This window comes from Gibbsiella dentisursi, assembly GCF_039539505.1.
Taxonomy (GTDB): domain Bacteria; phylum Pseudomonadota; class Gammaproteobacteria; order Enterobacterales; family Enterobacteriaceae; genus Gibbsiella; species Gibbsiella quercinecans.
Genome location: NZ_BAABDG010000002.1, coordinates 2,008,254 through 2,123,596, shown reverse-complemented (window position 1 = coordinate 2,123,596; position 115,343 = coordinate 2,008,254). Strand labels below are relative to the sequence as shown.

Annotated in this window: 90 protein-coding genes and 4 pseudogenes (2 of these 94 cut by a window edge); 48 read left to right on the top strand and 46 right to left on the bottom strand. The window is 56.7% G+C overall.

The window, feature by feature from the left end; genetic code table 11:
* The 3 genes from ABFX35_RS10080 to ABFX35_RS10070 form a co-directional block, all read left to right on the top strand.
* Nucleotides 1-644, top strand: partial view of an SDR family oxidoreductase gene (locus tag ABFX35_RS10080; protein WP_121525761.1) — the 3' portion only. The gene continues 76 nt to the left of window position 1, outside the view; 644 of the gene's 720 nt are visible here — the last part of the coding sequence; its start codon lies beyond the left edge, outside the window; it ends in the stop codon at nt 642-644.
* An 88-nt stretch (nt 645-732) separates the two neighbouring features.
* Nucleotides 733-1,527, top strand: coding sequence for an SDR family NAD(P)-dependent oxidoreductase (locus tag ABFX35_RS10075; RefSeq protein WP_346080645.1), 795 nt, complete (start codon nt 733-735; stop codon nt 1,525-1,527).
* A gap of 13 nt (nt 1,528-1,540) precedes the next feature.
* Nucleotides 1,541-2,593: an SDR family oxidoreductase gene (locus ABFX35_RS10070; protein WP_121525760.1), complete on the top strand. Its 1,053-nt coding sequence runs from the start codon at nt 1,541-1,543 to the stop codon at nt 2,591-2,593.
* 59 nt (nt 2,594-2,652) lie between these two features.
* Here the strand turns inward: ABFX35_RS10070 and ABFX35_RS10065 are convergent, their stop codons facing one another.
* The gene (locus ABFX35_RS10065) at nt 2,653-3,075 is read right to left on the bottom strand and encodes a DoxX family protein (protein ID WP_121525759.1); all 423 of its coding nucleotides are present in this window, start codon (nt 3,073-3,075) and stop codon (nt 2,653-2,655) included.
* Between the two features lie 256 nt (nt 3,076-3,331).
* Here ABFX35_RS10065 and ABFX35_RS10060 point away from each other — a divergent pair, with 256 nt between their 5' ends.
* Complete coding sequence (locus tag ABFX35_RS10060; RefSeq protein ID WP_346080642.1) at nt 3,332-5,032, top strand: sugar phosphorylase; 1,701 nt, start codon at nt 3,332-3,334, stop codon at nt 5,030-5,032.
* A 10-nt stretch (nt 5,033-5,042) separates the two neighbouring features.
* Here ABFX35_RS10060 and ABFX35_RS10055 read toward each other — a convergent pair whose 3' ends face one another.
* Entirely contained in the window at nt 5,043-6,446 is a 1,404-nt protein-coding gene (locus ABFX35_RS10055) for an aminotransferase-like domain-containing protein (RefSeq protein WP_346080640.1), read from the bottom strand.
* 406 nt (nt 6,447-6,852) lie between these two features.
* Here ABFX35_RS10055 and ABFX35_RS10050 point away from each other — a divergent pair, with 406 nt between their 5' ends.
* The 8 genes from ABFX35_RS10050 to ABFX35_RS10015 are packed head-to-tail and all read left to right on the top strand — an operon-like array spanning nt 6,853 to nt 14,244.
* On the top strand, nt 6,853-7,335 hold the full coding sequence (locus ABFX35_RS10050; protein ID WP_279028468.1) for an MSMEG_0572/Sll0783 family nitrogen starvation response protein: 483 nt from the start codon (nt 6,853-6,855) through the stop codon (nt 7,333-7,335).
* A 13-nt stretch (nt 7,336-7,348) separates the two neighbouring features.
* A complete protein-coding gene (locus ABFX35_RS10045; protein WP_346080638.1) occupies nt 7,349-8,350 on the top strand; it encodes a Nit6803 family nitrilase in 1,002 nt (333 codons plus the stop codon).
* On the top strand, nt 8,310-9,419 hold the full coding sequence (locus tag ABFX35_RS10040; protein ID WP_413541223.1) for an MSMEG_0568 family radical SAM protein: 1,110 nt from the start codon (nt 8,310-8,312) through the stop codon (nt 9,417-9,419). Before ABFX35_RS10045 ends, ABFX35_RS10040 begins: the two co-directional genes overlap by 41 nt.
* An 11-nt stretch (nt 9,420-9,430) precedes the next feature.
* Nucleotides 9,431-9,991, top strand: coding sequence for an MSMEG_0567/Sll0786 family nitrogen starvation N-acetyltransferase (locus ABFX35_RS10035; RefSeq protein WP_346080635.1), 561 nt, complete (start codon nt 9,431-9,433; stop codon nt 9,989-9,991).
* Nucleotides 9,991-10,947, top strand: a complete 957-nt coding sequence (locus ABFX35_RS10030) for a sll0787 family AIR synthase-like protein (protein ID WP_346080634.1) — start codon at nt 9,991-9,993, stop codon at nt 10,945-10,947. The genes ABFX35_RS10035 and ABFX35_RS10030 overlap by 1 nt, the downstream gene beginning before the upstream one ends.
* 15 nt (nt 10,948-10,962) lie before the next feature.
* A complete protein-coding gene (locus ABFX35_RS10025) occupies nt 10,963-11,253 on the top strand; it encodes an MSMEG_0570 family nitrogen starvation response protein (protein WP_346080632.1) in 291 nt (96 codons plus the stop codon).
* A gap of 17 nt (nt 11,254-11,270) precedes the next feature.
* Nucleotides 11,271-12,551 (top strand): MSMEG_0569 family flavin-dependent oxidoreductase, encoded by a 1,281-nt coding sequence (locus ABFX35_RS10020; RefSeq protein WP_346080630.1) that lies wholly within the window; start codon nt 11,271-11,273, stop codon nt 12,549-12,551.
* Nucleotides 12,532-14,244 carry an AMP-binding protein gene (locus tag ABFX35_RS10015; protein ID WP_346080628.1) on the top strand — a complete coding sequence of 571 codons (1,713 nt, stop codon included), beginning with the start codon at nt 12,532-12,534 and terminating at the stop codon, nt 14,242-14,244. Before ABFX35_RS10020 ends, ABFX35_RS10015 begins: the two co-directional genes overlap by 20 nt.
* A 73-nt stretch (nt 14,245-14,317) precedes the next feature.
* On the opposite strand, the gene ABFX35_RS10010 is transcribed toward ABFX35_RS10015, so the two are convergent.
* From ABFX35_RS10010 to ydgT, 38 genes and pseudogenes are all read right to left on the bottom strand, one after another.
* Nucleotides 14,318-14,638 (bottom strand): type II toxin-antitoxin system RelE/ParE family toxin, encoded by a 321-nt coding sequence (locus ABFX35_RS10010; protein ID WP_346080626.1) that lies wholly within the window; start codon nt 14,636-14,638, stop codon nt 14,318-14,320.
* Nucleotides 14,635-14,919 carry a damage-inducible protein J gene (locus ABFX35_RS10005; RefSeq protein WP_346080624.1) on the bottom strand — a complete coding sequence of 95 codons (285 nt, stop codon included), beginning with the start codon at nt 14,917-14,919 and terminating at the stop codon, nt 14,635-14,637. The genes ABFX35_RS10010 and ABFX35_RS10005 overlap by 4 nt, the downstream gene beginning before the upstream one ends.
* A 444-nt stretch (nt 14,920-15,363) precedes the next feature.
* Nucleotides 15,364-16,461, bottom strand: coding sequence for an ADP-ribosylarginine hydrolase Tri1 (tri1, locus tag ABFX35_RS10000; RefSeq protein ID WP_346080622.1), 1,098 nt, complete (start codon nt 16,459-16,461; stop codon nt 15,364-15,366).
* Between the two features lie 129 nt (nt 16,462-16,590).
* The gene (locus tag ABFX35_RS09995; RefSeq protein WP_346080620.1) at nt 16,591-17,025 is read right to left on the bottom strand and encodes an SMI1/KNR4 family protein; all 435 of its coding nucleotides are present in this window, start codon (nt 17,023-17,025) and stop codon (nt 16,591-16,593) included.
* 78 nt (nt 17,026-17,103) lie between these two features.
* Nucleotides 17,104-17,390, bottom strand: a pseudogene (locus ABFX35_RS24175) (DUF6707 family protein).
* A gap of 187 nt (nt 17,391-17,577) precedes the next feature.
* Nucleotides 17,578-17,694, bottom strand: a pseudogene (locus ABFX35_RS24170) (RHS repeat-associated core domain-containing protein); the annotation flags it as partial.
* 349 nt (nt 17,695-18,043) lie between these two features.
* Complete coding sequence (locus tag ABFX35_RS09990; protein ID WP_346080618.1) at nt 18,044-18,484, bottom strand: hypothetical protein; 441 nt, start codon at nt 18,482-18,484, stop codon at nt 18,044-18,046.
* A 16-nt stretch (nt 18,485-18,500) separates the two neighbouring features.
* Nucleotides 18,501-22,883 (bottom strand): RHS repeat-associated core domain-containing protein, encoded by a 4,383-nt coding sequence (locus ABFX35_RS09985; RefSeq protein ID WP_346080616.1) that lies wholly within the window; start codon nt 22,881-22,883, stop codon nt 18,501-18,503.
* Nucleotides 22,884-22,888: 5 nt separating this feature from the next.
* Nucleotides 22,889-23,326 carry a DcrB-related protein gene (locus ABFX35_RS09980; RefSeq protein WP_346080614.1) on the bottom strand — a complete coding sequence of 146 codons (438 nt, stop codon included), beginning with the start codon at nt 23,324-23,326 and terminating at the stop codon, nt 22,889-22,891.
* Between the two features lie 41 nt (nt 23,327-23,367).
* Entirely contained in the window at nt 23,368-25,296 is a 1,929-nt protein-coding gene (locus ABFX35_RS09975) for a type VI secretion system Vgr family protein (protein WP_346080612.1), read from the bottom strand.
* Between the two features lie 87 nt (nt 25,297-25,383).
* Nucleotides 25,384-26,856, bottom strand: coding sequence for a serine/threonine protein kinase (locus ABFX35_RS09970; RefSeq protein ID WP_346080610.1), 1,473 nt, complete (start codon nt 26,854-26,856; stop codon nt 25,384-25,386).
* Nucleotides 26,857-26,905: 49 nt separating this feature from the next.
* Nucleotides 26,906-29,539 carry a type VI secretion system ATPase TssH gene (gene tssH / locus ABFX35_RS09965; RefSeq protein WP_346080608.1) on the bottom strand — a complete coding sequence of 878 codons (2,634 nt, stop codon included), beginning with the start codon at nt 29,537-29,539 and terminating at the stop codon, nt 26,906-26,908.
* A 64-nt stretch (nt 29,540-29,603) separates the two neighbouring features.
* Nucleotides 29,604-30,698, bottom strand: a complete 1,095-nt coding sequence (tssG, locus tag ABFX35_RS09960; protein ID WP_279026626.1) for a type VI secretion system baseplate subunit TssG — start codon at nt 30,696-30,698, stop codon at nt 29,604-29,606.
* Nucleotides 30,695-32,578, bottom strand: coding sequence for a type VI secretion system baseplate subunit TssF (tssF, locus tag ABFX35_RS09955; RefSeq protein ID WP_346080606.1), 1,884 nt, complete (start codon nt 32,576-32,578; stop codon nt 30,695-30,697). Before tssF ends, tssG begins: the two co-directional genes overlap by 4 nt.
* Before the next feature lie 4 nt (nt 32,579-32,582).
* Nucleotides 32,583-33,161 carry a type VI secretion system baseplate subunit TssE gene (locus ABFX35_RS09950; RefSeq protein ID WP_230472692.1) on the bottom strand — a complete coding sequence of 193 codons (579 nt, stop codon included), beginning with the start codon at nt 33,159-33,161 and terminating at the stop codon, nt 32,583-32,585.
* Between the two features lie 2 nt (nt 33,162-33,163).
* Nucleotides 33,164-33,985, bottom strand: coding sequence for a type VI secretion system accessory protein TagJ (locus ABFX35_RS09945; RefSeq protein ID WP_346080604.1), 822 nt, complete (start codon nt 33,983-33,985; stop codon nt 33,164-33,166).
* Nucleotides 33,986-34,001: 16 nt separating this feature from the next.
* Nucleotides 34,002-34,970: a type VI secretion system-associated protein gene (locus ABFX35_RS09940; protein WP_279026631.1), complete on the bottom strand. Its 969-nt coding sequence runs from the start codon at nt 34,968-34,970 to the stop codon at nt 34,002-34,004.
* 27 nt (nt 34,971-34,997) lie between these two features.
* Nucleotides 34,998-35,771, bottom strand: a complete 774-nt coding sequence (locus ABFX35_RS09935; RefSeq protein WP_095848360.1) for a PP2C family protein-serine/threonine phosphatase — start codon at nt 35,769-35,771, stop codon at nt 34,998-35,000.
* Nucleotides 35,768-37,486, bottom strand: coding sequence for a type VI secretion system-associated FHA domain protein TagH (gene tagH / locus ABFX35_RS09930; protein ID WP_346080601.1), 1,719 nt, complete (start codon nt 37,484-37,486; stop codon nt 35,768-35,770). The genes ABFX35_RS09935 and tagH overlap by 4 nt, the downstream gene beginning before the upstream one ends.
* A gap of 183 nt (nt 37,487-37,669) precedes the next feature.
* Nucleotides 37,670-38,161: a T6SS effector amidase Tae4 family protein gene (locus ABFX35_RS09925; protein ID WP_346080599.1), complete on the bottom strand. Its 492-nt coding sequence runs from the start codon at nt 38,159-38,161 to the stop codon at nt 37,670-37,672.
* Nucleotides 38,158-38,562: a Rap1a/Tai family immunity protein gene (locus ABFX35_RS09920; protein WP_346080597.1), complete on the bottom strand. Its 405-nt coding sequence runs from the start codon at nt 38,560-38,562 to the stop codon at nt 38,158-38,160. Before ABFX35_RS09920 ends, ABFX35_RS09925 begins: the two co-directional genes overlap by 4 nt.
* 74 nt (nt 38,563-38,636) lie before the next feature.
* Nucleotides 38,637-39,020, bottom strand: a complete 384-nt coding sequence (locus tag ABFX35_RS09915; protein WP_346080595.1) for a T6SS amidase immunity protein Tai4 family protein — start codon at nt 39,018-39,020, stop codon at nt 38,637-38,639.
* Between the two features lie 70 nt (nt 39,021-39,090).
* Nucleotides 39,091-39,771: a hypothetical protein gene (locus ABFX35_RS09910; RefSeq protein ID WP_346080593.1), complete on the bottom strand. Its 681-nt coding sequence runs from the start codon at nt 39,769-39,771 to the stop codon at nt 39,091-39,093.
* Between the two features lie 193 nt (nt 39,772-39,964).
* Entirely contained in the window at nt 39,965-40,327 is a 363-nt protein-coding gene (locus ABFX35_RS09905; protein ID WP_346080591.1) for a T6SS amidase immunity protein Tai4 family protein, read from the bottom strand.
* Nucleotides 40,328-40,408: 81 nt separating this feature from the next.
* A complete protein-coding gene (locus ABFX35_RS09900) occupies nt 40,409-40,891 on the bottom strand; it encodes an Hcp family type VI secretion system effector (RefSeq protein ID WP_121525965.1) in 483 nt (160 codons plus the stop codon).
* Between the two features lie 213 nt (nt 40,892-41,104).
* Nucleotides 41,105-41,896 (bottom strand): lysozyme inhibitor LprI family protein, encoded by a 792-nt coding sequence (locus tag ABFX35_RS09895; protein ID WP_346080589.1) that lies wholly within the window; start codon nt 41,894-41,896, stop codon nt 41,105-41,107.
* A gap of 129 nt (nt 41,897-42,025) precedes the next feature.
* Nucleotides 42,026-42,508, bottom strand: coding sequence for an Hcp family type VI secretion system effector (locus tag ABFX35_RS09890; protein ID WP_095848365.1), 483 nt, complete (start codon nt 42,506-42,508; stop codon nt 42,026-42,028).
* A 768-nt stretch (nt 42,509-43,276) separates the two neighbouring features.
* Nucleotides 43,277-43,939 (bottom strand): hypothetical protein, encoded by a 663-nt coding sequence (locus ABFX35_RS09885; protein ID WP_346080586.1) that lies wholly within the window; start codon nt 43,937-43,939, stop codon nt 43,277-43,279.
* 92 nt (nt 43,940-44,031) lie between these two features.
* On the bottom strand, nt 44,032-45,534 hold the full coding sequence (gene tssC, locus ABFX35_RS09880) for a type VI secretion system contractile sheath large subunit (RefSeq protein WP_095848369.1): 1,503 nt from the start codon (nt 45,532-45,534) through the stop codon (nt 44,032-44,034).
* Nucleotides 45,535-45,537: 3 nt separating this feature from the next.
* Nucleotides 45,538-46,071 (bottom strand): type VI secretion system contractile sheath small subunit, encoded by a 534-nt coding sequence (tssB, locus tag ABFX35_RS09875; protein ID WP_095848370.1) that lies wholly within the window; start codon nt 46,069-46,071, stop codon nt 45,538-45,540.
* Nucleotides 46,072-46,172: 101 nt separating this feature from the next.
* Complete coding sequence (gene tssA, locus ABFX35_RS09870) at nt 46,173-47,195, bottom strand: type VI secretion system protein TssA (RefSeq protein WP_346080583.1); 1,023 nt, start codon at nt 47,193-47,195, stop codon at nt 46,173-46,175.
* 25 nt (nt 47,196-47,220) lie between these two features.
* Entirely contained in the window at nt 47,221-47,943 is a 723-nt protein-coding gene (gene tagF, locus ABFX35_RS09865; protein ID WP_423783674.1) for a type VI secretion system-associated protein TagF, read from the bottom strand.
* A 22-nt stretch (nt 47,944-47,965) separates the two neighbouring features.
* Nucleotides 47,966-51,598, bottom strand: coding sequence for a type VI secretion system membrane subunit TssM (gene tssM / locus ABFX35_RS09860; protein ID WP_346080581.1), 3,633 nt, complete (start codon nt 51,596-51,598; stop codon nt 47,966-47,968).
* Nucleotides 51,598-52,821 (bottom strand): DotU family type VI secretion system protein, encoded by a 1,224-nt coding sequence (locus ABFX35_RS09855; RefSeq protein ID WP_279027142.1) that lies wholly within the window; start codon nt 52,819-52,821, stop codon nt 51,598-51,600. Before ABFX35_RS09855 ends, tssM begins: the two co-directional genes overlap by 1 nt.
* 3 nt (nt 52,822-52,824) lie before the next feature.
* Nucleotides 52,825-54,171: a type VI secretion system baseplate subunit TssK gene (tssK, locus tag ABFX35_RS09850; protein WP_279027152.1), complete on the bottom strand. Its 1,347-nt coding sequence runs from the start codon at nt 54,169-54,171 to the stop codon at nt 52,825-52,827.
* Between the two features lie 44 nt (nt 54,172-54,215).
* On the bottom strand, nt 54,216-54,743 hold the full coding sequence (tssJ, locus tag ABFX35_RS09845; protein WP_279027144.1) for a type VI secretion system lipoprotein TssJ: 528 nt from the start codon (nt 54,741-54,743) through the stop codon (nt 54,216-54,218).
* 26 nt (nt 54,744-54,769) lie between these two features.
* Nucleotides 54,770-55,276, bottom strand: a complete 507-nt coding sequence (tagV, locus tag ABFX35_RS09840; RefSeq protein WP_279027145.1) for a type VI secretion system accessory protein TagV — start codon at nt 55,274-55,276, stop codon at nt 54,770-54,772.
* A gap of 1,797 nt (nt 55,277-57,073) precedes the next feature.
* Nucleotides 57,074-57,289, bottom strand: coding sequence for a transcription modulator YdgT (gene ydgT / locus ABFX35_RS09835; protein ID WP_095848380.1), 216 nt, complete (start codon nt 57,287-57,289; stop codon nt 57,074-57,076).
* Nucleotides 57,290-57,908: 619 nt separating this feature from the next.
* On the opposite strand from ydgT, the gene ABFX35_RS09830 reads away from it, so the two are divergent.
* The 4 genes from ABFX35_RS09830 to tcyN all read left to right on the top strand — a co-directional run bounded on the left by ABFX35_RS09830 (nt 57,909) and on the right by tcyN (nt 61,280).
* A complete protein-coding gene (locus tag ABFX35_RS09830; RefSeq protein ID WP_279027146.1) occupies nt 57,909-58,895 on the top strand; it encodes a D-cysteine desulfhydrase in 987 nt (328 codons plus the stop codon).
* Between the two features lie 167 nt (nt 58,896-59,062).
* Nucleotides 59,063-59,863, top strand: coding sequence for a cystine ABC transporter substrate-binding protein (gene tcyJ / locus ABFX35_RS09825; protein WP_279027147.1), 801 nt, complete (start codon nt 59,063-59,065; stop codon nt 59,861-59,863).
* Nucleotides 59,863-60,525 (top strand): cystine ABC transporter permease, encoded by a 663-nt coding sequence (gene tcyL, locus ABFX35_RS09820; RefSeq protein ID WP_095848382.1) that lies wholly within the window; start codon nt 59,863-59,865, stop codon nt 60,523-60,525. The genes tcyJ and tcyL overlap by 1 nt, the downstream gene beginning before the upstream one ends.
* A gap of 2 nt (nt 60,526-60,527) precedes the next feature.
* Entirely contained in the window at nt 60,528-61,280 is a 753-nt protein-coding gene (tcyN, locus tag ABFX35_RS09815) for an L-cystine ABC transporter ATP-binding protein TcyN (RefSeq protein WP_346080576.1), read from the top strand.
* A gap of 454 nt (nt 61,281-61,734) precedes the next feature.
* Here the strand turns inward: tcyN and putA are convergent, their stop codons facing one another.
* Nucleotides 61,735-65,709 (bottom strand): trifunctional transcriptional regulator/proline dehydrogenase/L-glutamate gamma-semialdehyde dehydrogenase, encoded by a 3,975-nt coding sequence (gene putA / locus ABFX35_RS09810; protein ID WP_346080574.1) that lies wholly within the window; start codon nt 65,707-65,709, stop codon nt 61,735-61,737.
* Nucleotides 65,710-66,200: 491 nt separating this feature from the next.
* Here putA and putP point away from each other — a divergent pair, with 491 nt between their 5' ends.
* The 4 genes from putP (at nt 66,201) to phoH (ending at nt 74,313) form a co-directional block, all read left to right on the top strand.
* A complete protein-coding gene (gene putP / locus ABFX35_RS09805; protein ID WP_279025592.1) occupies nt 66,201-67,685 on the top strand; it encodes a sodium/proline symporter PutP in 1,485 nt (494 codons plus the stop codon).
* A gap of 370 nt (nt 67,686-68,055) precedes the next feature.
* Nucleotides 68,056-70,209: a TonB-dependent receptor PqqU gene (gene pqqU, locus ABFX35_RS09800; protein ID WP_346080572.1), complete on the top strand. Its 2,154-nt coding sequence runs from the start codon at nt 68,056-68,058 to the stop codon at nt 70,207-70,209.
* A 199-nt stretch (nt 70,210-70,408) separates the two neighbouring features.
* Nucleotides 70,409-72,802, top strand: a complete 2,394-nt coding sequence (locus ABFX35_RS09795; protein ID WP_346080571.1) for a glucose/quinate/shikimate family membrane-bound PQQ-dependent dehydrogenase — start codon at nt 70,409-70,411, stop codon at nt 72,800-72,802.
* 722 nt (nt 72,803-73,524) lie between these two features.
* The gene (gene phoH / locus ABFX35_RS09790) at nt 73,525-74,313 is read left to right on the top strand and encodes a phosphate starvation-inducible protein PhoH (protein WP_095848389.1); all 789 of its coding nucleotides are present in this window, start codon (nt 73,525-73,527) and stop codon (nt 74,311-74,313) included.
* Between the two features lie 252 nt (nt 74,314-74,565).
* Here the strand turns inward: phoH and chaA are convergent, their stop codons facing one another.
* Nucleotides 74,566-75,666, bottom strand: a complete 1,101-nt coding sequence (gene chaA, locus ABFX35_RS09785) for a sodium-potassium/proton antiporter ChaA (protein ID WP_279025597.1) — start codon at nt 75,664-75,666, stop codon at nt 74,566-74,568.
* A 310-nt stretch (nt 75,667-75,976) separates the two neighbouring features.
* Nucleotides 75,977-76,081, bottom strand: a pseudogene (locus ABFX35_RS24165) (siderophore-interacting protein); the annotation flags it as partial.
* Between the two features lie 184 nt (nt 76,082-76,265).
* On the opposite strand from ABFX35_RS24165, the gene chaB reads away from it, so the two are divergent.
* From chaB to nirB, 13 genes and pseudogenes are all read left to right on the top strand, one after another.
* Complete coding sequence (chaB, locus tag ABFX35_RS09780; protein ID WP_279025599.1) at nt 76,266-76,493, top strand: putative cation transport regulator ChaB; 228 nt, start codon at nt 76,266-76,268, stop codon at nt 76,491-76,493.
* Nucleotides 76,494-76,811: 318 nt separating this feature from the next.
* Complete coding sequence (locus tag ABFX35_RS09775) at nt 76,812-77,507, top strand: gamma-glutamylcyclotransferase (protein WP_279025600.1); 696 nt, start codon at nt 76,812-76,814, stop codon at nt 77,505-77,507.
* Nucleotides 77,508-77,797: 290 nt separating this feature from the next.
* Nucleotides 77,798-78,751, top strand: coding sequence for an HTH-type transcriptional regulator Cbl (cbl, locus tag ABFX35_RS09770; protein ID WP_279025603.1), 954 nt, complete (start codon nt 77,798-77,800; stop codon nt 78,749-78,751).
* Nucleotides 78,752-78,960: 209 nt separating this feature from the next.
* Nucleotides 78,961-80,529, top strand: a complete 1,569-nt coding sequence (locus ABFX35_RS09765) for an ABC transporter substrate-binding protein (RefSeq protein WP_346080568.1) — start codon at nt 78,961-78,963, stop codon at nt 80,527-80,529.
* Nucleotides 80,529-81,575 carry an ABC transporter permease gene (locus ABFX35_RS09760; RefSeq protein WP_121554031.1) on the top strand — a complete coding sequence of 349 codons (1,047 nt, stop codon included), beginning with the start codon at nt 80,529-80,531 and terminating at the stop codon, nt 81,573-81,575. The genes ABFX35_RS09765 and ABFX35_RS09760 overlap by 1 nt, the downstream gene beginning before the upstream one ends.
* Nucleotides 81,572-82,441, top strand: coding sequence for an ABC transporter permease (locus ABFX35_RS09755; RefSeq protein ID WP_095848401.1), 870 nt, complete (start codon nt 81,572-81,574; stop codon nt 82,439-82,441). The genes ABFX35_RS09760 and ABFX35_RS09755 overlap by 4 nt, the downstream gene beginning before the upstream one ends.
* Complete coding sequence (locus tag ABFX35_RS09750; RefSeq protein WP_121554030.1) at nt 82,431-83,279, top strand: ABC transporter ATP-binding protein; 849 nt, start codon at nt 82,431-82,433, stop codon at nt 83,277-83,279. The genes ABFX35_RS09755 and ABFX35_RS09750 overlap by 11 nt, the downstream gene beginning before the upstream one ends.
* A complete protein-coding gene (locus ABFX35_RS09745) occupies nt 83,276-83,959 on the top strand; it encodes an ABC transporter ATP-binding protein (RefSeq protein ID WP_095848403.1) in 684 nt (227 codons plus the stop codon). Before ABFX35_RS09750 ends, ABFX35_RS09745 begins: the two co-directional genes overlap by 4 nt.
* 116 nt (nt 83,960-84,075) lie before the next feature.
* A complete protein-coding gene (locus ABFX35_RS09740) occupies nt 84,076-85,338 on the top strand; it encodes a nitrate regulatory protein (RefSeq protein WP_279025608.1) in 1,263 nt (420 codons plus the stop codon).
* Nucleotides 85,339-85,622: 284 nt separating this feature from the next.
* Complete coding sequence (locus tag ABFX35_RS09735; RefSeq protein WP_346080564.1) at nt 85,623-86,882, top strand: CmpA/NrtA family ABC transporter substrate-binding protein; 1,260 nt, start codon at nt 85,623-85,625, stop codon at nt 86,880-86,882.
* A 10-nt stretch (nt 86,883-86,892) separates the two neighbouring features.
* Nucleotides 86,893-87,810, top strand: a complete 918-nt coding sequence (ntrB, locus tag ABFX35_RS09730) for a nitrate ABC transporter permease (protein ID WP_346080562.1) — start codon at nt 86,893-86,895, stop codon at nt 87,808-87,810.
* 10 nt (nt 87,811-87,820) lie between these two features.
* The gene (locus tag ABFX35_RS09725) at nt 87,821-88,609 is read left to right on the top strand and encodes an ABC transporter ATP-binding protein (protein ID WP_279025613.1); all 789 of its coding nucleotides are present in this window, start codon (nt 87,821-87,823) and stop codon (nt 88,607-88,609) included.
* A gap of 82 nt (nt 88,610-88,691) precedes the next feature.
* A pseudogene (gene nirB, locus ABFX35_RS09720) lies at nt 88,692-91,625 on the top strand (nitrite reductase large subunit NirB); the annotation flags it as partial.
* Nucleotides 91,626-91,887: 262 nt separating this feature from the next.
* Here the strand turns inward: nirB and ABFX35_RS09715 are convergent.
* A complete protein-coding gene (locus ABFX35_RS09715; RefSeq protein WP_346080560.1) occupies nt 91,888-93,135 on the bottom strand; it encodes an acyltransferase family protein in 1,248 nt (415 codons plus the stop codon).
* 350 nt (nt 93,136-93,485) lie between these two features.
* On the opposite strand from ABFX35_RS09715, the gene ABFX35_RS09710 reads away from it, so the two are divergent.
* On the top strand, nt 93,486-94,859 hold the full coding sequence (locus ABFX35_RS09710; RefSeq protein ID WP_428832175.1) for a YchO/YchP family invasin: 1,374 nt from the start codon (nt 93,486-93,488) through the stop codon (nt 94,857-94,859).
* 6 nt (nt 94,860-94,865) lie between these two features.
* Here the strand turns inward: ABFX35_RS09710 and narL are convergent, their stop codons facing one another.
* Nucleotides 94,866-95,516 carry a two-component system response regulator NarL gene (narL, locus tag ABFX35_RS09705; RefSeq protein ID WP_346080557.1) on the bottom strand — a complete coding sequence of 217 codons (651 nt, stop codon included), beginning with the start codon at nt 95,514-95,516 and terminating at the stop codon, nt 94,866-94,868.
* 14 nt (nt 95,517-95,530) lie between these two features.
* A complete protein-coding gene (gene narX, locus ABFX35_RS09700) occupies nt 95,531-97,279 on the bottom strand; it encodes a nitrate/nitrite two-component system sensor histidine kinase NarX (protein WP_346080556.1) in 1,749 nt (582 codons plus the stop codon).
* Between the two features lie 342 nt (nt 97,280-97,621).
* On the opposite strand from narX, the gene ABFX35_RS09695 reads away from it, so the two are divergent.
* The 14 genes from ABFX35_RS09695 to ABFX35_RS09630 all read left to right on the top strand — a co-directional run.
* Nucleotides 97,622-99,016: a NarK family nitrate/nitrite MFS transporter gene (locus ABFX35_RS09695; protein ID WP_279023439.1), complete on the top strand. Its 1,395-nt coding sequence runs from the start codon at nt 97,622-97,624 to the stop codon at nt 99,014-99,016.
* Nucleotides 99,017-99,752: 736 nt separating this feature from the next.
* Nucleotides 99,753-100,655, top strand: coding sequence for a transcriptional regulator (locus ABFX35_RS09690; RefSeq protein ID WP_346080554.1), 903 nt, complete (start codon nt 99,753-99,755; stop codon nt 100,653-100,655).
* A 177-nt stretch (nt 100,656-100,832) separates the two neighbouring features.
* Nucleotides 100,833-101,795: an NAD-dependent epimerase/dehydratase family protein gene (locus ABFX35_RS09685; protein ID WP_346080552.1), complete on the top strand. Its 963-nt coding sequence runs from the start codon at nt 100,833-100,835 to the stop codon at nt 101,793-101,795.
* Between the two features lie 246 nt (nt 101,796-102,041).
* Nucleotides 102,042-103,091 (top strand): UDP-N-acetylglucosamine--undecaprenyl-phosphate N-acetylglucosaminephosphotransferase, encoded by a 1,050-nt coding sequence (wecA, locus tag ABFX35_RS09680; RefSeq protein WP_346080551.1) that lies wholly within the window; start codon nt 102,042-102,044, stop codon nt 103,089-103,091.
* Between the two features lie 42 nt (nt 103,092-103,133).
* A complete protein-coding gene (locus tag ABFX35_RS09675) occupies nt 103,134-104,267 on the top strand; it encodes a polysaccharide export protein (RefSeq protein WP_279023447.1) in 1,134 nt (377 codons plus the stop codon).
* Nucleotides 104,268-104,297: 30 nt separating this feature from the next.
* The gene (locus tag ABFX35_RS09670; protein ID WP_279023448.1) at nt 104,298-106,469 is read left to right on the top strand and encodes a polysaccharide biosynthesis tyrosine autokinase; all 2,172 of its coding nucleotides are present in this window, start codon (nt 104,298-104,300) and stop codon (nt 106,467-106,469) included.
* 4 nt (nt 106,470-106,473) lie between these two features.
* Nucleotides 106,474-107,763: a flippase gene (locus ABFX35_RS09665; RefSeq protein WP_279023450.1), complete on the top strand. Its 1,290-nt coding sequence runs from the start codon at nt 106,474-106,476 to the stop codon at nt 107,761-107,763.
* Nucleotides 107,753-108,601, top strand: a complete 849-nt coding sequence (locus ABFX35_RS09660; protein WP_341464456.1) for an ATP-grasp fold amidoligase family protein — start codon at nt 107,753-107,755, stop codon at nt 108,599-108,601. Before ABFX35_RS09665 ends, ABFX35_RS09660 begins: the two co-directional genes overlap by 11 nt.
* A 325-nt stretch (nt 108,602-108,926) precedes the next feature.
* Complete coding sequence (locus ABFX35_RS09655; RefSeq protein ID WP_279023454.1) at nt 108,927-109,982, top strand: glycosyltransferase family 4 protein; 1,056 nt, start codon at nt 108,927-108,929, stop codon at nt 109,980-109,982.
* Nucleotides 109,983-109,989: 7 nt separating this feature from the next.
* Nucleotides 109,990-110,733, top strand: coding sequence for a glycosyltransferase family 2 protein (locus ABFX35_RS09650; protein ID WP_279023456.1), 744 nt, complete (start codon nt 109,990-109,992; stop codon nt 110,731-110,733).
* Complete coding sequence (locus ABFX35_RS09645; protein ID WP_346080547.1) at nt 110,730-112,622, top strand: carbohydrate-binding protein CenC; 1,893 nt, start codon at nt 110,730-110,732, stop codon at nt 112,620-112,622. Before ABFX35_RS09650 ends, ABFX35_RS09645 begins: the two co-directional genes overlap by 4 nt.
* Before the next feature lie 5 nt (nt 112,623-112,627).
* The gene (locus ABFX35_RS09640; RefSeq protein ID WP_346080925.1) at nt 112,628-113,602 is read left to right on the top strand and encodes a glycosyltransferase; all 975 of its coding nucleotides are present in this window, start codon (nt 112,628-112,630) and stop codon (nt 113,600-113,602) included.
* A gap of 56 nt (nt 113,603-113,658) precedes the next feature.
* A complete protein-coding gene (locus tag ABFX35_RS09635; protein ID WP_279023462.1) occupies nt 113,659-114,564 on the top strand; it encodes a glycosyltransferase family 2 protein in 906 nt (301 codons plus the stop codon).
* Nucleotides 114,565-114,672: 108 nt separating this feature from the next.
* Nucleotides 114,673-115,343: the 5' portion of an EpsG family protein gene (locus ABFX35_RS09630; RefSeq protein ID WP_346080545.1), read on the top strand. It continues 583 nt past the right edge of the window; only the first 671 of its 1,254 coding nucleotides appear in the window; the start codon lies at nt 114,673-114,675; its stop codon lies off the right edge, out of view.

Genomic DNA, 115,343 nt, shown 5'->3' with positions numbered 1-115,343 from the left:
CGTTTGCCGCGCAAGGCGCCGCCGTCACTATCGCCTCTCGTAATCAGGCTAAACTGAAAGCTGCGGCCGAAGCTATCGGCCATGGGGTGCAAACCGCGGTGCTCGACACCACGGATAATGCTGCGGTGGAAGCCTTTTTTGCCCAGGCCGGGCGTTTCGATCACGTGGTGGTGAGCGCCGCCCAAACGCCGGGCGGGCCGGTTCGCCAATTGCCGCTGGCCGACGCCAAAGCGGCGATGGACAGCAAATTCTGGGGGGCCTATCACGTTGCTCGCGCCGCCAACATCAATGAAAGAGGGACGTTGACCTTTATCTCCGGCTTTTTGAGCGTGCGCCCGGGCAATTGGGTACTGCAAGGTGCCATCAATGCGGCGCTGGAATCGCTGGGCCGCGGCCTGGCGCTGGAGCTGGCGCCGCAAAAAGTGCGTGTGAATACGGTTTCGCCCGGCATGATCGCCACGCCGCTGTGGGACGGAATGGACGCGCAGGCGCGCCAGGCGATGTACGACAAGGCGGCCGCCACGCTGCCGGCGCGCGTGATGGGGCAGCCGGAGGATATCGCCAACGCGGTGTTGTTCCTGGCGACGACGCCTTATGCCACCGGTTCGACGGTGCTGGTGGACGGCGGCGGCGCTATTGCCTAAACCGCCGCCGTACGCTTCCCACCGGTTTTCGCCTACGCTAACGCGGTGCAGTAGTGCCGCGTGATGACTCACTGATGGAGTACCACATATGAAAATCGATCTCTCCGGCAAAACTGCATTGATCACCGCTTCTACCGCGGGCATTGGGCTGGCGATTGCCCAGGGCCTGGCCGAATCCGGCGCCAGTGTGTTACTCAATGGCCGCAGCGCCGGCAGCATTGCCAAAGCGAAAGACAAACTGCTCGCCTTGTATCCGCAGGCGCAGGTTAGCGGCATCGCGGCCGATCTAAGCACTGGCGCCGGCGCAGACCAACTGATAGCCGCTTTGCCCAGCGTGGATATTCTGGTCAATAACGCGGGGATCTACGGCCCGCAGGACTTTTTTGCTACCGATGACGCTACCTGGGAGCGCTATTGGCAAACCAACGTGATGTCCGGCGTGCGGCTGGCGCGGGCGTTACTGCCGGCGATGGTCAATAAAGGCTGGGGCCGGGTGGTGTTCATTTCATCCGAATCGGCGTGCAACATCCCGGCCGATATGGTCCATTATGGCGTGACCAAAACCGCGCAGTTGGCGTTATCGCGCGGGTTGGCCAAGCGTGTGGCGGGCAGCGGGGTAACGGTCAATAGCGTTTTGCCGGGGCCGACCATTTCCGATGGTTTTGCCGAAATGATGGCGGAAGAGGTGGCGCGCACCGGCAAATCGCTTGAGACGCTGGCGCGTGAATTCGTGATGGCCAACCGGCCCAGCTCGGTTATTCAGCGTGCGGCTTCGGTGGAAGAGGTGGCCAATATGGTGGTCTATGTCTGCTCACGCCAGGCTTCGGCGACCTCGGGCGCTGCGCTGCGGGTGGATGGCGGTGTGATTGACGATATCGTCTGATTGGAGATGACCCATGAGCGAAAAGAAAATAGCCGTGGTAGCGGGCGCGCTGGGCGTTATTGGCCGTAATTTGGTCGAATACCTCGCCACGCAGGATGACTGGCAGGTGTTTGGCCTGTCGCGCCGTACCCCGCCTGCGGGTACGCCAGGCAACTATATCGCCGTCGATCTGCTCGATGCCGCTGCCACCCGCGCCGGGCTTTCGCAACTGACTGGCGTCACTCATATCTTCCATGCCGCCTATCAGGCGCACGCTACGCCGCAGGCGCTGATTGACGCCAACCTGGGGATGTTGCAAAACCTGGTGGAAACGGTGGCTGAATTTTCCCCGTCGTTGCAGCGGGTGGTGCTGTACGAAGGCGGCAAATACTATGGCGCACATTTGGGGGCGTTTAAAACCCCGGCGAAGGAAGATGATCCGCGGCATATGCCGCCGAATTTTTACTACGCGATGGAAGACTGGTTGTATGGCTATGCGGCGGGCCGAAGCTGGGACGCGGTGGTATTGCGGCCCGATGTGGTCTGTGGTTTTGCCCTCGGCAATCCGATGAATTTGGCGATGGAGATCGCAGTCTATGCCACCATCAGTAAGGCGTTGGGGCTACCACTGCGTTTCCCCGGCACCGCCACCTGTTACGGCAAGCTGGCGCAGGTGACAGACGCCACGCATCTTGCGCATGGTTCGGTATGGGCGGCCACCGCAGCCGCCGGGGGGCAGGCCTATAATCTGACCAATGGCGATATTTTCCGCTGGTATCAACTGTGGGAAGCCGTGGCACGCTGGTTTGATATGCCGCTGGCAGAGCCGTTAACGCTGCCGCTGGCGGAGTATATGGCTGACAAAGGGCCGCTTTGGCAGGCGCTGGTGGAAAAGCACAACCTGCTGCCGGTGCCTTACGAGCAGCTTGCCGCCTGGGAATTCGGCGATTTTATTTTCCGCTGTGATTGGGATGTGATCGCCAGCACCACCAAAATACGCCAGGCCGGTTTCCATGATGTGGTAGACAGCACCGAAATGTTTATACGCTTGTTCGAGGAGTTCCGCGCACGCAAGGTTATCCCTTAAGCACAACAGGCTGCGGCGGTGCCGTTATGGCGAAGCCGCCGCTCACCTGCCGCGGGCGGCTACCGCCAGTTCGGGTTTTTCATGATGCTATACCGCCCGCACCCCAGCAGCGCGATCGCCAGGCCGGCAAAGAAATAAACTGCGATTTCCTCAAGCCCCCAGCCGCCAACCTTGGTGAGCGTGAAAATAATGCCGGGCTGAGTGATTAACCAGGCGAACAGCATGGTTGCGCAGAAAATCAAGGCGGCGGGCCGCACCAGGATGCCGAAAATAAACATCAGAGGAACGATGATTTCCCCCACAAAAACGCCATAAGCCACAAACGACGGCATACCATGGTGCACCACCATGCCGATAATACTATTGATGCCGTATAACAGTTTATGCACGCCGTGAAACAGCATCATGGCGCCGAACGATACGCGCAGCAGCAATTTTCCCAGATCGGGTTTGTCTAGCCAACGGTTCAAAGATACGTTCATTTTGTCCTGTCCTGTTTAAACTTAAGTGACTGACGAGCGGGGGTTTCAGGAGAGTATATACCTTAACCAATCCGCTGGGCAGAGCGGCATGGTAACGATAATCTCGTGGAAAAAGTGAAGATTCGCCAGGGGGAAGGCGTTGCAACATGCTGTTTTTCATCCGCGGAAAATAAACGCACCGAATTTGCATCACAGCGCCGAACGTTTATAAAGGGAAGGGTACAAAAAGTGACGGCCAACCCAAAGGTGGTAAGTGATGAGCCCAGATTTTGTCCAGCAACTCCAGCAGGCGTTAAACAAGCTGTATCCTGCCGAGCAGCATGCGCGGTTAATCGAGGGAATTCGGGGGCTGCTGGAAAAGTGGCAGCGCACCGCCGGGCAATTGGCGCAACCGATTGACGAAAAAACAGTTTATTTAATCGCCTACGGCGACAGCCTGCACCAGGAGGAGCAAAAACCGCTGACGGTGTTGAAACAGTTTGCCGATCGCTGGTTGCAGGGGTTGGTTAGCGATATTCACTTGCTGCCGATGTTTCCGTGGACATCCGACGATGGTTTCAGCGTGGTCGATTACCGGCGCATTAACCCGGAACTGGGCGATTGGTCGGATATCCGGGCGTTGAACCAACATTTTGATCTGATGTTCGACTGCGTGATAAACCATGTTTCCAGCGCCAGCGTGTGGTTCCAGGGCTACCTGAAAGGCGAGGAAAAGTACCAAAACTACTTTATCGAAGCCGATCCGCAGGCCGATTACCATTATGTGATGCGCCCGCGCGCCTTGCCGCTGCTCACGCCCTATGTAAAAGCGGACCAGCAGCGCGTGTATGTCTGGACCACCTTCAGCGAAGACCAAATCGACATTAACTTCCGTGAGCCGGCGGTGCTGCTGGAAAGCATCGATGTGCTGCTGCAATATGCCACCACCGGCGGGCGCTCGATCCGCCTTGATGCCATCGGGTTTATCTGGAAGGCGGCGGGCACGCCCTGCATCCACCTGCCGGAAGTGCACCAGATTATCAAACTGTGGCGCTTGATCCTCGATCGCGCCAATACCGGCTGCCGCCTGATCACCGAAACCAACGTTCCGCACAATGAAAATATCCGCTATTTCGGCAACGGCGATGAAGCGCATATGGTGTATCAGTTCCCGCTGCCGCCGTTGACGCTGCACGCGTTTTTGCGCCAGGATTCGCGCTGGCTGAACGCCTGGGCTACACAACTGAGTTCAGAAGTTCACCCACCCAACACCACCTTCTTTAACTTCCTGGCCAGCCACGACGGCATAGGCCTGCGGCCGACGGAAAACCTGCTGGACGACACCGAACGGGCGTTCCTGGTCACCGAAGTGGAGCGCCGCAAAGGGCGTATCTCCTGGCGCAGCAATGCCGATGGCAGCAAATCGCCGTATGAGCTGAACATCAACTATCTGGATGCGATCACCGATCCGGATGATGATATCGCCACCAAGGCGGATAAGTTTCTGGCCGCCCAGTCGATACTGTTGGCCTTTCGTGGCGTACCCGCCTTGTACTATCACAGCTTGTTGGGCAGCGAAAACGATCTGGCCGGCGTGGAACGCTCCGGTATCAACCGCCGCATCAACCGCGAAAAGCTGGCGCTGAAACCGTTGGAAAGCGCCTTGTTAACGCCGGGCACCCTGCGCGCCGAGGTTTTCCACCGCCTGCGCCACTTGATTTATTGCCGCCGCACGCAGCCGGCGTTTTCACCGCAGGCCACGCAGCGGGTGTTAAAGCTGGGCGATGCGCTGTTCGGCATTGAACGCTCCGACGCACGCAGCGGCGAGCGCATTAGCTGCGTGGTGAACATCAGCAGCCATGCGCAGCGGCTGCAACTGCCGCTGCCGGGCATTGAGCTGATCACCTTGACGGCGTTCGACGGCACCCTGGTGCTGCGGCCGTGGCAGGCCGTGTGGATCAAGCATGAGGGCGGCTAAACGCCCGTGCCTACAGCGCGCCGCTGGTAAAGTGCTCCGGGTATTCCATCAGATCGGCCACCGTCGCCAGGTTGTCTTCGCATAGCTGGCGGCTGTAGGCGCCGCCCAGGCACAGCCGCAGCGCGGCCGGCGGATTGTTGTCGGTGCAGAACGCCGCGCTGGAAACCGCGCTCACGCGGTGCTCCCGCAGCCGGATCGCCACGTCGGACGGGTTCCAGTGCAACTGTTTGGGCAGATGCAGCCACAGGTGGAAGCCATGAGGATCCGCCTGATAGTGGAACTTATGCAGGTATTTGGCGGCCAGTTTCTGGCGGATCGCCGCTTCCTGGCGAATCGCCGCCAGCACTTTATCGGCAGTGCCATCGCCAATCCATTGGCTGGCCAGCGCATTGGTGACCGGGCTGGACATCACGGTTAACGCCCGCAGGGCGCCGGCCAGCAACTGGGTAGAGCGTTTGCCCGGCCCTTTCACGTAGGCAATGCGCAGCCCGGCGCCGAAGCATTTCGACAGCCCGGTGATATACCAGGTCAGCTCCGGCACCAGTTCGGCAAACGGGGTGACGTGGTGTTCGGGCAGCGCGGCGTAGGCATCGTCTTCAATGATCGGTACGCTGTAGCGCAGCGCGATATCCGCCAGCGACTCACGACGGCGCAGCGGCACCGTCAGCGTGGTGGGGTTGTGGATGGTGGGGTTCAGATACAGCGCGCTGACGTTGCCCAACTGGCATTGGTTCTCGAATGCGCGCGGCAGCGGGCCATCGCCGTCGCACTCCAGCGCGTGCAGCGGGATATTCAACTGGCTGGCGATTGCCTTCAGCCCCGGGTAAATCAGGCTGCCTACGCAGATCGTGCCGCCTTTGCGGCCCAGCAGCGTCGCCAGCCCTACCAGCACGCTGTGAATGCCGGGGCACACTAACACCTCGTCGGCATCCAACTGCGGCAGGCGCTTGCCCAGCCAGATCATCGCCGCCTCTTTGTCATTCACCGTTCCGCCGAAATCCTGATAGCGCAGCAGGCTATACACATCCTGGTGTGCGAACAGATTCAGCGCGCCCTGGCGAATCGCGTCGGCCACATCCGGCGCTTCAGGCTCAATTGGCGAGTTCATGGTCATATCGTAACTGCTGCCGCTGCTTAGCGGAATCGCCGGGACCTTGCCGCGGATAAAGCTGCCCATGCCGGGGCGCGAATCAATCAGGCCGCGCTTTCTGGCTTCGGCGTAGCCACGCGTTACCGTGGTGTAGTTCAACGCCAGCGCCACCGCTAAATCGCGCAGCGGCGGCAGGCGATCGCGCGCCTGGAATTCGCCGCTTTTCACCCCGTCGGCGATCAAATCGGCAATCAGCAGGTATGCCGGCCGCTGGGTTTGCTGGCGAAGATAGGCCGCCCAGCGCTCATAAATAGGGTCGATCATGATTTTACAGCCCTTTTTGACGCCGCCGCCCGCGGCAGGGTTAACGGGAACGCTGACACTGTAGTGTGAAAAACACCCGTTATGCAATCATTGTTGTATTGATTGCATTAATGATTGGATATTGATTTTTATTGTGCGCATTAATAGTGCATTTAAGCATCAAATAAGTGCGTACATGGAGTGCTAAGTGATCGATTGTGTATTTCTTGTGAATACAAAACGGTAAAAGTAAATTTTTTTACCGGGATATTGCGCCGATGATTCGCTAATGATTGCATCGGTGATTTTTGTGCTGGCACGCCCCTTGCTCCAGTGATTACGTCGCGTTATCGCACCATTGGCGAAATGCATCGTAATGGGGAGCCACTGGCTTCTCACCTATAACTGAGACAATGCGGAGCACACCATGCCAAAAGTAACCTTACCTGCCCATAAAACCGGTGATTTCCTGGTCGACTATGAAGAAAAAGTTTTTGAAGACGTGAAGGCGGAGCCGGGCCAAAAAGCCCTGGTGACGTTCCACACCGTGGCGTTTGAAGGCTCGATCGGCTTCGTCAATATGCTGCAGGCCACCCGCCTGCTGCGCAAAGGCTTTGAAACCTCGATCCTGCTTTACGGCCCGGGGGTCACGCTGGGGGTACAGCGTGGTTTCCCTACGCTGGGCGCCGAGGCGTTTCCCGGCCACCAGAACTACAACAATCAACTGACCAAGTTTATGGCGGAAGGGGGCAAGGTCTATGCCTGCCGCTTTGCGCTGCAGGCGCTGTACGGCCATGGCGAACCTTCGCTGATTGAAGGCATCCGGCCTATCAACCCGCTGGATGTGCTGGATCTCAAGCTGCTACATACGCGTGACAATGCGCTGATCATCGACACCTGGACCATGTAAGCGGAGGCGCGAGATGGCTCAGTCACGTACGGTACGTGCGGCTGCGGTTCAGATCGCGCCAGATCTCCACGCGGCCAGCAAAACGCTGGCCCGGGTTCTGGACGCCATCGATCAGGCAGCGGCGCAGGGGGCGGAAATCGTGGTCTTCCCGGAGACTTTCGTCCCTTATTACCCCTATTTCTCTTTTATCACCCCGGCGATGACCGCCGGCGCGGCCCACCTGCGGCTTTACGATGAGGCGGTCCAGGTGCCCGGGCCGATTACCCAGGCGGTGGGTGAGCGGGCGCGGCTGCGAGAGATCGTCGTGGTGCTGGGCGTTAATGAGCGCGATGGCGGCACGTTGTATAACACCCAGTTGGTTTTCGATGCCAGCGGCAAACTGGTGCTCAAACGGCGCAAAATCACCCCGACCTACCATGAACGCATGATCTGGGGGCAGGGCGACGGCGCCGGGCTGAAAGTCGTCGATACCGCCGTTGGGCGCGTCGGCGCGCTGGCCTGCTGGGAGCATTACAACCCGCTGGCGCGCTACAGCCTGATGACCCAGCACGAAGAGATCCATTGCAGCCAGTTCCCCGGCTCGCTGGTCGGGCCGATCTTTGCGGAACAGATGGATGTGACTATTCGCCACCACGCGCTGGAATCCGGCTGCTTTGTGATTAACGCCACCGGCTGGCTGACGGACGCCCAGATTGAAGAGCTGACGCCCGATCCGGCGTTGCAGAAAGGGCTGCGCGGCGGTTGCAACACCGCCATTATCTCGCCGGAAGGGCGCCACGTTGTGCCGCCGCTGACGGAGGGGGAAGGGATCCTGATCGCCGATCTGGATATGCGCCTGATCACCAAACGTAAACGCATGATGGATTCGGTGGGGCATTACGCTCGGCCGGAGTTATTGAGCCTGCGGCTTGACGACCGCCCGGCGCGCTATGTGGTGCCCAGCTACAACGAATCCGCCCGTGAAGGAGAAAATGATGACGACGCCGAGCCTGTCCAGACAACAACTGATTACTGAACTGCTGACGCAGGGCGTGAATGTGGTGAACCCGTCGGAACAGCATGTGAGCCGCCACGGCGGCGCCGGCCCTTCGGATCATCAGGCGGTCACTATCGACGGCGTAACGGTAATGGTGCCGATCTACACCCAAACCGCGCGCCATTCGGCATGGCAGGTGAAGCATGCCGAACAGGGCAAAACCACGTTATTGAAAAACCAGATCCCGGTGCGGGACATCACCTTTGCCCATAAGCCGCGGTTCTATGATTTGCAAACCGCAGACGGCATCCCGTACTCGCACATCGCCACGCTGCACGGCACCGATGTGCTGGCCACCACGGTGCTGCAAACCTGTATCCGTTATGAAAACCGGCGCAAAGCCTGCCAGTTTTGCGCCATCGGCCAATCATTAGCGGCCGGAAGCACTATCGCCCACAAAACCCCGCAGCAGTTGGCCGAGGTGGCCAAAGCGGCGGTTGAGCTGGACGGCGTGAAGCACATGGTGATGACCACCGGCACGCCTTCAGGCAGCGATCGCGGCGCCCGCTTGCTGGTGGAAAGCGCGCAGGCGATCAAAGCCGCGGTGGATTTGCCGTTGCAGGGGCAATGCGAACCCCCGGGCGACCCGGTGTGGTTCACCCGCATGAAAGAAGCGGGGATCGACGCGCTCGGCATGCACCTGGAAGCGGTAACGCCGGAAGTGCGCGCGCGCATTATGCCCGGCAAGGCCCAGGTGACCATCGAACAATATATGGTGGCCTTCGAGCAAGCGGTAGCCGTTTTTGGCCGCGGGCAGGTCAGCACCTATATTCTGGCCGGCATGGGCGACACGCCTGAAGCCATTCTGGCGATTTCGGAACGGCTGATTGCGTTGGGCGTTTACCCGTTCGTGGTGCCGTTTGTGCCGATCAGCGGCACGCCGCTGGAACACCACCCGGCGCCCAGCACCGCGTTCATGGCGTCAATCCTCGAACCGCTGGGGCGCATGCTGCGTGAAGGGCAACTGCGTTCAAGCGATATCAAGGCGGGGTGCGGCCGCTGCGGCGCCTGTTCATCCCTGTCCAGTTTTGAACAGGCGGTCGCCTGAGGAGGCGCAAAATGCCCGATTATTCCGAATACACCATCAAATGGGTCACCCTGCCGTGGGAACGCCGGCAGGCCTACGCCTTGCGCCAACGGGTGTTTTGCCAGGAACAGGGGCTGTTTGAACAGCACGATCTGGATGACATCGACGAACAGGCCCACCTGCTGGTGGCGCTGGGCACCCTTGCCGGTTGGCATGAAGAAGTGGTGGGCACGGTGCGCATTCACCAGCCGCAGCCGGGCGTGTGGTTCGGTTCGCGGCTGGCAGTCGACGGCCGCTTTCGCCGCCAGGGCCAACTCGGGCCGATGCTAATCCGCCTGGCGGTCAGCAGCGCCCACGCGCTCGGCTGCCGGGAATTCTATGCGCATGTTCAGCAACAGAACGAGCCGCTGTTCCGGCGCATGCACTGGCACACGCTGGATACAGTGATCTTGCGCGGCCTGCCGCATGCCTTTATGCAGGCCGATCTGGCCCATTACCCTCCCTGCCACGATCCGCTTAGCGGCATGGTGCTTAACGCTCGCCTGCCGCGAGTGCCGGCGGAGCTGGCGCCGCTGATGATGAGGGTCGCCTGATGGAATTGCCGGAACTGCTTACGGCAGTGCGCCAGCACAGCGGCATTGCACACAAAAGCGATATCCAACGGGTGGCCGCCGCGTTGCAACAAGCCTGGCCGCTGGCCGGCCACCCGAACGGCGACGATTGCGCGGTGTTGCCCACCGCAGACGGCTTCAGCCTGCTGGCAATGGAAGGCTTTATCAATGGCTTTGTGGAGTTGGATCCTTGGTTCGCCGGCTGGTGCGGCGTGATGGTGAACCTGAGCGATATCGCCGCCATGGGCGGGCGGCCGCAGGCGGTGGTCAATGCACTATGGAGCAGGCAGGACGACAAGGCCGAACAGATTTTGCAGGGCATGGCGGCGGCATCGCGGGCGTTTCAGGTGCCGATTGTCGGCGGGCACACCAACCTGCGCAGCAACCAGGCGCAGTTGGCGGTGGCGGTGCTGGGACATGCCCGGCGGGTGTTGAGCAGCTTTGCGGTCACGCCCGGGCTAACGCTGATCGCCGCCATCAATCTGGCGGGGCGCTGGCACCCGCCGGGGTTGAACTGGGATGCCGCCACCGCTGCTGAGCCGGCGGCACTGCGCCGGGCGCTGGCGCTGTTGCCAGCCCTGGCGGAGGAACAGCGGGTGATCGGCGCCAAAGATATCAGCCAGGCCGGTCTGCTGGGCACGCTGGTGATGATGATGGAAAGCGCGCAGGTGGGCGCAACGGTGGATCTGGCCGCGGTGCCCAAACCTGCAGCGTGCGGCTGGCAAGAGTGGCTGTGCGCTTTCCCCAGCTTTGGCTACCTGTTGGCCACCGAAGCGCAGCAGGCGGAAGCAGTTATCGCCCGTTTCACCCAGGCCGGGATTACTGCGGCAGCGATTGGAACCTTTGATGATTCGCTGTGCCTCACCGTTGCGCATAACGGCGAGCGTGGCTGTTTTTGGGATTTGCATACCCAGCCGTTAACCGGCATGGGCCGATAACTTCAGGAGGTGACTATGCCTGCAATGAATTTTGTCGTGTGTTGGCCGGACGGCAGCAAAGAGAACTGTTATTCGCCGTCTACCGCCATCGAAAAACATTTGATCGTTAACCACACCTATACGGTGGAGGCGTTTGTGCACGCCGCACAAACCGCGCTGGATGAGGCCAGTGCACGCGTTGCCGCCAAATTCGGCTATGCCTGCTCCAGCGCGATGGATCAGTCCCGCGCCATTGGGCAGAAGGCACAACAGTTCGCCGCTACCGATCCGGTAGTGGTTGAGAAAATTACGGTGATCGGGCAATGAATCAGGTGGGGAACAGCATGCAACGCAATCAATTTCCAGTCGTTATTGTGGGGGGCGGCCAGGCCGGGCTGGCCATGAGCTATTGCCTGACGCAGCGCCATATCGATCACGTTATTTTGGAACGACACCAGTTGGCGTGGGCCTGGCGCGAACAGCGCTGGGATAACTTTTGCCTGGTGACGCCGAACTGGCAGTGCAAGCTGCCGGGCTTCCCGTACGACGGCGACGATCCAGACGGCTTTATGGTGAAAGATCAGATTATTGATTACGTCCAGCGTTATGCCGACAGTTTTAATGCCCCGTTGCGTGAAGGCATTAGCGTTATGCGCGTTAGCCAGCATAGCGATGGCTACCTGCTGCACACCAGCGCCGGCAACTATTATGCCGGCCAGGTGGTGATCGCGGTGGGCAATTACCACCGGCCACGCTTCCCGGCGATCGCCGCGCGCCTGCCGGCGGGCATTGTGCAGGTGCATTCGGCCAATTATAAATCGGCGGAGCAACTGCCGGCCGGTGAGGTGCTGGTGGTCGGTTCTGCGCAATCTGGCGCGCAGATTGCCGAGGATCTACACCTGAGCGGGCGCAAGGTGCACCTGTGCGTCGGCAGCGCGCCGCGGGTATCGCGCTTTTACCGCGGGCGGGATGTGGTGGCCTGGCTGGAGGATATGGGGCACTACAAACTCACCGTTGACGATCATCCGTTGGGCGAGGACGCCCGGCGCAAAACCAACCACTACGTCACCGGCCGCGACGGCGGGCGCGATATCGATCTGCGCGCCTTTGCCTTGCAGGGAATGCAGCTCTATGGGCGGCTGCTCGATTTGCGCGACGGCAAACTGATCACCGCCGACGATCTGGCGAAAAACCTGGACGGCGCTGACGCCACGTCGCAAAAAATCAAAGACAGCATCGACGAATGGATTGGCGCGCAGGGGATCGATGCGCCGAGCGAGCCGCGCTATCAACCGCTTTGGCAGCCGGAAAACCCGCCGACGGAGATTGATCTGCAACAGGCCAACATTACCAGCATCATTTGGGCGGTGGGGTTCACCACTGATTTCAGTTGGATCGACCTGCCGGCATTTGATGAACGGGGCTACCCACTGCATCAGCGCGGGCGCTCGGTGGTGCCAGGGCTCTATTTCCTGGGGTTGCCGTGGCTATGGACCTGGGGCTCCGGGCGTTTTGAAGGCGTGGGGGAAGATGCGCAACACCTGGCCGGGCACATTGCCGAACGCAGCGGCGGTGCAACGGCGGGTAACCCGCAGGCGGTGGCGAATGATTATGCGCTGCGTTGAAACACCGGATCGGCATCGTTTCCGCGAGGCCTATTGGCGCCAGCAGGCCGAGGCGCTTGACTGGCACACCCCTTACCAACAGGTGGCGGCCTATCAGGGCCACGGCCCGCGCAGCCGCTGGTTTGTGGGCGGCACCACCAATCTCTGCCACAATGCGCTGGATCGCCACCTGGCGGCACGCGGCGACAAAACGGCGATTTTGCACTGCGATTATGCCGGGCAGATCACGGCGCTGAGCTACCGCGAACTGCACCAGGAAGTGCAGGCCATGGCGTGGATGCTGCGCCAGCAAGGGGTGGGAAAAGGGGACCGGGTGTTGATTTGCCTGCCGATGATCCCGCAGGCGGCGATCGCGATGTTGGCCTGCTGCCGCCTGGGCGCGGTGCATGTGGTGGTTTATTCCGGGCTAACTCATGAACCGTTAGCCCAGCGTATCCGGGCCAGCCAGCCGAAAGCCATCATTACTTACGCCGGGCAGCGCGAACAACCCTGCGCCGCACACCTGACGCAGGCGTTGTGCAGCAGCGGCTATCGCTGCCCGTTGATTGACGTGGGCTCCGCTCATTTTCAGCAGCAGCGCCAGCGTGCGCTAGGCCGTACCGTGCCGTGTTGTTGGCTGCCGGCGGACGCGCCCTCGCATCTGCTGTATACCTCGGGCACCACCGGGGAGCCCAAAGGCGTGGTGCGCGACACCGGTGGCTATGCGGTGGCGCTGTTGGCATCGATACGCAACATCTTTCAATTGGGCGAGGACGAGATCTTTTTCACCAGTGCTGACGTGGGCTGGGTGACCGGGCACAGTTACGGCGTGTATGCACCGCTGTTGGCGGGCCTGACCACCGTGATGGTGGAAGCCAGTGCGCTGAATAAGCCTGGCGCCCGCTGGTGGCAATGGGTGGAACAGTTGGGGATCACCCGGATGCTGACGGTACCCGGCGCGATGCGTATGGCCCGGCAACAGGGAGCGCCCCGCGCCGATCTGCGCAGCCTGCGTGCAATCTATCTTGCCGGCGAACCGTTGGATGAGCCTACGCGGCAGTGGGTGGCCGCCGTCACCGGCATCAAGGTGGAAGATCACTATTGGCAAACGGAAACCGGCTGGCCGATCCTGACCGGAGCAGGCGGCCAACTGCGCCCGGTATCGCCGCGTGACGTTGAGGTGCTGGACGATGTCACTGGCGAACCCTGTGCCGACGGCGTGCCCGGCACATTGGTGATCCGCGATACGCTGGGGCCTGGCGGCATGAGCACGCTGTGGCAGGACGACGTTGAACATGATCAACGCTACTGGCGGCGAGAGCAGGGGCGATGGCTGTATTCCACTCACGATCGTGCAGTGCGCAATGCGCAGGGGGCGATCACCGTGTTGGGTAGAATGGATGATGTGATCAATGTTGGTGGTAAGCGGCTATCGACCGTTGAGGTTGAGCGTGCGGTGTTGGCGATCGACGGCGTCTCGGAAGCGGCGGCGGTTGGCATCGCCCATCGCCTGCTGGGGCAAATGGTGAGCCTGTATCTGGTGACGTCGTTTGATGCGGGCCGTGATATGCGTCAGTTGAAACAGCGCGTGCGGCAACGGATCGTGGCCAGCTGCGGCCGGCACGCACTGCCCCGGCATATCTATTTTGTGGTTGCGTTGCCGCGCACCTTTTCCGGCAAAGTGGTGCGCAAACAATTGGCGAGTAGGGGATGAGAGAGGGCATTGGGCTAGCGAAGCGGGGCAGGGAGGCCGGCTTTGGGTTGGGGTGTTGTTTTAAAAGAGAGAGCTAACTTTTTTGTTGCGTCTGATATTTCGTCGACACCTTGCGCGAGGTATGTAATATCCGCAAGATATGCACTTCGTTTATCTTTCGTTTCAGCGCATAGATAATGATGAACGGGAACTTTGTCAGCACCAGTTTTCTTCTTTCCCCTGACTTGCCTATATCGATCCCCGCTTCCGGCGTGGCTTCCAGCAGCAAAACCGCCGACTCGAACTTGTCATCCGCCCCATTCGCTACATCCAGTCCGGCTTCTTTATACAGGTAACGATAGATACCTTCACGGTCTGCCAGCGCTCGTTTTTCCCAACGCCCGCTGACTGTCACAACTCACCTCGCGCCGCCCGCGCTTTCAGTTCATTCATCCGCTGACTGGCATCCTCATTGCTGATGAACTCACTTTCTCCCGCATCATAACGAGAGAACGCTTCCCGTACTTGTGCCTCAAGCCATTCATCACCGAGATTACGCTGATGCTGCCGCTCTTCTTCGGCCAGCTCTTCCGCCCGCTGACGCATCAACTCCGTCAGCGTGACCTGATGACGCTCGGCGGCCCGCATCGCCAATCGTTTGATTTCCTCATCGATTCTGAAGTGAATAGTGCTCATCGCTGCCTCCCGTGGTGTCATTCGTGTTGTCATTTTATGCTACTTTCCCTGTTTTTTCCTCTTCTTCGCTTTACGCTTAGTCGGAGGCGTTTTTCCATGCACTTTTTGTGAGTGCCCGATGACGTCCGCGTGTAGACCTGTGTCGACTCCCGCTTCTTATGGCCCAAGATGCTGGGTTGCATCGTCATCACCGTGCAGGATCTGCGGGAGTTGTGGCACAGTCTGGAAGGATTAAACCGGGAAGTGTTCGATGAACGCGCCGCCGACTTACTTCAAAGCCGGTAAGATAAGTTCTGAGTACATGGCTAATATTGATTTGGCAATTTATTTTTCTAAGGTTTTTATTTGGATTTTTACATATGAACTGATTCCTTTCGTTTGACTGAGGAAATCATGTTATTGGGCGACAATTTTTGATGTTACAAGCAAACTCCTGCATTAATGTTATCTTTTAGATGGATCAGAATGACCCCATAGTTGTTCAGCTAAAACAGAAATACGTTCTTCCTCAACCAGTTTATCCCGCCATACTTGCGGGATCCCAGAGTATCCATACAGAGCCCCTGCAATTTGTCCAGCCGTCGCTGCGACGCTATCGGCATCGTCAGCCAGATTTGCAGCCAATAAAATAGCATCATGAAAATTAGATGTATTCCAAACAGCCCACAACGCTGCTTCAAGCGTGTCAATCACATATCCGCTAGAGCGAATATGTTCCCGGGTTTTATTTTTGTAAATTCCCGCATTAATTAGCGCTGTTCTGGCATTCAAAGGGCAAGTTTTTGTTGCCAGGGCCTCAGATTTGTTAGCGCCATTAAGTAAATGATGCAGTATCATTCCCAGCAGACGGCAGCAGTCCATAGACTCTATCGCTCCATGAGTGGCCTTACCTTGTAATTCAGATTGTGCCAGGGTATGTAGTAAAGAATGACGATGAAAAATAGCGGCAGGAGCCAGACGTATTATTGCCGCGTTTCCAGCCGTGTGCGCATCATTATTTCCGAACCACTCATTCCCATATTGCAGGTAAGCCTCCAGCGCGTGACGAGTTGCATTGCCGATATCAAAACAAATGCCATTCGAACTGTTTGTACCATAGTGATACCAGTTCACTAAACGATTTCTAAAATCGGTCACGTTTAGATCATGGCAGTGTACGTAAGTTTCGGCCAGGCAAAGCGCCATAGACGTATCATCTGTCCATTCTCCCGCTTTAAGTTGGAATGGACCACCGCCAATCATATCATTGACGTATTTTTGGTCGCGAGGTAAAAACTCAAGCGTGGTGCCAACTGCATCACCAGCCGCAAGGCCAACAAGAGAGCCTTTCGCTCTGTCCAGTAATTTTTCTTCACTCAGCTGTGGCCCGACGGAATGTAGCCAGTCTGGTAAATCGGATGGATCGCTAAGCCACCGATTATAATCCAGGTGCAGACCACATTCTTCCTGAAAAGCCTGATGATAGCCATCAGGTATTACGTATGGGTAATTCTCATGAATAAAAATTTTTAAAGAGGAAACATCTGTATGCAAATCTAACAAAATAACCTCCAACTAGATAGCGTGTATGGTGTGGACTCTGGTCGAGCATAACCAGACATACTAACAAAAACATATCAGTGTCAGGCCGTACTAAATGATATGAGTTGATAAATATCTAATGCAAGTCATCTATGAAATTAAATTATCAGCACCATTGCCTTTCATTAGTAAATCATAAAGACTATTAGAGATGAAAGTAGCATCCTCAATATCAAGATTCCCGAATCCTACTTTATATAGACCATAACCATTACCCCCTGTTGCATAAAATATTACCTGCCCCCCTTCATCATCACCTATAGCTATTGCATCAGGAATATATTTTTGAATATGGTAAGATTCATTCATCTCAATACATCCTTCAGCGCCCCATATTCTAATATATGACTTGCTTTGTACTAAAATTTCAGCTTCTGAAACTTGAGATATAAAATAAACATATTCTTCTGGGATATGTTCTCCTGAGAAAAAATTCTTAATTATTTTTATTTTTTTAGACGAATCACCTGGATTTTTAACTTCCAGTTTGAAGAACTCATGAATTTTAGATATGTTAATTCGCATATAAACCATATCCTGTTATAAGGAGCCTTTAACTTACATTAACACACCATCAATATAAACTGTTCGGCGTATACTGGTTCAGGTTAATCCCCCCGCCATTTCTTTTTCTCTGGCCATCTTTGATTTTAGGGATAGCGCGTATTCTATCCAAGTCCAGGAATCAAAGTCATTGTTAAAGGGAACTTCTGTCAATATATCTAATAATTCATCGGTTAATGAATTTTTTTTAAAACATACAGGCTGTATGCTAATCTGGTTAGAGATTCAAGTAATATGATTGTCGTCTTTTTGTTTTTATTTGGTGTTTTTAAAATAAATTCATTGAGAGATGGGCTGATTTTTTCTATTTTATTTTTTATATTCATTATGATGTCTCTTACCTATTCAAGGTGCCGTTGCTATCAAAAATCTTCTAAGGTTTTCGAAATGATGCTATGAGTAGGCACTGCCTGAGGCGAGGTTTGCGCCTCGGTAGCAGCAAAAAGGCGGGAATTTTCCCGTCAAACGGCCTGTCCAGCGACTGGTAATTATATCTCTACGATTAGATCAAGGAGTCAACCCCAGCGGATCGATCCACCCCAACGCATTCGGCGCATACTGATAAAGATTTATCCCACCCGCAAACCCTATCGGGTCTTGTTGCGTAAACCGGCCTACCTCTGGGTCGTACTACCCATTTGGGTTGTAATGGGTCAAGGATTTTGCATCGTAGTTCATACGCTACCGCCCTTCAGTGATAGTTTTTATCTGCACAAAATTATTTTAAATCAATTGGTAATGAAAATATAGACTGATTGAAGCATAGTAGTATCCCCATATCGGCGTGGACAGGGTACGCGATAACTGTATATCTGGCAGGAGACTGGTTGTCATAGTTCGGCCTGCTCGGGGAACCGCTAGCGATCAGCGTGATGCCTGGCAAGGTAGTGCTTCAGATTCCGCAAGAAAATATATTGGCGTAACAGAATATAAAGAATGGCCGGGAAGATTCAAAGATATCCATTCCGGCCATTTATTTTTACTTCATCTCTTTTTTCTTAGCTAAGTAAAAATCAAGATACTTTTTCGGTCTTTCTTTAAATGCACGAGCTTTGCCATAACTATAGGCGTCGTCAAAGTATTTATATGATTCATCATATTGTTCTAACTCATAACAGACCATTCCAAGATCGATCAACGGAGCAGTATCTATATCTGATCCTCGCGTTTGCAATGCGACTTCCGCCCATTTTTTAGCCTCTTGGAAAGCTGCCATATCAAAATAAGCACTATATATACATGCTGCAATCCAACCGGCAATTTCCCACTCTAGCTTAGATTCAGGAAGCAATCCCCAAGCCTTGTTATATTCATCTAAAGCCTCTTCATAAGATTTACCATCATGAAGTTCATTGCCTTTCTCTACAGTAGAAACTATTATCTCTTCTAATTTTTTATTTTCTTCAGCAAGCTCTTTCATTACACACCACCCTTAATCATGGAAAGTACTGCGATCTTTCTTCTGGTCCAATAAAATCACCTGGATCTTTATATCTGTCAGGTAACCTCGCGCCTTGAGAACGGTTATGACCATAATATTCTAATTCATAATTCTTGGAATCTCGCATAAAGGCTCTAACTTCTTTAGATTTCTGTCCATAATAACCACCTTTCTGATTCCAATATTTAACAGCATCTGTTAAGTGAGCCATGTCGGCATCTTTAACATTATACCATCGACTATCTGTTGAGCTCTTAAACTGCATCCTATCACCTGTACCACGAATACGACCTTCACTACGCATTCGCTCAATAACTTCTCTGCCAGTCTTACTATTTTTACCTGGGGTTTTCCCCATGTTATTTAGACGACAGGATGCCAACCCAAGTGGATCAATATATGTGAGAGGGTTTGTGACATAGGCATACAAGTTTATCCCACCCGCCAGCCCTATCGGGTCATGCTGGGTAAACCTGCCGATATCCGGATCGTAGTAACGGAACAAATTGTAGTGCAATCCGGTTTCGCGATCCAGATATTGGCCCTGCAGACGCAGGTTTTGGGAATAATCCAACGTCTGCTGGTTTTCCCCATAGCTTAACTTGCCCCAGGCGCTGCTGTGGCCTTGCCAGCGTACGGTGCCTTCGCTGTCCGTCAGGCTTTCCGGTTCGCCGTTGGGCGCATTATGGAAATAAAACACCTGTGCCGGCGTTATGCCGTCAATACGCGCCAGCGGCTCATAGCTGCCCTGATCGGCATACACATAGGTGAGTGGGGTGCCATCACGGGTTTCCTGCAGCAACCGGAAGCCTTCCCACAGGAAGGTGGTGGTTTGCCGTTGCCCGGTGGGCTGGCGCAGATCCCGGCTTTGCAGCCACACCTGTTTATGGGTGCGGCGCCCGAGGGGATCGTAACGGAACTGCACGTGCTGCACCGGCTCATTGTAGTGCGTGCTGTGGCGTATCACTTCGGTCAGACGGTGTTCGGCGTCATAGCGATAGTGCCAGCGATAGCGATCTTTATGCTTCTCGACCGTACGGCCGAAGGTATCGTAGCGGTAATCGATGCCTTTATAGTGCGTTACCCGGTTGTGCCGCTGGCGAAATTGCCCCTCGTCCAGCAGGTTGGCCGCAGGATCGTAACGGTAATGCTCCGTATCCGGCAGGGAACCTTCCTGTGCCAACAGCCGCCCGGCGGCATCGTAGTGATAGTGGCGATAGGCAAACGGGTTGGCGTTGTGTTCCTCGCGCGTCAGGTTGTTTTGGTAGTCATAGGCCCATTGGCGTGAGCTGCTGGCCGGCGCCGGGCGCGGCCGGTCAGTGCTGTGGATCTCCCGGCGATCCTTGCGGCCCAGCCGATCATAATGCACCCGGCTGGTCAGGCGGCCCTGAGTGCGGCTTAGCTCACGGTGCAGATTATCGCGCTCAAACTCGCTGATCGTGACATTATCCAGCGCCAGTTGCAGCAAATGACCACTGCCGTAATAAAGTGCGCGTAGCGCACGGCCATCAGGCAGGACGATCTGCGTCCGGTTGCCGAGCGCATCGTAAGAATAGGCCAGTGCGCCGTTAATGCCTTGTTCATTAACCACGCGGCCCAACAGATCATACTGGAAGCGGACGTCGCTTTCTGCTTCCTGCGCGTAGCCTTGCCAGACATCGCCCCGGTAGAAGGCCGCCTGCAGCAGTTGGCCGACGGCGTTGTAACGGTAGCGGGTTTCTCCGTCTGGCGTCTGCCTGGCGGTCAGTTGCCCGGCGGCATTGTGGCTGAATAAGTGTGAAAACGTGTCGGGCGTATTGGCGGCAAAAGCACGTTCAATGACCCGGCGGCATTCGTCATGGCGGTAACGCGTGCTAACGCCGTCCAGCCCGGTCTCTTCCAGCAGCAGGTTGCAGGCGCCCCAGCGGAAGGCATAGCTTTCGTCGTTTTCATTGCGTAATGCAATCAGGCGGCCGCGCGGATCGTAGCGGCGCACCACTTCGCCATCCAGCGGGTTTCGCGTGGCCAGCAGGCGGCCTGCGTTGTCATAACGGTAGTGCGTCAGGCGGCCGTCAGCGCCCTGATAGTGCGCCAGTTGGCCCTGTGGGTTCCAGGCCAGCGTTTCCTGCCAGCCCTCGGCGCGTTGCAACTGCGTTAGCCGCCCGGCGGCGTCGTAGCTATAGCGGGTGCTTTCGCCCTCGGCATCGGTCACTTCCGTCAGCCAGCCCTCGGCATTGTAGTGGTAAACCGTCTGTTTGCCAGAACAGTCGCGGGCGTGAATTAACTGGCCGTGTGCATCATAGTCAAAGTGGCTGACGCCGCCGTTGGCATCAACCGATTGCACCACCTGGCCATAATTATCACGCAGATAACGTTGGCTATGGCCAAGCGCATCCACCTCGGCAATCAGTGCATGGCGTTCATCATAGTAAAAATGATGGGTGGCGCCGTTGGCTTCCTTGATGCTGACGGGCAGCGCACGCTGTGGCAGCCAGGTGGTCAGGCGGATATGGCCCAGCGCATCTTCTTCTTCCACCAGATTACCGGCATCGTCATAGCGGAATTGCCAGCCGTGGCCGAGGGGATCGCGCGTGGCAACCAGCAGGGCATCATCGTTCCATTGGTAGTGCCACACTTCATCGCGTTCATCGGTATATTCCGTCACCAACTGTTGGGCGTTCCAGCGGTGCTGATGTTGCAGGCCATCAAATTCTGTTACCGTCGTTAAACCGGCTGCCAAATCGTAATCAATGGTGCAACTGCTGCCGCTTTCACTACGGTGTTCAACCACCCGCCAGTCGTCGAACATGGCCCAGCGGTATTCGAAGCGCGGGCCGCCGGCCTGTTGATGGCTGGTTAACAGGTGGGCATCGTTATAGTGGAATTCACGTGTGGCGATGTTGCTGGCGTCAATAACCTGGTGCAAATCACCGGCGGTGTTATAGCGGTAGCGCACCCGATCGTTGCCAGCATGGCGCAGTGCGGTAACACGATCGGGGTAACGCGTATCCTCGTAGGCCAGTTGGAGTTCCAATGCACCGGTGTCGTCTGTAATGGTGCTTAGGCGTTGCGCTGCGTCATAGCCAAGCAGCAGGGCGTTGTCATATTCATCGCTGAGCGAAACCAGGCGCAAACGGCGGGGCTCCTGCGGCAATGGGATGAACAGCCGCCATACGCTGCCGTCGGTATCAGCAATAATCAGTTGGCCTTCTTCGCCGCGGCGAAAAATCAATCCTTCGCCTGCGCTAAAGCTCGGCTCATTAATGGCCGGTAGCGGGAAACGTAGTTCACGGCCGGTTTCATCATGCAGGCAGCATTCAGTGCCGCCATTGCCATCATCCGCCAGATCAACCCAAACCTCGAAGGCGGTGCGCCAACCGTGGCCGAACAGGCCAGCGTAGCGGTTGCGGCTGTTGTAGTAACGTTGCCAGGCAAACGGGAAACGTGCCGGTAACAGCAAATCCAGATCTTCCTCGCCATGTAAAACCTTGGCGCCGGTAGCGGCATGGACGGGGTTGAATGCCGCATGGATTGCTTCCCCCAATGCATTGACGCCGGCAGCGGCCAGGCCGCCGCCGATCATGCAGGGGAGATTGGCCAGCACTTTGCTCGGCCGCCCGAGGAGCAGCGGCAGCAGCGTCATGGTCAGGCCAATCCCAGGAAGTTTGCCGCTTTTTATTTCGCGTACGGTGGCCGTTTCACCGCCGATCAAGACATTTTTGGAGACGTTAGTGGATACGGTGGCCTCGCAGGTGGAGCGGTCTTTGCTACGCACGGCCGGTTGACCGTTGATAAATACTTTGCCGGAGCCTTCCGCCAGGTATTGCGGGCCGCTGTGTTTGTCACAGCTGATTTTGTCTTCTTCCAGCGGCTGGCTCGGCTGGCTGGGGCTGGCCACCGTGGGCTGCCACAGTTGGGAAATAAGATTGCCGCCTGCTGCCAGCAGTTCAGCGCCGTAATCCCAAAAGCTTTGCGGCGGTTGCGGTGCCGGCAGCGCGTTAATTTCTTCCGCTGTCAGCAGGCGCCCGGCCGCGCGGGCTGCCGGTTTGCCATTGGTCAACACGTTGTTGGAACCGGTCAGGATCACGCCGCTGACCGAAGGCGGGAACAGGGAGTTTGCCACGGCGTCGCAGCCATGGCTGATATCATCACCAATACCCGAAACGTTGGCGGCAAAACCTACGATAAGGCCAGCGCCAAGGCAGGTTGAGGCGCCAGCGGCAACGGCACCCAGCACGGCCACGCCCGCCAGTGCCGGGGCCGCAGCGGCTGCCGCTGCACTCACGGCCATGGTGGCCAGGGAATAGACCGCCACTTCCGCTACGGCACTGGCGATATCCGCGAGAGCACTGGAGTGGATCAACTCATCGTCTTTTCTTGCTGCCCAGAGTTCACTCATGATTATCAGTCATCCTGTCCAGATAATGTCAGGGAGGCTTTAACCTGTCGCCAGCGGTTATCGTCCTCGGGCGTGAAAGGGTTCATTGACGAATAGGTAAAAATAATCAGTGTCTGGCTGTCGTTCGTCTGGGCCGCTAACTGGTGTTGATGGTGGTGGTAGCCGGCGCGGAAAAAACGGCTGGTAACTTCGATGGCCTGGATAGCGCCATCCGGCCCGGCGCTGATGCGCTGGCGCGGCGACTGCTCTAAGTCGCTTATCTGCGGCAACAGGGCGGCCCACTGTTTTTCAAATTCACCTTCCAGCGTGCTGCCTTCGGGCAGCGGCGCACGGGTGATCACCAATGAAGCGCCGGTGTGCGGGTTTTTCAGGATATTGACGGTGCAATCCTGCCAAGGGCCGGCGGGCAGGGTGAAATGGCCTTCCTGGAAAAGATAATTCATAAGTCTTCTCTGTTAGCTGGCGCGGGGCTACGCCCACATAATCATGATTTGGGGAACAGTTGATCCACTGCGGCCTGAATGGCTTTTTTGTGCTCGGGACCGGGGGCTTTGGCACGGGCAGCTCCGTTGGGTTGGTTCAGTTGCAATTTGCCGCCGGTGTTGATCTCGCCGCCTTCTTTCACGGTGATATTAAAACTGGTGCCGGTGAGGCTGATCTGACCATTGGCTTTCAGCTCGATCACGCTTTCACCGCACTCCAGGCGGAGGGTCTCGCCGGAACCGAGGGTGAAGGTATCTACCACGTTATCTGAACGTGTTTTACCGGTGAGTGATGAAGCATCGCCTTTGATACCGATGGCCTGGTTGAGCACGACGCGTTGCAGTTCATTACCGCCCACCAGATGCGTATGGTTTTTATCAATGGTGTGGTTTTCATCGTTCTCGACATTGATATCCATATTGCGTTCGGCGTGCAGCCACACCTGCTCTTCGCCGGCTTTGTCTTCAAAGCGCAGGGCGTTGGCGTTGTCCGGCGAGCCGTCTTTGGAGCGGCTCATAAAGCCCATTTGCGTGGCTGCGGCCGGTAGTGCCCACGGCGGCATGTTGGCGTCGTTGTAGACCCGGCCGATGATGATCGGGCGGTCCGGATCGCCGTTGATGAAATCCACCACCACTTCGTCGTTCACCCGCGGGATCTGCACGCCGCCGAAGCCCTGGCCGGCCCAGGCGCTGGAAACACGCACCCAGCAGGAGCTGCCGTCGTCCGCCGGCCCAAAGCGATCCCAGTGGAACTTGACCTTCACGCGGCCGTATTTGTCGGTCCAGATGGATTCGCCGGTCGGGCCGACCACCCGTGCGGTCTGCGGGCCGTGGGTTTTCGGCCAATGCGCCTGCTGCGCCGGGCGCCACGGAATATCGGACGGGATCACCGTGAAGTCGATACGATGCTCGCTGGCCTGGTTGTCGCCGCTGGCGTAGCGGTTTTCCTGCAGGCGGTAGCGGGCGCGCACCGTCAGGTAAGCGCGGTTATCGTCGGCATAGGGGGCGTTGTTGAGCGTAAAGGTGTAGCCGGGGGCGATACCGAGCGCGGTGGCGGTGCCGCCGGTCTGGTGGTGCCCGGCCTGCCAGGCTTCCTGGCGCACTCGGGCGTAGAATTCGCCCTGCTGGTGTTCGGTGTAGCGGCCCGGCCAGTCATACACGTCGATTTGCCCCGGCTGTGGCGAAACCGGGTTCTGGCGCGCCTGCAGCAGCCAGGCGTTGGGCTTGCGGAAATCGTAATCGTCCAGGCTGTAGATGCCCGGCGTCACCTGGTCGGCCAGGGTCCACTGGCTGATGCCCTGCTCATTGGTGATGCCGCCGGATGGCGTCAGGTGATAGGGAATGGTTTCATAGCCGGGGTAGGGTGTGTGGATCTGCGGCGCATCGGCCAGCACCAGCGTGTGCTGATTCTGCTGGTGCTTGAAGTAGTAATAAATGCCCTCCAGCTCCATCAGGCGGCTGATGAAGTTGAAGGAGCTTTCGCTGTACTGCACGCAGTATTCCCACTGGCGGTAGCTGCTGGTGAGCTGGTCTTCCACCTGGACGTTGTATTCGGCGAGCAGGGTTTTGACGATCTGCGGCACGGTCTGCTGCTGGAAGATGCGGAAGTTGCGATCCTGGGTCATCGGCCACAGATCGGGCTGCACGCGCAGGGTATAGACCGCATAGCGTGTGCCGCCGATCTCTTCGCTGGAAACGGCGACGGCGGTGATTTTGCCGTTAAGGAAGCGCGGCTCGGCGAGAAAGCCCTGGGTAGGGATAACCAGGGTCAGCGGCTGGCCGAGCAGGGCCTTGCGATCCAGGCGCGGGTTGGTGCTCAACAGGGCCACGTTGAAATCAAAAGGCTCGGAAAGGGCTTCGGTGCCGTCCAGGGAATGGAACAGCAGTTGCCCGGTGCCTAGCGGGGTATAGGCGGTAATACGGTCCAGCATGCGGACATCCTCTGTAACGGGGCGCGCTAAGGCGCGCCGAACTTATTCGTAGGGAATAGGGCAGCGTTGGCGGCTGCCGATAACGCGTTAGCCTGCGGTGGCCGGATTAATCAACCAGGTGCCGGCATTCTCAATCGTGATCTGTTGGCGGCGCAGGTTGCGATCGTGGCGGATCTCGACCTGATATTTGCCCGGCGCCAGGTTCAGGCTGGCAAAGCCGTTGCTGCCGGCCTGCACCTGCTGGGGCTTGCCGTTCAGGCTGACGTTCTCACCGGGCTGTAGCCGGAAATACACCAGCGCCACCGGTGCGGCGACGACCGGCGCCGGCGCTGGCTCGGCTTGCTGGGCCGGGGCATTATTGGCCGCGGTTTGCTGCGGCGCGTGTTGCATCGGCTCCTGGGTTTTTTCCACCGCTGAAGGCTGTACGTCCTGTTTCACCGTGTCGGCGGCGTTGTTCTCGGTGCCGGCGCCGTGCATAAACCAGGCCAGCGCGCCAATCACCACCACGGCGGCCACGCCTGCGCCATAGATCATTGGGCGGGCGCGCGAAGTGCTGTTTGCCGTCTCGGCAACGGCGGCCGGGGCGCTGGCGGCGGGTTTGGCTGCTGCCGGCGCGGGTTCCGGCGTGGTGGAAGGGGCGCTGACGATGTCGGCTTCATCGGCCACCGGCAGGTTCAGCAGTTCGGCCATCTCATCGATGGTCTGCGGGCGGTCTTCCGGCTTCAGCGCCAGCGCGTGGTCAACCACACGCAGCAGCTCCGCCGAATAGCCGGCCGGGCGGCGTTCCAGCAGCGGCTGGTAGTTGTCTTCAATGCTGCGCACCACGCTCACCGGCGGCGGATCGCCGGCAATCAGCGTATGCAGCACGGCGCCCAGGGCATAGATATCGGTCCAAGGCCCTTGTTCGCCGTCGCTGTCTTCACTGTATTGCTCAATCGGCGCAAAGCCCGGTTTCAGCATGATCTCCGTGGAATCGGACAGGTTGCCGATCTCTTTGCGCGCGGAGCCAAAATCCAGCAGCACCGGCAACTGGTTTTCCTGGATCTGAATATTATCCAGCGAGATGTCGCGGTGCAGATAGCCTTCCTGATGGATGGTGTTGATGGCGCTGAACAGCGGCGGCAGCAGCCGGCGGATCCACGCTTCGTCGATTTTCTCCGGGTGCTGCGCCTTCAGGTTTTTCAGCGTGGTGCCGCTGTAAAACTGGGTGCCCATATACGCGGTGCCGTTCTCTTCCCAAAAGCGCAGCACATGCAGCAGGCCGGGGTGTGAGAAACGCGCCAGCAGGCGCGCTTCTTGTATAAAGCTGTTAAGCCCGGCCTGGAAGGTTTTGCTGAACCGCTCGCCGCGCAGGCTTAGCGTCAGATCGTCGTTGCGCATCGCCAACTGCGTCGGCATGTATTCCTTGATGGCAATGGCACGCTCCAACTGGTGATCGTAAGCGCGGTACACGATGCCAAAACCGCCTTCGCCAATCACTTCCTTAATCTCAAACTCGTTGAAGCGATGGCCAATCGGCAGGCTGTTTGAGTTCGGTTTTTTTATCCCGGTTTCCGACATGATGATTTACTCTCTGTAAATAAGCGCCGCCGCCGTAGCGGCCCCGGCATTACGCCTGAAATTGATAAGCGAATTCATTGCCTTGCATAGTAATGTGCAGCGTGCGGTACCGTTGGTCGTTGGCGCTGGCGGCCAACAGGGTATGGCTGATTTGCGGCAACAGGGTGTTGGTCAGGATGGCGTCGATCATGCGCCCGCCGGATTCCACCTCAGTGCAGCGGCTGACGATTTGTTGCACTACTGCGTCGTCAAAGGTGGTGGCGATATCGTGGTTTTCCGCCAGCCGCCGCTGGATGCGGCCAAGCTGCAGGCGCACGATGTTGCCGAGCGTATCGTCGTTCAGCGGATAGTAAGGCACCACCAGCAGGCGGCCCAGCAGGGCGGCCGGGAACACCGAAAGCAGCGGTTGGCGCAGGGCACCGCTCAACGCTTCGGGGTCTGGCTGCAGGTCGGGATCGCTGCACAGGCCGGCGATCAGATCGCTGCCGACGTTGGAGGTCAGAATAATAATGGTGTTGCGGAAATCGATGTGCCGGCCTTCGCCGTCCTCCATCCAGCCCTTGTCGAACACCTGGAAAAAGATCTCGTGCACGTCCGGGTGCGCTTTTTCAATTTCATCCAGCAGCACCACGCTGTAAGGGCGCCGGCGCACCGCTTCGGTCAGCACGCCGCCTTCGCCGTAGCCGACATAGCCGGGAGGCGCCCCTTTCAACGTGGAGACGGTGTGTGCTTCCTGGAATTCGCTCATGTTAATGGTGATGACGTTCTGTTCCCCGCCGTACAGGGTTTCCGCCAGCGTCAAGGCGGTTTCGGTTTTCCCCACGCCGGAAGGGCCGGCCAGCAGGAACACCCCCACCGGTTTGTTCGGATCGTCCAGGCGGGCGCGGGAAGTGCGCACGCGGCGGGCAATCAGATCCAGCGCGTGGCGCTGGCCGATCACCCGTTGGTTGAGGGTATCGGCCAGGTTCAACACGGCGTCGATTTCATTTTTTACCATGCGGCCCAGCGGGATACCGGTCCAGTCAGAGACCACTGCGGCCACGATGTTGGCATCAACGGCGGCGAAGATCAGCGGCGTTTCGCCCTGCAACGCCTGCAGTTGCGGCTGCAGTTCGGCCAGTTGGGCACGCAGCGCATCGGCATCGGCTTGCGGCGCGTCCTGTTCTTGTTGGCGGTGCAATTGGGCGCGCAGATCGATGATCTGCTGAATCAGCGCCAATTCCTGTTGCCAGCGCGCGTTCAACTGCGCCAGTTCTTCCCGCAGCGTGGTTAGCTGTGCTTCGATAGCCGCGGGGCGTTGCGGATCGCCAATGCCGACTTTGGCTTCGCGGTGGGCAATCGCCAGCTCGATATCCAGCGCATTGATACGCTGGCGGCAGTCTTCCACCTGCGCCGGTTCGGCGTGCTGGCTAACGGCCACGCGCGCGCAGGCGGTGTCCAGCAGGGCGACGGCTTTATCCGGCAGTTGGCGCGCCGGAATGTAGCGGTGGGAAAGACGCACCGCCGCCTCGACGGCTTCATCCAGCAGCAGAACGCGGTGGTGCTGTTCCAACGGGCTTACGGTGCTGCGCAGCATCAGCAGCGCTTTGCCTTCATCCGGTTCCTGCACCTGAACGACCTGGAAACGGCGGGTCAGAGCCGGGTCTTTCTCAATGTACTTTTTGTATTCCGCCCAGGTGGTGGCGCCGATGGTGCGTAACTGGCCACGCGCCAGCGCCGGTTTCAGCAGGTTGGCGGCGTCGCCGGTGCCCTGCGCGCCGCCGGCGCCGATCAGCGTGTGGATCTCATCAATAAACAGGATGATTGGCGTTGGGCTGGACTGCACTTCATCAATCACTGTTTGCAGGCGTTTTTCAAACTCACCCTTCATGCCGGCGCCAGCCTGCAGCATACCGATGTCCAGCAGGTAAAGTTGCACGTCGCGCAGTTGCGGCGGTACGTCGCCGGCAACGATGCGCAGCGCCAGCCCTTCCACCACGGCGGTTTTGCCGACGCCGGCTTCACCGGTCAGCAGCGGGTTGTTTTGCCGGCGGCGCATCAGGATATCGATAATTTGGCGGATTTCTTCGTCACGGCCGGCGATTGGATCGATTTCGCCATTGCGCGCCCGCGCCGTTAGATCCTGGGCATATTGCGCCAGCAGGTTACCGCCAGCGGTGGCAGGTGTTTCGCCAGTGGCATTGGCCGTCGCCTGTGCCTGGGCATTTTCGCTCGAGTGGGCGGTTACCGTGGCGAACTGTTCCACCAGCAGATCGGCGTTGATGCGATCGAACTGCGCCGAGATGCCTTTCAACAGGTGGCGCAGGCTATAGGTTTTCAGCATCCCGAGCAGCAGGTGGCCGCCGCGGATGTTGTTGGCGCCAAACTTCAGCGAGCCGTAAACCCAGGCGCGTTCAACGGCGCTGTCAATGTGTTCGGCCAGATCGGAAATGGCGCTGGCGCCGCGCGGCAGGCGATCCAGCGCCGCGACGATGTCGTTGGCAAGCCGTGCCTCGTCCAGGCCGAAATGGCGAATAACCTGTTGCAGATCGCCCTCCGGCGCTTGCATCAGCTGGTGCAGCCAGTGCGCCACTTCAACGTAGGGGTTGCCGCGCAGTTTGCAAAACGCCGTGGCGCTTTCCAGCGAGGTAAATAACAGGCTATCCAGTTTGCCAAATAATACCGAACGGCTGATTTCAGACATGGTTTTCCTCAGGGCATACAGGGCCGGCGCTGTGCGCCGCCGGCCGGATAATAAAAAGGGGTGACTACGGGTATACGGCCTGCTTTTCCAGCGGCTCAGGGCTAAAAATCAAGTCATCGGCATCCCGGTGATAGCCCGGCGCGGCAAGCCAACTGCTCAGGCCCAGACGCTGGCGGCCGCCCAGTTGGGTGCCGGTGAAGGCGTCTTTGGCCAGGATCAGCCGCACGTCCCAGACAAACTCGATGCCCAGATACTGGCGCACCCAGTCGCGCAACTGTTGGCACTGCGAAGCGCCGGGCAGAAAGCGTTCATAATCCTGCTGCGGCATCGGCCCCAGTTCGATCCGGAACTTGTGCTGCATATCGCGCACCGCGATGCCGAGAAAGGCCGATTCGCCCAGCCGCGGCACACCGCGCCCGGCCTGCAGGCGCGCCTGTTCTCGTTTGTCCACGGGCAGCCAGTGCGGCACGTTCTCAACAATATTGACCGGCACCTTGAAGTAGTGGCGCAGTATTTTGCTTAGCCCTTCCGCATCGCGGCTATGGCGGATCAGGTGCCCGGCCACGTAATGCTTGGCGTGGCCGCTGAGGCTGTCGCGGTCGCGCTGCGCTGGTTGGCCGTTACCGATCAGGCTCGCCAGGTAGTTATCAAAGCGGCGGTTGTCCGGGCGATCCAGCGATACCGTCGGTTGGGCGTCGGCCCAGGCGCGATAAAACAGCAGGGCCAGCCGGTGATGGAACAGGTTGGCGAACGCCATCAGCGTATGATCCTGATGGTGATACACCCGCTCGCGCACGTATTCCGTCAGATGCAGCGGCAGTGGCCCGTTGGGGCCGAACAGGCCGAAGCTGTAAATCGCCACGTCGTGCAGATCGCTGCCGGGGCGCGGGCTAACGTTGGCCAGCGTCGACGGTGCGAACGACAGTGAAGGCTCCTGGCCGATGCGCAGCATTTCATAACGCGGCTGCGGCGCCCGCCCCAGCAGGTAAGGCTGGCCGCCCTGGGCGTCGATGCGCCGCAGCAGTTGGAACAGATCGTAGCGGTAGGGCGCGGCCATCAGGCGCGGCCAGAAATCGCCCGGCAGGCGCTGCAACGCGTGAATTTTCGGCGCGCTGGTTTGCTGTGGCGCGGTGACCGCTTCGGGTGCGCGTTCGCTCATATCAGCGTCCTTTTGCCCACCCGCGCCTGCCAGTGGGCGATTTCACCGCGCTGCTGGCTGGACAGCGTCATTTCTGTAAAGGTGTTGATTGCCACCAGGCGGGAAAACAGGCGCTCCAACACGCTGCCCAGCAGATAGGGGCTGTTGCCGGAAAAGGCCCGCTCATCCACCGTAAGATCGATAGCAATGCCGCGGGCGAAGACGATCGGGCCGGGTTCCGGCACCCGGCGATACACCGGGCGCAATTGGCAGTGGCGCACGCCCTGGATCTGCTTGGCGATCGCCGGTTCGCTCAGGTTGCCATACAGCCCCAGCAGTTGGCGCAGGCTGGCCGCGCCCTGTTGTGGATCGCCATCCATCAGGCTTAGGTAGTTAAGCTGCAGTTGGCTGATCAGCCGCCAGGCTATCATGCCGTCGGCCAGCGCAAGCCGCGGCGGGGTCGGGCCTTTTTTCAGCGTGACCTGCTTGATGGGAATGGAATCCGGCATCACAAAGTTGCCCTGATCCTGCAGCAGCATCAATGGCAAGTCGCGGCTGGTGCACAGCACGTCGGCGGTGAGGTATTTCAGATCGCTGTGCCACGGCGACTGGCGTTCGTCCACCAGCGAGACAAACACCTCGGAGCCGATGTAGCCGGTGCGGGTGCCGTAACGGCGGGCATGTTCCGACAGCGAACGCTGTTCGCGGCGCAGTGAAAAATAGGCGCCATAGTTACCGTCGTCTTCGCTCAGGGTGCTGTAAAACGGGCGGAATTCCTGCTCGTAGCGCTTTTCACTGGCGCTGCTGCCCAGGCGTTGCACGGAGAACACTTCGTAATCCAGCGGGCGAATGTTATCCACCACCAGGTGATATTCATGGTGGTTTTCATTCAGCGTGATGCGCTCGGCCACCTTCGGGAACAGGTTGATCACCGGCGTGCAGTGCAGCGCCAGATGGCTGGCGTCGATCACGCGCTCCAGCGCCAGATCTTGTTTATCCAACAACACGATGATATCGAACTGGCGCAGCGTTTTTTGGCTCGCGCGTGCATTCTGCAGCAGCGGGCGCAGGCCGCTGACGCTGACGAACTGGAAGCGCGCCGGGAAGGCGAAGTATTCCTGCAGCAGGCGGTAGCCTTCAAAGTTGCGCAGATCGTTCGGCAACAGCGCCTGATCGGGCTCGAAACCTTCCTGGCGCAGGGCATCGTCGGCCAGCACGCAGCGCTGTGGTGTGGCTTCAACCGTTTGGCACAGCAGGCCGACGCTATGCTGCATCACCAGCTCCAGCAGTTGCTGCGCCTGCAGATCGGGGCCGGCAAGATAAAACATCAGTTGATCGAGGTTGAGGTTTTTCAGCGTCACCGATTCAAAGCATTCCATGCGAATGCGCAGGGCGCTGACGCTGCCGCGGTTTTGCAACCCGAGGGCGGCCAGCGGAATATCCGCCGGAATGCCGCCCAGCTCAACCTGCTTGATGCGCACCGGTTGCAGCGTCACGTCGTGCGCGGTGGTGTAGCTGCAGGTGATGCCGGTCTTTTTCAACGTTTGGCTATCCATCATGGTGCCGCGCGGTACGCGGAAGCCGCCGCTGATATCCCCTTTGCTGCTGTCCGGCGTCAGTTCGGCGATCGCCATTGACGGCGTGGGCGCCAGGTAGTTGGGGTAGATGATCTCCAGCAGGCGCTGCGAAAAACGCGGAAACTCCGCATCCATTTTCAACTGCACGCGCGAGGTGAGGAAGGCAAAGCCTTCCATCAGGCGCTCAATGTAAGGATCGGCCACGTCGATGCCGCGCATACCAAGCCGGCCGGCGACCTTCGGGTATTGCTCGGCGAATTCGGCGCCCATTTCACGCAGGTATGCCAGCTCGCGGTTGTAATACTCTAAAAGCTTACTGTCCATCGCCTTATCCTATGTCTTTCAGATCGAAATGGCCGTTTTCCAGATCCACATCGGTGCGGAACAAAAACTCCAGCGGGTAGGGGATGCACCACAGGCGCCCCTTAATCTCGATTGACAGTACGTTATGCAGTTCCAGCGAGCCGGTATCGGAGATACAGCGCACCTGTAGCCCATCGGGCAGGATGCGCGGCTCAAAGTTGAGGATGGCTTCGGTCAGCGCCCGCTGAATATCCAGCCATTCAATGTCCGACATACGCTTGCCCGCCAACGAGGCGATGCCATAGTTGAGGGTGGAGCGGCGCACATGGGGATAGTCCGCCAGATCGGCGCCCGATTCGTGGTTGACGCAGTTGAACAGCCACTGCAGATCGCGCAGCACCCGGCGGCGCAGTTCGCTGTGCGACACCAGGTTGCGCACCTGCGCTTCCTGTTTTTTCTGCGGCTCGTCGTCGGTAAGCAGATCGAGCAGCACCGGCTGCATTTTGTCGCGCGAAGTGAGCTGTTCGCTGTTGTCGCGAAAACGGTAGCCCTGGCGCTGAAGATCGCTGCCGCTAAGCATTGCCGTTGGGCGTTTGCCGGTCATTTTCAGGCACCTTGTTCGAAGCGCAGTTGGCGCAGGGTGTGCAGCGGGAATTCACGCTCGGCGCTCAGCCAGGATTTTTGCCCCAGCCCGGCGTAATGCGGGCCGTCGCCCAGTGGCTGCCATTCGGTCAGTTTGCCGAGCAGCAGGGCATCGCTGGGGTTTTCCGGCAGCGGATAGCGCGCCGGCAGTTGGCATACCTGTTCACGCCCGTCGTTCAGGCGCACCAGTGCATGGCTCCAGACCAGATCGATAACGCTTTGCGGCGCCTGGAACTGGATTTCAGCGATGGCGGAGAACGGCAGCCAGTAGTACACACCGTTCAGCGCCAGCTCGCACACCGGGCCCAGGCGACCGTCGCCGTCCATCAGCCAGTCGAAGGGCACGCTGTGCGGTGCGTCGCCTTCCGCTACCGTAAGCTCCCCGGCGCTGGCCGGTGCGGCGGCCAGCGCTTCATCGCGCAATGCCTGGGCTGTGCCGGCATCGCCGTGCGCATCGTGGCGCAGGGCTTCCACCAGTGAAGAGAGCCAGGCTTCGCCCGAGTGCAGCAGCGCCGGCGCCGCTTCACCGGCAAATACCGCCTGGCGCTGCAGTTCCGCGTCTACGGCCTGTGTCAGCAGCAGGGTGGTGGGTTGTGCGATCGGTTTGAGCGCCAGCCAGGATTTCAGCTGCGCTTTGGCACGCGGCCAGTTGGCGCTCAGGCACAGCAGTTGCGCCAAAGCGGCGCGCAGATCGGCATCCGCCGGGCGTTGGCGGATCGCGTCTTCCACGGTGGTAATGGCCGCACTGACGGAGCCCCCGGCTAAGAGTTTGGTTAATGAGTTCACGGTGAGTTCCTCGTCATCAATGGGCGTTGGCGGTTACGGTTTGGTAGCTGCCGCTGGCCGGATCTTCACGATCCGCGGCCAGGCTTTCCACCAGCTTAAACGTCGGCTGCGGCTGGCCGGCCAGCAGCGGCTGCCAGGCTTCGTGCGCGCGGCCGATGCGCTGTTTAACCTTGGCCGCGTCGGCGGCCTCCAGGCGCGGTAGCTCAACGATAATGGTGCCGCCATAGGCCCAGGCATGGCGCTGCGCATCAAACGGCAGCAGCAGGTAACTGCCGGCCGCTGTGCCGCCGAGCACCAGGCGCTGGCGGTTGGCGCTCACCACGCGCAGGTTTTGTTGATTCAGGTTCAGGTTGATCAGCGGGTAGCCCTGCAGGAAGGTCACGGCCACCGGTTGCGCCTGCTTGCTTTGTTGCAGCAAGACGGTGCTGCTGCCGTTCAGCCAGCCATCGGCGCAACGCAGGTTGTCGCCGCCGGGAATAAACAGCGCGCTGCCGTTGCCGGCGCTGCTCCAGTAGGTGCGGAAGCGGCACCCCTGGGGCAAATCGAACGTTTGCACCGGCTCGGCATCCGCCAGCGGTGAGGTGACGGCAACGGCGGGCGGCGCGCTGGGCTGGGCCGGTGGCGTTGCCGGCGGCTGTTTGAGCAGCGGCTTCCAACGTTGATTTTTTGCCGCGTTGCCTTCGGCCAGCGTCTTCCCGTTTTTATCCGTAAGCTGCCACGGCAACTGCGTAACGCTGGGGCACTGTTTTTCCAGCAGGTTGCCGACGCGCGGCAGAAAATCGTCCAATACGGCGGCATCTTTGCTTTGGCCGGAGACGATGCGCAACGGGATGCTCTTGGCGCACCAGCTTTCCGGTTTATTGTTTTTTACGTCGTCGATGAACACGTCGAGCTTTTGGCTGGGGGAGTACACCAGCCGGTAATTTGCCGCATGTACGGCGGGCATCGCCAGCAGGGCGATGGCACCTGGCATCCAATATTTCATAGTTAACCTTGGCTGTGTCATAACGGCTCAGTCGCGGGGAAGGAAACGCTCGGCGTCCGCCAACGAGTGCAGCAGCGTGGTTTCCTGCGGTGAACCAATCCATACGGCGATAGCGCTGTAGTTATCGCTGTTATTATTTTGCTTCCATGCCTGCTGCATCAGGGCCAGCCACTCGCTGGGGGAGTTGACCATATGCAGCGACTGTTCCAGCTCGGCCGGGGTAAAGTTGTGCCAAAAGCCGTCGGTGCACAGCAGGAAGACGTCGCCATCCTCCAACTGCAGCACATCGCTGTAGGTGGCATCGCGTTTTTCACTCAGCCCGAGGGCGAAGTACAGCAGGTTGCTGTTGATGCCGTTGGTTTGATAGCCCGCATCCTGCATCTGTTGCACCAGGCTGTGATCGGTGGTTACGGTATGCAGGTAACCGCGCCGAAACAGGTACAGGCGGCTGTCGCCGGCGTGCGCCCAGTAGGCCAGTTGATAGTCACGATCGATAAACAGGCTCACCAGCGTGGTGCCCATCTTGCTATGTTCGGCCACCTGGCGCTGCTGCTGGTGGATAACCGCGTTGGCGCGGGCAATGTGCGCGCGAATGCTTTGCGCGTTCAGGTGTTTTTCGCCGTCGAAATTGTGCAGGATGGTATCGCGTGCCAGCCTGGCGGCCACGTCACCGCCGGGAAAACCGGCGATACCGTCGCACACCACAAAACAGGCGGAACGTTCGCCCAGCACTTCGCCGGTCTGGTCCTGATTGGTGGCGCGGCTGCCCTGGTTAGTGGTAGAGGCTAAAGTGATCTTCATTGCGCATCCGGTTTGGTCTGTGAGTCTTTGTACTGATTCACTTCAACGTCGTAGGCGTGCAGGAAGGCTTCGCCAAACAGGGTGTGGAAGTCGTCTTCGATTTCGCCGGCGGTTTGCTGGTAGTTTTTAACGAAGTAATCCCACAGCGCCGCCTTGCGGTTGGAAGGCAGCGACAGGCGCGGTGCGGCGCCTTCTTTGCGCGCCTCTTCCTCCAGCCGCTCCGGGTTAAAGGATTGCAGCATAGCCGCGATGATGGCGCGGATGCCGGCGATCATCCCCAGTTGGTGCGCCTGCAGATCGATCAACGCATCGCGCACGGCCTGCTCTGGCGGCATAAAGCCCGGCATCCGGCTGCCGAACATCTGCATCAGCACGGTTTTGCCGGAAGGCAACAGTTTGAACGGGTTGTTGGCCTCGTCCAGGATCATGGTCATTTCCGCCTTCACGCCGCGCTTGAGAATGGAGCGTGAAGAGAGCAGCGCCACCGTGCCCTGGGAGAACAAGCTCAGCAGCCGGCCTACCAACTGCATCTGTTGTTCATCAATCTGTGGCTGTGGCTGCAAATCGTTCAGGCCGATGCCTTGCAGCAGGGCTTCAAGCATTGGGCCGTGCAGCGCATCGCCGGGGTGAGCGCCGGCGGGTTGCGGCTGCGGCGCCTGGTAGGCGACCGGATCGATCCCCAGGCGGTTGCCTGGGCGCGGGCGCGGCTGTTGCGGCACCGGTGCCGGCGTTGGGGTGGGCTCAGGCGCAACCGGTGCGGCCTCAGCCGCTGGCGGCGTGGGTGGCTGCGGTTTTGGCGCCGGGGCGGGTTCCGGCTGTGGCTGGGGTTGTGGCTGCGGGCGAGCCGGCGGCACATCGGCTTGGGCCAGCGGTGCCGCACCGCCCATCAACAGGCCGAGCGGATCGTCCGTCGTTAACGTTTCCGGCGCCGCAGGGGATGAAGATGAGCCGCCGCCAAACAGCGCCAGCGGATCCAGCTCTTGTTGCGGCGTTTTTTTCACCGCGCCGGGGGCGGGTTGCAGCGGCACGCTTGCCGGGCTTTTTCCCGCCAACAGTGTGCTTGGCGTGGTGTCGTTGAGGATATTCTCCCGCTCAAAAGGGGTATTGCCGTTAAACAGATCGTTGGGATCGGTCTGCTTATGCTGCAAATGGTGCAGGTCAACATCGCCGGCCAGTTGTGCCAACGGATCCGCTGGGTTCAGTTCTGGGCGAGGCTGCGCCAGCAGGGGGTTATCATTACGCAAAGGCGCCTGCGGCACCGGTTCAGGCTGCGCCGCCGCCGGGGTGAACTCTTCCACCAGGCTATCCCAGATTTCATTTGGCACCGGCGTGGCGGCTGCGGCAACGGGCGGCGGAGTATCGTCAACCGCCCGTTGCTGTTGCACCGGCGCGGCCTGCTGGTGCGGCGCGCTCACCTGAATGCGGTAATCATCGATACCAAGCACATCGCCGTTTTGCAGTTCCACCTGGCGGCCGCGCTCCAGCGGAATATCGTTTAGCACCACACGGGTCACGTTGCCGCGGTTGGTGATGCGGCATTCCCCGTCAGCAGAAATGTGCACAATGGCCTGCAGGCGTGAAATAGCGCGTTCATCATCCGGCAGCACCAGGTTGTTATCGACGCTGCGGCCAATGGTACCGCCCGGCGGCAAAAAATCGCAGCTGCTTTGCGGCGGTGTATGGCCATTTTTATTTTGTACAATGGTAAATCGCATAAGACATTCCTGCTGATTAGGTGTGATGCAAACTGTTTTGTTCGCCCATCGCGCGGGCAAGATAAAGAGGTAAGGCTGCGTTCTGTTTAGTTTTCTTATTGTGGATGAGTAATTGCTTATGGGGTTCTGACGTATTCGTTATAAAATTAGCCGGCTGGTTGCAATTGGGTATAACTAAAATGATTAATTAAATTCCCAAAACCACATCTCTTTGCAATTAACAAAGCATGCCGAGTGGCAGGCAAGGTTATCACCCTGCGGCTCAAGCAAATCCATATGTCCACCACCATAACCTACAATTTGGTGGAAAAATATGATGCCTTTTCTATTTCTTAGTGCTGAACCTGCCTGACGTAAATCGGTAAAAATTTCAGCTTTACCAAACACATTAGGTGTGTAGAGCTGATCGGCCAAGAGTTTGGCACCTGGTTCTATTTTCTTCCCTTTTAACGCACCAGCCTTGATGAGGAAACGACCACTAAATGCGACATTGCATTTTAATAAGGCCAGGCTCATACGTATTGCGCAGGTATTTTCAAAAGCCGGGTTATTACGAATAACTTCGTGGTAATCATAACCTATCTCTGAGTAAACAGTTTCACTTGATACAAAGTCTGGGCTCAGACGATTAGATGAATAATGATTTTCTTTCAGCTGAGAAAATAACGGTTTCATTGTTTAACCCCATTTTTACATGAATGGTTTTGTGTCAAAGCTTCTTCAATTAAGCTGGCCGCTCTTTCATCTAAACGTACTTGAGGTAGTTTCTTGAAATAGCTATAGATAATCTCTTGTAACGTTATCGTTTTTAATGTCTGATAATTACACCAGCTTTTCCCTTCCGTGGCGTCTAATACTCCCAGAAGGTACATATCAGCCTTGAGCCGTTCTTGCTCGTTTGATTTTGATGTCCATGCTTGCAGAAATTTATCACCAGTCAGGTTGACGTTTTCTGGCCATAATGATTTTTGATCGCGAATAAGCAGTTGGCTCGAATCTGGATTTGCTGAAACAAGAAATGATGTTAGAAATATTGTGCTGGCCGTCACTGTTAAAAAAAATCGCATTCGCTTCATTTTCCTTCCTTTTCGACGATGATTAAAGATGTTTTTTAGAGTGGCTATTTTAGCTTAGAGAAAATATATATTGCTTAACTACCCTTTTTATCTCGATATTGCTTGAGCAAACTATCAAGTTCCTTGCTGTGGTAGAGATCAATACATTTGGCCAGCGTCATGGGTTCACCTGACTGACTATCATAGTGGCGAGCCAGATAGTCGTCCGCCAGTTTTCTTACGGCGGTATGGGCTGCCAAAGAATAACCACCAAATTCGTTGTACCCGCGAGCGGCAGCTGCGGCATCATTTTTTACTTCGGCAGCATTATAGCCTTTAGCTATACAGACACTAAGCGCGTAATTTTTTAAGTAATCATCTGCACGATAAAGCGAATGGCTTTCTGCCGCGTAACCAGCGGCTGCGATTAAACAGCCTGACGCAATCCAGTAACGAATATATTTTATGAAATTAGGCATTTTGGGGGTTCACTTGAATGCTTGTTGAACGGTTTACACGGTAAAGCTTCGTTGTGTCCCGTTAATAACACTAATTTATCGGCTGAAGGTTTTTTAATTCAATGTAGCCTTCAGGCGTTCCGATTAGCCCAGCTTTGCTCTCATCATAGACAGCAGCCTGTATCCAGTTTTTATTGATGGTTCTCATTTTTACCAAGGGTACGCCATCAGGAATAGGGGATGTGATTTTAGCTGTAACACTTGGCGATTGTCTGAAGTATATATTTTTAATATCAGGTTTAATGGCGTAAGTTATTATGTATGGATATGCTTCACAACCTGCACTCTTTTCAATTTTATCAATATCATATAGAGGCTGATTTACAGAATTGAATTTAATAAGCTTAGCGGCGCTATAATAATGTTCGCATTCTTTGGCCAGTGTTAATTTCTCGACTGTCAGGCTCCCCGCCTGTTCCAGGTGACCTTCACGAAAATCGGTAAAGTTTTTCGGTACATCACGGAAAAAATCTTTGGCGTGCAAAAGAAAACGTTTGTCATTGCTGATATCAATATTGATAACTTTTTCAGCATCGTTGTTATGATTCAATACAAAATAACGATACTTCAATCGCGGTGTATTTTGCGTGCCATTATCGTTCCACATGGGCAACCAATAGGCCTGGAGTACACCGTGTTCAAAGGTTTGCTGCGCTAAAACAGATGCAGAGAAAAATAGGAATGCTGATGTCAAAAGCGATTTCCAGAACATGGGGCTTCCCTATTGATAGACCATTGTTTTATAGGCCGGTTATGTTCATATTCTATATTGAGATATTTATTCTATTACCCATCGCTGCTTATCTTTTTTTCGATACACTTGTTCACCTTCTTTCTGGTACGCTATTTGCCGGGGAGCGGTTAACGTTTTCATTCTTGTGATGAATTAATCTATGTATTTATCATTATATCTTTGAATATTCATCAAAAATACCGGTTGCTTCTGTAGACTGTAAAAGTGAAAGGCATTCCATAGTGTGGTAGCTCCCTTTAACAGAACCTTGCGTATTTTTCTTCAGGTATTGGTTGATTAATTCTTCACCTCGGTCAAACGCATCCATAGGCAGTTTGCTTAATTCAAGATAAGCACTTGCCGAACGGAAGGCATCTTGGCGAGTGTTCTCTGAATCAGTTGCTTTACCCAGGCAACGACTAACTAGCCAGTTTTTGTATAGAGTTTCTTGGGATAAAGTTCCAGAACTCATAGCGTTAGCCAGCGTGGGTGTTGATATGGCGGCTAAAATAAAAACAAAGTATATGATTTTCATTTAAAGGTTTTGCAATAGCATTATGACAACCTCAGTGCTTTTTCATAAAAAGCCCCATGTTCAGGGGCTTCGTTAGAAAAATTAAGCTTCGCGGTTTTCTTTGATGTTCCAACCGGTGCTGCTTTCCGCACCTTTGCCGCCTGAAGAGGTTTGCTCCCAGTATTGCTGTTTCACTTTTGAGGCCTGGAAGGCATAGGTGACGCCCACGGTGTCGCCGTTATCTGCACCGGTGAACTGTACGGTGGTCACCAGCACGTCTTCCAGCGTGATGCGGGCATATTCAACCTGTTGACCGCCGGCTTTGCAGATGGAAAGCTCAACTTTAGTTAGGTGTTTGCCGCTGGCGTTGTGTTTCAGAATTGCGGTAGTGGATTTATCAATCAGTGCATTGACGTGCAGATCGTTAAAATTGACTTTACCAGCACCGCCGCCGCCGCCAACGCTCATGTTGCCCGGTTGGGATGCGCCCCAGGAGAAAGAAGTAATGTCGGTCCAGCCAGTGTGGTTGGAATCTTTCGATTCACCGGTCACACCGTCGACTTTCAGGAACATATCAATAGCCATAATATTTACTCTTCGTTAGTGATAATTTATTGCTTTAGAAAAAGCGTTTATGATGGCAAACAGAAAAGCTTGGGGATAAAACATTCCCTATTTTACCTCTGCTTTACCGCGGAACAGGCCGAAACGCTGTTCTGCTTTCTTCATCTCTGCATGCGCAGATAGTCGGAAATTTAATTAATTTACTTACCTTGATTCATCGCGTGGTTATTTTATTTATTGGTTATCCAGACTATGAGCCAGCGTCTCAAGGCGGTTTTGCATCGTGGCTTTCAGGCAGGTTTTATCTTTGCCGCATGAATTGCGGACCAGTAACCAACGCTTTTGCCCTTGGGTAATCTGTTGCTGTAAATCGTTATTCGCCACTTCAGCGGCGTGTTGACGGTAAAAGTTAAAAGAACGATTTACGCTAACATCATAAGATGCCAGTTCACGATCGCCGCAAATCGTTTTTTCAGTCACACTGCTGGCTTTGGCACAGGGAAAAGAAGCAACAGCGGTATTAGCCTTCACGGGGAATAACGTTAAGATGATGCCGTCACTCCAATTCAACCGCATTCTTTGCTGCGAAAGTGCGATTAACGCATTGCCAACGGTATCACCCCCGGAAAAATTACCTGTGCTGCAGTGCGTTGTGAACACCGTTACCTCTTCGTTGCCGGGAGACTTCAGATGGTAACTTTGAGCACTTGCACTGTCTGCCGTACCTTCAGTTTTAGTTATCCAAGCATCTAACGTCATGGATTCGTTGTTGAATTCCGTAACCTGACAATGAATGCCTCCCGGAAAATTGGCCGCGATCGACGTTGGAGTAATGGTCATTTCACGTCCAACCAGGCGATCGTCATTGTATTGATAATTTAACGTACGTTGGCTTTCTGTATTGATTGAGGCTTCTACGACCTGCCAGGTACCCATAATGTGATTTTGTGTATTGGCGGATACAGCATGCGATAAAAAGATAGCGGGGAGATAAAAGCTGGCTATTTTCAGTATATGTAAACTCATCGCTTATCACGCCCAATAAATTCCATTTAAATCAAAATGAACCGAACGGTATCGGCGGTTACCTAACTCTGTTAGCAGTGAACCATAGCGGCCATTGGCATCCCCCGGCCGTAACCGGGGGGCACGCAATCAGGCTTCGCGGTTTTCTTTGATGTTCCAACCGGTGCTGCTTTCTGCACCTTTGCCGCCTGAAGAGGTTTGTTCCCAGTATTGCTGTTTCACTTTCGCAGCCTGGAAGGCATAGGTAACGCCAACGGTGTCGCCGTTATCCGCACCGGTGAACTGTACGGAGGTTACCAGCACGTCTTCCAACGTGATGCGAGCGTATTCCACCTGCTGGCCGCCTGCTTTACAGATAGACACTTCAACTTTGGTCAGGTGTTTACCGCTTGAGCAGTGTTTCAGGATTGCGGTAGTGGATTTGTCGATCAGTGCATTGATATGCAGATCGTTAAAATTGACTTTACCGGCACCGCCGCCGCCGCCAACGCTCATGTTGCCCGGTTGGGATGCGCCCCAGGAGAAAGAAGTAATGTCGGTCCAGCCAGTGTGATTGGAATCTTTCGATTCACCGGTCACGCTGTCGATCTTCAGGAACATATCAATAGCCATAATATTTACTCTTCGTTAGTGACAATTATTGCTTTCGAAAAAGCGTCTATGATGGCAAACAGGAAAGCATGGGGCTGAATAAAACAGTCCATATTTTGCCTCTGCCTCTTTAACGGAATAGATGGGAAATCTTTTCCGTTTTCTTAATCTCTGCGTTAAGCAGACGATCAGAAATAAAATTAGCCCGCATTGGCCTGATTCGAGGCGTGATTAGTGTTGTTTAGTGAAACTTCGCGGGGTAATTTATCCGGTTCCTGGCTGTGGTATAAATGCTAGCAGTTAAGTACTACATAAAAATCTGGACTCTGGATTACTCATACACTAAGATAAAAAAATGTGATCTAATAAGGAACCATAAAATGCTATTGAAGTATCTTTTATTAATAATTATTTTTTTCTTATCAATAATAGGTGTTTATTCTATTTTTGATATTATTACTTCATTTCTTAATATTGCAAATTATGGCCCTGCGACATGGCAATCATCGGGTTTCATCTTTGGCAAGATTGTCTTCTTTATTCTGATTTTCGCTATTATCTGGCTGCTATATAAGGTGTATAAAAAATCACGCGGTTGATTTTATTTTTTCCGCAATGGCGTAAATAGCTATGGACGCGACAAAAGCAATAACTACACCAATCGCGTTCATCACTATATTAACCACTTCAGTATGCCAATTGAAGATGAATATATAATAACCCATACATGAAAAAAATAGTGTAAAAGCAAAAAACATTAATATATACGCAATGACATATTTGATGATTTTACCGGGCACGGTCGACTCCCGCCAACAGGTTGTCAAATATTTGCTGATCTATGGCATTATCTATCCCTTGGTATTTAATGGCCTGGAGATATGGATTTATATACTCTTCTAATAGAAAATACAACAGATCTAAATCGCCAGCCGCTCGTAGCTCATTATAAACACTCTGGTTGATGTCCTTGAGTTCATAAGAGGCATAAATAGAACGGGAAACTGATGCGCCAATACTTAAAATACCAGTAATTCCTGCGGAAACCAAGAACTTCGGGATAATCCTTGTGGCGAACAGTGAAATTAACTCATTTACGAAAATAGCTTTAAACGCCAGAGAACCGATCTGACCACCTGCTATTTTAATAAGCATTTTTTTAGACTGTTCTTCGTTTAGCCCAGATAAATATTTCCGAATGACTATATTCATCAAGCGGCGAACATCCTCGGATGTCACGCCTTTTTTTATCAAATTCATCAAGCGAATTTTGTCAGTTTGATTTCTCCACCGGTTGTCAGTGTCGAAAAAGTCTTTGGTCAAGGACCACAAATCTTCCGGAATATCCATAAAGCCTTTTGCAGCACTATGAAAGAAAATTTCCGTATTGCCTTTTCTACGGTGTTGAAAAATTTTCAACATACCATCAGCTATCTGTTTTGGTGAATCCATCGTTATTCAATCTATATTTTATTAATGTATCACCCGATAATATTTTTCATATGGATATTATCGGGTGATGTTATGGCAAGGCGTGGTCGCTGTTAAGCCTCTTTTGCCTTCAACGACGGCAGTTTGGAAACCAGCCGCAGTGAAACGGTCAAACCTTCCAACTGATAGTGCGGGCGCAGGAAGAATTTGGCGCTGTAGTAACCTGGCGAATCTTCAATTTCTTCCACCTGCACTTCGGCTGCGGCCAGCGGTTTGCGGGATTTGGTTTCTTGTGAAGAGTTGGCCGGATCGCCATCCACATAGTTCATGATCCAGTCGTTCAGCCAACGTTCCATATCGTCGCGCTCACGGAACGAGCCGATTTTGTCGCGCACGATGCACTTAAGGTAGTGGGCAAAACGGCAGCAGGCGAACAGGTAGGGCAGGCGCGCAGCCAATTGGGCATTGGCGGTGGCGTCGGCATCGTAGTATTCGGCCGGTTTCTGCAGCGATTGGGCGCCGATGAAGGCGGCAAAGTCAGAGTTTTTGCGGTGCACCAACGGCATGAAACCGTTTTTCGCCAGCTCGGCCTCGCGGCGGTCGCTGATGGCGATTTCGGTCGGGCACTTCATATCCACGCCGCCGTCATCGCTCGGGAAGGTATGGCACGGCAGGTTTTCAACCGCGCCGCCGGATTCCACCCCACGGATGGCGGTGCACCAGCCAAAGTCTTTGAACGAGCGGTTGATGTTGGCCGCCATGGCGTAGGCTGCGTTGCTCCAGGTGTAGTTGCTGTGGGTGGCGCCGGCGGTATCTTCTTCAAAATCGAACTCATCCACCGGATTGGTGCGCACGCCGTACGGCAGGCGCGCCAAAAAGCGCGGCATCACCAGGCCCAGATAGCGCGCATCTTCCGATTCGCGCAGGCTGCGCCAGGCGGCGTATTCGGTGTTCTGGAAGATTTTGGTCAGATCGCGCGGGTTGGAAAGCTCCTGCCAGGATTCCATCTGCATCACGCTCGGCGCGGTACCGGCGATAAACGGGCAGTGCGAAGCTGCACCGATCTTCGCCATCTCGCCTAACAGCTCCACGTCCTGCGGGCTGTGGTCGAAATAGTAATCGCCCATCAGGCAGCCAAACGGTTCGCCGCCGAACTGGCCGTATTCCTGTTCGTAAACTTTTTTGAAAATCGGGCTTTGATCCCAGCCCACGCCTTTATAGCGTTTCAGCGTGCGCCCCAGTTCCTGTTTGGACAGGCTCATAAAGCGGATTTTCAGCATTTCGTCGGTTTCGGTATTGCTGACCAGATAGTGCAGCCCGCGCCAAGCGCTTTCCAGCTTCTGGAACTCTTCATGATGGATGATGCCGTTAATCTGCTGCGACAGCTTTTCGTCGATCTCGGCGATCAACGCCTGAATGGTGCGGTAAGCATCGGAAGATACGGTCACGGTGTTTTCCAGCGCCTGTTGCGCCAGGGTTTTCACCGCGTTTTCCACCGCCTCTTTGGCCTGGTCGGTCTTGGGGCGAAACTCTTTATTGAGCAGCGCGCTGAACTCGTCGCTGGAGAAGGTTTCGCCGCTTTGCAGGGGTTGCTGCTGCTGAGGAGAGTTGCTCATCGATTATTCCTCATGCTCGTTGTTGTCGGTGGCCGCCGGCTTAGCGGCGTTGGTCAGGGATTTCAGCAGTTCCGGGTTCTGCAGGATCTGGGAAATCAGCTCTTCGGCGCCGTTTTTGCCATCCATGTAGGAAAGCAGGTTGGAAAGCTGGGTACGGGCTTCCAGCAGGCCGTTGAGCGAATCGACCTTGCGCGCAATGGCGGCAGGGGAGAAATCTTCCATGCTTTCAAAGGTCAGATCGATATTCAGCTTGCCTTCGCCGGTCAGCGTATTGTCCACCTGATAGGCAACGCGTGGCTTGAGGGATTTCATGCGCTCATCGAAGTTGTCGACGTCGATATCCAGGAATTTGCGCTCGTCAACGCTTGGCAGCGCTTCAACCGGCTTGCCCACCAGGTCTGCCATCACGCCCATGACGAACGGCAGTTGGATCTTGCGCTCGGCACCGTAGATTTCCACATCGTATTCAATCTGCACGCGCGGTGCACGGTTGCGGGCAATGAACTTCTGCCCGCTGCGGGATTTTGCGTTTGCCATGAGTTACTCCATCTAATGATGATTAGGAACCTTCCATCCGTGGATGGTGCGGTTCAAATTGGGGGATATCGTGGGTTGGGAAGAACGCTTGTTTTGGCTGGTCAACGGTTCTCCTCATTATCGGGGCGACCAAGAATGGTCTCCAGTTGGTTCAGGCCGTCCGGGGCCAGATCGCGGACAATTTGCATAAAGTCCATGGCAATCAGCCGCTGTACCCGGTTGATCATCAACGGCGCCGGGTGGCTGGGTTCATGCAGGCTGAAGTAGTTTTTCACCTTGTCCAGCATCAGCAGGGCATCATCCCGTGACTGGATCTGCGCACTGCGCCAGTTGAACACTGCGGTGGCCGGCGCGGCGGACTGTGCTTCGCTGGCCGTGGCGGCCGGCGGCGTTTCCTGTTCGGCCTGCGGCGCGGCAGGGGCCTGGCAAGATTGGGCAACCAGGCTAAACATGCGCAGCAGGCTGTCCATTTCCGGCAGCGCGCTTTCGCCCAGATGGCGCGTAACCACTTCGCGGATGGCGCCAAGGCGTTGGGCGATGGTGTGCACCACCTGCCCGGCGGGTTGATCCGCCTGCGCCAGCTCATCCTGCAGGCGCGCCCGGCCGCCGGGGAAGCCGGGGCACTCCTGTTTGCTGCCATCAAGCAGCGCGCAGGCATCGCGCAGTGAAATCTCACCGGCGGCGCTTTTCAGCAAAGGGGCATGGCGCACACAGCTGGCCAGCGCGGCTTTATCGCTTAAGTCGGCCAGCACGTTAATGCGAAACAACGGGTCGGCTTCGCCGTCGAATTCCAACAGCGGCAGCAGGCTGTCCCAATAGCGTTCCAGCGCCTGATGAATCAATGTCAGGCCGTCGGCATAGCCTTGCAGGCCGCGCAACTGCGCCCAGGCGCGGGTCAGGTACAGCATCACGCGCAGATCTTTGGTTCGCGCCAACAGGCCGGTGGCCAGCCGTTCAACCAGCATCCAGTCCGGCGCTTCGGCCGGGATGATGGTGCTACCGAACTGCTGTTCGGCCTTGCCCGCCGAAGCCTGCTCCATCGCCAGAAAATCAGCGTCATATTCCAGGTTGTCGCCACAGGGGTTGTCTGTTTCAACCGGTGCCAGCAGGGTATCGATAGCCATAAGGTGTCTCTTAATTAAGCTGCAGTTAATCAAACATTTGCGGGTATTGCCCGCGACGGCCGGCGCGCGCCCAGCCGTTGAGTTCAAACAGGAGCGCAAACAGTTGCACCGTCAGGTTACCGCTGTGCACGTGGGTATAAAGCGGGTGGCCGTCCGCTTGGTTGGTCCACCAGAAGCTGGTGTACTGCGCAGGGTCAAAACAATCGGCGGCCTGTTGCCAGCCCAACCTCGGCCTCTCCGGTGAAGGATCGCCGATGATCGCCAGAATATCGGATTCGCTTTCCGGCGGCGGGGCCGGCAATGCCGGGATCGCCAGCAGCGCCCGATCAATCTGTTCCGCGGAGTAGCCGTTGCGCACGCCGTTGAGCAAGGTATAGCCCAGTTGCTGGTACCACTGCGCCGCGTGGTTCAACTGCGGATTACGCCACTGTTCCGGGGTGAACAGGCGCAGCGCGCAGATCGGATAATGGCGGCCAACGCGGTCACGCGCCGGCAGCAGGCAGCCCAGTTGCACATAGGGGACGCCCAGCGTTGCCGGGACGGCGAAATTCCATACCGGGGCGCTGCTGAATACCTGGTTGGCGCTATCCGGCAGGCTGCGCTGCAGGTTTGCCAGGCCGTTATGAAACCAGTGCGCCCAGTGGTTGATCACCGCATCGGGCAGGCGGCGCTGTAAAAAATCGCCGGCGGCCGGGATTTTGCCGTACCAGCCGATATGCGCGCTCAGGGGATGTTCGTTACTCATCATCAGGTCCTTTCTGGGACACTGCCTAAGGGCAAGAAAATGCCGGCAGTTGGAACGGATTACGAATGCTGTTGGCGGTAAACTCCAGCGTGACATGGTGGCCATCAAGGTTAAACGCCGCCTGCCGGCTTAAGCCGCCAGCGCCGGCAGAAAGCTGGGCCATATCCACCATGCGGTTCAGCGCCCACGGGCCACTGGTCACCAGGCTGGCGCTGGTGCCGTTCGCCAGCGCCAACTGCAGGTGCACCTGGTTGGTGTTGTTGGTTCCCGGCCAACTCACCACTAATGGCACCTGCGGGCCGTGGCTGTATTTGAACAGTTGCCCGTCAACGTCCAGCGTCATATTGAGAATATCGTTATCCATGCGCACCGGGCGCACCGTCACACGGAACGACGGCGTGGCGGTGCCGTTGGCGAAGAACGCATCGCGGATGCGCTGCGCCTGCTGGAATGAGCGTAAAATACCTTCGCCGCCCGGCAGGGTTTTGCCGTCCACGCCTGGGGTAAAGCGCCAGTTGGCACGGGTGGTATCCACTTTGCCCTGCAGGTTTTCCCGGAAGAAGCTGTCCATCAGCCCGCTATTGGGCGCGAACATGCGCGCCAGATCGTCGGGTGTGACTTCTTGCCGCGCCCGGGCGGTGAGCGGGTAACGGCCGGCAATGGCCTGCTGGCAAAAGCTGCCCACTTCAAAGCTGATGCGCTTTTTAACGTTTTCCATTTCTTTGCGCTGGGTGTCGCTGCTGGCGCCGATCGCCAACTGCAACAGCATTTGCTTGAACGGCACCGGCAAGCGGCCGGATTCCGCCTGCAGCCGCGGGATCACATCCCCCGGCGGCGCGGACATACCGCTGTTGGCGGCGCCCTGTACCGCGGTCAGGTAGCTGTAGAGTTCGTCCACCTGCTTGAGCACGCTGTCAAATGGGATCGCCTTGCTGCTATCGCCCTGGCCCTGTGCCAATGCCAGCAGTGGGGCAAAGTGGGCCATCACCACCTGTTCCGGCTGGGCGGAAACATCACCGTCGGCGTTGGCCGGGCGGTTGGAAAACAGCGTTTCCAACGTGTGGTTGGCGTTCTGGTTTAACTGCTGGCCCGCTTTGGCAGTGGCTTGCGCGGCGTTATTGCTGCTTTCATCGCGCAGCGTCACGTTTTTGGCGATGTTGACCAGCAGGTTGCGCAGTGGGGAAGGGGTGCCGGAAAGCAGGCGCGCGCTGCTGATGCGTTGCTCCAGGCTGCTGATGTTAGCTAACTGCAAATCTTCCAATAATGCGTCCCAGCTGTTGGTAAAGTCCTGCATGTAGAGCTGGCGCACGGTTTTGGTCAGATCGGCGCTTTTCTGCTCCGGCGTTTGGGTGTTGAGCACCCACACGTCTTCCTGGCGCAGGGTATCGGTAACCTGGTCGATATTGCTGTCGAAAGCCTTCCAGTACCCCTGTGGGGTAAACAGCCCCGGCACGCCGTCGGTCAGCGGTTGGCCGCTCTTGCGGCTGAACGCCAGTTCGGCCTGCGGCCCGGCCAGATCCACTACGCTGACCGGTTTGATCTCGGTCTGCTTCAGCAGCAGGCGCTTGAGCCGGCCGTATACCCGTTGCGACAGCGGTGCGCGGTTAATCGCCGCCTGCGCCTGCGCGATCAGCGCTTCATCTTTGGCATAAGGCGATGACTGGATTTGGTTGTCCAGCAATTGGCTCAGGTGCCATTCAAGCTGCTGCAACTGCTTCTGCGTGCTGCCCTGGGGCAGGGTGCGCTGAAGGTTGAGCATCACCCAGGCGCGCAGAAATTGGCCGTCGTATTGCTTGGGCAGGTAGAGCATCTGATAGGCTTTCAGCGCTTCATAGCTGAAGTCGGCATCGCTATGGCTATCGTTACGCAGCGTGGCGGCAATTTGCTGCGCTACCTGCGGCAACAGCAATTCCTGCAAGGTTTTCTGATAGAGCGCGTTGCTGGCGGCGCTGATCTGATCGCCGCGGTACAGACCCATACGGTAGGTCAACGGTGGATCCTGCAGCGAGAAGTTCTGGCTTTCCGGCAGATGCAATACGCTGTTGAGGAACGGCAATAGGGCAAACATATCGCTGGCGCCCAACTGCGTCAGCCCCTGGCCCTGGCGTTCCACCGCTGGCACTTTGGCACCCACCTCGGCCAGGTACGCTTTGTTGTTGCCGTAGCTGGTGAACCAAAGCACGCCCAGCACCAGCAGCACCAGCCCTAATGCGATATAGCCCGCCCAGTGCAGCAGCCGATTGCGGTATACCCACCAGCGGTTGCTGCCGGCCAGCCCGGCCTCCAGGAAGATGACGTTTTCCAACATCTCTTTGAGGAAAAAGCTTTGGCCTTTCGGCGCGGGGATCGGTGCTTCATGGCTGACGGCATTCCAGGCCGGCTGCGCGCTGTTGCCGGCGGCCGCGGTGGGCAGTTGCAGATAGCGGTTCAGCTCGCCCATTACCCGGTCGAACGGCAGGCCTTCCTGCGTCCCGCTGGTAAAGTAGATCCCGCGCGGGGTAAAGCGGGTTTCAAAGTTTGAGGTGCTGAACACCGTGTCCAGATACTGGGCCAGCAGTGGCTGCAGCGCCGCAAATTCTTGCGGGAACAGATAGCTTTCGGCACGCTGACGCGCATCATTTTCCATCAGCAGCGTGTCAGGCAAGCCGGCGTCCAGGCGTTGTTGCAGCAGCGCATAGTGTTGCTCAAAGGCGCGGTTCAGATTGAAATCCGCCTGGCGCGTTTGCGCATAAGGGAAGGTCATGCCCCAAATCTGGTCGCGTTGGGCTTTGTCGAAGCTGTTGAAATAGGCCATAAAGCCGTTCAACAGGTCGGTTTTGGTGACCATGACATACACCGGGAAGTGGATGCCCAACTGGTTGTGCAATTCCACCAGCCGTTTACGTAAGGCCACGGCCTGTGCTGTGCGGGTTTCCGCGCTTTCACCCAACAGATCGGCGGCGCTGACGGTGACGATCACGCCGTTGATCGGCTGGCGTGCACGGTATTTCTTGAGCAGGCCGACAAAGCTTTGCCATTCATCGGCGTCGCTTTCACTCTGGCTTTCCTGGGTGGTGTAACGGCCGGCGGTGTCCAGCATGACCGCTTCGTTAGTGAACCACCAGTCGCAGTTGCGGGTGCCGCCAATGCCGCGCAGCGCCGTTTTGCCGAAGCGTTCAGCCAGCGGAAAATGCAACCCGGAGTTGGCCAGCGCGGTGGTCTTGCCGGCGCCAGGCGCGCCGATAATCACATACCAAGGCAGTTGGTAAAGATACTGGCGGCTAAAACGCGCCGCCCAATGCGGTTTGCCACCCTGGCCGGGGGCGAAACGGGCCTGTTTGAGCAACTGGGTGGCTTCGTCAAAACGCTGCGCCAGCGCCTGATCCGGTTGAGCTTTACCTGTGGCCGGTTTCTCCTGGCTTTCTTCCACCTTGTTCAGGTTGTTCAACATTTTCTTGTTGAGCCAGGCGCTGTACAGGCGCGGCAAAATGCGGCACAGCACCCAGATCACGGCGATCGCGGCAATGGTGATAATGCGGTTCAGTTCCGGCTCAAACGGCCGGTAGTCGCCAACCGCCACCAGCGGGCCAATCGTCCAGATGATGAACGACAAGGCGGTGATGCCGGCGAACCCCCAGAGCAGGCGGCTGGTGATAATGGCAAATAACGTGTTCAGCATTATTTTCCGTTTCCTTGCTGCAATCCATTGAGCTGCGCCCGGGTGTTCCCCGGCGCAACCAACAGCGTAATTTCAACCCGGCGATTTTTCGCACGGTGTTCTTTGCTATCATTCGGCGCCACGGGGTTGCTTTCGCCCCGGCCTTCCGCCTTCACCCGCTGCGGGTCATCGATGTGTTTTTGCAACTGGGCGCTGACGGCTTCGGCACGCGCCAGGGAAAGTTCCCAGTTAGAGGCGAAGCGTGCGCTGCGGATCGGCACATTGTCGCTGTAGCCGGTCACCAGGATGCGGCCGCTGACGCCGTTCATCGCCTTGGCAATGCGATCAAGCACCGGCAAATACGCCGGGCGCACCGTGGTGGCGCCGGAATCAAACAGGCCGTCGCCTTTGAGGATCACCACGCTTTGCTGGGCCTCATCGCGCACCACCACCAGCCCTTCGGCGATCTCTTTGCTCAGGAAACTCTTCAGGCTCAGCACCGGCGGTGCGGCCGGGGCCGGGTTGGCGATGCTCACCTGCGGCAGGTTGGTCTGATAAATGGACGCCAACACCGGGCTGGTGGCATCCCCCAGCCGCCAGTTAAGGATGATGAACAGCAGCGAAGCCACAAAGCCGGTTAATGCAGCACAGGCCCACAGCGGCACCAGCGGGCGCCAGCGTTTTTGTTGCACCGGGCGATCGTACACGTTGGGCGACAGCGGCGGGGCGTAGCCGCCGCGCACCGAGCGAATCAGTTGCAGCAACCGCTGCTTCATGGTTTCCAACTGTGAACGCCCGTTTTCAATCACCCGATAGCGCCCTTCAAAACCGAGCAGCAGGCAGAAGTTGATCAGTTCCAGCAGTTGAATATGTTCACGTGGGGTTTGCGAAAGTTTGGCCAACAGTTGGAAGAATTTTTCGCCGCCCCAGGTTTCGTTGTGGAACGTCACCAGCAGGCCATTGCCGGACCACACGCTGTTGCTGCCCCAGGGCGTGAGCGCGGCGGCCTCGTCCAGTGCGGTGCACAGGCAATAACGGGCGCCGATGATCACCTCATACGGCAGAGTGGCGCGTTGGCAACGGATCTCAAACCCACGAACTTCGTCGATAAGCTGCTGGCGCAGTTGCGCCGGGTTGGCATGGGTAGCCGACTGGCGAATCTGCGAAATGGCATTCAGCAGCGGATTGGCCGCCGCCACCAGCGGGTTGCTTAACGAATTGCCCTGGCTGTTTTCCTGAGTCATAGATTACCGGTCCGTATGGCTGCGAATTGCCCAGAACGCCATGTCCAGCCCGGGAAAATCACCGGAAAGGTGCAGGGCAAACGCGCTGGATTTTTCCATCTGTTTCCACAGATCGCCGTTTTTTTCCAGTTCGAAGTAGGTATACCCCGCGTGATACGGGATTTGCCGCGGCGCAGAAGGCATGGTGCGCAGGCCGATGCCCGGCAACTGGAGCTGAACCAGATCGCGGATGCGGGTGACCGGGGCGATTTTCATCTGCGCAGGGAAGTGGGTCAGCAGCATTTCTGGCGCAACGTCTGCGCGCACCGCCAACACGAAACCAAAGTCGCGTGTCATGTTGGCATCATGCACCGTGGCGATGTTCAGCCCGTGAGAACGCTCGACCAGCGTCAGTTGAATCGCGTTATCTTCCAGCACCACCGACAGCCCCTGGCGCAGCAGCAGCATCAGCTTGCCGAAGCACAACGCCAGGTTGTCATGGTCATAGACCGGTAGCCGCGCGTCCGGGGTGCGCTGCGCCGAGAAGCTGGCCAGCTCGGTGGCGAACTGCAACCATTCGGCAAACAGCCGTTCCGGGTGCAGATGGTCAAGGTGGCTGGCATGGCTAACCTGGCCCAAATAGCGGTTAATCAATTGCAGCAGCATAAAGTCCAGAATTTCGGAACTGCCACCGCGCCCCGGTTGCACCAGGCGCTGGCTCATCTGCTGGCTGCGCTGTTGCAGCAGGCCCTGCAAATCGCTGATGAAACTTTTCAGCAGCGGGTGGGCCTGGCAGTTGAGCATCGGCGGGATCTGGGCCGGCTCAAGGCGCAAACTGTTGTCCGCGCGTTTTTCCAGCACCCGCGCCACCGCCAGCGCGGTCCATTCTGCGTTAAGCTCGCTTTCCGGCATCAGCCGCAGCCGCAGGCGGCCGAACTGCAGCGCCGCGCTGCCGACCGACACCGCGTTCAGATCGTCCACTTCAGTTTCATAGGCCAGGTAGCGCGCCAGGGCATCCGTGGATTCCTGGAAGACCACATCTTCGCGGCCGGCGCGGTAGGTGGGCAGCGCCAGCACGATATTCTCGCCGGTTTGCGTATCGGCAATGGCCAGCGGAGCCGGCGCCTGTTGTGCGCCGCGCAAGTGGAATGGAGTGCCGTCCGGCATGATGCCGCTGGCTTCGCTCAGTGCGATTTTTCCCTGCCGCAGCAGGGCGGTGTCGAATTCCAGGGTCAGGAAACCCCAGAAGCAGCCATGCAACGCTTGTCCCCAGTTGCGCGTGTAGCCTTCAAGATAGTTTTCCGCCTGCTGGAAATGGTGAGGGCGCAAGAACATTCCCTCGGTCCAGACAACTTTATGAGCATCTTTCATCATCACACCTGATTATTCTTGTCTATGTTGGCAACGGCGGATTGTCATTCTCCGTCATTGACGCTGCGCAGGCCGTTGTTGCCGGCAATGATGTGCGCTTCCAGTTTGTCCGGCGAAAATTGCCAAAATTTATAGAAATTGGTTTGCGTTGGCTCCGGCAGCGGCAGTGAAAGGCGCCAGGCTTTGCCATCCAGATTCTGGTATTCGGCGATGATACCGATGTAGCGGGTTTCCAGCGTGCCCTGGCCGTTAAGGGTTTTGCCCACCTGGCCAGGCGAAAGGAAGAACTGGTCGCTATCAAGCAGGCTGTTGCCAAGAACGCCTTTGGCATTGCTCTGCAGGCTGAAGAAATCGGCATCCATAAACTCTGCGTCGGAGCGCAGCAACAGAACGCGCACCTTAACCGGCGCGGGGCGATGGTCCGCGCCGGTATTCACCAGACGATCGGCATCGAACACCAGACTATAGCGGGCGGGCACGCTCTTGGCGGAAGACATGCAGCCGCTCAATGCCAGCGCGCCCAGCAGCAGAAACAGGCCCCAACACCCAGCGGCGATACGGGATTTATTCATGATGTTCTCGCACCCTCGGAAGAGAATTACTGCATGATCCAGGTGGCGGAAGCGGCGTCTTTACACGCCTGGCTGTCGCCGCCGATTTTCACGCAGTCTGGCTTGCGGCTAGGGGCGCGGCGCGGCAAGTCTTTACGCAGCGTCGCCTTGTATTGCTTTTCCGGCACGCCGGCGTTGCTTTGCACATAGCCTTGCAGTTCACCGCCGCGAGCATTGGCTATTGCCAGCCAGTGGTTTTGCGCTTCACCCAGCACAAAAAACGGTGCCGCGCCGCCAAGCTGGCTGATAGGTTCACCGTGGTAATCCGGCTGGCTCATTACGCTGGCGGGATACAGGCTGCGGTAGGGTTCGTTGATGGGTTTGAACTGCGTCGGTGCGCTGACGGCGGCGCGGTGTCGCAGTGTTACGCCATTAACCTCGCTGGTGACCAGTGCGTCGTTGTTAATCACCACCGGTGGGGATGGCGGCGGTGATGATGAGCATCCGGCGAGCAGTAAAGAGACAAACAGTGTCATCGTAATCCGTGTTTTCACAATATCCTCTTTTATCTTTTGTTTTCGGCTGAAGCCATTGTTGTGATATTCCCACTCCGTTGGGGAAGGGCATTCAGGGGCCGGCGGCACCGGCGGTAGCGCAAGGTTTTTGGCATGGTGCGCGGGCGAGCGACGTGTGGCGATCGCCCACGGCAGCCGTGGGGTTCCAGACACGTTTCTGTGTTGAAGGCATAAAGAGAGACAGGGGCGGCAAGAGCGCTAGCTGGGGGAATAGAACACCGGGCGTAGGTCCGCCAGTGCGTTTGCGCCGAATGCGTGGGGCGAGGGCGGCAATCACTTGCCGCGCCGACAAATTGTGTGGGCGTAACGTTACCCCCTTGCCGGCCGTGGCCAACAGGGGCGAGCCCATGTGTGGGGGCACCGGCCAGCGGAAAAGGCGGGTGCATAAGCTGATGTGCTGTGTCTTATTGATTTTCATTCGAATAAGGATTCCTGTAGATATCTGCAAGCCAGAGTGGCGCTTTGCTCAAAAACAATCCCGTTTTCGGTTTGGATATCATTCCTGTCACTACAGATAAAAATGACCAGTGGCCATTAAAAGGCGCGGGGCGCAGGTTGCAGGGCTAACGCTGCAACGGACGCACGGCCTGAATATGCGTGAATAACTTAACAATGAATCATTACTTCCAGAGATGGTTGCGTGTGATGCCGGTTTACCTGTCCCTGTTTATATCGTGCAGTTTTATTGCTGTACGCGCTGATTTAATCATTAGTTAAGTCGTAGTGTTTTCCGGCTTGGGCATGGCTACCGCACGAGATTTACGCACGATCCCGAGGGCGTTCATGTCACAGAATGAGAAGTGGCCTTACGTTTTCTTTAACAAAACTTACACGCTGTAAGGTTGGCAAAAGTCTACTCCAGCCCTCTGCATTTGCAAAATAGGCAAACAGATCAACGCGTAACTCTGTTTTTTGACAATAGCATTCTATTTTTTGTAGATAAAACATATAAATAGATGCTCTCGCAAAAATCACAAAAATAAATGGTAAATTGGTAATACCAATTTTGTCGACTATGTAAAGAAAGGTAAGTTGCTTAAATGAATGCTATTTTTCAACTTGAAATAAGTGATTGGTGATCCTTTACACATACCAGAGTGAAAGGTAAGTAAGTGTTAATATATTCAAACGATAAATATAAAATCGGATGATTCTCATCGCCAATGGTGGGTAATCAAACAGTGTTTTGGGTAAAAAATAAACAATTGAAGGTTGGCGAATCCGCCTAATGATTTTTTTCATAGCTAAAAATTTTTTATGATTTTGCGGCGGGGTGCAGGCTGCCTGGCGATGCAGCCAGTTTTTTTACTGCCTGAAGAATTATTTGTATCAAAAAATGAGCGGCAAAAACGGGCGCCGCCGGGTAGGCTTGGCTTAACGCCGTGCGTTACTGGTTGTGCGAACAGGTGGAGGTTTGGCCGTACTGGATTTGCGCACAAAATAGCATGATTAATGAGAGGGGAGCCGCAGTGCGGCCGGGGTTATCTGATGATGGCTATTTTGATAAGAACATAATGAAAACCACACGCAATGGAATTGCACGTATCCATAATCTTCGGTATTAAACAGAAAACGCCGTTTAATAAATAATGCGAGTTCGGGCTAAAAACGTTGCCGTTTTCGCCAATGCTAAAGCCTGGGCTTTTTATCAAGCGCATAAATCGGCAAACGCAGGAAAGCTCGCCAGGAAAGAATTAGCCCGCCAATGGCCCAGGCGGGGCCCTGTAACACAGGCAACCTGGCGTATCTGAGTATAAAGACGTGGTGATAAAAGAATTAAAGCACCTGCGCCCACAGCGTTTTAGGCACTTTCCCTAAATCGAACAGTTTCCCGGCCACCAGCTCGGCGCGCCGATGATCGGCTGCGCGGTACATGTTGCTCATTTCCCCATCGTTATCAATAGAATAGTTCAACTTGTCATAGACCTTTTCCAGGCTGTCCAGGTTGGAGCATTTACGGAAGGTCATCAGGTAATCTAAGGTACTTGTCATGGTCGTAATAAAACCTGTTAGTAGTCACCGTATGGAAAACATCCGTTGCTCACAGCACCTGGCCGGGCGACAGACGCACGATAGGGTAGATATTTAAAAAATACGACGAATAAAAATACCCGAAATAATTCGCCTTGCCGGGCAAAAAAGCCAACGGTGTTTGCGCTGGCCCCTTAAAGGCCAGGCGCTGGGATGAACTGCATAAAACACAGCCAACACAGTTGAAGCTAGAAGTATGACGGGTATAAACGTAATTGGGCAAAATAGCCCAGTGAACATCACGGCTCTGTTAAATGATAATCCGCAAAAACATTATCGGCAATATTCTGCCCCTGGTAAAATAACGAATTGCGTCATGGCTTAAAAGGTTATTGTCTGACGGCAATGCATTGTAATTGTTGCAATATGTGAAAGGTGGGTCTGCGGCGCACGCCGCGAATTGCACTACCGCTGGCGGTTAGCGCGTTTTGTGCCGGCGCAGCTGCGCTTCATACTCATAGCGTGATGCCGAGCATGGGCATATAAATGGCCCGCGCCGCCTGGAATAAACAGTGATTATTGAGCCTACATCTGCTAAATATAGCCTTTCGATCTTGATGCCTTAACCCAGGGGGAAGTTGTGAATCTGCAACAGCAACTGGCGCAGTTTCCGCGCCTGGATCTTGTTGGCTCCGTGACGCCGCTCGAAAAACTGCCTCGCCTTTCTGACTATCTTGGCCGTGAAATTTACATCAAACGTGACGACGTCACGCCCATCGCCATGGGTGGCAACAAGTTGAGAAAGCTGGAGTATCTTGCCGCTGACGCATTGAGGCAAGGGGCCGATACCTTGGTTACCGCCGGCGCCATTCAATCCAACCACGTGCGCCAAACCGCGGCCGTGGCCGCCAGGCTCGGCCTGCACTGCGTTGCGCTGCTGGAAAACCCGATTGATACCACGGCGGAAAATTACCTCACTAACGGCAACCGGCTGTTACTGGAGCTGTTCAATACCGAAGTCGTGATGTGCGATGCGCTGCATGATCCGCAGGCGCAACTGGCCGATCTGGGCACGCGCCTGGAAGCGCAAGGCTTCCGCCCCTATATTGTGCCGGTGGGGGGCTCAAATGCGCTGGGGGCGCTGGGCTACGTGCAGTGCGCGCTGGAAATCGCCGAGCAGGCGCGGGATGTGCAGTTTGCCGCCGTCGTGGTGGCTTCCGGCAGTGCCGGCACCCATGCCGGGCTGGCCGTTGGTCTGCAACAGCTATTGCCCGACACGGAGTTGGTCGGGGTGACCGTTTCCCGCAAGGTGATCGATCAGTTGCCGAAGGTTGAGCAATTGCAGAAAGCGCTGGCCTGCTCGCTGGCGAGCGACGCCTTAGCCCCCATTACCCTCTGGGACGATTATTTCGCGCCGCAATACGGTATGCCCAATGAAGAAGGGATGGCGGCGGTGCGTATGCTAGCCCAACTGGAGGGCGTCTTGCTGGATCCGGTTTATACCGGCAAAGCGATGGCCGGGTTAATTGACGGCATCGCCCAGCAACGCTTTCGCGATGATGGTCCGATTCTGTTCGTGCATACCGGTGGGGCGCCGGCCCTGTTTGCCTATCATCCCGCGGTATAGCGGCTATCCCCGTTATACTTCAGGTTGGCGGGGCGTTTTTTCTTGCTAACCATTACCTTGGATATATTCCATTTAGCCGCGCATTTATGAGTTTATATTCCATCAAGCACGCGGCAATGTGGGTAATCTACCGATCGCAAATCAAAAAAACTGCATACGGGGTATTTATGGTCTTTTCAAATGTTCGTCGTCAACTGCTGATGGGGGTGATGGCGGTGGCTCTGGTCGCCGGCCTGCCGCTGAAAACCCATGCCGCAGAGAATTTACTCGACAAAGTTAAACAACGCGGCACGCTGATTGTCGGCCTGGAGGGCACTTACCCGCCGTTCAGCTTTCAGGGCGAAGATGGCAAGCTCACCGGCTTCGAAGTGGACTTTGCCGATGCGTTAGCCCAGCATCTGGGGGTTAAAGCCAAGCTGACCCCCACCAAGTGGGACGGCATGTTGGCCTCGCTGGAATCCAAACGCATTGACGTGGTGATAAACCAGGTGACGATCTCTGATGAGCGCAAAAAGAAATACGATTTCTCCACCCCGTATACCGTTTCCGGTATTCAGGCTCTGGTGAAAAAGGGCAATGCGGGCGAGATCGCCAAGCCGGACGATCTGAAAGGCAAAAAGGTGGGCGTGGGCCTGGGCACCAACTACGAACAGTGGCTGCGTGAAAACGTGCAGGGCGTGGATGTGCGCACCTATGATGATGATCCTACCAAATATCAGGATCTGCGCGTGGGCCGCATCGACGCCATTTTGGTTGACCGCCTGGCGGCGCTGGATCTGGTGAAGAAAACCGGCGATACGCTGGCGGTTGCCGGCCCGGCATTTTCACGCCAGGAAGCGGGCGTGGCGGTGCGCAAAAACAACCCGGATCTGTTGAATGCCATTAATCAGGCGATTGCCGCGATGCGGGCCGATGGCAGCCTGGCGAAAATCTCCGAGAAATGGTTTGGCGCGGACGTAACGCAATAATGCACGAGAGTATCCAACTGGCGCTGGATTCAGCGCCATTTTTATTGAAAGGGGCGCTGCTGACCCTCCAGCTTAGCCTGGGGGGCATGGCATTAGGCCTGGCGCTCGGCTTTCTGCTGGCGCTGATGCGTCTTTCGCGTTTTTGGCCGTTGGCCTGGCTGGCGCGGTTTTATGTCTCCTTATTCCGTGGTACGCCGCTGATCGCCCAACTGTTCATGATCTACTATGGCCTGCCACAGTTCGGGATCGAACTGGATCCTTTCCCGGCGGCGCTGATTGGGCTGTCGCTGAATACTGCGGCCTATACCTCGGAAACCCTGCGCGCGGCGATATCCTCTATTGATAAAGGGCAGTGGGAAGCCGCCGCCAGCATCGGCATGAGTGGCTGGCAGACCTTGCGGCGGGTGATCCTGCCGCAGGCAGCGCGTACGGCATTACCGCCGCTTGGCAACAGCTTTATCGGCCTGGTGAAGGACACGTCGCTGGCGGCGACCATTCAGGTGCCGGAGCTGTTCCGTCAGGCGCAGTTGATCACGTCGCGCACGCTGGAGGTGTTTACGATGTATCTGGCCGCCTCACTGATTTATTGGGTGATGGCGACGCTGCTTTCCGCCCTGCAAAACCGTCTGGAAGCGCAGGTTAACCGCCAGGAGAACGCGTAACGATGAGCGCCATTGAGGTTAAGAAACTGGTTAAGCACTTTAATGGCCAGCCGGTGCTGCATGGTATCGATCTGGCGATTAACGCGGGCGAAGTGGTGGCGATTATCGGCCCCAGCGGCTCGGGCAAAACCACGCTGCTGCGTTGCATCAACCTGTTGGAGGTGCCGGATGCCGGCATCATCACGGTGGGCGATATCAGTATTGACAGCGCCAGGCCGCTTAGCCGGCAAAAGGCGCAGGTGCGCGCGCTGCGCCAGGAAGTGGGGTTTGTGTTCCAGAACTTCAATTTGTTCCCGCACCGCACGGTATTGGAAAATATTATCGAAGGGCCGGTGATCGTGAAAGGCGAAGCCAAAGCCAGCGCCGAGCAACGCGCGCGGGTCCTGTTGGCCAAGGTGGGACTGAGCGGCAAAGAGCACGCCTACCCGAAACGCCTTTCCGGCGGGCAGCAGCAACGGGTGGCGATCGCCCGTGCGTTGGCGATGCAGCCGGAAGCGATCTTGTTTGATGAGCCGACCTCGGCGCTCGATCCGGAGCTGGTGGGGGAAGTGCTGAGCACTATCCGTGCGTTGGCGCAGGAGAAACGCACCATGGCGATCGTGACTCATGAAATGAGCTTTGCCCGCGACGTTGCCGATCGCGCGATTTTTATGGATCAGGGGCAGATTGTGGAGCAGGGGCCGGCCAAGGAGCTGTTTAGTCACCCACAGCACCCGCGGACACGGCAGTTTCTTGATAAGTTTCTGAATCGTTGAGCGGCCCTCACCCTAACCCTCTCCCGGGGGGAGAGGGGACTGTTTGGTGCGAGAGTGTGAGCTTGAGATGGCCCTCACCCTGGCCCTCTCCCAGGGGGAGAGGGAACTGTTTGGTGCGAGAGTGTGAGTTTGGGATAGCCCTCACCCTGGCCCTCTCCCGGGGGGAGAGGGAACTGTTTGGTGCGAGAGTGTGAGTTTGGGATAGCCCTCACCCTAACCCTCTCCCGGGGGGAGAGGGGACTGTTTGGTGCGAGAGTGTGAGCTTGAGATGGCCCTCACCCTAACCCTCTCCCAGGGGGAGAGGGAACTGGTTGGTGCGAGAGTGTGAGTTTGGGATAGCCCTCACCCTAACCCTCTCCCGGGGAGAGAGGGAACTGGTTGGTGCGAGAGTGTGAGTTTGAGATGGCCCTCACCCTAACCCTCTCCCAGGGGGAGAGGGGATTGGTTGTTGGGGTTAGCCGATGGTCATCAGGCTGGCATTGCCGCCGGCGGCGGCGGTGTTGACGCTGAGCGAACGTTCGAGCCACAGCCGTTCCAACTGGATGTTGGTTTCGCCGCGGGCGAATCCCTGCACGGTAACGATAGCGCCGCGGCGTTCGGCGATCTGCTCGCACAAAGTGCGGAGCTGATCGGCATCCCCATGGTGGATGACGGCATCAAACGCCCACTGTTCATCGCTTTGCCATTCCTTGCTGAAATCAATACGCGCTTGCACCTCGGCCGGCAGGCGGCGGTATAGCGTGCGTTGCAGTTCAGCTTCCGGCCACAGCGCACGGTTGCCAGCGGCCAGCACGGCGGCCAACTGGGCCAGGGCATCGCCTTCTTCATCCGCCAGGCACAGCACGCGTTCACGCGGCTGCAGAGTATAGGTGTTGCGTTCACCGGTAGGGCCGGGCAGCGGGCGCACGCTGCCGCTTTGGCTCAACTCGGCGTAACGCTGCGCCAGGGGAACCAGCGTGGCTAACTTCGCGGCTTTGGCCCACTGAACCAACGCCTGGTGCGCCGCCAGCCATGGGGCCTGCGCCGGGGTTGTCACCGGCTGATCCACATCCTGGCGATTCAGGGTGCGCAGCACGGCGTCGTCCGGGCGGTTGGCCAACAGGCGGTACAGGTACAGCGGCCCGCCAGCTTTTGGCCCGGTGCCGGATAGCCCTTCGCCGCCAAAGGGTTGCACGCCGACCACGGCGCCGACCATATTGCGGTTCACGTACTGATTGCCGACCTTGGCGCGTTCGGTGACGCGGGCGATGGTTTCATCAATGCGGGTATGGATACCCAGCGTCAGGCCATAGCCCGCCGCATTGATCTCCTCGAGCAGCGTGGCCAGGTTTTCGCGCTGGAAGCGCACCACGTGCAGCACCGGGCCGAAGATCTCTTTTTGCAATTCGCTGAAGCTTTCCAATTCAATCAGCGTCGGCTTCACAAAGGTACCGCGTGCCCATTCGCTTTCCTCCTGCGCATTGCCGCGCGCCGCCTGGTATACGCTGCGCCCTTTGGCACGCATGGCCTGGATATGGTTTTCGATGTTGGCCTTGGCTTCGGTGTCGATCACCGGGCCGATATCGGTTGATAAGCGCTCCGGGTTGCCCATGCGGCACTCGGCCATGGCGCCGCGCAGCATTTTCAGGGTGTGCTCCGCGACGTCTTCCTGGATGCACAGCACCCGCAGCGCTGAACAGCGCTGGCCGGCGCTGTCAAAGGCGGAAGCGACGACATCCGTCACCACCTGTTCGGTAAGCGCCGAGGAGTCGACGATCATCGCATTCAGGCCACCGGTTTCAGCAATCAGCGGCGTTGGCCGGCCCTGTGGATCCAGGTTGGCGGCGATGCTGCGTTGCAGAATACCGGCCACTTCAGTGGAACCGGTGAACATTACGCCGCGGGTGCGCGGATCGCTAACCAGCGCAGCGCCCACGCTGTCGCCCTGGCCGGGCAACAGTTGCAAGACGCCCGGCGGAATACCGGCGGCCAGCAGGATCGCCACGGCCTGTGCGGCCACCAGCGGCGTTTGTTCCGCCGGTTTAGCCAGCACGCTGTTGCCCGCCGCCAATGCCGCGGCCACCTGGCCGGTGAAAATTGCCAGCGGGAAATTCCACGGGCTGATGCAGACCACCGGCCCCAATGGGCGATGACTGTCATTGGCAAAATCATGGCGCACCTGGGCGGCGTAGTAACGCAGGAAGTCGACGGCCTCGCGTACCTCGGCAATCGCATTGGCAAAGGTTTTGCCCGCTTCCCGCACCAGGATGCCTAGCAGGCGTTGCAACTGTGCTTCCATCAGTTCAGCCGCACGTTCCAGCACGGCGGCGCGCTCGTCCGGCGGTGTGGCAAACCAGATCGGGCCGGCGGCGTTGGCGGCATCCAGCGCACGGTTGACTTCCTCACGGCTGGCCTCACGCACATAGCCGACGATATCGCCAGGCTCCGCCGGGTTAACCACCGGTTGCTCAACGCCGTGATCTAACGCTGCATTAATGATGGGGGCCGCGTGCCAGGGTTGGGTAGCGCTGGTGAGCAGGGCGCTGGAAAGCGATGCCAGCCGGTGTTCATTCGATAAATCCAGCCCGCTGGAATTGATGCGTTGTTTGCCATACAGCGCGCGTGGCAAGGGGATTTTCGGGTGCGGCAGGCCAATCTGGCCTTCGCTGGCCGCCAGCGCTTCAACCGCCTGCACCGGATCGGCCACCAGTTCATCAAGCGGCAGGCTGCTGTCGGCGATGCGGTTAACGAACGACGTATTGGCGCCGTTTTCCAACAGGCGGCGCACCAGATAGGCCAGCAGGGTTTCGTGGGTACCGACGGGCGCATAAATGCGGCACGGCCGGTTGAGCTTGCCGTCGGCCACTTTGCCCACCACCTGTTCGTACAGCGGTTCGCCCATGCCGTGCAGGCACTGGAACTCATACTGGCCCGGGTAGTAGTTATTGCCGGCCAGATGGTAGATGGCGCTGAGGGTATGGGCGTTATGGGTGGCAAACTGCGGGTAGATCAGGTTTGGCACCGCCAGCAGTTTGCGCGCGCAGGCCAGGTAGGAAACGTCGGTATACACCTTGCGGGTATACACCGGGTAGCCTTCCAGACCGTCAATCTGGGCACGCTTGATTTCGCTATCCCAGTAGGCGCCCTTGACCAGGCGGATCATCAGGCGCCGGCGGCTGCGACTGGCCATATCGATCAATGCATCAATCACCAACGGGCAGCGCTTCTGGTAGGCCTGAATAACAAAGCCGATGCCGTTCCAGCCGGCCAGCTGTGGCTCAAAGCAGAGTTTTTCCAGCAGATCGAGCGAGAGCTCCAGGCGATCGGCCTCTTCGGCATCAATGTTAATGCCGATATCATACTGGCGCGCCATTAGGGTGAGCGCCAGCAGGCGTGGATAGAGTTCTTCCATCACGCGCTCATACTGTGCGCGGCTATAGCGCGGATGCAGGGCAGAAAGCTTGATCGAGATCCCCGGCCCTTCATAAATACCACGGCCGTTAGAGGCTTTGCCGATGGCATTGATCGCCTGTTGGTAAGAAACCAGGTACGCCTGCGCGTCGGCTTCGGTCAGCGCCGCTTCCCCCAGCATATCGTAGGAATAGCGGAAGCCTTTGTCTTCCAGCCGGCGGGCGTTGGCCAGCGCTTCGGCGATGGTTTCCCCGGTGACGAACTGTTCGCCCATCAGGCGCATCGCCATATCCACCCCTTTGCGGATCAACGGCTCGCCGCTTTTGCTGATGATGCGGTTCAGCGAGCGGGAAAGGTTGGCCTCGTTATGGGTGGCAACCAGCTTGCCGGTGAACAGCAGGCCCCAGGTGGCGGCATTGACAAACAGGGAAGGGCTGTGGCCCAGGTGGGAGTGCCAGTTGCCGGTGCTGATTTTGTCGCGGATCAACGCATCACGCGTCGGCTTATCGGGGATGCGCAGCAGCGCTTCCGCCAGGCACATAAGCGCCACCCCTTCCTGCGATGAAAGGGAAAACTCTTGCAGCAGCCCCTGCACCATACCCGCGCGCCCATTGGCGTTTTTCTGGTTGCGTAACTTCTCTGCGATACGGTAGGCCAGGCGGTGGGTCGCTTCGGCCTGCTCGGCCGGCAAACGCGCCTGTTCAAGCAGCATGGCCACCGTTTCTGTTTCCGGGCGGCGATAGGCGGCGGTAATGGCCGCACGGGTGACCGATTGCTGCAAAATCTGTTCGGCGAATTCCAAAAAAGGCGGATGTGACTCTTCCGCTTCTTGCTGCATAATATCGTCCGCTTGCTGCGGAGCACTGTTGGCGGATACCGGCAGCTCAGGGAGCTCGGCCCCGCTTTCCAGGCGTTCCAGGTAGTTAAAAATGGCCTGTTTGATTAACCAGTGTGGCGTGCGATCGATACGTTGCGCCGCGCTCTTGATCCGTTCGCGTGTGGCTTCATCAAGTTTCACGCCCATGGTGGTTGTACCCATACCTCGCCAACTCCTGTATTTGTGGTTACCCGCTTCCGGCAGGGGCTCCAGGGAGCCCATGTGCCTGCTGTTATCGGCCGGCGGGATAGGTTGTGTGTCTGTCGGATGGGGATAATATCGGGCATGTTGCAACTTTGTGCAACCCTGTTAAAACGATGCGTTTTTCAGAGTTTGAGGTATTTTAAATTGTTAACTCGGGGAAGGGGTGTTTGATCCCCTGCCATCATCGCTTTATAGCGTGAATTATCGCTTGTTTAAGTTGATTTAAGGTTGATTGTCGGGTGCAACCTTCGCCAGAGGAATGTGACGCGGGGTAAACTTTGTGTAACCCCCGGGTTAAATTTCTTGTTGGTTCGCAACGGTGTCATCTAGGATAACCGGCGTGAGGGGAGGACCCCCGCGCTGCCGCTGCCCGTTTTTTAATTTCGCCTCGTTCCGGCGCGTGCAGTGAAAAACATCGCGATCAAATAATAATGAAATTGGAGAATTAAATGACAATGAGCACACCAATGCTGGTGACCTTCCTGGTGTATATCTTTGGGATGGTGCTGATCGGCTTCTTTGCCTACCGGGCGACCAATAACTTCGATGATTATATTTTAGGTGGGCGCAGCCTGGGTAGCGTGGTGACCGCGCTTTCCGCCGGGGCGTCGGATATGAGCGGTTGGCTGCTGATGGGCCTGCCGGGCGCCATTTTCCTAAGCGGCATTTCCGAAAGCTGGATCGCCATCGGCCTGATCATTGGCGCCTATCTGAACTGGAAGCTGGTGGCGGGCAGGCTGCGGGTGCATACCGAGGCCAACAACAATGCGCTGACGCTGCCGGATTATTTCACCAGCCGCTTTGAGGACAACAGCAAGCTGCTGCGGGTGATTTCCGCCATTGTCATTCTGGTCTTTTTTACCATTTACTGTGCCTCCGGCGTGGTAGCCGGCGCCCGGCTGTTCGAAAGTACCTTTGGCATGAGTTACACCACGGCGCTGTGGGCCGGCGCGGCCGCCACCATCGTCTATACCTTCGTGGGCGGTTTCCTGGCGGTGAGCTGGACCGACACCGTGCAGGCCAGCCTGATGATTTTCGCCTTAATTCTGACGCCGCTGATGGTGATCTTTGCTGTCGGCGGGATCGACAGTTCAATGCTGGTGATTGAGGCCAAGAACCCGGCCAACACGGATATGTTGAAAGGGCTGAACGTGGTGGCGATCGCTTCGCTGCTGGGCTGGGGGCTGGGTTACTTCGGCCAGCCGCATATCCTGGCGCGCTTTATGGCGGCAGACTCCCACCACACGATCCGCAGCGCCCGCCGTATCAGCATGGTGTGGATGATCCTGTGCCTGGTGGGTGCCATCGCCGTCGGCTTCTTCGGTATCGCTTACTTCTCGAATAACCCGCACCAGGCCGGCAATGTAACGCAAAACGGCGAGCAGGTGTTTATCGAGCTGGCGATGCTGCTGTTCAACCCGTGGGTGGCCGGTGTGTTGCTGTCGGCGATTCTGGCGGCGGTCATGAGCACCCTGAGTTGCCAACTGCTGGTCTGTTCCAGCGCCATTACGGAAGATTTGTACAAAGCCTTCCTGCGCAAAAAGGCCAGCCAACGCGAGCTGGTGTGGGTTGGCCGTGTGATGGTGTTGTTGGTGGCGCTGGTTGCGATCGCGTTGGCCGCCAATCCGGAAAACCGTGTACTGGGGTTGGTGAGCTACGCCTGGGCCGGTTTTGGCGCCGCCTTTGGGCCGGTGGTGTTGATTTCGGTGCTGTGGCCGCGCATGACCCGCAACGGAGCGCTGGCAGGGATGCTGGTGGGCGCTATCACGGTGTTGGTCTGGAAACAGTACGGCTGGCTGGATCTGTATGAAATTATTCCTGGCTTCCTGTTTGGCTGTATTGCCATCGTGGCAGTCAGCCTGCTGGGCCGTGCGCCTTCTGCGGCGATGGCCGAACGGTTCGCCAAAGCTGAAGCAGAGTTTAAAACGGTATAACGGTATTTCAATTCCTCCCTTAAGGGGGGAATTACCGTGGCGTGTAAAGGATTGGTGCCAGGCAGACAGCATTGCCTGGCTAACTTACTGGATTTATCCATTCCGGGTGCTGATAATAAACGGTAAGGTTAAAAAGAGGATTGGTTTTAACCTGTTGTTAATTATGGCGACTGTTATGGCTGTTAGGCGTTTCGTGCGGGGCTGATACTGCACATACGTTAATTTGTATAAATAATTTCCCAGAGGGATTTGTTGCTGACGTTTTAAATTGTTGCTAACTCTTTTCAATGGGATGTTATAAGTATTAACATGTCGCCACTCGTGTTCCAAATGGTTCATTTTACCTGGGTTCATTAACGGCACCTTCCTCATGAAAAATATCTCCCATAAAAAGACGGCGGCGTTTTCTGCCGTTCTTATTCCTGTATTGCTGCCCGCTTCCGTCTGTTTTGCACAGGACAGTGATGACACATCGGCGATGGTGGTGTCGGCAAAGCGTGAAGGCCTTTCTGAACTGTCGACGCCGGCCGCGGTCGGCGTGGTCAACGGCGAACAGCTGCGCAATGCGAAACCGCAGATTAACCTCTCTGAAAGCCTGGGCAGCGTGCCTGGCGTGCAGATCCAGAACCGCCAAAACTATGCGCAAGATTTGCAACTTTCCGTGCGTGGCTTCGGCGCCCGTTCGATGTACGGCGTGCGCGGCGTGCGAATCTATGTCGATGGCATCCCGGCCACCATGCCGGATGGGCAGGGGCAAACGTCGAATATCGATTTAAACTCGGCCGAACGGGTGGAAGTGCTGCGCGGGCCGTTTTCGGCGCTGTACGGTAATGCCTCTGGCGGGATGGTGAACGTGGTCACCGAAACGGGCCAGCAGCCGCCGCGCATTGAATCCGGGATGTATTTCGGCAGCGACGGCACCTGGCGTTATGGGCTTAAAGCGACCGGCGCCACCGGCGATGGCACCCACGCCGGCGATGTGAACTACGCCGTCTCCGCGACGCGCTTTACCACCCAGGGCTACCGCGATCACAGCGGCGCGCAAAAGAACCTGGGCAATGCCAAGCTGGGGGTGCGGATTGATGACGTCAGCACCCTGACGTTGTTGTTCAACAGCGTGGATATCAACGCCAACGATCCCGGCGGCCTGACCGAAGCCGAATGGCGCGCTAACCCACGCCAGGCGCCGCGGGCCGATCAGTACAATTCGCGCAAGAGCACCAAGCAAACCCAGGCAGGGCTGCATTATGAACGCCAAATGAGCGCCAATGACGATCTGAGCGTGATGATGTACGCTGGGATACGCGAAACCACGCAATATCAGGCGATCCCGGCTTCGGTGCAGCAAAGCAGCGATCAGCACCCGGGCGGGGTGATCGATCTCACCCGCCGTTATCAGGGGATTGATACCCGCTGGACGCACCGTGGCGAATTGGGCGCGGTGCCCGTCACCCTGACCGGCGGGTTGGATTATGAAACCATGACGGAACGCCGCAAGGGCTATGAAAACTTTACCGTAAACAATGGCGTGACGGAGTTAGGTACCCTGGGCGATTTGCGCCGCAACGAGCGCAATCTGATGTGGAGCCTGGATCCTTATCTGCAGACCTCCTGGCAGTTAACGCCACGCTTGACGCTGGATGCCGGCGTGCGCTTTAGCACCGTCAATTTCGATTCCAATGATTTTTATGTCACCGGCAGCAATGGCGATGACAGCGGCAGCGCGCGCTATCACCGCTGGTTGCCGGCCGCCTCGCTCAACTATGCCGTCACGCCGGGGTGGAATATGTATGTGTCCGCCGGGCGTGGTTTTGAAACGGCGACCATCAACGAGCTTTCTTACCGTTCCGGCGGGCTGTCCGGGCTGAATTTCGATCTGAAGCCGTCAACCAGCGAAACAGTGGAACTGGGCAGCAAAACGCGCATCGGCAATGGCCTGCTCACCGCTGCGATGTTCCAGACCAACACCAAAAATGAAATCGTGGTGGATGAAAGCAGCAACGGCCGCAGCAGCTATAAGAACGCCGGCCAGACGCGGCGGCGTGGCCTTGAGCTGGCGCTGGATCAGCAGTTCGCCTATGACTGGCACCTGCAGTTGGCCTGGACGTTGCTGGACGCCCGCTACCGCGACAACGTCTGTGGCGACAGCGAATGCAGCGCCGACAGCAGTGTGCTGCGCGGCTACCGGATGCCGGGGATCGCACGCAATATGGGCTATGCTTCCCTGGCCTGGTCACCGCCGGCTGGTTGGTTCGCCGGCGCCGAGGTCCGCTATATGAGCAATATCCAGGCCAACGACGAAAATACGGCACAGGCACCGTCTTATACCACCGTGGCGCTGAATACCGGTTATCGCTATCCGATGGGCAACTGGCTGTTTACCGTCTTTGGCCGGGTGGACAACGTATTTGATCGGCAATATGTCGGTTCTGTGATTGTAAATGAAAGCAATGGGCGCTATTTCGAACCGGCGCCGGGCAGAAATTGGGGCGGCGGTATGAGCGTTGCCTATTCTTTTGAATAAAGGGAATTATAAATGTGGCATACAAAACCAACGCCGTAGCAGCGGTGAAATGAAATTGAATAACCTATGGCAACTGTAGATAGATATCCAAAGTCATTCGAGGGGCAAAAGCAACGCGGCTGCCACTTGAAGTATGGCGGATAGGATTAAAACTATTGCACCCACAATGGCGTCGCCACCTGTGGGTGGGAGAGCAAATATGGCAAATTCAAGTGGAAAACGAAGTATAGGGATATACCTCATCTGGCTGCTGGGCGGCCTGATGGGGGTTATCGGCCTGACGCTGGCGATCGGCGGGGGTTACCTGGTGACGCTGGGCGGCAGTCTGTATTTTCTGGTGATGGGGCTGGCGATGCTGATCGCCGCGGTGCTTATCATCAAACGTAAACCGGCCGGCGCCTGGCTGTATGCGCTGGCCTTTGTATTGACCATCGCCTGGGCGCTATGGGATGTGGGCCTGACCTTCTGGCCGCTGTTCTCGCGGTTGTTCATGTTCGGTGTGCTGGCGTTTTTGGTGGCGCTGGCTTATCCGTGGCTGAAGAAACAGGTAGGCGGCACCGGGCGCGGCGCACCGAGCTACGTGTTGGCGGCGCTGCTGGCGATCGCGCTGGTGGCCGGTTTTGGCTATACCTTTGTGCCGGCGCCGATTGTGGCCGCCACCGAAGACGTGCCGGTGAAGCCGGTTGCGCCGGGTAGCGAGCAGAAAAACTGGGAGCACTGGGGCAACACCACCCACGGCGACCGTTTTGCGGCGCTGGACCAAATCAACAAGACCAACATTAACCAGTTGAAGGTTGCCTGGGTTGCCCACACCGGCGATATTCCGCAGAGCAACGGCTCGGGCGCGGAAGATCAAAACACGCCGCTGCAAATCGGCAACGCGCTGTATGTGTGCACCGCTTACGGCAAAGTGTTGTCGCTGGAGGCCGATACCGGCAAACAGCAGTGGGTGTACGATCCGAAAGCCCAGGCGCCGAACTGGCAGCGTTGCCGCGGCCTGGGATATTTCGCGGATGCCGAACACCCGGCGCCAAGCCAAAGCGATGCGGTGGCGAATAATGCCGCCGCCGTTTGCCCGCGCCGCCTGTTCCTGCCGACTACCGATGCTCGTCTGATTGCGATCAATGCCGATAACGGCCAGCCTTGCGCAGATTTCGGCGCCAATGGCATTGTCGATCTGAAAGTCGGTATGGGCGAAGTGAAACCGGGTTATTACCAGCAGACCTCAACGCCGCTGGTTGCCGGCAATGTGGTGGTGGTCGGCGGGCGCGTGGCGGATAACTACTCCACGGGCGAACCCCCGGGCGTAGTGCGCGCCTACGACGTGCATACCGGTGAACTGGCTTGGGCCTGGGATCCGGGTAACCCGGCCATCACGCGCTTGCCGCCGGAAGGGCAAACTTATACTCGCGGCACACCGAACGTTTGGTCTGCCATGGCGTATGATGCCAAGCTGAACCTGATTTACCTGCCAACCGGCAACGCCACGCCGGACTTCTTTGGCGGCGAACGTACCGCGCTGGATGATAAATACAACTCTTCCGTGGTGGCGGTGGATGCGGCAACCGGCCAGGTGCGTTGGCATTACCAGACCACGCACCACGATCTGTGGGACTTTGACCTGCCGTCGCAGCCGCTGCTTTACGATCTGCCCGACGGTAACGGTGGCGTAACGCCGGTACTGGTGCAAACCAGCAAGCAGGGCATGATTTTCATGCTGAACCGGGAAACCGGCCAGCCAGTGGCCAAGGTTGAAGACCGCGAAGTGCCGCAGGGTAACGTCCCCGGCGAACGCTATGCGAAAACCCAACCTTATTCCGTGGGTATGCCGAACATCGGCAATGAAACGCTGACGGAATCCGACATGTGGGGGGCCACGCCGCTCGATCAACTGCTGTGCCGCATCGAGTTTAAAGGCATGCGTCACCAGGGGGTTTATACGCCGCCAGGGCTGGATCGCGCGTTGCAGTATCCAGGCTCTCTTGGCGGGATGAACTGGGGCAGCGTTTCGGTGGATCCGAACAACGCGATTATGTTTGTCAACGACATGCGCCTGGGGCTGGCCAACTATATGGTGCCGCGCAACAAAGTGCCGACCGGCGCCAGCGGCATTGAAATGGGCCTGGTACCGATGGACGGCACGCCCTATGGCGCGGTGCGCGAGCGCTTCCTGTCGCCGCTCGGCATTCCTTGCCAGAAACCGCCGTTTGGCACCATGTCTGCGGTTGATTTGAAATCCGGCAAACTGGTGTGGCAGGTTCCGGTCGGTACGGTGCAGGATACCGGGCCGCTGGGCATCAAGATGCGTATGCCGATGGAAGTCGGTATGCCGACGCTGGGCGCCAGCCTTTCTACCCAGGCCGGTTTGCTGTTCTTCGCCGGTACCCAGGATTTCTATCTGCGTGCATTTGATACCGCAAGCGGTAAAGAAATCTGGAAAGAACGCCTGCCGGTCGGCAGCCAGTCTGGGCCAATGACCTATGTCTCTCCGAAAAATGGCAAGCAATACATTATTATCAGCGCAGGCGGCGCGCGCCAATCGCCGCAGCGTGGTGATTATGTTATCGCCTATGCATTGCCGGACAGTAAATAAACGCATCGCCGGTTTGCCTGATGCAAACCGGCGGTAGCGGCAAACAAGTTTCAGGGCGGGAGCTTTCCCGCCTTTTTCATTATCGGCTTGGATGAAAAATGTACGGTCACCGGCGATTGCCGTTTGAGATGCACGGCGGCCGTTTTTTTGGGTTGCGCTTTTTTTAATCAGGAAACGGAAATGTCATCTGCTGATTTTAATCGCAATGGATTGTTTTATAAGGCGAGTAAAGTTTTTGTGGCGTAAGCTGAACGGCGTGATATAGTGATTTTGCGTTGGTTGAAAACTGTGGCAATTAATTTTTTTTACTTTTCGATAACGCACAGGTTTGAATTGTCATTATACTGTAATCATCTGGCGGTAGTTTTCACACGGTGCGCAGCCTGGAGCTGAAAATATCACTGCGGGGATCGCTAATGGTAAAGTCCATGTTTGGGCTGGCAAGAAAAAACGATATACCTTTCCCGATTTCCTGTTGTAACACGGGGCTTATCCCCGACTCTCTTTTTTCCGCCAGCTCTCAGCTTTTCGCGCATCGTCATTCAGCTTATAACACCCATCTTTATATACCCATGTCCGGTGAACCACGGCACAACCTAATTGCCGCGTATTCACCATTTCCGTTGGCTTATATTGGTTGTGAAGGAGGCGACAGTCTGCTTGTAAACATGATCGCACGGCAATGCCGTTGCGGTAGGTGAACCAAACTGTAAGGTGCCACTATGGGAAGACAGAAAGCAGTGATCAAAGCACGTCGTGAAGCGAAACGCGTCATTCGTCGTGACGCTCGTAGTCATCGCCAGCTCGAAGAAGAAAGCGTCACTTCGCTGGTACAAATGGGGGGCGTCGAGTCTATCGGCATGGCGCGGGATAAGCGCGATACTTCCCCTATTGAGGCGAGAACCGAAGCTCAAGGTCATTACTTATTAGCCATAGAAAATAAGCAGTTGATATTTGCCACCGGTGAAGCCGGCTGCGGCAAAACCTTCATCAGCGCCGCCAAAGCGGCTGAAGCCCTTATACATAAAGAGGTGGATCGGATAATTGTTACCCGTCCGGTTCTGCAGGCGGATGAAGATCTCGGCTTTTTGCCCGGGGATATTTCTGAGAAATTCGCCCCTTATTTCCGCCCGGTGTACGATATTTTGCTGCGCCGCTTAGGATCGTCTTTTATGCAATACTGCCTGCGCCCGGAAATCGGCAAGGTGGAGATCGCGCCGTTTGCTTATATGCGCGGCCGCACGTTTGAAAATGCGGTGGTGATCCTGGATGAAGCCCAGAACGTAACCGCCAGCCAGATGAAAATGTTCCTGACCCGTCTGGGTGAGAACGTGACGGTGATCGTCAACGGGGATATCACCCAGTGCGACCTGCCGCGCGGGGTAAAATCCGGCCTTAGCGATGCGCTTGAACGCTTCGAAGAAGACGAGATGGTCGGTATTATCCGCTTTGAAAAACAAGACTGTGTGCGCTCCGCCCTGTGCCAGCGCACGCTCCATGCCTACAGCTAACCCTCACTGCTTTTCCTGTCGAACCAAGGCCGCCGCGGCGGCCTTTTTCCTGGCCGTTATTCAGGCATATACCCAAAATAATTCGAGTTGCAGGAAGGCGGCAACGTAGCGAATCCCCAGGAGCTTACTGGAGTAAGTGACTGGGGTGAGCGAGGAAAGCCAACACACCTGCAACTTGAAGTATGAAGGGTATAAAAAAATGCCAGCCGGCAATGAACCGGCTGGCATGTATTGGCCCCAGGGCGCTTTCGATCAGGCGAAAATCGTCATCATATAGGCGGCAAACAGCGCCAGGTGCGCGGTGCCGTTCAGCACGTTGGTGCGGCCGGTGGAGAATGAAATGTGGCACAGCATCAGCACGGCCAGCATCACCACCATGTGCGGCGCCTGCATGCCGAAAATCAGCGTCTGGCCGGTCAGCGTGGCGATGATGGTCACCGCCGGTACGGTCAGTGAGATGGTGGCCAGCACCGAGCCGAAGAACAGGTTCATGGCGCGTTGCACCTGGTTGTTCAGCACGGCGCGCAATGCGCCAAGGCCTTCAGGCGACAGGATCAGCAATGCCACCAGGAAACCGGTGAACTGCGCCGGCGCATTCAATTTGGTCAGCAGCCCTTCCAGAGGGCCGGCGTTGAACTTGGTTACCGCGATAACCGCAACCAGGTGCACAACCAGCCACGCGGCGTGCCAGGCGTTGCTGTGGGACGAAGGCTTGCCGTGGTGCGGATCGCCATCGTCGTCTTCATGTTCATAAACGAACAGGCTTTGGTGCGTTTTGGTTTGAATGATTAAAAACACGCCGTACATGGCAGCGGAAATTGCCGCCACCAACAGCGCCTGGGCCGTGTTGAAATTGCCGCCGGGCAGGGCGCTTGGCAGCACCAGCACGATCACCGCCAGTGGGAAGATGGCCATCAGGTACTGTTTGATGCCGCTCAGGTTAACGTGCTGGGTGGCGAACTTGCGCCCGCCCAGCAGCAGGGCAAAGCCCACCAGGCCGCCGGTCACGATCATAATGATGGAGTAGAGCGTATCGCGCATCAGCGCCGGCGCGGCGTCGCCGGTGGCCATTAGAGCGGAAATCAGGCTGACTTCCAGAATGACTACGGATAGGCTGAGAATCAGTGAACCATAGGGTTCGCCCAGGCGATGGGCGAGCACGTCGGCATGGCGAACCACGCTGAAGGCGCTGCTGAGAATACCGATCAGGGCAAGAACATTGATGCCGACAATCAATGGCATATTAGCGGTAGTGCCCCAAATGCTCAGAACCGCCAGCGCCACAACCGGGAATATCAGTGAAATTTCGCTGTGGCGGGATTTTGAGCGCTCGGTATCGTGTTGTGACTGCATTGTTGTGCTTCTCCTTCTCAAACCGCGTGGCTCCGTCATCGCAGAATGCCGGTTAACAGGCGGCTCTGCGCGTTCAGAAAGTGATTGATAATAGGATACACCCTGTGTGCCGTGCCGGGTTAAAGATGTGATGTTGTTTTAACTTGAAAAAGCAATCACTTGCTTTATGTGACTAGGTTAACAAAAAAAACGCAACTAATGCGGTTTTATTTACTTACTTTTACGAACATAAACACTTTTCCAACATCAATGGCATAAAAAAGTGACTCATAGCGATAATTAGCTGGCTGGCTAACGCCGTATCGGCCGGTCAACTATCGATATAGTCCCCGATTTGGCGCCGTTTTTGATGATAATTCTCTTTATTTAACCCCTCTCGCCAGTAAGGAATCACATACCGCTGATTACAGTTGCACTTTGATCATGCCGCTGGCAGCGGTGTGATATTGTGAATGGCTTTTACTTCAATCCACGAGAGGCGGCGCAGCGTGAGAGGTAATCATTTTTATCACCGTTATTAACAATGAGAATTATTTGCAATTTGAGGGCGAGCAATGTGGCATCTAGAATCAGAAGATGTCGAGAAAAGGGGGAACATCATGCCGTATAAAAATAAAAGCGCATTGCCGGAAAATGTAAAAAACGTTTTGCCTGAACACGCACAAGAAATCTATAAAGAAGCGTTTAACAGCGCCTGGGATGAGTATAAAGATGCAGAAGACCGGCGCGGTGATGATTCGCGTGAAACCACGGCGCATAAGGTTGCCTGGGCGGCGGTAAAACAGGTTTATCGCAAAGGGAGTGATGATCGCTGGCATAAAAAGTGAGGATAGAGCCCGAATGCGGTGCGGAATAATCTTATTATCATTGGGTTCCTGCTTTTTTAAGCGAAACCTTCCGGGATACTTGATCGCCACGCCGGAAAAGAATAATGTCATTTACATTGTGGTGCCGCTATATAAATAAATATACGCGCGCCAAATTATCGAAGGGTTAATGATTTGAGTTGTATACCCTGCAAATTCAAGCCGCAGGATAACGCGTTTTGAATCGTGCTGACGCTGGCCCAACACATGGGCAACGTGAAGTATGCAGGGTGTTTAGGAGAAATGGGGCAAACCGGTTTCTCAGGAGGTGGTAAACAGGTGTTAACGCGAGATTTTCTGAAAAAAGCGGATTGTAAAACGGCGTTCGGTACCATTGATGACGCGCTGTTGCTGACAACAGAACAGCGTTTGGCCTCGTTGGATTGTACATTGTCGCGTCGTCCTGATAACAGCCCGGTCTGGATCTTTGGCTATGGCTCGCTGATGTGGAACCCCTTGTTTGAAGCCGAAGAGGTGCGGCGCGCCACCCTGCAAGGTTGGCACCGTGCTTTCTGTTTGCGGCTGACGGCCGGGCGTGGCACGTTGCACCGGCCGGGTCGTATGCTGGCGCTTAAGGAAGGGGGCTGCACCACCGGCCTGGCGTTCCGTCTGCCGGAAACTACGCTGCGCGAAGAGCTGGAACTGCTGTGGAAGCGCGAAATGCTCACCGGCTGTTACCTGCCCACCTGGTGCGACTTGTCGCTGGAAGACGGGCAGGTGGTAACCGCGTTGGTTTTTGTGATGAACCCGCAGCACCCATTGTTTGAAGAAGATGTGCGCCACCAGGTCATCGCCCCGCTGATCGCGCGCGCCAGCGGCCCGCTCGGCACCAATGCGCAATACCTTTTTGCGCTGGAAAACGAATTGAAAAACCAGGGGATGAAGGACGATTGCATCGGCGAACTGGTTAACTATGTTCGCCAGTGGCTGCAGGACAATACCGCTGGGCAGTTAGGCGGCGAGGCAACGGCGTAAACGGCGCTGGGGGCGCGTTGCTCCCCAGTAAGCCAACGGCTGGTTATATCCGTTCCCTATAAATAATAACTTTTCAGGCGAGCGTATTTTTATCCCTCCTTTCCTTGATGTTATTTATCCTGTTAATTCTTAACACGATTCATTCTTTTCTGTGCGGCGTGTATTTAGGCAGCGCGCGGTAAACCCCCACTTAGCATAAAAAAGCATAAGTAAATAGTATTTCTTATTTGTTAGCACGGTAAGGACTACGTATCAATATTGCTAACGGTTTTGTAAGGCAAGGGGGGAGTATGAACTTTCAACAATTAAAAATCATCCGCGAGTCGGCACGCTGCAACTACAACCTGACGGAAGTGGCCAATACCTTATTTACTTCGCAATCTGGCGTTAGCCGCCATATTCGCGAACTGGAAGAAGAACTGGGTATTGAAATATTTATCCGGCGCGGCAAACGGTTATTAGGCATGACCGAGCCGGGGAAAGAGTTACTGGTGGTGGCGGAGCGTATCCTCAACGACGCCAATAACATCCGCCGCCTGGCTAACGTATTCAGCAGCGAGGACGGCGGCCAACTGCATATCGCCACTACCCACACCCAGGCGCGCTACAGCCTGCCGGGAGTGATTAAGGAATTCCGCGCGCTGTACCCGCGCGTGCGCGTGGTGTTAAACCAGGGCAGCCCGGAAGAGATCGTTTCTATGCTGGCCGCCGGGGAAGCCGACATCGGCATCGCCAGCGAGCGGTTAATGAATGCCGAGGCGCTGGCTGCGTTCCCTTACTATCGCTGGCACCATGCCATTCTGGTGCCGGAAGGACATGAACTGACCAGACAGCCGCAGGTGACGCTGGAAATGCTCAGCACGCTGCCGCTGATCACCTACCGCCAGGGCATCACCGGCCGTTCTCGCCTGGACGCCGCATTTAAGGCGGCGGGCCTGACGCCGGACATTGCGCTCAGCGCGCAGGATTCTGATGTGATTAAAACCTATGTGGAGCTGGGGCTGGGCGTGGGCGTGCTGGCGGACATGTCGTATGAAAAAGAGCGCGATACCGGGCTGGTCTGCATCAATGCGGAGCACCTGTTTGAGCCGAACACCGTCTGGCTCGGGGTAAAACGCGGCCAGTTACAGCGTAACTTTGCCTGGCGTTTTATCCAGCTGTGCAACCCGACCCTGACGCTCACCGAGATCAAGGAGCAGGTCTTTTCCTCTTCGATTGAGTCGGCGATCGACTACCAAATCTAACCCCCTTGGCGGTGGTATTTCCGGGCTATACAGCCCGGAAATACCACGCTTTGGCGGCTTTTTCGCCATAAATGATCCAGAATATAATCAAAATCATTTTCATATTCTTTCTGGGAATATATTTAGTTGTTAATAGACTTTCGCCTACCTATAGTGCTCGCCTAGACTCGCGAAATTATAATATATTCCATTTGGTTGGAGCGTTTTTAATGAAAGTCTTTATCCCATCCCTGGTGTTTTTGGCAATCGCATCCAGTTTTTCGCTACAGGCGGCAACGCCGACCAATGCGCTGGTGGTGGCGCAGTCGATTGATGACGCCATCAGCTTTGATCCGGCGCAGGGTTCTGAACTGACCACCATCCAGGCCATCAATAATCTGTATCAGCGCCTGGTGCAGTCGGATCCGCATAACCCGGTCGACCTCAAGCCCACGCTGGCCAGCCACTGGCAAACGGGCAGTGACAACCGCAGCCTGACCTTTACCCTGCGCCCAGGCGCCACCTTCGCCAGCGGCAACCCGCTGCGCCCGGAAGACGTGATTTTCTCACTCTCGCGGGTGGTGAAACTCAACCTGGAGCCTGCGTTCATCCTCACCCAACTGGGCTGGAATGCGCAGAATATCGATGGCCTGATCGCCAAAGTCGACGATCACACGGTGAAAGTGAGCTGGACCGCGAACGTTAGCCCGCTGTTTGTGCTAAGCCTGCTGTCGGCGCCGGTGTCTTCCATCGTCGACGCCAAAGAGGCGTTGGCGCACCAGAAAGGGAGCGATCTGGGCAATCAATGGCTGAGCGCCCATTCTGCCGGTAGCGGCCCGTATAAAATCCAGAACTATGTGCCACATGAAGTGGTGGTGCTGGCGGCCAACCCCAGCTCACCGGAAGGCGCGCCCAAGCTGAAAACCGTGCTGATCAAAAACGTGCCGGATCCGGCGGCGCGCCGCCTGTTGCTGGAGCAGGGGGATGCCGATATGGCGCGCAACCTGGGCGCCGATCAGATGGCGGCGCTGGCCAACAAGCCGGGCGTTAAGCCGCTGGCGATTCCATACGCTTCGCTGTATTTCCTGCAGTTCAATGCCAAGGCTTCGCCGGCGTTGGGCAACCCGGCGTTTTGGGAAGCGGCGCGCTGGCTGTTTGACTATAACGGCATCGCCAACGATCTGTTAAAAGGCCAGTTCCAGAGCCACCAGGCATTCCTGCCCAATGGCTACCCGGGCGCGCTGACGAACCAGCCCTACAGTTATAACCCGCAAAAAGCCAAACAGATCCTGGCAACGGCCGGTTTGAACAACGTCAGCTTCCGGCTGGATGTGACCAACCAGCCGCCGTACCTGGATATCGCCCAGGCGCTGCAGGCCAGCTTCGCGCAGGCCGGCGTGAAGGTGGAACTGGTGCCCGGCATCAGTTCGCAGGTATCGACCAGGGTCAGATCGCATCAATATGAAGCCACTCTGACCTCGTGGGGCCCGGATTACTTTGATCCGAATACCAATGCCGCCGCCTTTGCCTATAACCCGGAAGATGGCAGCAAGACCCTGGCCTGGCGCGCGAACTGGCAGATCCCAGAGCTTAATAAGCTAACGCTGGCGGCGATTGCGGAAAGCGACAGCGCCAAACGCACGGCGGATTATCAGGCGCTGCAAAAATCGGTACAGCAGAGCTCCCCGTTTGTGATTGGCCTGCAGGCGCGCAGCCTGATTGCCGTGCGCGATAACCTGAAAGGCTATGTGCAGGGCATTAATCCTGACATGGTGTTCTACAGCCAGGTCAGCAAATAATGGCGCTGGGTTTGACCGCCCGCGCCCGGCAACGCTGGCGCTGGGCGCAGCGGCTGCTGGGGGGCGCGGCTTCCCTGGTGTTGACGCTGCTGGGCCTGTTGCTGTTCACCTTTATGCTTTCGCACCTGGCGCCGATCGATCCGGCGTTGCAGATCGCCGGCGATCACGCCAGTGAAGCCACCTATGCGCAGGTGCGCCACGATCTGGGGCTGGATCAACCGCTACCGGTGCAGTTCTGGCGCTACCTGGTGCATTTGGCGCACGGCGACATGGGCATTTCGCGCACCACTGGCCAGCCGGTGCTGAGCGATTTGTTGCGCACTTTCCCGGCGACGGTGGAGTTGGCCACCTGCGCCATCATCTTGGGGGCGCTGTGCGGCATCACGCTGGCGCTGCTGGCGGTGTACAAACCGGGGAGTTTGCTGGACAACGCCGCCCGCCTGGTTTCGCTGCTGGGCTATTCGGTGCCGATTTTCTGGCTTAGCCTGCTTGGCATGCTGCTGTTCTACGCCACGCTGCACTGGTCGGCGGGGCCGGGACGGTTGGACGATATCTACCTTTACACCATGGAATCGCGTACGGGGTTTATCCTGATTGATGCCTGGCTTTCCGGCGATCGCGAGATTTTTTACAACGCGCTGATGCACCTGTGGCTGCCGGTGGTGGCGCTGGCGTTGCTGTCGATGGCCGGCATTACCCGGCTGCTGCGCGCCGCGATGCTGGAAGAGTGCAACAAGGAGTACGTTACGCTGGCGCGCGCCAAAGGAGCCGGCCGGGTGCGGATCCTGCTGCGCCACGTATTCCCCAACGTGCTCGGTACGCTGATCACGGTACTCACGCTGTCTTATGCCAGCCTGCTGGAAGGTGCGGTGCTGACCGAAACCGTGTTCGCCTGGCCGGGCGTGGGGCGCTATTTGACCAATGCGCTGTTCGCCGCCGATACGCCGGCGATTCTTGGGGCAACGTTGTTGATCGGCACCTGTTTCGTGTTGTTGAACGCGCTGGCGGATGCTTTAACCTATGCCGTGGATCCCAGAACCCGATGAGCCAATATTTATCTGAACATGAACCGCAGAACGAACCCGCGCCGGGCGCCTTCGCGCGTCGGCGCATCACTACGCTGGCGGTGGGCGGCGCGCTGGTAGCTGTTTTGCTGCTGACGGCGCTGTTGGCGCCCTGGCTGGCACCGTTCGATCCGAACATTCAACACATTGAGCTGCGCCTGCTGGCGCCCTCGGCGCAGCACTGGCTGGGCACCGATGGTTTTGGCCGTGATTTGCTCTCGCGCGTGATCTACGGCGCGCGGCCCACGCTGATTCTGGTGGCGCTGATTCTGCTGCTGACGATCCCTATCGGGCTGGTGGTGGGAATTTGCGCCGGTTATCTCGGCGGTTGGGTCGAGCGCGTGCTGATGCGTATTACCGATATTTTCCTGTCGCTGCCGAGTTTGGTGATCGCGCTGGCGTTCGTCGCCGTGCTGGGGCCGGGCCTGATGAACGGCGCCCTGGCGCTGGCGCTGACCAGTTGGCCTTCCTTTGCGCGCCAGGCGCGGGCGGAAACGCTGGCGCTGCGCCGCAGCGACTATCTGGCGGCGGCGCGCATGCAGGGGATCAACGGCCTGCGGCTGATGGCCGGGCATATTCTGCCGCTCTGTTTGCCCAGCGCCGTGGTGCGCGCGGCACTGAGCCTGGGGGGCATCATTCTTTCCGCCGCCGGGTTGGGCTTTCTTGGCATGGGCGTGCAACCGCCTACCGCCGAGTGGGGTTCAATGGTGGCGGAAGGCAGCAAAGTGATTTTTGACCAATGGTGGGTGGCTGCCGCCCCCGGCGGCGCAATACTGTTCGCCAGCCTGGCGTTTAACCTGCTGGGCGACGGCCTGCGTGACAAAATGGATCCACGCCATGCAAACTGAAACTGATAACACATTATTGGCCGTTGAGCGCCTTTCGGTGCGGCTGCGCGCTGCCCAACCGGTTGAACTGGTGAAGGGGATTTCGTTCAGCATGGGCCAGGAGCGCCTGGCGCTGGTGGGGGAATCCGGTTCCGGCAAGTCGCTGACGGCGCGCGCGCTGATGGGGCTGTTGCCGCCGTCGTTGTCGCTGCAGGCGCAGCGGCTGGCGTTGGCCGGCAACGATCTCATCAGGCTCGGCGAGCGCCAGTGGAACCGGCTGCGCGGCCAGCAGGTGGCGATGGTGCTGCAGGATCCGAAATACGCATTGAACCCGGCGCGGCCGATTGGCTGGCAGGTGGAAGAGCCGCTGCGTTTACACAGCCGGCTGGGGCGCGCCGCGCGCCGCGAAAAGGTGCTGGATATGCTGGCGGCGGTCGGGTTGCCGGATCCACGCGGCCTGAGCCAGCGCTACCCGCATCAGCTATCCGGCGGCATGGGGCAACGGGTGATGCTGGCGATCGCGTTGATTAACGATCCGCAGCTGTTGATTGCGGATGAGCCGACCTCCGCGCTGGATCACCAAATGCGCGAACAGGTGCTGCAACTGATAGAAAAGCTGGTGGAACAGCGCAACATGGGGCTGATCCTGATCAGCCACGATCTGCAACAGGTGGCGCAATACTGCGAACGGGTGTTGGTGATGTACAAAGGCGACATTCTGGATCAACTGCCGGCAAATCAACTGGCGCACGCCACGCACCCTTATACCCGCACGCTGTGGTCCTGCCGGCCAAGCCGGGCCACACACGGTCAGCGGCTGCCGGTGTTGGATCGCTCACTGCTGGAGGCGTTGAAATGAGCGTGATTGCACTGGAAAACCTGAGCGTGAGCCATCGCCAGGGCGATGAACTACGCACCGTGGTGCATGGCGTTAGCCTAAAAGTGGAACAGGGGGAGTGCTTCGGCCTGGTGGGGCCTTCCGGCTGCGGCAAATCATCGCTGTTGTGGGTGCTGGCCGGGCTGAACGGCAACTGGCAGGGGCGCTTCCAACTGCTGGGGCATGATCTGAGGCCGGGCCAGGCGTTTACCGGCCCGCTGCGGCGCGAGGTGCAGATGGTGTTCCAGGATCCTTACGCTTCGCTGCACCCCAAGCATACGCTGCTGCGCACATTGGCGGAGCCGCTAAAATTACTGCGGGAGGCGAATATCGAACAACAGATCGCCGAGGGGTTCCGGCGCGTGGGGCTTGATCCGCGCTTGATGGCGCGTTACCCGCACCAGCTTTCCGGCGGCCAGCGCCAGCGGGTGGCTATCGTGCGCGCCCTGTTGCTCAAGCCCAAACTGTTGTTGCTGGATGAGCCAACCTCTGCGCTGGATATGTCGGTGCAGGCTGAGATCCTCAATCTGCTTAACGATTTGAAGCAGGCGGGCGACCTGACCATGGTGTTGGTCAGCCACGATGCGGATGTGATCGACCATATGTGCGATCGCGCGGTGACGATGGCGCAGGGGCGGCTGGTGCGCGAAAGCGTCAACTGAGCGTTTCTTTCCCGGGGGCGTTCAGCGCGCCCGCATCATCCCGTGGCCCGCCGCTCCTTTGCCGGCGGCACAGTTCTTGCAGTAATCAGGCTATTTGACGCAATGGAAATCGCCTGATGAGCCGTAACCCTGCTTTCCCACCCAGCGCCAGTGATTTTCTGCTGGCGTCTAAGCGTTGTGAAATTACCGTGCTGCAACAGCTGTTGCAGATGGGGAAACTGGTTGGCGGCGTGAGCCAACTGATCCACGTGTTGCAGCGTGAACGCGGCACCATCAATGTTTATCTGTGTTCGCGCGGTGCGCTGTACGGCGAGCAACTGGCCGGCAGAATGCAACAGGTGCAGCAGGCGGAGTTAGTGGTCCAGCGCCAGTTGGCGCGCCTGGATGCGTCGGCTGCCCCGTTGGCCGGCGCCAGCCGCCTGTTCAGCCGCATCGCCTGGGCGCTGCACAACCTGACGCTGTTGCCGATGCTGCGCCAGCGGGTTCAGAACCTGCAGGTTAACCACCCGGAAACGATGAACACCTTCAACGAGATTATCCGCAGCCTGTTGGCGCTGGTGTTCGAAGCCGCCGACGCCTGTGCTGAACCGGGCATGGCGCGCCAGTTGATCGCCATGTTCAGTTTTATGCAGGGCAAGGAGTTGGCGGGGCAGGAACGTGCCATCGGCTCGGCCGGGTTTGCCGCGCAACACTTCAGCGATGATGACCAGCGCCAACTGTTGCTGCTTATTGAAGGGCAGGAGCGCTGCTTCCAGACTTTCAGCGAATTTGCCGACGCCGGCTCGCTGGGCGTCTGGCAGAAGATGCTGCAGCAGCAGGATGGCGAATTCGAGCGCCTGCGCCGTGTGGCTTGCACGCAAAAGCAGTTCAGCGGTGGCAAGGATATCAGCCTGCGCTGGTTTGACATTACCACAGCGCGCATTGATGGCATGAAGCAGGTCGAAGATCGGCTGGAAGATGCGTTGATGGCCAGCTGCCGCGCCAGCCTGGCGGCGGCCAATGAGGCGTTGGCGAATGAAATCTATGCGCCGCAGGCGCTGGCGGAAAGCTATGCGGTATTTGTGGCCGATCCGCGGGGGGAAGGGGAAACGCTGACCAGCGATGGTATCAGCCCGCGGCTGGGGCGGTCGATGATGGAGCTGATTCAGCAGCAGTCGCAGCGCTTGCAGGTGCTCTCGGAGGAACTGACGGCGGTGCGGGCGTCGCTACGCGAAAGGCGGGAGATTGAGCGCGCCAAAGGGCTGCTGATCCAGCACCGCGGCCTGTCTGAAGAAGATGCCTACAAACTGCTGCGTAAAATGGCGATGAACCAAAATAAACGGCTGATCGACATTGCCCAGGCGATGCTGGCAGTGGCCGATATTTTGCCGGAGAAATAGCACTACTCATTACTGGGTATATGCACATAGTAAGTGCAGGTAATGCCTCTCGGTTGTGCAAAAAAGGCAGCGGCAGCGCCGGGCGGCATACCGTGATACGTGAGAAATCCATGGGTTAGCAAATTGGCACACAAGCTGCATTGATCTCAGGGCTAACGGGCCAATGGCGGTCCGGCAGTAAACAATTTTGGATAAAGGCGTCCTTTCAGCACGCTCACCCCGACGGTGGAGTGTGTTGATTGGACGCCTTTTTTTGTTTTTATCGCCCGTTGAAGGATTTGCTGATGACGCACACTAAATACCATGGGAAAGCGCTGTCGCGCCGCCGTTTCCTGCTTGGCAGCGCTGCGCTGGGCGGCAGCATGATGTTGCCCGGCCTGATGAATGCCGCCTGGGCGGCAGGATCGGATGCGCCAGAGAAGAAAACGCTGCGCGTCGGCTTTATCCCGTTGACCGACTGCGCCTCGGTGGTGATGGCGGCAGTGAAGAAGTTTGATGAGAAGTACGGCATCACCATCATCCCCAGTAAAGAGGCCAGTTGGGCCGCGGTGCGGGATAAGCTGCTTTCCGGCGAGCTGGATGCCGCTCATGCACTGTATGGCATGATCTACGGCCTGCAGGCGGGCGCCGCCGGGCCGCAGCATGATATGGCGGTGCTGATGACGCTGAACAACAATGGCCAGGCCATCACGCTTTCCAACCAACTGAAACAGGCCGGCGTCACTGATGCCGCCGCGTTGAAAAAACACATCGATGCCAGCGCCAAGGGCACCTACACCTTTGCCCAAACCTTCCCCACCGGCACCCATGCCATGTGGCTCTATTACTGGCTGGCGAACGCGGGCATTCACCCGTTCGACGATATTCGCAATGTGGTGGTGCCGCCGCCGCAGATGGTGATGAACATGAAGATCGGCAATATGGTCGGCTGCTGCGTCGGGGAGCCCTGGAACCAACGCGCGATTACCGACGGCATCGGCTTTACCGCCGCAACTTCGCAGGAGATCTGGCCGGATCACCCGGAAAAGGTCTTAGGTACCACCGCCAACTGGGTAAAAACCAACCCGAACAGCGCGCGTGCGCTGACCGCCGCCATCCTGGAAGCTTCCCGCTGGATTGACGGCTCGGATGCCAATCGCCAGGAAACCGCCCAGATCATCGCCGGCCGCGCTTACGTTAATACCAAACCGGAAACCATCACCGGGCGCATGCTGGGGCAATACGACAACGGATTAGGCAAGACCTGGCAGGATGCGCATGCAATGCGCTTCTACCATGACGGCGAAGTGAATTTCCCGTACCTCTCGGACGGCATGTGGTTCCTGACCCAGCACAAACGCTGGGGACTGCTCAATGCCCAGCCAGACTACCTGGCGCTGGCGCAGCAGGTGAACCGCATTGATGTCTACAAACAGGCCGCCACCGCCGTGGGCGGCATCCCGCTGCCCGGCAGCGAAATGCGCGCCAGTACCCTGATCGACGGCAAACGCTGGGATGGCAGTAACCCGGCGCAATACGCCGACAGTTTTGCCCTGAAACGTTAAGAGGCCAGCCATGAAAAATCTTGCAGAACGTATTGATGCCGATGCGCCCGCCAGTGCGGAAATCGTGCCGCTGAAAGAGGCCGCATCGTTGGCGCCTGTGCCGCCGCAGCCGCCCGCGCCGCCCACATTGGTGGCGACCCGGCGGCGCGTCGGCAAACTGGAGCAGGCCTTCAGGCGCCTGGTGCCGGCCGTGCTGGGGCTGGCGTTGGTGGTGGTGGTGTGGCAAATCGCCGCGCAAAACAGCAACGGGTTCCCCACGCCGCTGTCAACCTGGCAGGCCGCGTTAACGCTGTTTGCCGATCCGTTCTACTCCGCCGGCCCGAACGATCAGGGCATCGGCTGGAACGTGTTGGCGTCGTTGCAGCGTGTCGCCATCGGCTTTGGCCTGGCTGCGCTGGTGGGGGTGCCGGCCGGCTTCCTGTTGGGGCGTTTTGCGTTCCTGGCGCACATGCTCAACCCGATTATCTCGCTGCTGCGCCCGGTTAGCCCGCTGGCCTGGCTGCCTATCGGGCTGCTGCTGTTCCAGCGTGCCGAACCGGCTTCCACCTGGACCATTTTTATCTGCTCTATCTGGCCGATGATCCTGAACACCGCGGAGGGCGTGACGCGCATTCCGCAAGACTACCTCAACGTGGCGCGGGTGCTGAAGCTTTCCGAATGGACGGTGATGCGCAAAATCCTGTTTCCGGCGGTGCTGCCCTATGTGTTGACCGGTGTGCGCCTGTCTATCGGCATTGCCTGGCTGGTGATCGTGGCAGCGGAAATGCTGACCGGCGGCGTTGGCATCGGTTTTTGGATTTGGAACGAGTGGAACAACCTTAACGTTGAAAACATCATCATCGCCATTGTGGTGATTGGCGTGGTTGGGCTGGTGCTGGAGCAGGGGCTGATGCTGCTGGCAAAACGTTTTAGTTATCAAGTGAAATGAGGGGCATGCCATGAAACCGATTATCCAGGTGCAGAACGTTAGCCAGCGGTTCGATACCCCGCAGGGGGAGTTCATCGCCCTGCAAAATGTGAGCTTTGATATTCAGGCGGGGGAGACCGTCAGTCTGATCGGCCACTCCGGCTGCGGAAAATCCACGCTGTTGAACCTGATCGCCGGGCTGGCGCTGCCCAGCGAGGGCGTATTGCTGTGCGATAACCAGCAGATCACCGGGCCGGGCCCGGAGCGCGGCGTGGTGTTCCAGAACCATTCGTTGCTGCCCTGGCTGACCACCTTTGAGAACGTGGCGCTGGCGGTGCGCCAGGTGTTTCGCGGCCAGATGAGCAAGGTGGAGATGCGCGAGTGGATCGAACACAACCTTGAACTGGTGGATATGAGCCATGCGCTCGATAAGCGGCCGCATGAGATTTCCGGCGGCATGAAGCAGCGCGTGGGGATTGCACGCGCGCTGGCGATGAAACCGAAGGTGCTGCTGATGGATGAACCGTTCGGTGCGCTGGATGCGCTGACCCGCGCCCATTTGCAGGATGCGGTGATGGAAATCCAACAGCGGCTGAACACTACCATCGTGCTGATTACCCACGATGTCGATGAAGCGGTGCTGCTTTCCGATCGGGTGCTGATGATGACCAACGGCCCGGCGGCCACCGTGGGGGAAATCCTGCCGGTGCTGCTGCCGCGCCCGCGTTTGCGCGTGGCGTTGGCGGACGATCCGGCCTATCACCAGTGCCGCCAGCAGGTGCTGAAGTTCCTGTATGAAAAACATGCCAAAGCGGCATAGGCCGCCTGCCTTCATCCTGGGTAACGCGAAGGCGGAAGGCGCCAGCATGGCAAACATGATTGACCGCAGTATGGCGGTGAGCAAGAGGATATCGGATATGCATAAGCCCGTTTTGGTGGTCGCTGGCCACGGCATGGTGGGGCACCACTTTCTGGAGCAGTTGGTGGCGCGTGAGTTGCACCAGCATTATCACATTGTGGTCTTTGGTGAAGAAACGGCCGCCGCTTACGATCGCGTGCATCTGTCAGAGTTTTTCTCTGGCCGCAGTGCGGCCTCGCTCTCGATGGTCGAAGAGGGCTTTTTTGAACGCACCGGTATTGAGCTGCGGCTGGGGCAACAGGTTTGTGCGATCGATCGCCAGCGCAAATGCATCACCGATGCGCAGGGGGCCGAAACCCCCTACGAGCTGTTGGTGCTGGCAACCGGCTCTTATCCCTTTGTGCCGCCGATTCCCGGCAACGATCGGCCGGATTGCCTGGCCTACCGCACGCTGGACGACTTGGCGGCAATTACCGCAAGTGCACAACAGGGCAGCGTCGGCGTGGTGGTCGGCGGCGGGTTGCTCGGCCTGGAAGCCGCCAATGCGCTCAAGCAACTGGGCCTGAAAACCCACGTGGTGGAGTTCGCCCCGCGCCTGATGGGGGTGCAACTGGACGAAGGCGGCGCAGCGGTGCTGCGGCAAAAGATCGAAGCGCTGGGCGTTAGCGTGCATACCGGCAAGAAAACCAAAGCGATAGAAGCGGGTATGTTACACCGTCACTGTATGAATTTTGCCGATGGCGAGCGGCTGGAAACCGATTTGGTGCTGTTTTCCGCCGGTATCCGGCCGCGCGATCAACTGGCGCGCGCCGCACAGTTAGCGGTAGGGCCGCGTGGCGGCATTGTGATTGATGACCAGTGCCGCACCAGCGATGAATCGATTTTCGCCATTGGTGAATGCGCACTGTGGAACGGGCAGATTTTCGGCCTGGTGGCGCCGGGTTACCAAATGGCGCGTGCACTGGCGGATACCCTGGCCGGGCGGGAAAACGCCTTTCGCGGCGCGGATATGAGTACCAAACTGAAGCTGCTGGGCGTTGATGTGGCTTCCATTGGCGATGCCCACGGGCGCACCCTGGGCAGCCAGAGCTACCGTTGGGTCGACGAGCCGGCCGGGGTTTATAAAAAAATGGTGGTCAGCGCCGACGGCAAACAGTTGCTGGGGGCGGTACTGGTGGGCGACAGCAGCGAATACAATACCCTGTTGCAGATGTTGCTCAACGGCATCCCGCTGCCGGCCGCGCCGGAAAGCCTGATTCTGCCCGCCGGCAGCGGCGCGGCGCCTAAAGTGTTGGGCGTCTCCGCACTGCCCAGCACGGCGCAGATTTGCTCTTGCCACAATGTCAGCAAAGGCGATATTTGCCACGCGGTGGAACAAGGCTGCGGCGATCTGGCTGCGGTAAAAGCCTGCACCCGCGCGGGCACCGGCTGCGGCGGCTGCGTGGCGCTGGTGAAACAGGTTCTGGAACATGAACTGGTGCAGCGTGGCGTGACGGTAAAAAAAGACATTTGCGAACATTTCGCCTACTCGCGCCAGGAACTGTATCACCTGGTGCGTATCGGCGGCTTCCGCACTTTCGATCAATTGCTGGCCACGCACGGCACAGGCCACGGCTGCGAAGTGTGCAAGCCGCTGGTGGGATCGATCCTGGCTTCGTGCTGGAACGAATATCTGCTCAAGCCGCAGCATTTGCCTTTGCAGGATACTAACGATCGCTTTTTCGCCAACATTCAAAAAGATGGCACGTATTCGGTCGTGCCGCGCGTGCCGGGCGGCGAAATTACCCCGCAAGGCCTGATCGCCATTGGCCAGGTAGCCCAGCGCTATCAGCTGTATACCAAAATCACCGGCGGCCAGCGGGTGGATATGTTCGGCGCCCGGCTGGAGCAACTGCCGGAAATCTGGCAAGCGTTGATCGACGCCGGTTTTGAAACCGGCCACGCTTATGGCAAGTCGCTGCGCACGGTGAAATCGTGCGTTGGCGCAAGCTGGTGCCGCTATGGCGTGCAGGATTCCACCACGTTGGCGATTGAACTGGAGCACCGTTACAAGGGGCTGCGCTCACCGCATAAGATTAAAATGGCGGTTTCCGGTTGTACCCGCGAATGCGCAGAGGCGCAGAGCAAAGATGTGGGGGTTATCGCCACCGACAAGGGCTGGAACCTGTATCTGTGCGGCAACGGCGGGATGAAACCCCGCCATGCCGACCTGTTCGCCAGCGATCTGGATACCGCCACGCTGATCAAAACCATCGATCGCTTCCTGATGTTTTACATCCGCACCGCCGATCGTTTACAGCGCACCAGCGTCTGGATGGACAATCTGGAGGGCGGGCTGGATTACCTGCGCCAGGTGGTGCTTGAAGATAGCCTGGGGATTGGCGCGGAACTGGAAAACGAAATGCAGGCTGTGGTCGACAGTTACCAATGCGAATGGCAAACCACCCTGGCGGATCCGCAGCGGCTGAAACTGTTCCGTCCTTTCGTCAACAGCGAAAAGCCGGACGAAGCGGTGGCCTGGCAGCCGGAACGCGGCCAACGCCGGCCGGCAACGGTGGAGGAGCGTGGGCAGGTGATTACGGTGCAGCAACGCGATGCGCGGGAAGGCCGGTGGGAGGAAGTGTGCGCACTGGCGGCCATCCCGGAACAGGCAGGCATCGCCGCCCGCGTGGCGGGGCAGCAGATCGCCTTGTTCCATCTGCCGGCCTTTGGCGTTTTCGCCGTCGCCAACCACGAGCCGGGCAGCCAGGCGAACGTCTTGGCACGCGGCCTGACGGGCGATGTGGCCGGCGAGCCGGTGGTGATTTCACCGCTGTATAAGCAGCGCTTCCGCCTGCGCGATGGCGTGAGCGTTGATAACGCGGCCCAGCGCATCAGTGCCTGGCCGGTGCGGGTGAAAAACGGCCAGGTATGGATTTTCAGCCAGCCGATGAAAGTGGATAGCAACGTGCCGGCAGCCGCCAGCGAGGCCCCCTGAACGGGGGGCTGGTTCATGAACATCCGGTGTGCCCCTCTGAATAAGTGAAACAGGCGCTCAATATATCGGCAAAATTCGCCCCCGCTAAGCGTATTTCACCCTGCGTTGCAAAGGCTGCCTGGTGTATTCCAGGCTGCCTGCAACAGGCTGGTGTGCAGATGTAAAATATGCGCAACCGGTTGAAGAATTAAACTTTTTGGCAAAAAGTGAAATGCGCGCCGGGGGAATTTCAGGTAAATAAAACCCACCCGGCGAGTGGCGGCTAGGCGGGCTTGAGAAAGCGCCGTGCCAAAGTGTTGCGCACCGGCACGACGATGCGCTCCTGGAACAACAGGCACAGCAGGATGGTGAGCACCACGTAAAGCAGATAACCGGGGATCGACAGCGCCACTTCGCCGGCGGCGGCGATGCAACTCTGCCAACTGTTGAAGCAGCCGAGTGGATCGCCCCGCAGGAACTGCTCTAGCGTGCGGTACAGGTTAAAAAGCGGCACGTGCAGGGCAAAGATGGTCAGCGAGGCGGCGCCCAACCGCGGCGACCAGTGCTGCACCCAGCGGTTGCCCGGCGCGCGCGCCAGGGCGCTCAGGTAGACCAACGCACACTGGGCCGGCAGCAGCAGGCCGTTATGCAGCAGGAAATACCAGTGCCTGGCGCCGTGGGTAAACAGCGCGGTCGCGGTAAAAAAGCAGGCCAGGATGAACAGAATACTGCCCCAGCGCCAGCCCACGCCGTGGCGCTGCTCTTTCATCCGGCGCTGGCGGAAAATACCATAACAGACGATGCCGGCCAGGAACTCGGGCAGGCGCAGCAACGGGCCGCGCTGCAGCAGGCCGGTATAGGGCATACCGTATTGATGGTGCCAAACGGCCCAAACCGGCGGCAGCAGGTAAAGCCCCCACAGCAGGAAGAACCACAACACTTTTCGGCGCGCCGCCAGCAAACGCGGCGCGCACTGTGGGAAAAACAGATAAAAGAAAAACAGGGTGGAAAGCGACCACAACGGGGCGTTGAAGGTGAGAAAGTAGGGGTTCCAGGCCTGTAGCATCAGCAGTTGCAGCACGATGTTGAACGTGAGCTGGGGATCGGTCATGTAATGGCGCAGGATTTCCGGGCTGACGTCTTCATTGGTGTCGTACACCACAAAGCGCAGGCTGGCCGTCGGGCCTTCCGGCGGGATATCCCACCATTGCATCAGGGTGACCACCAGCATGGAGGAGAGCAACGCAATGATATGAATCGGGTACAGGTTGAAAAAACGCTTGGCCCAGAAGGTTTTGGCCGGCTCACGCATCTGGTTGCCGTTGCAATAGACGTGCGTCAGCAGAAAGCCCGACAGCACAAAAAAGGTGCTGGTGGCAAAAAAGCCCATGCTGGTCAGCTCAGCTAAAAAGGGCACTTTCCTGATCTGTGGATATTGGTGCAGCGTGTGATAAATCATCACGTAGCAGCCCAAAAGAAAACGCAGCCATTCCAGGCCAATAAACCGTTCTTTACGTTGCTGTTTTACCACTAGCGGCTCCTGCATGTAGGGTTTAATAAACGTGACAGTGTCATTTTTTAATGGTTAAAATATTTATCTAATTGTTTTAATTGCATTTAACTTATGAGCGGCGCGATTGTGGGCGGCGCCAGACGTGAAAAAGACCGGCATAGGCTATTCGTTATTGCCGGGGCTGGCAATGCGCCGTGTGCAATGAAGTTGAAAACAACGATGTGCTATAGTTGCCAAAGTTTAGTTGTCTGTTGTCAGGAGCGGCTGCAGTAAAGAATGCGAGTGCCTTGCCGTTGGGAAGACGGTGTGGCGAAGGTGTAATGGCAGTTATTCAAGTGTTGTATATTACAGTACGAAAGCAACGGTGTGTGTCTCCTCTGCGCTGGGTATGGCTGGCGGGGGGGCTGTTGTCGGGCTTTTTTCAGTCGCCGGCCCTGGCGTTCGACGCGCAAGCGTTGCCCGATCTCGGCAGTGGCGCCGTGAGCAACACCGAGAGTGAGCGAGAGAAAAACTGGGCTGAGGTTGCCAAAAGCCTGGGTGAAAGCAGCATGAACCAGTCTTCGGGGCAACAGGCGCGCACTAACGCCGCCAACTATATGCTGGGCAAAGCCTCTACGGTACTGCAGCAGCAGGCACGGGATTTTCTTTCCCCGCTGGGTACTACCAGCCTGTCGTTGATGATGGCGGACGACGGTGGCTTTGCCGGCAGCCGCGGCCAATTGTTCAGCCCTCTGCATGAAAACGGTAACCTGTTAACCTACAGCCAACTGGGCTTTTGGCAAAAAACGGACAGTTCGTTGGCCAACCTGGCGCTTGGTCAGCGCTGGATGTCGGGTGACTGGATGCTGGGCTACAACACTGTGCTGGATCGCGATATTACCTATCAGCGTAACCGCGGCAGCCTGGGGGCCGAAGCCTGGGGTGACTATCTGCGGTTTTCGGCGAATTATTATTACCCGCTTTCTTCCTTCAAACCACAGACCAGCGGGGCTGCGCTACTCAGCCGCCCGGCACGCGGCTACGATATGACCACGCAGGGCTACCTGCCGTTTTACCGTCAGATTGGCGCATCGTTCCGCTATGAACAATACCTTGGCGATAATATCGATCTGTTCGGCAGCGGCAATCGGTATAGCGATCCGCGCGCCGTTAAGTTCAGCCTTAACTATACCCCGGTGCCTTTGGTGACGGTAAAAGCCAACCACCAGTTGGGCGAGGGGGGTGAAACTCAGGATTCGCTGGAGCTGTCGCTCAACTATCGCCTTGGCGTGCCGTTGGAAAAACAGCTCCAGTCACAGTACGTCGCTGATGCTAAATCGCTGCGCGGCGGGCGTTATGACAGTATTGAGCGCAATAATGACCCGGTGTTGGCGTTCCAGCAGCGTAAAACGCTGCAGGTGTTCCTGGCCACGCCGCCGTGGAGCCTGCGGGAAGGGGAAACGCTGCCGCTGGTGTTGGAGATTAAAAGCAAAAACCCCATCGCCCGCGTCAGTTGGCAAGGCGATACCCAGATGTTGAGCCTTACCCCGCCGCAAAACAACAACGATCCGCACGGCTGGAGCGTAATTATGCCTAAATGGGATACCTCCGAGGGGGCGGAGAACCGCTACCGGCTGTCGGTGACGCTGGAAGATGACAAACAGCAGCGCGTGACTTCCAACTGGATTACCCTGCAGGTCACCGCGCCGCTTTCGTTATCCAGCGGCGAGGAACCGGTGCCCACCCTTCCGGCGAGCAGTTAGGCCAGCTTAGCTGTTTTTGCTCTGCAGGGCCCAGACGGCAGCTTCAACGCGTGATTTCAGCTTCATCTTCTTCAACAGGTGTTTGACGTGAACTTTGACGGTGCTTTCGGTGATCGTCAGCTTACGGGCGATCATTTTATTCGGCAGCCCCTGGGCAATCAGTTTGAGAATATCGCGTTCGCGCGGCGTAAGTTGCTGAATATCGCGCTCACCGTTCGGGCGCTGTTCGCGCAGGCTGGCGGCCAGGATCGGCGTGAGCGCTTCGCTTAACACCATCTGCCCGGCCGCCGCCTGATGCAGGGCCTTGAGCAGGTCTTCCGGCTCCATATCCTTCAGCAGGTAGCCGTCGGCCCCGTGCTTGAGGGCGCTGACCACATCGTCTTCGTTGTTGGATACGCTGAAGACCACAATCCGCCCAGACAGAGCGATGGTGCGCAACCGATCCAGCGTTTCCAGCCCGTTAATACCCGGCATGTTCAGATCAAGCAGGATTAAATCTGGATCCAGCTCTTCAGCCAGCGTGACGCCCTGTTCGCCATTGCTGGCTTCGGCCACGACGCGCAGGCGTGCATCCATGCTGATGAGCTGCTTCACGCCGTTACGCAGCATCGGGTGATCGTCAATCAGTAACAGAGTAGCGGCTTCTTCGTTGGTCATGGTGTCTCCTGTGTTCAGGCTGTGTCTGGGCGGAACGTCACCCGGACTTCGGTACCGCCGCCGTGGCGGGGAAGAATTTCGCAACGGCCGTGCAGGCTTTTGGCGCGATCGTGCATGATCATCAGGCCATAGTGGCTTGGCCGTTCGCGCTGTTGCGGCAAGCCGCGGCCGTTATCGCAGACGCTGAGGGTGACTTCCCCGTGCCGGCTGCTGACGCGGATCTGCACCTGGCTTGCCTGCGCGTGTTTATAAATATTGCTCAGCGCTTCACGGGCGATTTGCAACAGGTGTATTGCCTGATATGGCGGCACCATGCGCGGCTTGAGTTGGTAATCGAACGTGATTTCCAACCCCAGGCGCGGGTTGAACTCCTGCACGGTGGCCTGCAGCGCGGCCAACAGGCCTGGCTCGGTGAGTTGCAGGCGGAAGGTGGTAAGCAGCTCGCGTAACTGGCGGTAGGCGGTATTCAACTCTTCACGCATTTGCCGCACCAGATCCTGCGCCGCCGGTACCAGGGTTTCGCCCTGCATTTGCAGGCAACTGACCTGCATCTTGAGGCACGAGAGCGATTGGGCGATAGAATCGTGCAGCTCGCGTGCGATGGCAGCGCGCTCCTCCATCAGCATCAGCTGTTGCCGGTGATCCACCTGGCGTTCAATCGCCAGCACGCTGGTCAACTGTTCCGCCAGCAAATCAATCAGCCGCCGCTGCTCGTCGTTCAGCGGCTGATGGCGATCGTGCTGCGCGACGATCAGCCCGTAACTGCCGAGTTTATCGTGCAGGCTCCAGCTTAGGGTGGTTTCATCGCCAGGCACGGCGGTGTTGCCCGTGGGGCGTGAGGCGTACTCCGCCGCGGCGCTTTGCGGGCTAAACTGCGCCGCGCCGTTGTTTTCATACAGGCGCACCTGGATCGCCTGCAAAGGGGTGAGAGCCTGCAGTTGATCAATCACCGGCGGTAGGCGGGCGCTTAGCGGTTGATTGGCGTGCAACTGGCGGCTGGCCTGATACAGAAACGCCAACACCTGGTTTTTTTGCTGCAGATCGGCGGTTTTTTCCGCCACCCGCTGTTCCAGCCGGCCATACATGGCCGACAGTTCGTCAGACATGCTATTGAGTGCGTAGCCAAGCGAAGCCATTTCATCATGGCGGCGGCTGGGCGGGGTAAAACGGCCGCTGAAATTGCCTTGGCCGACGGCCTGCGCCATGGTGAGCAGTTGCCGCCAGGGGTGCAACAGGCGCTGGCGCAGGTAGCCAATGGTCGCCAGCAACAGCAGCAGGGTGAGGGCGATAAAGCCCGCCTGCACCAGCGTCACCAACCCTAACTGCCGTTCGGTCTGGCGATCGATACTGGATACCAGCTTATCCAGCAGGCTGACAAAATGCGCCACCTGCGTGCTGGCGTCGGCGGGGCGCTGCGCCTGGCGCAAGTGCGGCAGCAGCGTTTGTTGCCCGTACTCGCGCAGTGCGTCGAACTGGCTTGTTAACCCCTCCTGCTTGACCGCGCTTTGTAGCGCCAGGCTGTTTTCATCCTGCGCCATTTGCAGTATCAGCCGTTCGCTGTCCGCATCCAACGGCACCTGCGCCAACAGACGATAGCTTTGCATCCGCAGCGAGCCGGCTTTGTTGATCGCATGGGCATTCCCCTGAATGCTTTGCGACATCCAGGCGGAAATCCCCATTCCGCCGATGCCCAGCAGGCTGAGCAGTAGCATCAACAGTGAAACCTGATGCACAATGGAAAGCGAAACCAGCAGGCGTTTCATGCGTTGTGGATCCCCGTTAAAAACGTGGCGGCCTCTGGGCAAACGGCTTGCCGCCAGGTAACAATTCTGCACTATTTTTCATTATCCCCCGGCATAACCATATACTCCAAACGAAGTACCTATTAATTTCCACCTGGGTGGGTGATCGCCATTCAGTATGCAGGGTTTTTAACTAGCAGATTGATTTTCTGTATTTTTACCCGGTCAGGCTAACTACTTATTTAGGATCGAGTGATGTTTTTGCCCGCGAAACAACCCATCATCCCCTTGATTTACGTCAACTTTGGGGCGGGTGCGGATCAATAGGGTGGGTGGCATTCTCACAGCCTTTCTGAGGTCTTTATGTCGCAAATCTCAACGCCATCATTGAAGAAAACGGGCGCGGTTATCCAGGATTGGCAACCTGAAAACGCCATATTCTGGCAACAGCAGGGGCGCCGCATCGCTCAGCGTAACCTATGGATTTCCATCCCCTGCCTGCTGTTGTCTTTCTGCGTTTGGATGCTGTTTAGTGCGGTAGCGGTTAACCTGAACAAAGTGGGCTTTGCGTTTACCACCGATCAGCTGTTTATGCTGGCAGCGCTGCCTTCCGTTTCCGGGGCTATTCTGCGGGTGCCCTACGCATTGATGATCCCGCTGTTCGGCGGCCGGCGCTGGACCGCCATCAGCACCTGCTTGCTGTTGGTTCCCTGCATCTGGCTCGGCCTGGCCGTTCAGGATCCGTCCACGCCGTTTAATGTCTTCGTGCTGATTTCGCTGCTGTGTGGCTTCGGCGGCGCTAACTTTGCTTCCAGCATGGCCAATATCAGCTTCTTTTTCCCCAAATCCCGGCAGGGCGGGGCCCTGGGGCTGAACGGCGGTTTAGGCAACCTGGGGGTAAGCGTAATGCAGCTTATCGCACCACTGGTGGTTTCCTTCGGGGTGTTCGGCTTTGTTGGCGGCGATGGCCAATTGCAGCCCGACGGCAGTTCGCTATGGTTGGAGAACGCCTCCTGGATCTGGGTGCCTTTCCTGCTGTTGGCTACCGTAGCCGCCTGGTTCGGCATGAACGATTTGGCAGCGTCGAAAGCCTCGATTCGCCAACAGCTACCGGTGCTTAAACGTGGCCATCTCTGGGTGCTGAGCCTGTTGTACCTGGCGACCTTCGGTTCGTTTATCGGCTTTTCCGCCGGTTTCGCCATGTTATCGAAAACCCAGTTCCCGGACGTGGTGATCCTGCACTATGCCTTCTTTGGCCCTTTCCTGGGGGCGCTGGCGCGGCCGGTCGGTGGTGCGCTCTCCGATCGTTTCGGCGGGGTGCGGGTGACGCTGATTAACTTTGTGTTGATGGCGGTCTTTGCCGGGGTGTTGTTCCTCACTCTGCCTGGCGCAGGGCAGGCAGGGGCGTTTATGGCGTTTTATGCGGTATTTATGCTGTTGTTTTTAACCGCTGGCCTGGGCAGTGGCTCGACCTTCCAGATGATTGCGGTCGTTTTTCGCAAAATCACCCTTGAACGTGCAAAGGCCAATGGCAAAAGCGACGAACAGGCACAGCGTGAAGCAGTGACCGATTCCGCCGCCGCACTGGGGTTTATTTCAGCGATTGGCGCCATCGGCGGGTTCTTTATTCCCAAGGCGTTTGGCACCTCGCTGGCGTTGACTGGTTCGCCGGAAGGCGCGATGAAAATCTTCGTGATTTTCTATCTGCTGTGTGTGGCGATCACCTGGGCGGTTTATGGCCGCAAAAAACGCGGTTGATTTTTCTTCCCCTGCCGAATTTTACCCAGGCAGGGGAGAATTTATCTTTTTTCATTCGCCAGGTTCTGTTTTACGTCAATATCGCTGTTAATCAGTAAAATTCTCATGCTTGCGTTCTGCCAGCATCTACTTTTATAAAATTATTATCTTAGCGCCGATTTTATTTTTATTACTTCGCAGCCTCATTAACCGCTGCGCCATCGTCAGCAATCAGTATTAATTTCAGTTTGATGACATGGCAAAGTAAGAAAATAAATCGATGCTCTCACATCTGCATTTTTTCGTGAGCCTGACCCTCACGAACAAAATATGCCCCGTTTTTCTTTAAAAATGCTCAAATCAGATAACTCTCATTCTGTTTTTTCTGTCTTTTTGTAGGCTATCTCGCTGTTGGATTAACGGTAAAGCCGAGTTATTGTCCAGTATTGGTATGAAATTTTACAATTTCACAAGGTTAACATGACGTAAGGAGTTTTCTTTTTTTATAAAAATCAAATTATTGTGATGATGACACCGTCAGCTAGGGCAAGGAAATGCAATGTTGCCAACAGGGAAAATAAGTAGTTCAAATAGCCAATATCTGATAGAGACACAATGTCTGTAAAAAATGAAATCGGCAATTTTTATAAAAATACATAGTGTTTGAATACGCCTGTTGAGTTTACATTTAATTTCTCGAACATTTTTTCATGTTTCTATAAAAGTGTGCACCATAGGCATACTAAGGAAATTAAAAGTGAATCTTGATAAGAGAATAAAGATTAGGAACCTCGATGTACTGATGCCTGATGGGAAGACGTTCCGTCTACGCTGGAAAGAGTATCAGATACTTTCACTGCTTGTTGCCAGATCGCCTGAACTGGTGACGCGTTCGGAAATTGTGGAAAGTATATGGAAAGGGACATATTGCTCAGATTCGACTATAAATCAAACAATTAAATCTATCCGCCAAAAAATTGGCGACACTAGGCACACCTTGATTCGCACCATTCCCCGCTTGGGCTACAAGGTGGAAAACCAGAACATATTCCACTTCAGCTCCGGTGAAGAAGAGTATTCCAGCGAGGCTACGCTAGCCGTGCCGGACGAGGAACCGCAAGACGCCGGGGAGCAGCGGCCAGAAAAGGTGGTGGCCGAGCTGGCAGAGAGTGATGTACCGGCCGTTCCCACCCCTGACGGCGATTTGGCAACCCAGCCTGCCCTTGCACCGGAAGAGGACGACCAGCCGCCTGAGAACCGTGATAAAGCCCATATTACCCCACGTTTGCCGCATGTGCCCGCCGGGCGGGTAATGAAATACCTGACGGCGTTAGTTTCACTGTTGGTCATTTCGCACTTTTCCTATGTGTTGGGCAATCAAATGCGCCCGACAATTGCCAATGATATTCAGAATAATATGCGTTTAGTATTGACGGTGACGTTCAACGATCCTCTTAATCACGGAACTCAAACTTTACTTTGTTTGTATCAGAGCCAGAATCGGGAGCAGGCCACGCTCGAATGTGTGGACTCCAAGCCGGGAGAGCCAAAACATTTTTCCACCCTTGACAGTTCAAGTGGGATTGGCAATCACTGGTTTGGCCTTATTCTTCCTTATAAAACAAAACAATACCCATCGCTTTATGACATTGAAGTTTAATAATAGATAATATTTCACGACAGGTGTGGATTTTATAAATTTGGTAGATGTTATTTCACCATTTGTTATTTGAAAGGCTAGGGTAGTTTGTCCAGTCTGGTAGCACCAAGAATATTTAGCGTTCTGCCTCATTGTGTGGCGGGAAATAAATATAGGAACCTGGCTGAGTGACAAATTATGCATAAGAGCAAAGTGGCTATTATTGGGGGGGCCGGTTTTATTGGTACTCGATTGGTAAAGCGGCTAAGCAAACGTACCGATCTGCAATTGATCATCATCGATAAACGAAAGAGCGAGCGTTTTCCCGAACTTTATCAATATGGAGATGTTACCCAGACTGAAACGCTGATTGAGCCGCTTCAGGGGTGCGACGCCATTATTAATCTCGCGGCCGAACATAAAGACAATGTTGAACCGATAGCGTTGTATTACCAGGTAAACGTGGAAGGGGCACGCAATGTTTGCCTGGCGGCATCCCGGCTGAATATCCGGCAGATTATCTTCACGTCTTCCGTCGCGGTTTATGGTTTTGTTCAGCGGGAAACCGGGGAAGAAGGGCGTTTTGAGCCATTCAATCACTACGGCAAATCCAAGCTGGAAGCTGAACATGCGTATGACGACTGGCGCAAATCGGCGGGGGGAAATCAACTCACGATCATTCGGCCTACCGTGGTGTTTGGTGAGGACAACCGTGGCAACGTCTATAACCTGTTCCGGCAAATCGCCAGTGGCCGTTTTGTTATGGTAGGCAGCGGCAATAATATGAAATCCATGGCCTATGTGGAAAATATTGCCGCCCGGTTGGAATATGCCCTTGATCATCCATCGGGTTATTTGGTTAGTAACTATGTCGATAAACCAGACTTCACCATGAATCAACTGGTTGATGTTATTTCGTCTGCCTTAGGGAAAAGTAATAAAACGATTCGTATTCCTTATTTCGTTGGCCTTTGCGGCGCCTCCGTGCTCGATATATTGAGTAAAATAAGTCGCCGTAAATTTCCTATCAGCCGTGTTCGTGTACAAAAATTTTGTGCCAGAACGCAATTTAAGACCAATGTTGACAGCGATTTTGTCGCGCCGGTTCATCTTGGTTCGGCGATCGAAAAAACAATTAAGCACGAATTTTTTAACAATTAGTTTTATTCCGGGCTAGCGGAGGGAGTTTCCGCTACCCGATTAATAAATGTGTTTGTGCAGGATCAAATCATGCTGATTTTTTTCCTGGGGTTCGCCGTTCTTTTTTTATTGATAGCGCATTGGGAGCTGTAACCCAAGGGCGGTAGCGTGCCTGAATGACTGGCAGGGTTTTCCGCTTCACGGCCATATAACGTGAAGGAAGCATGACGGAGATAAAGGCGAGCTCAATTAATGAGCGGAGGAACAATGTTATATCAACTGAGCGGGCTATTTATTGTGGTGCTGTTGCTGTTGGTGTTTGCCCGCCAGGTGGCGTTTGCTATTGGGTTGGTGGATAAACCAAGCGATAGGAAGCGTCACCAGGGGCACATTCCATTGGTGGGCGGTATTGTACTTTACCTGGCGATTTTATTGATGCTGCTCTGGCAACCCTTCTGGATGCCGCAAGGGACGGTCTATCTGCTGTGTGTCACCGTGCTGGCGCTGATGGGCGCGCTGGATGACCGTTTCGATTTACCCGTCGCGCCGCGTGTGTTTGCGCAAGGCGGGATTGCGCTGGTGATGATATTGGAAGCCGATATGCAGTTGGAATCGTTCGGCTACCTGCTGGGTAATACCGAGCTGCAACTGGGCGGCCTGACCCTGCTGTTGACGCCGCTGGCGGTATGGGGCGCCATCAATGCCTACAATATGGTTGACGGTATCGACGGCCAGCTCGGCGTACTCTCCTGCGTCACCTTTACCGCGCTGGCGCTGCTGTTTGCTATTAGCGGGCAGATGAACCTGGCGCTGTGGTGCCTGGGGCTGATGGTGGCACTGGCGGCATTCCTGTTGTTCAACCTGGGAATCTTTGGCCAGCAGAACAAGGTGTTTATGGGGGACACCGGCAGCATGGTGATCGGTTTCACCGTGCTGTGGCTGTTGATTGTGGCGACCCAGGGCGAGCAGGCGGTAATGCGGCCGGTCACCGCACTGTGGCTGATTGCCATCCCACTGATGGACATGGTGACGGTGATGGTGCGGCGCTTAATGCGCCATCAAAGCCCGTTCAAAGCCGGGCGCGATCACATCCACCATATTTTGATGCGCCATGGCCTTAACGCCCGCCAGGCGTTGGGCATGAGCTGCATGCTCTCCATCACGCTGGCCTGCGTGGGCATTTGCAGTGAAGTGTTGCTGTTGCCTGAAGATCTTATGCTGCTGGCCTTCATGCTCTGTTTCATCGGTTATTTTTCCCTGCTGCGTGAGCCGCGCGCGGCCACGGTTTTTCCCGAACGGCGCTCTGCCGATCGTTAACCTCTACGCAGGCCGCACGGCCTGCTATTTCACGGTATTTTCATGAATCTTCATTTGCCTCATTTTTTGCCGCTGATGTTATCCGGTGCGCTACTTTCCGGCTGTACCGTTGTTCCCGGCTCGCATTTACCCACCCAGGGCAAAGCCCGCGTAGCGCAACAAGATGATGATTTTGATCTGGACAAGCGGGTGCAGGTTTACCGTATGACGCCGATGCTACTGGAGAAAATGCGCCGCGTAGAGCCGGTGGCTCGGCCCAATCCGCAGTTGGATCAACGTTTGCAGCGTTACCAGTACCGTATCGGTATTGGCGATGTGCTAAACGTCACCGTCTGGGATCATCCTGAATTGACCACGCCGGCCGGCCAGTACCGCAGCGCCAGCGACACCGGTAACTGGGTGCATGCCGACGGTACCATCTTCTATCCCTATATTGGCCGCGTGCCGGTGGTGGGCAAAACGGTGACCGACGTGCGCAGTCTGATCGCCCAGCGCCTGGCGGCCTATGTGGAAAGCCCGCAGGTGGATGTCAGCATTGCCGCTTTCCGTTCGCAAAAAGCTTATGTCACCGGCGAGGTGCAGACCTCGGGCCAGCAGCCGATCACTAACGTACCGCTGACGGTGCTGGACGCCATCAACGCCGCGGGCGGCCTGACGCAAAACGCCGATTGGCGCAATGTGGTGCTGACCCACGACGGCCAGGAACAACGCATCTCGCTGCAGGCGCTGATGCAGCGCGGCGATACCAGCCAGAACCATCTGCTAGCGCCCGGCGACATTCTTTACGTGCCGCGCAATGACGAACTGAAAGTGTTCGTCATGGGCGAGGTGGGCAAACAAAGCACGCTGAAAATGGATCGCAGTGGTATGACGCTGACCGAAGCGTTGGGCAACGCCGAAGGCATCAGCCAGACGGTTGCCGACGCTACCGGCGTGTTTGTGATCCGCCCAACCGGCGGCGGCAACGCCGGGCCGTTGGCCGCGCTCTATCAGTTTGACCTTTCCGACGCCACGGCGCTGGCGATGGGCACCGAATTCCAACTGCAACCTTTTGATGTGGTGTACGTCACGGCGGCGCCGGTAGCGCGCTGGAATCGCCTGATTGCCCAACTGACGCCAACTATCTCCGGTTTTAACGATCTCAGCGAAGCCACGTTGCGGATCCGCAATTGGTAAACCACAACGTCAAAGCAAGGACTATTGAACATGAATAACAGCGCACTGCCCATTGTGATGGCCGAGCAGGATGAAAGACTGGATTGGGAACGGCTGATCGGCCCCCTGTGGGACAACCGCTGGCGCATCACGCTGATCACGGGGATCGCCGGCGTTCTGGGGGTGGCCTACGCGCTGCTGGCCACACCGGTTTACCAGGCCAGCGCGTTGGTGCAGGTGGAAAAGCAGCTATCAGGCGAGTCATTGCTACGCGAAACGTTGGAAAATACGCTGGGCCAGAACCCTGCCACGCAAGATGAAGTTTCGTTGGCCAAATCACGCTATGTCATTGGTAAAACCGTCGACGATCTGGATTTGACGGTGCGTGTGCAGCCTGATTATTTCCCGTTGTTCGGTAAGGGGCTCGCCCGGTTGCGTGGCGAAACGCCGCCGGAAGTGCAGATCAGCGAGATGACCGTACCGGCCGGCATGCAGGGGGAAAGACTCACCCTCACCGTGCAGGATCCGCAGCATGTGGTGTTGAGCTATGCCGATAAGCCCATTCTGGCCGGCGCCGTTGGGCAGGTCTTGAACCAGGGTGGTTGGCGCCTGGCGGTGACGGCGCTGGAGGCGCCGGTCGGCAGCACCTTTACCGTAGTAAAAGTGCCGCGCCAGGCGGCCGTTGATGATTTGCGCAATGCGCTGGATGTCGCATCGGCCGGTAAGGAAAGCGGCATCATGACGTTTAGCCTGACGGAAGAAAACCCACAGCATGCAGAGGATGTCCTCAAAAGCATTACAGAAAATTATCTACAGCAGAATGTAGACCGCAAAACCGAAGAGGCACAGCGCATGCTTGCCTTCCTGCGGGAACAGTTGCCGCGAACCCAGGCTTCCCTCAATGGGGCGGAAAACCAACTGAATCTTTTTCGCCAGCAGAATGATTCCGTCGATTTGTCGCTGGAAGCCAAATCGGTATTGGATACGTTGGTGCAACTGGAAGCCCAGTTAAATGAACTGACGTTCAAAGAATCAGAGATTTCCAAGCTGTATACCCGTGCGCACCCGGCATATCGCGCGCTGTTGGAAAAGCGTGCCACGCTGGAGGCGGAAAAAGCGCGGCTGGGCAAACAGGTACAGGCGTTGCCAAAAACCCAGCAGGAAATTTTGCGCCTGACCCGCGACGTGCAGGTGGATCAACAGATTTACGTGCAACTGATGAACAAGCAGCAGGAACTGAGCATCAGCAAGGCGGGAACGGTAGGGAACGTTCGTATCATCGACGAGGCGGAAACCGCGATGCGGCCAGTGAAGCCGCAAAAAATGCTGATAGTGATCTTTGCACTGTTGATCGGTGGGGTATTGTCGTCATCGGTGGTTTTGCTGCGTGCGGCATTTCATCGCGGTATCAGTAATACCGATGCGTTGGAAAAGCGCGGGATCAACGTCTATGCCACGGTACCGCTCTCGCCGTGGCAGCAAAAACGCAACCGCAGCCAACAGCAACTGTTGGCCAGAAGCAGCGGCACCCAGTTGCCGATCCTGGCGTTGGAGGAGCCGGGTGATTTGTCGGTGGAGGCGATTCGCAGCCTGCGTACCAGCCTGCATTTTGCCATGCTGGAAGCCAAAAATAATATTCTGTTGGTGTCAGGCGCCAGCCCGGTCAGCGGTAAAAGCTTTACCAGCACCAACCTGGCGGTGGTGTTGGCCCAGGCCGGGCAACGGGTGCTGCTGATCGACGCCGATATGCGCAAGGGTTTTCTGCACCGTTGGATGGGCCGCCATGCTCAGCCGGGGCTTTCCGATATGTTGGCCGGCCAGGTGACGACCGAGCAGGTGGTCAAGCGGACGGATGTTGAACAGCTGGATTTTGTTTCCCGTGGTCAGGTGCCGCCTAATCCGTCGGAGTTGCTGATGCACCGGCGCTTTGCCGATTTCTTGCACTGGGCGGAACAGCATTATGATCTGGTGGTGATTGATACCCCGCCGATATTGGCCGTCACCGATGCGGCGATCGTCGGCCGGCATGCCGGCACCGCGTTGATGGTGGTGCGTTTTGAAGTCGATACCGTCAAGCAAGTTGAAATTAGCCTGCGCCGTTTTGAGCAAAATGGCGTGGCGGTCAAAGGCGTGATCCTCAACGGCGTGCTCAAAAGAAGCGCCAATAACGATGCGGGATACTATACCTTCGCCTATCCAAGCTACCAGCAAGAGGCTAAATAACGGCATGAAAACGGTGCTGATGAACTCTCTGTGGCTGATGTTGGAACGGATCTCGCTGAGCCTTTCGGGCATTTTTGTTTCGGTCTACGTCGCGCGTTATCTTGGGCCGGCTCAATATGGGCTGATTAGCTATTTGCTGTCGGTGATCGCAATCGGCGTACCGCTGGTGCAGTTGGGCGCAGATACGGTGCTGTTCAACCGGGTGGCGAAACGCGTGCATAGCGGTATCCGGCTGATGCTGGCTTCAATGCGTATTCGCCGCCAATTATTCGCCGTGATTGCCGTTCCCTTGATGGCCTGGGCGCTGCTGACGCAGGATCGCACCAGCCAGATCATGATGGCCTTGATGTTGGTCAGCGCGTATTTTTCCGTGCAGGACGTGTACAAGATTTATTACGACGCACTGCTGAAATCCAAGTTAAACACCATGATTAACAATGTGGCGCTGCTGCTGTCGATCATCATGCGCCTGGTGTTGGTTAACCTGGAACTGCCGCTGGTATGGTTTGCCGTTCCGTACGTGCTTAGCAGCCTGTTGCCTTATCTGGTACGCAGCGTGTTGTTTCACCGCTCAAGGCTGCCATTGCGGCCTATCGCTAAACGCCATCAGCGTGGCTACGGGCGCTATCTGTTGAAGGTTGGGCTGCCGTTAGCCGTCTCCGGTTTGTCGATCGTCATTTATACACGTATTGATCAGATCATGCTTGGCAACTACCTGGGGGAACATAGCGTTGGTTTATACAGTGCGGCGATTACGCTCAGCCAGGGATGGGTGTTTGTCCCCATGGCGCTCATCACCTCCATGTTGCCAAGCGTGGCCGGCGCGCGCACCCAGCAGTTAAAAGAAGATCGCATCCGCCTGCTGTATTTGGTGGTGTTGCTGTTATCCGCGCCGGTGATCTTGCTGCTCTCGTTGTTTCCCACGCAACTGGTGGTGTTACTGTTCGGCGAGAATTTCCGGGAAACCGCGACGATTCTGGCACTGTGTTCGGTAACCTCATTGTTTTCCGTCATGGGTACCGTTTCTTACCAGGCGATCGTGCTATTCGGCGGTTACCGATTCATTGCGATAAAAATGCCGCTGGCCGCGTTGGTCAATGTGGTGATGAATATTGTATTGATCCCGCGCTACGGCATTCATGGCGCGGCCATTTCAACGTTGATAACCGAGTTTGTTTCATTTTTTGTATTTAATGGTTTTTTCAGGCGAGGACAAATAACCAGGTTGCAGATAACTTGCTATCGTTGTTTGCCCCAGTTAATAGGGAGGGTTAGAGAGATTTATGTTAAGTAGCCTAGTACATGGTTTTTATAAATGCATGCCCGATGCGATATATCATCAGTTAAAATATGCCATGTTCTTTCACAAAATACCGCATTTATCAAAACCGAAATACTACAGTGAAAAGTTGATGCGCAGAAAGGTGTACCCCCGCAGCATCTATACCCAGCTTTCGGATAAATATCAGGTGAGGGATTATATTGCAAAACTGTGGGGGGAAGAGTACCTGATAGAACTGTATGCGCAGGGAGAAACATTAACCGAAGAGATGTACCGGCGTTTACCCAACGCTTTTGTTATCAAGGCTAATCACGGCAGTGGTTATAATCAGCTGGTGTTTGACAAAGCCCAAACCAGCTTTAATGAATTGCGCGCGCTCACAGAAGGCTGGATGCGGCAGAATTTTTACCAGGTTTATCGGGAACGGCATTATAAAGATATTCCACCGCGCATTTTGGTAGAGAAAATGCTGCTGGAAAAGGGGAAGACGCCGAACGATATCAAGATCCACTGTTTTAACCGTGATGGGGAAATCCGCTTTTTTATTCAGATTGATTATCAGCGCTTTATCGATCACCGGCGTGATTTTTTTGATCAGGATTGGAACCGCACGGAAATCCGCATGGGGGTGCCAAACAGCGATGTTCCGATGGCAAAACCGAGCCAACTGCGGCTGATGCTGGCGTTGACGCGCCGGGTCGCTGAGCAGTTTTCGTATGTCAGGGTTGATTTTTACCAGGTGGAAGAGCGGGTTTATTTTGGTGAACTGACTTTTACACCGGGCGCTGGGTTACAAAAACTGCTGCCGGCAACCGTTGAGAAAGAATGGGGGAGCTATTTTTTTGAATAGCCTCATCTACGCTATACAACCATCACGTTATTAATACGCAATTTAACAATATGGTTCGCCTGAAATAATTCCGCAACCTCATCTGAGGTGATGATATTTTTTTGGCCAGCTTCACCCGCTGGGTGTAAATAAAAATCATATCTGCGTGCTATTAATAATTGATTGCGTCTATAGCATTGCCTCTTGCCGTTTTATTAAAAAGAAAACGGCAATGTCTATTAACGGTGAATAACAGTAGCGATTTCTTTATGCCCGTGCTTTACACGCAATATCGCTGAAGCCCGGTGCATGACAGGAATCGTTGACGAAGGGGTATGGAGAAAACATGCAATATCGGAAAGTCGCGATTGTGATTGAAAATATGGCCGGCAAAGGGGGAACCGAGCGTGTCGCCAGCGGTTTAGCCAATGCGCTGGCCGCGCTGCCGGGTTATCAGGTCGATCTGCTATCAATTTGCGGCGATGGCGCGTTTTATCCGCTTGACCGCCAGGTTAACCTGCGGCTGCTTAACGATCGGGCGTTGTGGTGGCCGTGGCGGCTGGCCCGCTTGCTGCGCCATGGCCGATACCACGCCATTATTACCGTTTCGATGGGCAAACTTTCGGTCATTATGGCGCCTTATCTGCGCTTGCTATGCCCGCAAAGCCGCCTGTTGCTCAGTGAGCACGTCAGCTTCTATCAATACCCATGGTTGATGAAATGGCTCAAGATATTTATCTATCGCCTCAGCGATCGCACCGTGTTACTGACACAAAAGGATTTGCTCAACATCCGCCGCTGGGTGCCCGAACAGAAATGCCTGGTGATTGAAAACGTTTCTCCGTTTCCCATTCAATCCGCCTCACCGGCGCTGCGCCAGCCCATTGCGTTGGCGGTAGGGCGCTTATGCCGGCAAAAGGGATTTGATCGCCTGATCTCTGCCTGGGAGAGCATTGTACCGCGGGCTCAGGGCTGGCAGTTGCATATCGTTGGCGACGGGCCGGAACGTCTGGCGCTGCAACAGCAAATCAACACATTGGGTTTGGCGCAGCAGATCAAACTGTTGCCGGCAACGGCCGATATTGCCAGCCATTATCGCCAGGCCGCCATGCTACTGATGACCTCCCGTTATGAAGGCTTGCCGATGGTGCTGATTGAAGCGATGAGTTTTGGTTTGCCGCTGATCGCTTTTGACTGTCAGACCGGGCCGGCCGAGCTGATCGACCACGGCAGTAACGGTTATTTAATTGCGGACGGCGATGTTCAGGCCTTTGGCCAACACATTTTGGCGTTGATGGCGGATGCCGCTCTACGGCACCGCTTTTCCCAACGTTCGCTGGAAAAAGCCGAGCGGTTTATCCCCGAACGTATTTATCCCCAATGGCAGCAGTTAATTGCGTGAGGTTAATATGGAAAGCGTGTCAATTATCATGCCGGCATACAATGCGGCCAGCTTTATCAAACAGTCGATCCTGAGCGTATTGGCGCAGACCTACCAGGATTACCATTTGTATGTGATCGATGATGCCTCCACCGACAATACCGCGGAAGTGATCAAACCGTTTATTCACGATCGGCTGACTTATATTCGCAACGATACTAATCAAGGCGTCGCCGAAACGCGGAATATCGCGATTGAGGCGGCGCGCGGCGGCTATATCGCCTTTTGCGATAGCGACGATATCTGGCACAAGAATAAGCTGGCACGCCAGGTCGGTATTTTGCAGACCGGCCGTTACGATGTCGTGTGTTCGCATTACTACACTTTTGAACAGGATCCGCAGCAAATTAAGCACTACCGCGGCGGCCAGGAGATCATCGCCTATCGCGATATGTTGAAAAGCAATTGGATCGGCAACCTGACCGGGATCTATAACCGGCATCGCACCGGCAAGGTATTCCAGCGCAAGGTGGGGCATGAAGATTATGTGATGTGGCTGTCCGTGATGGAAAAGGCCCGCAATCGCCTTGCCTATTGCGTACCTGAACCATTAGCGTTTTACCGCCTTTCCGCCCAGTCGCTGTCTGGCAACAAAATCAAAGCGGCGGACTGGCAATGGCAAATTTACCGCCGCCATTTAGGCTTCTCCTACCAAAAATCCTGCTATCTGTTTTGTTCCTATTTGTACAACGCGGCGATGAAAAGGCAATGACGTATTCAATATTATCAGGCGCTTGTCTGTCGGCCGGCGTGTGGCTGGCAGGACAGGCGTGCGCGGCCGGCTGTGCGGATAACCTGATCGAAAACGGTGGGTTTGAGCTAGGGGAGCAAGGTTGGGTGCTATCGGCCGGCGAAATTATCACCGGCGGCCGCACTGGGCAGGCCAGCCTGCGCTATCAGAATAGCGATCCTGAACGTTACTACACGATGACCCAACAATTGCGCGTTAAGCCCGGGCAGGCGCTTGATTTTGGCGTTTGGGTGAAGGGTGCAGATTTACAGGGGGACGCCGACGATCGGGGGGCGGGTATTTTCGTCGAAAGTTACGATGCGGATGGGCGCTATCTGGCAGGAAGCCATCCGCAGGGCATGGTCGGCACCGGTGATTGGCAGCCTGTCGCGGGCCGTTTTTTGGTGCCGGCACGGGCGGCGGAAGTGACGCTCGGCGTCTACTTTCGCCGGGGCACCACGGGGCGCGCAGAGTTTGATGATGTCTATGCCTGCCTGCAACCCACCGCGCCGGTGCTTTACCAGGTGCGGGCAGACGACGAGGTGGCACTGAGTACCGTTTTCATGCCGGACAAACAACCGGTACAGGTGGATAGCACATTGCTGGATAGCCGCGGTGAGGCGGTTAAACGTGATCGCCGGCATTACCATATAGAAGGAGAACAGCCGGTGCTGTTTGCGCTGCCGGCAACGCTTTCGGCCGGTGAATATCGGTTGCAACAGCGGGTGACCGCGCAAGACTCGCAGCTTAGCCGCTCCAGCGCTATGCCGATCAGTATCAGCAGCCGGCCGCCAAAAGTCGCATTGGATGCACAGGGATATACCCTAAAAGACGGTAAGCGTTTTTTCCCGCTTGGGATCTACATGTATGCCGGCATGGCGACCGATGAGCATCTGGCACGCATTCGTGCGGCGGGTTTTAACACGCTGCTGGATTATGACTACGGTGTGAGCAAGGATCCCGGCGGCTATTTCCGCAAGGCGCAGCAACATGATTTACAGGTCATTTATTCCGTGAAGGACTTTTATACCGGCACGCAGTTCGCGCCGGAAACCCACCTGAGTTATCCGGCCCTGACCGCCGCGTATGTAGAGAAACTCAAACACCAGCCTAATCTGCTGGCCTGGTATATCAACGATGAATTGGGGCTGGAATATGTGCCGCAGATTGAAGCAAAGCATCTGCAGATCAAACAGCGCGATCCCGATCATTTGACGTTTCAGGTCGTGGACCGGGCCGGGGCGTTGGACAGCTATTTCAACAGTTCGGATGTGTTGGCCAGCGATCCTTATCCGGTCGGGAAAGATAACGATCTCACCCGTACGTTGCTGTATGCACGCCTGACCAAAATGGCGGCCCGGCAGGCCAAGGGGGCGTGGATTGTCACCCAAATCATGGATCATGCGGCGTATAGCCCCGGGCGAAAACCGCACCAACCCAGTGAAGCCGAGATGCGGAACCAAGCCTGGCTGGGGCTGATTGGCGGCGCGAAAGGGATACTTTTTTATTCCTATACCGATCTGTTTTACAAGCGCAACCGGGGAACGTTCCGGCAGCAAGAGTTTGACGGCATTTGGCAGGGCGTGGCCAAGGTTGCACAGGAGATCGTCAGTTTTACCCCTTACTTGCTCTCGGGCGAAAGCCGGATGCTGCATGGCAATAACACGGCCATTCCGGCCCGGCTGTTTATCGACGGTGGCCGTGGGCTGGTGCTGGTGGTTAATCCCTATTACCGGCCGATGTCCGTGCATTTTGCGCTGCCGGCCGGTTGGCAATGGCAGGAACCACAAGGCGCAGAGTTAGCGTTGCCGGCGATGGGCAGTATGGCGCTGTGGGTACAACGTCAAACGACGGAAAAGGATCGCCAGTGAACACGATGACTCTTAGCCTCATCATCCCCGTTTATAAGGTCGCGGATTATATTGAAGCCTGCCTTCACTCGGTGCTCGCCTCATTGCCGGCCTGGGCGGAGGTGATTATCGTTGATGACGGCAGCCCCGATGATTCGATGGCGATCGCCAAACGGGTTCTGGCGCGTTATCCGCAGGGGCAGGGGCAGGTCGCCATGCTGCGCCAAACCAATCAGGGGTTGAGTGCGGCACGGAATACCGGGATTGCCCACGCGACCGGGCGCTACATTGGTTTCCTTGATTCGGACGATCTGCTGCTGCCGGATTATTTCACTACGCTTGGGCAGTTACTGGCGGAAAACCCGCAGGCGGAAATTGTGGCGTTCAACGCCAGGCGATTTTCCACCGCTGGAGACGCGAGCGCGGGAAACATCATGCACATCGTGCCTGGTGATGTGAAACCGCCGGACAGCGCTGGGCGCCAGGCGTTGTTGCAGGAGAGCTTCAATCGCAGCATGTGGTACGCCTGGGCGCGTATTTATCGTGCGGCGTTGTTTGACGGCGCGCTTTTCCCTGCCGGGCGAAACTTCGAAGATATTCAATTGATACCGCAACTCTACCTGAAGGCGCGCAGCATCGTCACTTGCAGTACGCCTTTGGTGGGGTATCGCGTAAATCCTGCGGGCATTACCCGCGCGCCGAAACGGCGTGATTTGGACGATCTGGACTATGCGCTGGGCCAGGCAAATATTGGCCGGCGTAAAGCGCCTGGCAATCATCTGTATTCCATCCTGTTTGTTACCACGCTGAAAGCCCGCCTGCTGGTTGGGTTGGATTTTTGCGGTTTGCCTGCCGCACTGCGCGAAACGGCGTTATTAAGGCGCCAATATGCGCGTCTACGTGCGGAAGAACAGCGGTTGCTGAGCCGGAAAAACCGGTTGTTCTATCGTAGCCCGTTAGCCTATTACCTGTTGGCCCGCTTATATAACCGTGGCGGATAAGCGGCAGCGAACAGGGCTGGGGAGGGCATGAACAAAATGATTATTGCGGATGAAAAATGATGAGCACCAAAGTTAGTGTGATTATACCCACCTATGGCCGCAGTGAATTACTGATCCGCGCCATTGATAGCGTCCTGGCACAAACCCATGCGCAGGTGGAAGTGATTGTGGTGGATGATAATTCGCCGAGTGAGCCCCAGCGTAAGGCCACGCGCCAGCGCCTGGCGCCTTATATCGGGCAGGGGAAAATAATCTATTATCCACGCCGCCGCAACGGCGGCGGTTCACGCGCGCGCAATAGCGGTATTCTGCGTGCGACGGGGGAGTACGTTACCTTCCTGGATGATGACGATTACTATCATCCGCAGAAAATTGCCCGCCAGTTGGCCTTTATGCAGACGGGCGGTTATGACGTCAGCCTGTGCGATATGGATATTCTTAAAGACGGGCAGATCAGTGCGGAACATTACTACCGGGCGCGCTGCCAGGGGCTGCAGGACTTTATGTTGGCCGGCGTCGCTTATACCCCGATGATTATGTTGCGTAGAGAGACGGCAATCCGGGTGCGCGGTTTTTTTAATACCCCACGCTATCAGGACCACATCTTTCTGTATCGCTTATTGGCGGCCGGCGCGCACATTGGGATATTGCACGAGCGGCTGGCGGTACATAACGATCACGACGGCGAACGTATTACCTATAGCGCGAAAGGCATTGTCGGTTACCAGCACAAGATGTGCTTTGAACGCCGCCTGATGCCAATGATTTCGCCACAGGCGCGCAAGATCATGCAGTTGCGCCATACCTGTATCCGTTCGCGCATTCTGACCGATAACCACAGCCGTATTAGCGGCATATTGCATGGGATGAAGGGGATTATTTACATCAACAGCGGTTCTGCGGCTGGGGTTTATGTCAAAAATATTCTCCGCAACGCCTTTTTCAAAGGCCAGCCTTTCTGACGGTGTCCCCATCGTTCGGTGCCGCCGTACCAGGGTAAATTCGGTTTCTTTGTCTTGATGGCCGCCGCGCCATCAAGCTGATAGAGAAGATTAATTTAGAGGATATTTATGCGTGTTGAACGCTCGGCAGTGATTGGCAGCGTATTGTTGCTGATCATGCCGCTATTGGCTTTATTACACAGCATTGCCACGTTACGTTCAGGCAATCGGAATTCATCGGCCTATTTCATTATTGCGGTTTGCTATTTCTTCCTTTTCCTTAAAATACCACCGTTGTCCGATCTTTATCGTCATTATTCTGTTTATGAATCGATCAATTCCGCCACCCATTTGAGCGACATTATGCTGGGTAAAGTGGATTTGATTTTGCATGCCAATATTTATCTTTTTAAAACCCTCGGCGTGCCATTTTATATTATCCCGGCACTGTATGCCGCACTGGGGGTGTATGCTTACCTGAACGCACTGAACATGGTGTCGCTGGCTAGCGGAAAGGTTTTTTCGCCGCGCCAGTTTGTGTTGTTGCACCTGGCGGTGCTGTTCTTGATCAACCCCTTTATCATTGCCATGGGGCTGCGATTTGGCTTTTCCATCGCGATTATGACCCTTGCCATGGTCATGCTTTGTGAACGGAAGCACCTTCATCTGGCCGTATTTCTCCTGCTATTCGCCATGTTGACGCACTTTTCCAGCATGCTGTTACTCGGCGTGTTCCTCTGCAGCCGGTTCTTTTTACTGAACCGCTTACTCACGGTGGTTTTTAGCGCGTTGGCGTTCTT

Coding starts and splice junctions, on each gene's coding strand:
- ABFX35_RS10075 (WP_346080645.1), top strand. CDS start 733: ATGAAAATCGATCTCTCCGGCAAAACTGCATTGATCACCGCTTCTACC.
- ABFX35_RS10070 (WP_121525760.1), top strand. CDS start 1,541: ATGAGCGAAAAGAAAATAGCCGTGGTAGCGGGCGCGCTGGGCGTTATT.
- ABFX35_RS10065 (WP_121525759.1), bottom strand. CDS start 3,075: ATGAACGTATCTTTGAACCGTTGGCTAGACAAACCCGATCTGGGAAAA.
- ABFX35_RS10060 (WP_346080642.1), top strand. CDS start 3,332: ATGAGCCCAGATTTTGTCCAGCAACTCCAGCAGGCGTTAAACAAGCTG.
- ABFX35_RS10055 (WP_346080640.1), bottom strand. CDS start 6,446: ATGATCGACCCTATTTATGAGCGCTGGGCGGCCTATCTTCGCCAGCAA.
- ABFX35_RS10050 (WP_279028468.1), top strand. CDS start 6,853: ATGCCAAAAGTAACCTTACCTGCCCATAAAACCGGTGATTTCCTGGTC.
- ABFX35_RS10045 (WP_346080638.1), top strand. CDS start 7,349: ATGGCTCAGTCACGTACGGTACGTGCGGCTGCGGTTCAGATCGCGCCA.
- ABFX35_RS10040 (WP_413541223.1), top strand. CDS start 8,310: ATGACGACGCCGAGCCTGTCCAGACAACAACTGATTACTGAACTGCTG.
- ABFX35_RS10035 (WP_346080635.1), top strand. CDS start 9,431: ATGCCCGATTATTCCGAATACACCATCAAATGGGTCACCCTGCCGTGG.
- ABFX35_RS10030 (WP_346080634.1), top strand. CDS start 9,991: ATGGAATTGCCGGAACTGCTTACGGCAGTGCGCCAGCACAGCGGCATT.
- ABFX35_RS10025 (WP_346080632.1), top strand. CDS start 10,963: ATGCCTGCAATGAATTTTGTCGTGTGTTGGCCGGACGGCAGCAAAGAG.
- ABFX35_RS10020 (WP_346080630.1), top strand. CDS start 11,271: ATGCAACGCAATCAATTTCCAGTCGTTATTGTGGGGGGCGGCCAGGCC.
- ABFX35_RS10015 (WP_346080628.1), top strand. CDS start 12,532: ATGATTATGCGCTGCGTTGAAACACCGGATCGGCATCGTTTCCGCGAG.
- ABFX35_RS10005 (WP_346080624.1), bottom strand. CDS start 14,919: ATGAGCACTATTCACTTCAGAATCGATGAGGAAATCAAACGATTGGCG.
- ABFX35_RS09995 (WP_346080620.1), bottom strand. CDS start 17,025: ATGCGAATTAACATATCTAAAATTCATGAGTTCTTCAAACTGGAAGTT.
- ABFX35_RS09990 (WP_346080618.1), bottom strand. CDS start 18,484: ATGAAAGAGCTTGCTGAAGAAAATAAAAAATTAGAAGAGATAATAGTT.
- ABFX35_RS09985 (WP_346080616.1), bottom strand. CDS start 22,883: ATGAGTGAACTCTGGGCAGCAAGAAAAGACGATGAGTTGATCCACTCC.
- ABFX35_RS09980 (WP_346080614.1), bottom strand. CDS start 23,326: ATGAATTATCTTTTCCAGGAAGGCCATTTCACCCTGCCCGCCGGCCCT.
- ABFX35_RS09975 (WP_346080612.1), bottom strand. CDS start 25,296: ATGCTGGACCGTATTACCGCCTATACCCCGCTAGGCACCGGGCAACTG.
- ABFX35_RS09970 (WP_346080610.1), bottom strand. CDS start 26,856: ATGTCGGAAACCGGGATAAAAAAACCGAACTCAAACAGCCTGCCGATT.
- tssH (WP_346080608.1), bottom strand. CDS start 29,539: ATGTCTGAAATCAGCCGTTCGGTATTATTTGGCAAACTGGATAGCCTG.
- tssG (WP_279026626.1), bottom strand. CDS start 30,698: ATGAGCGAACGCGCACCCGAAGCGGTCACCGCGCCACAGCAAACCAGC.
- tssF (WP_346080606.1), bottom strand. CDS start 32,578: ATGGACAGTAAGCTTTTAGAGTATTACAACCGCGAGCTGGCATACCTG.
- ABFX35_RS09950 (WP_230472692.1), bottom strand. CDS start 33,161: ATGACCGGCAAACGCCCAACGGCAATGCTTAGCGGCAGCGATCTTCAG.
- ABFX35_RS09940 (WP_279026631.1), bottom strand. CDS start 34,970: ATGAAATATTGGATGCCAGGTGCCATCGCCCTGCTGGCGATGCCCGCC.
- ABFX35_RS09935 (WP_095848360.1), bottom strand. CDS start 35,771: ATGAAGATCACTTTAGCCTCTACCACTAACCAGGGCAGCCGCGCCACC.
- tagH (WP_346080601.1), bottom strand. CDS start 37,486: ATGCGATTTACCATTGTACAAAATAAAAATGGCCATACACCGCCGCAA.
- ABFX35_RS09925 (WP_346080599.1), bottom strand. CDS start 38,161: ATGAAACCGTTATTTTCTCAGCTGAAAGAAAATCATTATTCATCTAAT.
- ABFX35_RS09920 (WP_346080597.1), bottom strand. CDS start 38,562: ATGAAGCGAATGCGATTTTTTTTAACAGTGACGGCCAGCACAATATTT.
- ABFX35_RS09915 (WP_346080595.1), bottom strand. CDS start 39,020: ATGCCTAATTTCATAAAATATATTCGTTACTGGATTGCGTCAGGCTGT.
- ABFX35_RS09910 (WP_346080593.1), bottom strand. CDS start 39,771: ATGTTCTGGAAATCGCTTTTGACATCAGCATTCCTATTTTTCTCTGCA.
- ABFX35_RS09905 (WP_346080591.1), bottom strand. CDS start 40,327: ATGAAAATCATATACTTTGTTTTTATTTTAGCCGCCATATCAACACCC.
- ABFX35_RS09900 (WP_121525965.1), bottom strand. CDS start 40,891: ATGGCTATTGATATGTTCCTGAAAGTCGACGGTGTGACCGGTGAATCG.
- ABFX35_RS09895 (WP_346080589.1), bottom strand. CDS start 41,896: ATGAGTTTACATATACTGAAAATAGCCAGCTTTTATCTCCCCGCTATC.
- ABFX35_RS09890 (WP_095848365.1), bottom strand. CDS start 42,508: ATGGCTATTGATATGTTCCTGAAGATCGACAGCGTGACCGGTGAATCG.
- ABFX35_RS09885 (WP_346080586.1), bottom strand. CDS start 43,939: ATGGATTCACCAAAACAGATAGCTGATGGTATGTTGAAAATTTTTCAA.
- tssC (WP_095848369.1), bottom strand. CDS start 45,534: ATGAGCAACTCTCCTCAGCAGCAGCAACCCCTGCAAAGCGGCGAAACC.
- tssB (WP_095848370.1), bottom strand. CDS start 46,071: ATGGCAAACGCAAAATCCCGCAGCGGGCAGAAGTTCATTGCCCGCAAC.
- tssA (WP_346080583.1), bottom strand. CDS start 47,195: ATGGCTATCGATACCCTGCTGGCACCGGTTGAAACAGACAACCCCTGT.
- tagF (WP_423783674.1), bottom strand. CDS start 47,943: ATGATGAGTAACGAACATCCCCTGAGCGCGCATATCGGCTGGTACGGC.
- tssM (WP_346080581.1), bottom strand. CDS start 51,598: ATGCTGAACACGTTATTTGCCATTATCACCAGCCGCCTGCTCTGGGGG.
- ABFX35_RS09855 (WP_279027142.1), bottom strand. CDS start 52,821: ATGACTCAGGAAAACAGCCAGGGCAATTCGTTAAGCAACCCGCTGGTG.
- tssK (WP_279027152.1), bottom strand. CDS start 54,171: ATGAAAGATGCTCATAAAGTTGTCTGGACCGAGGGAATGTTCTTGCGC.
- tssJ (WP_279027144.1), bottom strand. CDS start 54,743: ATGAATAAATCCCGTATCGCCGCTGGGTGTTGGGGCCTGTTTCTGCTG.
- ydgT (WP_095848380.1), bottom strand. CDS start 57,289: ATGACAAGTACCTTAGATTACCTGATGACCTTCCGTAAATGCTCCAAC.
- tcyJ (WP_279027147.1), top strand. CDS start 59,063: ATGGTCTTTTCAAATGTTCGTCGTCAACTGCTGATGGGGGTGATGGCG.
- tcyL (WP_095848382.1), top strand. CDS start 59,863: ATGCACGAGAGTATCCAACTGGCGCTGGATTCAGCGCCATTTTTATTG.
- tcyN (WP_346080576.1), top strand. CDS start 60,528: ATGAGCGCCATTGAGGTTAAGAAACTGGTTAAGCACTTTAATGGCCAG.
- putA (WP_346080574.1), bottom strand. CDS start 65,709: ATGGGTACAACCACCATGGGCGTGAAACTTGATGAAGCCACACGCGAA.
- putP (WP_279025592.1), top strand. CDS start 66,201: ATGACAATGAGCACACCAATGCTGGTGACCTTCCTGGTGTATATCTTT.
- pqqU (WP_346080572.1), top strand. CDS start 68,056: ATGAAAAATATCTCCCATAAAAAGACGGCGGCGTTTTCTGCCGTTCTT.
- ABFX35_RS09795 (WP_346080571.1), top strand. CDS start 70,409: ATGGCAAATTCAAGTGGAAAACGAAGTATAGGGATATACCTCATCTGG.
- phoH (WP_095848389.1), top strand. CDS start 73,525: ATGGGAAGACAGAAAGCAGTGATCAAAGCACGTCGTGAAGCGAAACGC.
- chaA (WP_279025597.1), bottom strand. CDS start 75,666: ATGCAGTCACAACACGATACCGAGCGCTCAAAATCCCGCCACAGCGAA.
- chaB (WP_279025599.1), top strand. CDS start 76,266: ATGCCGTATAAAAATAAAAGCGCATTGCCGGAAAATGTAAAAAACGTT.
- cbl (WP_279025603.1), top strand. CDS start 77,798: ATGAACTTTCAACAATTAAAAATCATCCGCGAGTCGGCACGCTGCAAC.
- ABFX35_RS09765 (WP_346080568.1), top strand. CDS start 78,961: ATGAAAGTCTTTATCCCATCCCTGGTGTTTTTGGCAATCGCATCCAGT.
- ABFX35_RS09760 (WP_121554031.1), top strand. CDS start 80,529: ATGGCGCTGGGTTTGACCGCCCGCGCCCGGCAACGCTGGCGCTGGGCG.
- ABFX35_RS09755 (WP_095848401.1), top strand. CDS start 81,572: ATGAGCCAATATTTATCTGAACATGAACCGCAGAACGAACCCGCGCCG.
- ABFX35_RS09750 (WP_121554030.1), top strand. CDS start 82,431: ATGCAAACTGAAACTGATAACACATTATTGGCCGTTGAGCGCCTTTCG.
- ABFX35_RS09745 (WP_095848403.1), top strand. CDS start 83,276: ATGAGCGTGATTGCACTGGAAAACCTGAGCGTGAGCCATCGCCAGGGC.
- ABFX35_RS09740 (WP_279025608.1), top strand. CDS start 84,076: ATGAGCCGTAACCCTGCTTTCCCACCCAGCGCCAGTGATTTTCTGCTG.
- ABFX35_RS09735 (WP_346080564.1), top strand. CDS start 85,623: ATGACGCACACTAAATACCATGGGAAAGCGCTGTCGCGCCGCCGTTTC.
- ntrB (WP_346080562.1), top strand. CDS start 86,893: ATGAAAAATCTTGCAGAACGTATTGATGCCGATGCGCCCGCCAGTGCG.
- ABFX35_RS09725 (WP_279025613.1), top strand. CDS start 87,821: ATGAAACCGATTATCCAGGTGCAGAACGTTAGCCAGCGGTTCGATACC.
- narL (WP_346080557.1), bottom strand. CDS start 95,516: ATGACCAACGAAGAAGCCGCTACTCTGTTACTGATTGACGATCACCCG.
- narX (WP_346080556.1), bottom strand. CDS start 97,279: ATGAAACGCCTGCTGGTTTCGCTTTCCATTGTGCATCAGGTTTCACTG.
- ABFX35_RS09695 (WP_279023439.1), top strand. CDS start 97,622: ATGTCGCAAATCTCAACGCCATCATTGAAGAAAACGGGCGCGGTTATC.
- ABFX35_RS09685 (WP_346080552.1), top strand. CDS start 100,833: ATGCATAAGAGCAAAGTGGCTATTATTGGGGGGGCCGGTTTTATTGGT.
- wecA (WP_346080551.1), top strand. CDS start 102,042: ATGTTATATCAACTGAGCGGGCTATTTATTGTGGTGCTGTTGCTGTTG.
- ABFX35_RS09675 (WP_279023447.1), top strand. CDS start 103,134: ATGAATCTTCATTTGCCTCATTTTTTGCCGCTGATGTTATCCGGTGCG.
- ABFX35_RS09670 (WP_279023448.1), top strand. CDS start 104,298: ATGAATAACAGCGCACTGCCCATTGTGATGGCCGAGCAGGATGAAAGA.
- ABFX35_RS09665 (WP_279023450.1), top strand. CDS start 106,474: ATGAAAACGGTGCTGATGAACTCTCTGTGGCTGATGTTGGAACGGATC.
- ABFX35_RS09660 (WP_341464456.1), top strand. CDS start 107,753: ATGTTAAGTAGCCTAGTACATGGTTTTTATAAATGCATGCCCGATGCG.
- ABFX35_RS09655 (WP_279023454.1), top strand. CDS start 108,927: ATGCAATATCGGAAAGTCGCGATTGTGATTGAAAATATGGCCGGCAAA.
- ABFX35_RS09650 (WP_279023456.1), top strand. CDS start 109,990: ATGGAAAGCGTGTCAATTATCATGCCGGCATACAATGCGGCCAGCTTT.
- ABFX35_RS09645 (WP_346080547.1), top strand. CDS start 110,730: ATGACGTATTCAATATTATCAGGCGCTTGTCTGTCGGCCGGCGTGTGG.
- ABFX35_RS09640 (WP_346080925.1), top strand. CDS start 112,628: ATGACTCTTAGCCTCATCATCCCCGTTTATAAGGTCGCGGATTATATT.
- ABFX35_RS09635 (WP_279023462.1), top strand. CDS start 113,659: ATGATGAGCACCAAAGTTAGTGTGATTATACCCACCTATGGCCGCAGT.